The organism is Nonomuraea sp. NPDC049714 (assembly GCF_044465295.1).
Taxonomy (GTDB): Bacteria; Actinomycetota; Actinomycetes; order Streptosporangiales; family Streptosporangiaceae; genus Nonomuraea.
In genome coordinates, this window is record NZ_JBITLM010000003.1 from 210,106 (window position 1) to 320,818 (window position 110,713).

Annotated in this window: 107 protein-coding genes, 1 pseudogene and 1 riboswitch (1 of these 109 cut by a window edge); of the genes and pseudogenes, 43 read left to right on the forward strand and 65 right to left on the reverse strand. The window is 70.9% G+C overall.

The features are described from left to right. Positions 1 to 1,061 (reverse strand): CHAP domain-containing protein (locus tag ACIBQX_RS14215; protein ID WP_397004265.1); only part of this gene is annotated, 1,061 nt, incomplete at its 3' end. 333 nt (positions 1,062 to 1,394) lie between these two features. On the opposite strand from ACIBQX_RS14215, the gene ACIBQX_RS14220 reads away from it, so the two are divergent. After that, entirely contained in the window at positions 1,395 to 1,772 is a 378-nt protein-coding gene (locus tag ACIBQX_RS14220) for an MMPL family transporter (RefSeq protein ID WP_397004267.1), read from the forward strand. Here the strand turns inward: ACIBQX_RS14220 and ACIBQX_RS14225 are convergent. Further along, the gene (locus tag ACIBQX_RS14225; RefSeq protein ID WP_397004269.1) at positions 1,747 to 3,153 is read right to left on the reverse strand and encodes a hypothetical protein; all 1,407 of its coding nucleotides are present in this window, start codon (positions 3,151 to 3,153) and stop codon (positions 1,747 to 1,749) included. The two genes, ACIBQX_RS14220 and ACIBQX_RS14225, sit on opposite strands and share 26 nt — an antisense overlap. A 400-nt stretch (positions 3,154 to 3,553) precedes the next feature. Between ACIBQX_RS14225 and ACIBQX_RS14230 the strand changes: the two genes are divergently transcribed. Next, complete coding sequence (locus ACIBQX_RS14230) at positions 3,554 to 3,718, forward strand: TetR family transcriptional regulator C-terminal domain-containing protein (protein ID WP_397004271.1); 165 nt, start codon at positions 3,554 to 3,556, stop codon at positions 3,716 to 3,718. Between the two features lie 34 nt (positions 3,719 to 3,752). On the opposite strand, the gene ACIBQX_RS14235 is transcribed toward ACIBQX_RS14230, so the two are convergent. From ACIBQX_RS14235 to ACIBQX_RS14250, 4 genes are all read right to left on the reverse strand, one after another. After that, the gene (locus ACIBQX_RS14235; protein WP_397004273.1) at positions 3,753 to 4,916 is read right to left on the reverse strand and encodes an NAD-dependent formate dehydrogenase; all 1,164 of its coding nucleotides are present in this window, start codon (positions 4,914 to 4,916) and stop codon (positions 3,753 to 3,755) included. A gap of 94 nt (positions 4,917 to 5,010) precedes the next feature. Continuing rightward, positions 5,011 to 5,937: a LysR family transcriptional regulator gene (locus tag ACIBQX_RS14240; RefSeq protein WP_397004275.1), complete on the reverse strand. Its 927-nt coding sequence runs from the start codon at positions 5,935 to 5,937 to the stop codon at positions 5,011 to 5,013. A 316-nt stretch (positions 5,938 to 6,253) separates the two neighbouring features. Next, complete coding sequence (locus ACIBQX_RS14245) at positions 6,254 to 7,099, reverse strand: alpha/beta fold hydrolase (protein WP_397004277.1); 846 nt, start codon at positions 7,097 to 7,099, stop codon at positions 6,254 to 6,256. Positions 7,100 to 7,116: 17 nt separating this feature from the next. Then, positions 7,117 to 8,352, reverse strand: coding sequence for a cytochrome P450 (locus ACIBQX_RS14250; protein ID WP_397004279.1), 1,236 nt, complete (start codon positions 8,350 to 8,352; stop codon positions 7,117 to 7,119). Between the two features lie 276 nt (positions 8,353 to 8,628). Here ACIBQX_RS14250 and ACIBQX_RS14255 point away from each other — a divergent pair, with 276 nt between their 5' ends. Then, entirely contained in the window at positions 8,629 to 9,006 is a 378-nt protein-coding gene (locus ACIBQX_RS14255) for a twin-arginine translocation signal domain-containing protein (RefSeq protein ID WP_397004281.1), read from the forward strand. A 40-nt stretch (positions 9,007 to 9,046) separates the two neighbouring features. Here ACIBQX_RS14255 and ACIBQX_RS14260 read toward each other — a convergent pair whose 3' ends face one another. From ACIBQX_RS14260 to bla, 4 genes are all read right to left on the reverse strand, one after another. Then, positions 9,047 to 9,676 (reverse strand): response regulator, encoded by a 630-nt coding sequence (locus tag ACIBQX_RS14260; RefSeq protein ID WP_397004283.1) that lies wholly within the window; start codon positions 9,674 to 9,676, stop codon positions 9,047 to 9,049. After that, a complete protein-coding gene (locus ACIBQX_RS14265; RefSeq protein ID WP_397004285.1) occupies positions 9,616 to 10,722 on the reverse strand; it encodes a sensor histidine kinase in 1,107 nt (368 codons plus the stop codon). The genes ACIBQX_RS14260 and ACIBQX_RS14265 overlap by 61 nt, the downstream gene beginning before the upstream one ends. A 1,093-nt stretch (positions 10,723 to 11,815) precedes the next feature. Next, positions 11,816 to 12,526 (reverse strand): DNA polymerase beta superfamily protein, encoded by a 711-nt coding sequence (locus tag ACIBQX_RS14270; protein WP_397004287.1) that lies wholly within the window; start codon positions 12,524 to 12,526, stop codon positions 11,816 to 11,818. An 81-nt stretch (positions 12,527 to 12,607) separates the two neighbouring features. Then, positions 12,608 to 13,537 carry a class A beta-lactamase gene (bla, locus tag ACIBQX_RS14275; protein WP_397004289.1) on the reverse strand — a complete coding sequence of 310 codons (930 nt, stop codon included), beginning with the start codon at positions 13,535 to 13,537 and terminating at the stop codon, positions 12,608 to 12,610. A 237-nt stretch (positions 13,538 to 13,774) separates the two neighbouring features. On the opposite strand from bla, the gene ACIBQX_RS14280 reads away from it, so the two are divergent. Next, positions 13,775 to 14,131, forward strand: a complete 357-nt coding sequence (locus ACIBQX_RS14280) for a hypothetical protein (protein ID WP_397004291.1) — start codon at positions 13,775 to 13,777, stop codon at positions 14,129 to 14,131. A gap of 111 nt (positions 14,132 to 14,242) precedes the next feature. Here the strand turns inward: ACIBQX_RS14280 and ACIBQX_RS14285 are convergent, their stop codons facing one another. Both ACIBQX_RS14285 and ACIBQX_RS14290 read right to left on the reverse strand, forming a co-directional pair. Continuing rightward, complete coding sequence (locus tag ACIBQX_RS14285) at positions 14,243 to 14,581, reverse strand: hypothetical protein (RefSeq protein WP_397004293.1); 339 nt, start codon at positions 14,579 to 14,581, stop codon at positions 14,243 to 14,245. A gap of 191 nt (positions 14,582 to 14,772) precedes the next feature. Further along, positions 14,773 to 15,018, reverse strand: a complete 246-nt coding sequence (locus ACIBQX_RS14290) for a MerR family transcriptional regulator (protein ID WP_397004295.1) — start codon at positions 15,016 to 15,018, stop codon at positions 14,773 to 14,775. Positions 15,019 to 15,284: 266 nt separating this feature from the next. On the opposite strand from ACIBQX_RS14290, the gene ACIBQX_RS14295 reads away from it, so the two are divergent. Continuing rightward, positions 15,285 to 15,428, forward strand: coding sequence for a hypothetical protein (locus tag ACIBQX_RS14295; RefSeq protein ID WP_397004297.1), 144 nt, complete (start codon positions 15,285 to 15,287; stop codon positions 15,426 to 15,428). Here the strand turns inward: ACIBQX_RS14295 and ACIBQX_RS14300 are convergent. After that, positions 15,399 to 15,920, reverse strand: coding sequence for a cupin domain-containing protein (locus ACIBQX_RS14300; protein WP_397004299.1), 522 nt, complete (start codon positions 15,918 to 15,920; stop codon positions 15,399 to 15,401). The two genes, ACIBQX_RS14295 and ACIBQX_RS14300, sit on opposite strands and share 30 nt — an antisense overlap. A gap of 130 nt (positions 15,921 to 16,050) precedes the next feature. On the opposite strand from ACIBQX_RS14300, the gene ACIBQX_RS14305 reads away from it, so the two are divergent. Then, positions 16,051 to 16,707, forward strand: a complete 657-nt coding sequence (locus tag ACIBQX_RS14305; RefSeq protein WP_397004301.1) for a TetR/AcrR family transcriptional regulator — start codon at positions 16,051 to 16,053, stop codon at positions 16,705 to 16,707. Here ACIBQX_RS14305 and ACIBQX_RS14310 read toward each other — a convergent pair. Continuing rightward, entirely contained in the window at positions 16,616 to 17,359 is a 744-nt protein-coding gene (locus ACIBQX_RS14310) for a sigma factor-like helix-turn-helix DNA-binding protein (protein WP_397005425.1), read from the reverse strand. The two genes, ACIBQX_RS14305 and ACIBQX_RS14310, sit on opposite strands and share 92 nt — an antisense overlap. A gap of 273 nt (positions 17,360 to 17,632) precedes the next feature. Here ACIBQX_RS14310 and ACIBQX_RS14315 point away from each other — a divergent pair, with 273 nt between their 5' ends. The 3 genes from ACIBQX_RS14315 (at position 17,633) to ACIBQX_RS14325 (ending at position 20,093) form a co-directional block, all read left to right on the forward strand. Beyond that, positions 17,633 to 18,367, forward strand: coding sequence for an SDR family oxidoreductase (locus ACIBQX_RS14315; protein ID WP_397004303.1), 735 nt, complete (start codon positions 17,633 to 17,635; stop codon positions 18,365 to 18,367). 137 nt (positions 18,368 to 18,504) lie between these two features. Then, positions 18,505 to 19,245: an SDR family oxidoreductase gene (locus ACIBQX_RS14320; RefSeq protein WP_397004305.1), complete on the forward strand. Its 741-nt coding sequence runs from the start codon at positions 18,505 to 18,507 to the stop codon at positions 19,243 to 19,245. A 32-nt stretch (positions 19,246 to 19,277) separates the two neighbouring features. Then, complete coding sequence (locus tag ACIBQX_RS14325; protein ID WP_397004307.1) at positions 19,278 to 20,093, forward strand: class I SAM-dependent methyltransferase; 816 nt, start codon at positions 19,278 to 19,280, stop codon at positions 20,091 to 20,093. A 1,012-nt stretch (positions 20,094 to 21,105) separates the two neighbouring features. Here ACIBQX_RS14325 and ACIBQX_RS14330 read toward each other — a convergent pair. The 4 genes from ACIBQX_RS14330 to ACIBQX_RS14345 all read right to left on the reverse strand — a co-directional run bounded on the left by ACIBQX_RS14330 (position 21,106) and on the right by ACIBQX_RS14345 (position 25,159). After that, positions 21,106 to 21,546, reverse strand: coding sequence for a cupin domain-containing protein (locus ACIBQX_RS14330; RefSeq protein WP_397004309.1), 441 nt, complete (start codon positions 21,544 to 21,546; stop codon positions 21,106 to 21,108). An 86-nt stretch (positions 21,547 to 21,632) separates the two neighbouring features. Then, complete coding sequence (locus ACIBQX_RS14335) at positions 21,633 to 22,169, reverse strand: hypothetical protein (protein WP_397004311.1); 537 nt, start codon at positions 22,167 to 22,169, stop codon at positions 21,633 to 21,635. Positions 22,170 to 22,279: 110 nt separating this feature from the next. Further along, positions 22,280 to 23,452 (reverse strand): low temperature requirement protein A, encoded by a 1,173-nt coding sequence (locus tag ACIBQX_RS14340; RefSeq protein WP_397004313.1) that lies wholly within the window; start codon positions 23,450 to 23,452, stop codon positions 22,280 to 22,282. A 93-nt stretch (positions 23,453 to 23,545) separates the two neighbouring features. Then, positions 23,546 to 25,159, reverse strand: coding sequence for a cytochrome bc complex cytochrome b subunit (locus tag ACIBQX_RS14345; RefSeq protein WP_397004315.1), 1,614 nt, complete (start codon positions 25,157 to 25,159; stop codon positions 23,546 to 23,548). Between the two features lie 163 nt (positions 25,160 to 25,322). Here ACIBQX_RS14345 and ACIBQX_RS14350 point away from each other — a divergent pair, with 163 nt between their 5' ends. Further along, positions 25,323 to 25,763 (forward strand): hypothetical protein, encoded by a 441-nt coding sequence (locus tag ACIBQX_RS14350; protein WP_397004317.1) that lies wholly within the window; start codon positions 25,323 to 25,325, stop codon positions 25,761 to 25,763. Here the strand turns inward: ACIBQX_RS14350 and ACIBQX_RS14355 are convergent. The 8 genes from ACIBQX_RS14355 to ACIBQX_RS14390 all read right to left on the reverse strand — a co-directional run bounded on the left by ACIBQX_RS14355 (position 25,754) and on the right by ACIBQX_RS14390 (position 37,162). Continuing rightward, complete coding sequence (locus ACIBQX_RS14355) at positions 25,754 to 26,806, reverse strand: class I SAM-dependent methyltransferase (protein ID WP_397004319.1); 1,053 nt, start codon at positions 26,804 to 26,806, stop codon at positions 25,754 to 25,756. The two genes, ACIBQX_RS14350 and ACIBQX_RS14355, sit on opposite strands and share 10 nt — an antisense overlap. A 104-nt stretch (positions 26,807 to 26,910) precedes the next feature. Next, positions 26,911 to 28,647 (reverse strand): DUF4832 domain-containing protein, encoded by a 1,737-nt coding sequence (locus tag ACIBQX_RS14360; RefSeq protein ID WP_397004321.1) that lies wholly within the window; start codon positions 28,645 to 28,647, stop codon positions 26,911 to 26,913. A 7-nt stretch (positions 28,648 to 28,654) separates the two neighbouring features. Next, on the reverse strand, positions 28,655 to 31,210 hold the full coding sequence (locus ACIBQX_RS14365) for a hypothetical protein (RefSeq protein ID WP_397004323.1): 2,556 nt from the start codon (positions 31,208 to 31,210) through the stop codon (positions 28,655 to 28,657). 30 nt (positions 31,211 to 31,240) lie between these two features. Then, positions 31,241 to 32,965 (reverse strand): spherulation-specific family 4 protein, encoded by a 1,725-nt coding sequence (locus ACIBQX_RS14370; protein ID WP_397004325.1) that lies wholly within the window; start codon positions 32,963 to 32,965, stop codon positions 31,241 to 31,243. 3 nt (positions 32,966 to 32,968) lie between these two features. Next, positions 32,969 to 33,787 carry a carbohydrate ABC transporter permease gene (locus ACIBQX_RS14375; RefSeq protein ID WP_397004327.1) on the reverse strand — a complete coding sequence of 273 codons (819 nt, stop codon included), beginning with the start codon at positions 33,785 to 33,787 and terminating at the stop codon, positions 32,969 to 32,971. Continuing rightward, positions 33,780 to 34,709 (reverse strand): carbohydrate ABC transporter permease, encoded by a 930-nt coding sequence (locus ACIBQX_RS14380; protein ID WP_397004329.1) that lies wholly within the window; start codon positions 34,707 to 34,709, stop codon positions 33,780 to 33,782. The genes ACIBQX_RS14375 and ACIBQX_RS14380 overlap by 8 nt, the downstream gene beginning before the upstream one ends. Before the next feature lies 1 nt (position 34,710). After that, positions 34,711 to 35,964 carry an ABC transporter substrate-binding protein gene (locus ACIBQX_RS14385; RefSeq protein WP_397004331.1) on the reverse strand — a complete coding sequence of 418 codons (1,254 nt, stop codon included), beginning with the start codon at positions 35,962 to 35,964 and terminating at the stop codon, positions 34,711 to 34,713. A gap of 70 nt (positions 35,965 to 36,034) precedes the next feature. Then, positions 36,035 to 37,162: an ROK family transcriptional regulator gene (locus ACIBQX_RS14390; protein WP_397004333.1), complete on the reverse strand. Its 1,128-nt coding sequence runs from the start codon at positions 37,160 to 37,162 to the stop codon at positions 36,035 to 36,037. Positions 37,163 to 37,235: 73 nt separating this feature from the next. Here ACIBQX_RS14390 and ACIBQX_RS14395 point away from each other — a divergent pair, with 73 nt between their 5' ends. Beyond that, positions 37,236 to 38,489, forward strand: coding sequence for a Gfo/Idh/MocA family protein (locus ACIBQX_RS14395; protein WP_397004335.1), 1,254 nt, complete (start codon positions 37,236 to 37,238; stop codon positions 38,487 to 38,489). A gap of 5 nt (positions 38,490 to 38,494) precedes the next feature. Here ACIBQX_RS14395 and ACIBQX_RS14400 read toward each other — a convergent pair whose 3' ends face one another. The 6 genes from ACIBQX_RS14400 to paaK all read right to left on the reverse strand — a co-directional run bounded on the left by ACIBQX_RS14400 (position 38,495) and on the right by paaK (position 44,787). Then, the gene (locus tag ACIBQX_RS14400) at positions 38,495 to 38,980 is read right to left on the reverse strand and encodes an SDR family oxidoreductase (protein WP_397004337.1); all 486 of its coding nucleotides are present in this window, start codon (positions 38,978 to 38,980) and stop codon (positions 38,495 to 38,497) included. 12 nt (positions 38,981 to 38,992) lie between these two features. Then, positions 38,993 to 39,955, reverse strand: a complete 963-nt coding sequence (locus ACIBQX_RS14405; protein WP_397004339.1) for a GlxA family transcriptional regulator — start codon at positions 39,953 to 39,955, stop codon at positions 38,993 to 38,995. Between the two features lie 124 nt (positions 39,956 to 40,079). Beyond that, a complete protein-coding gene (locus tag ACIBQX_RS14410; RefSeq protein WP_397004341.1) occupies positions 40,080 to 40,868 on the reverse strand; it encodes an isocitrate lyase/phosphoenolpyruvate mutase family protein in 789 nt (262 codons plus the stop codon). 35 nt (positions 40,869 to 40,903) lie between these two features. Then, entirely contained in the window at positions 40,904 to 42,334 is a 1,431-nt protein-coding gene (locus ACIBQX_RS14415; protein ID WP_397004343.1) for an MFS transporter, read from the reverse strand. Continuing rightward, positions 42,331 to 43,401: a sigma-70 family RNA polymerase sigma factor gene (locus tag ACIBQX_RS14420; protein WP_397004345.1), complete on the reverse strand. Its 1,071-nt coding sequence runs from the start codon at positions 43,399 to 43,401 to the stop codon at positions 42,331 to 42,333. Before ACIBQX_RS14420 ends, ACIBQX_RS14415 begins: the two co-directional genes overlap by 4 nt. Positions 43,402 to 43,482: 81 nt before the next feature. Next, positions 43,483 to 44,787, reverse strand: coding sequence for a phenylacetate--CoA ligase PaaK (gene paaK / locus ACIBQX_RS14425; RefSeq protein ID WP_397004347.1), 1,305 nt, complete (start codon positions 44,785 to 44,787; stop codon positions 43,483 to 43,485). 161 nt (positions 44,788 to 44,948) lie between these two features. Between paaK and ACIBQX_RS14430 the strand changes: the two genes are divergently transcribed. Continuing rightward, positions 44,949 to 45,590 carry a TetR/AcrR family transcriptional regulator gene (locus ACIBQX_RS14430; protein ID WP_397004349.1) on the forward strand — a complete coding sequence of 214 codons (642 nt, stop codon included), beginning with the start codon at positions 44,949 to 44,951 and terminating at the stop codon, positions 45,588 to 45,590. A gap of 10 nt (positions 45,591 to 45,600) precedes the next feature. On the opposite strand, the gene ACIBQX_RS14435 is transcribed toward ACIBQX_RS14430, so the two are convergent. The 8 genes from ACIBQX_RS14435 to ACIBQX_RS14470 form a co-directional block, all read right to left on the reverse strand. Further along, a complete protein-coding gene (locus ACIBQX_RS14435) occupies positions 45,601 to 46,464 on the reverse strand; it encodes a 3-hydroxyacyl-CoA dehydrogenase family protein (RefSeq protein WP_397004351.1) in 864 nt (287 codons plus the stop codon). Then, positions 46,461 to 47,201 carry an enoyl-CoA hydratase/isomerase family protein gene (locus ACIBQX_RS14440; RefSeq protein ID WP_397004353.1) on the reverse strand — a complete coding sequence of 247 codons (741 nt, stop codon included), beginning with the start codon at positions 47,199 to 47,201 and terminating at the stop codon, positions 46,461 to 46,463. Before ACIBQX_RS14440 ends, ACIBQX_RS14435 begins: the two co-directional genes overlap by 4 nt. An 82-nt stretch (positions 47,202 to 47,283) precedes the next feature. Then, positions 47,284 to 48,375 (reverse strand): 1,2-phenylacetyl-CoA epoxidase subunit PaaE, encoded by a 1,092-nt coding sequence (gene paaE / locus ACIBQX_RS14445; RefSeq protein ID WP_397004355.1) that lies wholly within the window; start codon positions 48,373 to 48,375, stop codon positions 47,284 to 47,286. Position 48,376: 1 nt separating this feature from the next. Continuing rightward, positions 48,377 to 48,985: a 1,2-phenylacetyl-CoA epoxidase subunit PaaD gene (paaD, locus tag ACIBQX_RS14450; protein ID WP_397004357.1), complete on the reverse strand. Its 609-nt coding sequence runs from the start codon at positions 48,983 to 48,985 to the stop codon at positions 48,377 to 48,379. Beyond that, on the reverse strand, positions 48,982 to 49,887 hold the full coding sequence (paaC, locus tag ACIBQX_RS14455; protein ID WP_397004359.1) for a 1,2-phenylacetyl-CoA epoxidase subunit PaaC: 906 nt from the start codon (positions 49,885 to 49,887) through the stop codon (positions 48,982 to 48,984). The genes paaD and paaC overlap by 4 nt, the downstream gene beginning before the upstream one ends. Before the next feature lie 21 nt (positions 49,888 to 49,908). Next, positions 49,909 to 50,202, reverse strand: a complete 294-nt coding sequence (gene paaB, locus ACIBQX_RS14460; RefSeq protein WP_397004361.1) for a 1,2-phenylacetyl-CoA epoxidase subunit PaaB — start codon at positions 50,200 to 50,202, stop codon at positions 49,909 to 49,911. Continuing rightward, positions 50,199 to 51,161 carry a 1,2-phenylacetyl-CoA epoxidase subunit PaaA gene (gene paaA, locus ACIBQX_RS14465; protein ID WP_397004363.1) on the reverse strand — a complete coding sequence of 321 codons (963 nt, stop codon included), beginning with the start codon at positions 51,159 to 51,161 and terminating at the stop codon, positions 50,199 to 50,201. Before paaA ends, paaB begins: the two co-directional genes overlap by 4 nt. A gap of 140 nt (positions 51,162 to 51,301) precedes the next feature. Then, the gene (locus ACIBQX_RS14470) at positions 51,302 to 52,495 is read right to left on the reverse strand and encodes an RNA-guided endonuclease InsQ/TnpB family protein (protein ID WP_397004365.1); all 1,194 of its coding nucleotides are present in this window, start codon (positions 52,493 to 52,495) and stop codon (positions 51,302 to 51,304) included. A gap of 110 nt (positions 52,496 to 52,605) precedes the next feature. On the opposite strand from ACIBQX_RS14470, the gene paaZ reads away from it, so the two are divergent. Further along, positions 52,606 to 54,660 (forward strand): phenylacetic acid degradation bifunctional protein PaaZ, encoded by a 2,055-nt coding sequence (gene paaZ, locus ACIBQX_RS14475; protein WP_397004367.1) that lies wholly within the window; start codon positions 52,606 to 52,608, stop codon positions 54,658 to 54,660. A 6-nt stretch (positions 54,661 to 54,666) separates the two neighbouring features. Here the strand turns inward: paaZ and ACIBQX_RS14480 are convergent, their stop codons facing one another. Continuing rightward, positions 54,667 to 55,176: an Lrp/AsnC family transcriptional regulator gene (locus tag ACIBQX_RS14480; RefSeq protein WP_397004369.1), complete on the reverse strand. Its 510-nt coding sequence runs from the start codon at positions 55,174 to 55,176 to the stop codon at positions 54,667 to 54,669. Between the two features lie 120 nt (positions 55,177 to 55,296). Here ACIBQX_RS14480 and pdhA point away from each other — a divergent pair, with 120 nt between their 5' ends. From pdhA to ACIBQX_RS14495, 3 genes are read left to right on the forward strand one after another with little or no spacing between them, the layout of a single operon-like run. Beyond that, a complete protein-coding gene (pdhA, locus tag ACIBQX_RS14485) occupies positions 55,297 to 56,394 on the forward strand; it encodes a pyruvate dehydrogenase (acetyl-transferring) E1 component subunit alpha (RefSeq protein ID WP_397004371.1) in 1,098 nt (365 codons plus the stop codon). Between the two features lies 1 nt (position 56,395). After that, positions 56,396 to 57,412 carry an alpha-ketoacid dehydrogenase subunit beta gene (locus tag ACIBQX_RS14490; RefSeq protein WP_397004373.1) on the forward strand — a complete coding sequence of 339 codons (1,017 nt, stop codon included), beginning with the start codon at positions 56,396 to 56,398 and terminating at the stop codon, positions 57,410 to 57,412. After that, complete coding sequence (locus ACIBQX_RS14495; protein ID WP_397004375.1) at positions 57,409 to 58,968, forward strand: 2-oxo acid dehydrogenase subunit E2; 1,560 nt, start codon at positions 57,409 to 57,411, stop codon at positions 58,966 to 58,968. Before ACIBQX_RS14490 ends, ACIBQX_RS14495 begins: the two co-directional genes overlap by 4 nt. 149 nt (positions 58,969 to 59,117) lie before the next feature. Here ACIBQX_RS14495 and ACIBQX_RS14500 read toward each other — a convergent pair. The 3 genes and pseudogenes from ACIBQX_RS14500 to ACIBQX_RS14510 form a co-directional block, all read right to left on the reverse strand. After that, positions 59,118 to 59,282: pseudogene (locus ACIBQX_RS14500) on the reverse strand (carboxymuconolactone decarboxylase family protein); the annotation flags it as partial. A 10-nt stretch (positions 59,283 to 59,292) separates the two neighbouring features. Continuing rightward, a complete protein-coding gene (locus ACIBQX_RS14505) occupies positions 59,293 to 59,469 on the reverse strand; it encodes a hypothetical protein (RefSeq protein ID WP_397004377.1) in 177 nt (58 codons plus the stop codon). 13 nt (positions 59,470 to 59,482) lie between these two features. Continuing rightward, the gene (locus ACIBQX_RS14510; RefSeq protein WP_397004379.1) at positions 59,483 to 59,674 is read right to left on the reverse strand and encodes a hypothetical protein; all 192 of its coding nucleotides are present in this window, start codon (positions 59,672 to 59,674) and stop codon (positions 59,483 to 59,485) included. A gap of 472 nt (positions 59,675 to 60,146) precedes the next feature. Here ACIBQX_RS14510 and ACIBQX_RS14515 point away from each other — a divergent pair, with 472 nt between their 5' ends. The 5 genes from ACIBQX_RS14515 to ACIBQX_RS14535 all read left to right on the forward strand — a co-directional run bounded on the left by ACIBQX_RS14515 (position 60,147) and on the right by ACIBQX_RS14535 (position 66,102). Further along, on the forward strand, positions 60,147 to 60,827 hold the full coding sequence (locus ACIBQX_RS14515) for a hypothetical protein (protein ID WP_397004381.1): 681 nt from the start codon (positions 60,147 to 60,149) through the stop codon (positions 60,825 to 60,827). 41 nt (positions 60,828 to 60,868) lie between these two features. Next, the gene (locus ACIBQX_RS14520; RefSeq protein ID WP_397004383.1) at positions 60,869 to 62,020 is read left to right on the forward strand and encodes a sensor histidine kinase; all 1,152 of its coding nucleotides are present in this window, start codon (positions 60,869 to 60,871) and stop codon (positions 62,018 to 62,020) included. Beyond that, positions 61,974 to 62,648: a response regulator gene (locus ACIBQX_RS14525; protein ID WP_397004385.1), complete on the forward strand. Its 675-nt coding sequence runs from the start codon at positions 61,974 to 61,976 to the stop codon at positions 62,646 to 62,648. The genes ACIBQX_RS14520 and ACIBQX_RS14525 overlap by 47 nt, the downstream gene beginning before the upstream one ends. A gap of 137 nt (positions 62,649 to 62,785) precedes the next feature. After that, entirely contained in the window at positions 62,786 to 63,535 is a 750-nt protein-coding gene (locus ACIBQX_RS14530) for an ABC transporter ATP-binding protein (RefSeq protein WP_397004387.1), read from the forward strand. Continuing rightward, positions 63,535 to 66,102 (forward strand): FtsX-like permease family protein, encoded by a 2,568-nt coding sequence (locus tag ACIBQX_RS14535; protein ID WP_397004389.1) that lies wholly within the window; start codon positions 63,535 to 63,537, stop codon positions 66,100 to 66,102. Before ACIBQX_RS14530 ends, ACIBQX_RS14535 begins: the two co-directional genes overlap by 1 nt. A 60-nt stretch (positions 66,103 to 66,162) precedes the next feature. Here the strand turns inward: ACIBQX_RS14535 and ACIBQX_RS14540 are convergent, their stop codons facing one another. Together ACIBQX_RS14540 and ACIBQX_RS14545 are read right to left on the reverse strand one after the other, a co-directional pair. Beyond that, positions 66,163 to 67,131, reverse strand: a complete 969-nt coding sequence (locus ACIBQX_RS14540; RefSeq protein WP_397004391.1) for an alpha/beta hydrolase — start codon at positions 67,129 to 67,131, stop codon at positions 66,163 to 66,165. A 31-nt stretch (positions 67,132 to 67,162) separates the two neighbouring features. Then, a complete protein-coding gene (locus tag ACIBQX_RS14545; RefSeq protein WP_397004393.1) occupies positions 67,163 to 67,468 on the reverse strand; it encodes a putative quinol monooxygenase in 306 nt (101 codons plus the stop codon). Between the two features lie 145 nt (positions 67,469 to 67,613). Between ACIBQX_RS14545 and ACIBQX_RS14550 the strand changes: the two genes are divergently transcribed. Together ACIBQX_RS14550 and ACIBQX_RS14555 are read left to right on the forward strand one after the other, a co-directional pair. After that, positions 67,614 to 68,504 carry an AraC family transcriptional regulator N-terminal domain-containing protein gene (locus ACIBQX_RS14550; protein WP_397004395.1) on the forward strand — a complete coding sequence of 297 codons (891 nt, stop codon included), beginning with the start codon at positions 67,614 to 67,616 and terminating at the stop codon, positions 68,502 to 68,504. A gap of 78 nt (positions 68,505 to 68,582) precedes the next feature. Beyond that, positions 68,583 to 69,770 (forward strand): DUF5685 family protein, encoded by a 1,188-nt coding sequence (locus tag ACIBQX_RS14555; protein ID WP_397004397.1) that lies wholly within the window; start codon positions 68,583 to 68,585, stop codon positions 69,768 to 69,770. A 109-nt stretch (positions 69,771 to 69,879) separates the two neighbouring features. Here ACIBQX_RS14555 and ACIBQX_RS14560 read toward each other — a convergent pair whose 3' ends face one another. From ACIBQX_RS14560 to ACIBQX_RS14580, 5 genes are read right to left on the reverse strand one after another with little or no spacing between them, the layout of a single operon-like run. Further along, on the reverse strand, positions 69,880 to 70,464 hold the full coding sequence (locus ACIBQX_RS14560) for a GNAT family N-acetyltransferase (protein ID WP_397004399.1): 585 nt from the start codon (positions 70,462 to 70,464) through the stop codon (positions 69,880 to 69,882). Continuing rightward, positions 70,461 to 71,984 carry an ABC transporter ATP-binding protein gene (locus ACIBQX_RS14565; protein ID WP_397004401.1) on the reverse strand — a complete coding sequence of 508 codons (1,524 nt, stop codon included), beginning with the start codon at positions 71,982 to 71,984 and terminating at the stop codon, positions 70,461 to 70,463. The genes ACIBQX_RS14560 and ACIBQX_RS14565 overlap by 4 nt, the downstream gene beginning before the upstream one ends. After that, positions 71,981 to 72,760, reverse strand: a complete 780-nt coding sequence (locus tag ACIBQX_RS14570; RefSeq protein WP_397004403.1) for an ABC transporter permease — start codon at positions 72,758 to 72,760, stop codon at positions 71,981 to 71,983. The genes ACIBQX_RS14565 and ACIBQX_RS14570 overlap by 4 nt, the downstream gene beginning before the upstream one ends. Continuing rightward, positions 72,757 to 73,692 carry an ABC transporter permease gene (locus ACIBQX_RS14575; RefSeq protein ID WP_397004405.1) on the reverse strand — a complete coding sequence of 312 codons (936 nt, stop codon included), beginning with the start codon at positions 73,690 to 73,692 and terminating at the stop codon, positions 72,757 to 72,759. Before ACIBQX_RS14575 ends, ACIBQX_RS14570 begins: the two co-directional genes overlap by 4 nt. Next, entirely contained in the window at positions 73,689 to 75,221 is a 1,533-nt protein-coding gene (locus ACIBQX_RS14580; RefSeq protein ID WP_397004407.1) for an ABC transporter substrate-binding protein, read from the reverse strand. The genes ACIBQX_RS14575 and ACIBQX_RS14580 overlap by 4 nt, the downstream gene beginning before the upstream one ends. A 374-nt stretch (positions 75,222 to 75,595) precedes the next feature. Between ACIBQX_RS14580 and ACIBQX_RS14585 the strand changes: the two genes are divergently transcribed. Then, positions 75,596 to 76,231: a hypothetical protein gene (locus tag ACIBQX_RS14585; RefSeq protein ID WP_397004409.1), complete on the forward strand. Its 636-nt coding sequence runs from the start codon at positions 75,596 to 75,598 to the stop codon at positions 76,229 to 76,231. An 83-nt stretch (positions 76,232 to 76,314) separates the two neighbouring features. On the opposite strand, the gene ACIBQX_RS14590 is transcribed toward ACIBQX_RS14585, so the two are convergent. Beyond that, positions 76,315 to 77,391: a sigma-70 family RNA polymerase sigma factor gene (locus ACIBQX_RS14590; RefSeq protein ID WP_397004411.1), complete on the reverse strand. Its 1,077-nt coding sequence runs from the start codon at positions 77,389 to 77,391 to the stop codon at positions 76,315 to 76,317. A gap of 73 nt (positions 77,392 to 77,464) precedes the next feature. Here ACIBQX_RS14590 and ACIBQX_RS14595 point away from each other — a divergent pair, with 73 nt between their 5' ends. Further along, positions 77,465 to 78,292, forward strand: a complete 828-nt coding sequence (locus ACIBQX_RS14595; protein ID WP_397004413.1) for an alpha/beta fold hydrolase — start codon at positions 77,465 to 77,467, stop codon at positions 78,290 to 78,292. A 51-nt stretch (positions 78,293 to 78,343) separates the two neighbouring features. Here the strand turns inward: ACIBQX_RS14595 and ACIBQX_RS14600 are convergent, their stop codons facing one another. The 4 genes from ACIBQX_RS14600 to ACIBQX_RS14615 form a co-directional block, all read right to left on the reverse strand. Continuing rightward, complete coding sequence (locus ACIBQX_RS14600; protein ID WP_397004415.1) at positions 78,344 to 80,467, reverse strand: hypothetical protein; 2,124 nt, start codon at positions 80,465 to 80,467, stop codon at positions 78,344 to 78,346. Between the two features lie 70 nt (positions 80,468 to 80,537). Continuing rightward, on the reverse strand, positions 80,538 to 81,158 hold the full coding sequence (locus tag ACIBQX_RS14605) for an L-threonylcarbamoyladenylate synthase (RefSeq protein WP_397004417.1): 621 nt from the start codon (positions 81,156 to 81,158) through the stop codon (positions 80,538 to 80,540). Positions 81,159 to 81,197: 39 nt separating this feature from the next. Continuing rightward, complete coding sequence (locus ACIBQX_RS14610) at positions 81,198 to 84,266, reverse strand: hypothetical protein (RefSeq protein WP_397004419.1); 3,069 nt, start codon at positions 84,264 to 84,266, stop codon at positions 81,198 to 81,200. A gap of 88 nt (positions 84,267 to 84,354) precedes the next feature. Then, complete coding sequence (locus ACIBQX_RS14615; protein WP_397004421.1) at positions 84,355 to 85,401, reverse strand: LacI family DNA-binding transcriptional regulator; 1,047 nt, start codon at positions 85,399 to 85,401, stop codon at positions 84,355 to 84,357. A 154-nt stretch (positions 85,402 to 85,555) separates the two neighbouring features. On the opposite strand from ACIBQX_RS14615, the gene ACIBQX_RS14620 reads away from it, so the two are divergent. Genes ACIBQX_RS14620 through ACIBQX_RS14640 form a run of 5 tightly spaced genes read left to right on the forward strand, consistent with a single transcriptional unit; the run spans position 85,556 to position 91,258 of the window. Beyond that, positions 85,556 to 86,512, forward strand: coding sequence for a carbohydrate ABC transporter permease (locus ACIBQX_RS14620; RefSeq protein ID WP_397004423.1), 957 nt, complete (start codon positions 85,556 to 85,558; stop codon positions 86,510 to 86,512). Next, positions 86,512 to 87,333, forward strand: a complete 822-nt coding sequence (locus tag ACIBQX_RS14625) for a carbohydrate ABC transporter permease (RefSeq protein WP_397004425.1) — start codon at positions 86,512 to 86,514, stop codon at positions 87,331 to 87,333. The genes ACIBQX_RS14620 and ACIBQX_RS14625 overlap by 1 nt, the downstream gene beginning before the upstream one ends. 36 nt (positions 87,334 to 87,369) lie before the next feature. Continuing rightward, positions 87,370 to 88,641, forward strand: a complete 1,272-nt coding sequence (locus tag ACIBQX_RS14630; RefSeq protein WP_397004427.1) for an ABC transporter substrate-binding protein — start codon at positions 87,370 to 87,372, stop codon at positions 88,639 to 88,641. 26 nt (positions 88,642 to 88,667) lie between these two features. Further along, positions 88,668 to 89,921 carry a hypothetical protein gene (locus tag ACIBQX_RS14635; RefSeq protein ID WP_397004429.1) on the forward strand — a complete coding sequence of 418 codons (1,254 nt, stop codon included), beginning with the start codon at positions 88,668 to 88,670 and terminating at the stop codon, positions 89,919 to 89,921. A 50-nt stretch (positions 89,922 to 89,971) separates the two neighbouring features. Continuing rightward, positions 89,972 to 91,258 carry an SUKH-4 family immunity protein gene (locus ACIBQX_RS14640; protein ID WP_397004431.1) on the forward strand — a complete coding sequence of 429 codons (1,287 nt, stop codon included), beginning with the start codon at positions 89,972 to 89,974 and terminating at the stop codon, positions 91,256 to 91,258. Here the strand turns inward: ACIBQX_RS14640 and ACIBQX_RS14645 are convergent, their stop codons facing one another. After that, complete coding sequence (locus ACIBQX_RS14645; protein ID WP_397004433.1) at positions 91,259 to 92,080, reverse strand: GNAT family N-acetyltransferase; 822 nt, start codon at positions 92,078 to 92,080, stop codon at positions 91,259 to 91,261. It abuts the gene before it with no gap. A 57-nt stretch (positions 92,081 to 92,137) separates the two neighbouring features. Continuing rightward, entirely contained in the window at positions 92,138 to 93,058 is a 921-nt protein-coding gene (locus ACIBQX_RS14650) for a DNA-3-methyladenine glycosylase family protein (RefSeq protein ID WP_397004435.1), read from the reverse strand. A gap of 110 nt (positions 93,059 to 93,168) precedes the next feature. Between ACIBQX_RS14650 and ACIBQX_RS14655 the strand changes: the two genes are divergently transcribed. After that, positions 93,169 to 94,506: an alpha-glucosidase/alpha-galactosidase gene (locus tag ACIBQX_RS14655; RefSeq protein ID WP_397004437.1), complete on the forward strand. Its 1,338-nt coding sequence runs from the start codon at positions 93,169 to 93,171 to the stop codon at positions 94,504 to 94,506. After that, positions 94,503 to 95,294: a DeoR/GlpR family DNA-binding transcription regulator gene (locus ACIBQX_RS14660; protein ID WP_397004439.1), complete on the forward strand. Its 792-nt coding sequence runs from the start codon at positions 94,503 to 94,505 to the stop codon at positions 95,292 to 95,294. The genes ACIBQX_RS14655 and ACIBQX_RS14660 overlap by 4 nt, the downstream gene beginning before the upstream one ends. Here the strand turns inward: ACIBQX_RS14660 and ACIBQX_RS14665 are convergent. Beyond that, on the reverse strand, positions 95,287 to 96,591 hold the full coding sequence (locus ACIBQX_RS14665) for an alpha-glucosidase/alpha-galactosidase (RefSeq protein WP_397004441.1): 1,305 nt from the start codon (positions 96,589 to 96,591) through the stop codon (positions 95,287 to 95,289). The two genes, ACIBQX_RS14660 and ACIBQX_RS14665, sit on opposite strands and share 8 nt — an antisense overlap. Positions 96,592 to 96,849: 258 nt before the next feature. Between ACIBQX_RS14665 and ACIBQX_RS14670 the strand changes: the two genes are divergently transcribed. The 11 genes from ACIBQX_RS14670 to ACIBQX_RS14720 all read left to right on the forward strand — a co-directional run bounded on the left by ACIBQX_RS14670 (position 96,850) and on the right by ACIBQX_RS14720 (position 105,874). Beyond that, the gene (locus ACIBQX_RS14670; RefSeq protein ID WP_397004443.1) at positions 96,850 to 97,749 is read left to right on the forward strand and encodes a carbohydrate ABC transporter permease; all 900 of its coding nucleotides are present in this window, start codon (positions 96,850 to 96,852) and stop codon (positions 97,747 to 97,749) included. Then, positions 97,746 to 98,627: a carbohydrate ABC transporter permease gene (locus tag ACIBQX_RS14675; protein WP_397004445.1), complete on the forward strand. Its 882-nt coding sequence runs from the start codon at positions 97,746 to 97,748 to the stop codon at positions 98,625 to 98,627. Before ACIBQX_RS14670 ends, ACIBQX_RS14675 begins: the two co-directional genes overlap by 4 nt. Beyond that, positions 98,628 to 99,956 (forward strand): ABC transporter substrate-binding protein, encoded by a 1,329-nt coding sequence (locus ACIBQX_RS14680; protein WP_397004447.1) that lies wholly within the window; start codon positions 98,628 to 98,630, stop codon positions 99,954 to 99,956. It begins immediately after the preceding gene. A gap of 32 nt (positions 99,957 to 99,988) precedes the next feature. Next, positions 99,989 to 100,882: an endo alpha-1,4 polygalactosaminidase gene (locus ACIBQX_RS14685; protein WP_397004449.1), complete on the forward strand. Its 894-nt coding sequence runs from the start codon at positions 99,989 to 99,991 to the stop codon at positions 100,880 to 100,882. Between the two features lie 74 nt (positions 100,883 to 100,956). Beyond that, positions 100,957 to 101,044: riboswitch (SAM riboswitch) on the forward strand. 5 nt (positions 101,045 to 101,049) lie between these two features. Then, positions 101,050 to 101,670: a GNAT family N-acetyltransferase gene (locus tag ACIBQX_RS14690; RefSeq protein WP_397004451.1), complete on the forward strand. Its 621-nt coding sequence runs from the start codon at positions 101,050 to 101,052 to the stop codon at positions 101,668 to 101,670. Between the two features lie 345 nt (positions 101,671 to 102,015). Then, complete coding sequence (locus ACIBQX_RS14695; RefSeq protein ID WP_397004453.1) at positions 102,016 to 102,678, forward strand: hypothetical protein; 663 nt, start codon at positions 102,016 to 102,018, stop codon at positions 102,676 to 102,678. 647 nt (positions 102,679 to 103,325) lie between these two features. Then, on the forward strand, positions 103,326 to 103,541 hold the full coding sequence (locus ACIBQX_RS14700) for a hypothetical protein (protein ID WP_397004455.1): 216 nt from the start codon (positions 103,326 to 103,328) through the stop codon (positions 103,539 to 103,541). A gap of 221 nt (positions 103,542 to 103,762) precedes the next feature. Then, entirely contained in the window at positions 103,763 to 104,392 is a 630-nt protein-coding gene (locus ACIBQX_RS14705) for a hypothetical protein (RefSeq protein ID WP_397004457.1), read from the forward strand. Positions 104,393 to 104,905: 513 nt separating this feature from the next. After that, positions 104,906 to 105,136 (forward strand): Scr1 family TA system antitoxin-like transcriptional regulator, encoded by a 231-nt coding sequence (locus ACIBQX_RS14710; RefSeq protein ID WP_397004459.1) that lies wholly within the window; start codon positions 104,906 to 104,908, stop codon positions 105,134 to 105,136. After that, positions 105,127 to 105,357, forward strand: coding sequence for a DUF397 domain-containing protein (locus tag ACIBQX_RS14715; RefSeq protein WP_397004461.1), 231 nt, complete (start codon positions 105,127 to 105,129; stop codon positions 105,355 to 105,357). The genes ACIBQX_RS14710 and ACIBQX_RS14715 overlap by 10 nt, the downstream gene beginning before the upstream one ends. Before the next feature lie 208 nt (positions 105,358 to 105,565). Further along, positions 105,566 to 105,874, forward strand: coding sequence for a hypothetical protein (locus ACIBQX_RS14720; RefSeq protein ID WP_397004463.1), 309 nt, complete (start codon positions 105,566 to 105,568; stop codon positions 105,872 to 105,874). A gap of 80 nt (positions 105,875 to 105,954) precedes the next feature. On the opposite strand, the gene ACIBQX_RS14725 is transcribed toward ACIBQX_RS14720, so the two are convergent. From ACIBQX_RS14725 to ACIBQX_RS14750, 6 genes are all read right to left on the reverse strand, one after another. After that, positions 105,955 to 106,566 (reverse strand): hypothetical protein, encoded by a 612-nt coding sequence (locus ACIBQX_RS14725; protein WP_397004465.1) that lies wholly within the window; start codon positions 106,564 to 106,566, stop codon positions 105,955 to 105,957. Positions 106,567 to 106,731: 165 nt separating this feature from the next. Next, positions 106,732 to 107,169 carry a hypothetical protein gene (locus ACIBQX_RS14730; protein WP_397004467.1) on the reverse strand — a complete coding sequence of 146 codons (438 nt, stop codon included), beginning with the start codon at positions 107,167 to 107,169 and terminating at the stop codon, positions 106,732 to 106,734. 10 nt (positions 107,170 to 107,179) lie between these two features. After that, entirely contained in the window at positions 107,180 to 108,256 is a 1,077-nt protein-coding gene (locus tag ACIBQX_RS14735) for a DUF6745 domain-containing protein (RefSeq protein WP_397004469.1), read from the reverse strand. Between the two features lie 69 nt (positions 108,257 to 108,325). Then, positions 108,326 to 108,841, reverse strand: a complete 516-nt coding sequence (locus ACIBQX_RS14740; protein ID WP_397004471.1) for a DinB family protein — start codon at positions 108,839 to 108,841, stop codon at positions 108,326 to 108,328. 45 nt (positions 108,842 to 108,886) lie between these two features. Continuing rightward, positions 108,887 to 110,368: an alpha/beta hydrolase gene (locus tag ACIBQX_RS14745; RefSeq protein ID WP_397004473.1), complete on the reverse strand. Its 1,482-nt coding sequence runs from the start codon at positions 110,366 to 110,368 to the stop codon at positions 108,887 to 108,889. Positions 110,369 to 110,467: 99 nt separating this feature from the next. After that, positions 110,468 to 110,713, reverse strand: partial view of a hypothetical protein gene (locus ACIBQX_RS14750; RefSeq protein WP_397005427.1) — the 3' end only. The gene runs 399 nt beyond the window's last position; 246 of the gene's 645 nt are visible here — the last part of the coding sequence; its start codon lies off the right edge, out of view — the gene reads right to left on this strand; its stop codon occupies positions 110,468 to 110,470.

Consider the following 110,713-nt stretch of genomic DNA (forward strand, 5'->3'; position numbering starts at 1 on the left):
TCACGCACGAAATTGTTGCTGTACAACCTCATCGTCCCACCGGCATCCACAGCCAGCAGATCCGTGAACCCATCACCCGTGACATCCGCCGGAATAATCCGCGTCGAACCACTCCAACCATGCCCGACCACCCGTGGCCGACTACCCGTAAACGGCTGACCATCGTCACGCACGAAATTGTTGCTGTACAACCTCATCGTCCCACCGGCATCCACAGCCAGCAGATCCGTGAACCCATCACCCGTGACATCCGCCGGAATGACCCGCGTCGAACCACTCCAACCATGCCCGACCTCGCGCGGCCGACTACCCGTAAACGGCTGACCGTCATCACGCACGAAATTGTTGCTGTACAACCTCATCGTCCCACCGGCATCCACAGCCAGCACGTCAGCGTACGAGTCACCCGTCACACTGTTGCCGAGCATCGGCTCGTCGACCGGCGGCTCGTTACCGACGCCCGCAGGGGCCACGTACCCGTCGATGTCCCCGTTCGTGAGCGAGTAGCTAGCTCGGCTGACCTTGTCGCCCTGGTTGCCGCCGATCGTGGCGACGTGGGTACTGTTCGCGCTGGTGACGATGGCGACGTGGTCTATCGGGTGGTCATCGTCGGAGTCATGGTCCCAGTCGAACACGATGGCGTCACCCGGCTGGGGCCGGTATCCGCTGGAGCGGGCGTGGTAGAGACCTCGCTCTTTCCCGTAGGTCTTGAACGACTGCGCCCAGGAGTCCAGGCCCCGCACGTCGGACACGCCGGCCTTGCCCCACACCCAACGGGCGAACTCCGCACACCAAGCGATACCGCAGCTGTTGTGGTAGCCCGGGTTGCATTCCGTGCCGCCGAGCTGATCGGTGGCCACGCTGACGATTTGCTGTCGCGTCGATGCGGCATCCGCGGGGGACGCCATCAGGGCGATGCCGCATAACATGGCCAGCACGGACGTGAGTACGGTCCGGCCGAATCGTCGTCGCGCAGTGGATGCGGATCGCGGGACGCCGGTGAATGAGGTGCCTGTGCCGGCGGCAAGGGCGCCGCCGGTGGTTCCGAGTCGAATCGGCATCTATTCTTGGGTCCTTTCAGAGTCACCTGACAGGTGATATTCACCGTGCACTTCGCCCCAGCCGCGCATTCGGCCACGGGTAGGTGAAGAATCACATGCGAAAGTAGCGACACCCGGTATGTTCTCGGTATTTCGCCAATATGGCGGCGCTCTGCCCTGCTCGACGTTTGACGTGAATCGCGAAAGCCCGAAACGACCGATGATCCGATCCGCGAGGGCCCCCGCTCACCTCATCTAGGCATCGGGGCGGGCCGGCGGCTCGAGAAGGCGTTCCAGCAGCAACAAGCCGCTCTTGAGGTCGGCGCCCTTGTCGAGCAGCCACTCGGCGCCTCCTTGGGGGCGACCGTCGCGGTCTTCCAGTGGGGCTGGCTCAACGAACTCGTCCTGGCGATGGACTACGAGGTCTTCCTCGTCACCCGCATGCGGGAGGCCTACGTCCACGGCTCGCCGGCGCGTCAGGCGGTCATCGACGGGTTCGCCCACAGCGCCCGCGTCGTGGCCGCCGCCATGCTCATCATCGGCCGGCGAATCTGGTGGATGCCCCGCGTGATGAACAAGCTCGTGCCGATCTTGGACGTCGTAGGCGAGGCACTCGCCGAACGCCTCGCACCACGCAGGCCGACCGTCCAGTGCCCCGACACCGAGCCGGCACCGCGGGCAGGCGTGCCCGCCGACGACCTCGTGACTATCCGGCGGCGTACAGCTGGGTGATGCGCGCGCTGAGATCGGCGCCATAGTTTTGGTGGTACACCTGCGCGGAGCAGTAGACCGGTCCGCCTTGCCGGGACAGTACGGACGTCCAGGTGCCGGCGTTCTCCACGCCCGGGTCGCTCAGCCGCATGCCGGTGGCGACGATGTCGTCCACGCGCACGTCGACGACGTAGTCGGTCACGCCCTTGCGCTCGTACAGGCGCCACTGCAGTGCCGCGTTCGTCGCACCGGCCAGCTCGGCCGTCAGATCGATCGTGGTCCGCTGCCACGCGTCCTGATCAGCGGTGACGTCCCGCTCCCAGACCACCTTGCCGTTGAGGAGCAGCTGCTTGACGTGGTAGCCGACCGGGTGCCCGGATCTCCGGTCGTCCCGGTGCCAGAAGCTCACCGTGCGCTGGGTCGCGCCGGGCGTGAGCTGGACCTTCCGCGTGGCGCCGCACCACATCCCCGCGCTGGTGGCGGTGTCGGCCTGGACGACGAAACTCAGCCATCCGTCGCCCTCACGGGCGAGGTTGTCGGTCGCGGGACGTTCCCACCCGGAGGTACGGGACATGAAGGGGAGCTTGTACTGCACCACCCCGGCGAGTTCTCCCGTACGAACATGATCGAGCGCCTTCCTGGTGACCGCCTCGACGTAGGCGACAGTCGGCTTCTGGGCGGCGTGGCTCAAGGGATAGGCGTACGGCATCACGTAGACGTCGGTGTCAGGGAGCCGCTTGGCGAGCTGCTTGACCTGGAAGGACAGGCTCCACGACCACGACGTGTCGCGGACCGGGTCATCCCAGAAGGGGAAGATCACCCCGTCCAGCAGCGGGGCCTGCTCAGCGATGAACGCATCGGTGAAGTGGGCGTAGTAGACGGTCGGGATGAATCTCAACGAGGGGTTGATCGCCTTGGCTGCGGCTCGCACCTGCTTGACGTACGCCGGCGTGAACGTCCTGAGATCGTAGCTGTAGTCGTCCACGGTCCATCCGGCCAGGTTCGGATGGCTCTTCGAGAGGGTGGCGAGCTCACTCGCCCACTTCACATAGTCGTGCTTGTGCGGCCGGGAGACGCAACAGCCCGCCTGGCTCGGCGCGTACACCAGGACCCACACGTCGATCCCGGCCTTCGCGGCAGCCGGGAGAAACTCCGCACGCAGGTCGTCCCAGTGATGGAGGTCGCCGGCCATGGGATAGACGTAGGTGTTCACGTTGAGGGCCCGCAACGCCGCCACCATCGCCTTGGAGTCCACATGCCTGACTCCGTCGGCACGCGGCTCCACCTCCCGTACGAGGTTCGCCGCTGTCCCCACCACAGCGGGCACCGCGGCATGGGACACGCCGGGGAGCAGCGACAGCAGCAGCGAGACGGCTGCCGCGATGAGAGCGGGACGAGGCATGACGATCCTTCAGCATGATCCGTAGGTGAGGATCCGCCAGCATAGGAAACGCCGGTATGTCGCCGGTATAGCCGGTCGTCAGCGAACTGTGACCAGGTCAAAGATCCGCGAACGAGGAAAGCGCTGGATCCAGGCCCGGGGAAGCCGGGGCGTGCTCTCATGCGTCGGCCTGTGCCAGGCCCTGCTGAACTCGGGCGATCACGGCGGCCATGCGCTTCTCCTCTCCAGGAGGCCGGGCTGAGCGGATCGGTGCCCGGCGAGATCGCCTGGTCGGCGAGTAGGAGCCGTACCCGAAGACGCCCAGCTGGCCGGCGGCGGACGACAAGTCGCTGAGGGCCGTGTCGTCCTTGAGTGCCTGGAGGTCGTCGTCGTCCAGGCCGGTGGCCGTGACGGTGGCTCCGTGGAGCGCACGAACTCGAAGCTCGACCCCGAGGTCCTGTCCACCCTGGTGGCCGCCGCCTTCGACGGCCTGGTCCTGTCCTGGCTCGCCGACCCGGAGCGAACCCGCGCCGCCGATGCGCTCCGCCTGCTCGCCGACCTGCTCGAAGCCCGCGGCGACGACTGACCCGGTCAGAGCCGGCTCAGGACGTGCGCGCCTTTCACCGCGCCCGGGTGCTGTAGGAGTGCGCACCGGCCCCGGCCAGGGCGCCTCCCTCGACGATGAGGTACTCCTCGCGCATCGGCCCCCCCTCCAGCCACGCCTCCAGGATCTCGCGCGTCCCAGCGGCGTAACGCGCCTGCGCGGACAAGGACGAGCCGGAGATGTGCGGCGTCATGCCGTGATGCGGCATCGTCCGCCACGGGTGGTCGGCCGGGGCGGGCTGGGGATACCAGACATCGCCGGCGTAGCCGGCGAGTCGCCCGCTCTCCAGCGCGCGGACGATCGCGTCGCGGTCGGCGATCCGGGCGCGGGCGGTGTTGATCAGGTACGCGCCGCGCTTCATGGTGGCGAGCAGCGCGTCGTCGAACAGCCCCTCGGTCTCCGGGTGCAGCGGCGCGTTGACGGTCACCACGTCGCAGTGGGGGACCATGGCGGCGGTGTCGGGGTGGAAGGTGAGCCCGAGCTCCTCCTCGACCTCGGCCGGCAGGCGGTGCCGGTCGGTGTAGTGCAGGTGCACGCCGAACGGCTTGAGGCGGCGCAGCACCGCCGTGCCGATGCGGCCGGCGGCGATGGTGCCGACGTGCATGCCTTCCAGGTCGTAGGAGCGGGCGACGCGGTCGGCGATGTGCCAGCCGCCGTCGAGCACCGTCCGGTGGGCGGGCAGGTAGTCGCGTACGAGGGAGAGGATCATCATCATGACGTGCTCGGCGACGCTGATGCTGTTGCAGTAGGTGACCTCGGCGACGGTGATGCCGCGGGCGATGGCGACGTCCAGGTCGACGTGGTCGGAGCCGATGCCGGCAGTGATGGCCAGCTTCAGCTTGGGGGCGCGGGCGATGCGCTCGGCGGTCAGGTACGCGGGCCAGAACGGCTGTGAGATGACCACGTCGGCGTCCGCCAGTTCGCGGTCGAAGGCGGAGTCGTCGCCGTCCTTGTCGGAGGTGACCACGAGGGTGTGCCCACGCTCCTCCAGAAAGCGGCGCAGCCCCAGCTCTCCGGAGACGCTGCCGAGCAGGTGGCCAGGGGTGAAGTCGATCGCCTTGGGGCTGGGCAGCGTCTGGCCGCCCGGGTAGCCGGTCAGGGCGGGCAGACCGTCGCGTGCGTAGGCGGTCGGATGTCCGTCGATGGGGTCGTCGTAGAGCACGCACAACACTTTGACCATGGTTCCGGCTCCTCGTCGTTCGGGGTGATCTCACTGTCAGCCCGCACGTCTTCGCAGGTCAAAGCGTTTGTGTCTATCAGGTGATAGGCGCCGTCTATGCCAGGTGCTCAGCGGCGATCCGGTCGAACACCTCACGCAGATCGAGGTCCCTGGCGATGTCCAGCACGGCCCTGGCCATCGCCGACTCCGGTCCCGCGCCGGCCACGACCAGCCCCACCCGGGGCTCCCTGGCCGGCCGCTCCAGCCGGACCACCCGCATGCCCTCCGGAACGCCGAACATGTGCAGCCAGGCATGCGCGATCACGCTGGACCAGCGGTGTGTCGCCACATGCGCGAAGAGGGCGGAGACGGTGTCGGTCTCGATCGCCGGCACGGCGACCGCCCCTGCCTGGCGGAAGTTGGCGTCCAGGATGCGGCGGTTGCGCATCTCGGGGGCGAGCAGGCACAGCGGCAGGGCGGCGACCTCCGCCCAGCGCGCCACCCGCCGGTCGGCCAGCTCACCGTCGGACGGGGTGAGCAGCAGGTAGCGCTCCTCGTACAGCGGGCTGACACGTACCTCGCCCAGATCCTCCTCGCCGTCGAGGTAGGTCATCGCCATGTCGATCTCGAAGCCGGCCAGCCGCCGCGTGATCTCCCGGGACGACAACGACGTCAGGAGCACCCGTACGTGTGGATAGCGTTCGCAGAACGGCGTGGTCAGCAGGGAGGCTGCGGTCAGCGCGGTCGGGATCGCCCCCATGCGCAGCGTCCCCGACAGGCCCTCGCGCATCTTGGACAGGTCCTGGCGCAGCGCGTCGGCGTCCGCGAGGATGCGGTGCGCCCACAGCACCACCCGCTCGCCCTCGGGCGTCAGCCCGGCGAAGCGCTGCCCGCGCCGCACCAGCGGCACGTCCAGCTCACGCTCCAGCTTCCGGATGGCCGCCGACAGCGACGGCTGGGAGACATGACAGGCCGCGGCGGCGCGGGCGAAATGCCGCTCCCTGGCCAGGGCCACCAGATATTCCAACTGGCGCAACAGCACGTCACAGGATGTCGCGTACGTACCCCTCGCGTCCACCCTCCGGCGGGTGGCCCACGCCGAGCGCGGGCAGAGCCGCCGAGCTCGCGGGCGAGCGGTCGAGGAGGAGATCGCTGGCGCGCGCGTGACGTCCAGTCGCTGGACGAACCGGGCGCGTGGACGTTCCGGTTCGCCATCGACGGCCCGCGGGGGCCGGGAACCGGTGAGCTCAAGCTCACCCTGCTGGAGCAGCCCGGCCCACCGCTGGCGATCAGTTGGGCCATCGGCTCCGGCCCTCTGATCGGCCTGATCGGACTGATCGTCGTCGGCTGGCGGCGCGTCAGCCGAGGGAAGCGATGATGCCGGCCAGCTCGCCGGGCATGGACAGGAATGGCGAGTGGGAGGCGTCGAGCGTGACGACGGAGGTCGGGTTGTCCGGGAAGGCCGCATCCGCCTCCGCGATGAACCTCGCCTGCAGCGCCGGTCCGATCGCCTTGTCCCTGCTGCAGGTGAGGTACGTGCGCCGCACCGATCCCCAGCCGTCGTGGGTCAGGGTGGTGGTGCCGAGCATGATGCCGAGCGGACCGTCGGGCGTCAGCAGGCCGGTGGCGGCGTCGGCGAGGACCGGGTCGACGTCACCATAGAACGCCTCGCGAAGCCGCCGCCGGTAGGACGCGTCGTCCGTGGCCAGGTCCAGCCGCACCGCGCCTATCCGGCCAGGCTCGCCCCGCACCAACGGCCCGACCTGGTCATCGGCGGCCTCCGGCAGTCGCGAGTACGCCCCGGCCGGCACGCCGGACGCCGGCATGTACGCGGAGACGTACACCGCGTGCGCGACCAGCTCGGGCGTCCGCTCGGCCACGCGCATCAGTACGGGTCCGGCCGCGCTGTGGGCCACCACCGTGACCGGCCCGCCACCGCCGATCCGCTTGATCTGCGCGGTCAGCAACTCGGCCGCGTCGTCGAGGCTCACGTCCGCCACGGGCGAGACCTCCGTACCGACCGCCTCGGGATCGTACGGCTGTTCGGTGAACCACCGGGGCCGGCGGGCGTACAGCCCGTGCCCCGCCAGGTCCACCGCGACGGCAAGCCGACCGGCGGCCACCACATGGGGGATGACCCGGCTCCAGCACCAGGAGCCGTGCCAGAAACCGTGAACGAGTACCAGCGTGGAGGTGGCGTACATGGAGGGCTCCCTGGCTTCTAGGACGCGAGCCTGACGGGCAGGGCGCGGTACCCGTTCGAGACGAAGGACTCCAGCGGCAGCAACCCGCCCGGCTCGGGGGCCATGGCCAGGTCCGGGAAACGCTCGAAGAGCGCGGGGAGCGCGATCGCGGCCTCCAGCCTGGCCAGCGGCGCGCCGAGGCAGTGATGCGCGCCGTAGCCGAAAGTCAGGTGGTCCTTGGCCGGGCGTGTGACGTCGAACCGGCCGGCGTCCGGCCCGTGCACGAGCGGGTCACGTCCGGCGGCCCCGTAGCAGACGAGGATGGCCTCCCCCGCCCGCAGCGTGACGCCGTCGCCGCAGTCGATGTCCTCGACGGCGAAACGCAGCGGCAGGTTGGGCACCGGCGCCTGGTTGCGGAGCGCCTCCTCGATCACGTCCTCCCAGGTGGCGTCCCCGTCGCGGACACGGCCGAGCTGTCCGGGGTCGGTGAGCAGCGCGACGATCGCGTTGCCGAGCAGGTTGACGGTGGTCTCGTGGCCCGCGCTCACGAACAACGCCAGCGTGTCGACCAACTCCTCCTCCGACAGCGGCGAGGTGTCGTCGCGGGCGGCGATCAGGGCCGACGAAAGATCGTCGCCAGGCCGCTCGCGCTTCTCCGCGACCAGCTCCCGGAGGATCTGCTGTAGGCGCGGGAAGGCGGCGACGGTCTCCTCGGGCGCCTTCCCGATGTTGAACAACGCGTCCACGCACCGGGCCACCTCCTGGCGGGTGGCCTCGTCACCGATGCCGAACAGCTCGCAGATCACCCTGATCGGCAGCTGGTAGGTGTAACGGTCGCGTAAGTCGACAGGCTTCTCCCGGGGCAGGCCGGCCAGCTCGTCCAGCAGGTCGCCGGTGATCTCCTCGATGCGCGGCCGCAGCGCGGTGACGCGGCGTGCGGTGAAGGCGCCGGCGCTCAGCCCGCGCAGCCGACGGTGGTCGGGACCGTAGGCCGTGAGCATGTTGCGCACGGCCACCCAGGGAAACAGCGGCCAGTCCGGGGTGATCTCACCGTTGATCCAGGCCGGCCAGTGCTGGTAGGCGTCCTTGGACACCCGCGGATCGACGAGCAGGCGCCTGATCAGCCCCTGGTCGCTCACCGCCCACGCCCGCACACCACCGGGCAACTCCACGCGTGCGACCGGGCCGAGCGCCCGGATGCGCTCGGCCTCACCGAGGACGTCGCGGCCACTGGGATCGAGGACGAAGGGGACGACGTCGGCATGGTTATCCATGATCTTCTCCGCAGTCACGGTCGCGGAACGTGGTCGATCGGGTCGGCACGGGCGCGCGGCCTGCTCGGTCGAGGTCGACAGTCTTGGAACGCGTTCTCCTTTGGCAAAGTAGTACGCGCTCTGCACCAAGTCACGGTCACCGGCGCGGAAGTCAGCCTCGATCGGCCGGTGAGTTCGGCACCGAGGAGTCTCACGGAAGCTTCACGACCTGACTCGTGAACGACGCATGATCCGTTGGTTCCATGTCGAAGTAAGCCTCCTTCGAAAGGTCGGACCATGGAACGCAGAAGTTTTCTCAGGACATCGGCCGCCGCGCCGGGTGCCGCCGCGCTCGGATCGCTGGCGACGCCCTCGGCGTGGGCCGCGGGCAGGCCGAAGCGCGACGGGGTGTTACGGGTTCAGATCCTGATGTTCGAGGGTGTGGAGGTGCAGGACTTCGCGGGCCCGCTCGAAGTGCTGGGTCTCGTGCGGTCCGGTGGCGGGAAGATGCGGGTCACCCTGGTGAAGCCGGGTCCGCCCGGTGAGGTGGCGTGCGCCCTCGGCCTCGACGTCAACGTCGCGACGACCTGGAACCCGACGGACGCCGACATCAGCATCCAGGTCGAGGCCGCGATGGAGTACGAGCAGCGCGGCGTGGTCCGGCGACGCTCCTGACCGACCAGCGGCACTGGCACGCACCGGCCGGTGCACGCGATCAGGGCTCGGCTCTGCCGGTCGCCCATGCCCAGGCCACGATGGCGACGCGGTTCCTGGCGCCTGTCTTGCGCTGGATGACCGCGATGTGGTTCTTCACGGTGCCCGGGGAGAGGAAGAGTTCCGCGGCGATCTCGGCGTTGGTCCTGCCGTGCGCGAGCAGTGCCACGACCTCGTCCTCCCGCTCGGTGAGGACGACATCCGGCCTCTCGTGCGGCAGGCCGTGTCGGCGCAGCAGCCGGACGGTGAGCTGCGGGCTGATGAGCATGTCGCCGTTCATCGCGGCCCTGATGGCCTCGATGAGCAGCGTAGGCCCGGAGCGTTTGAGGATGAACCCGGCGGCGCCGTGCCGCAGTGCCGCGTGAACGTACTCGTCGAGACCGAAGGTGGTGACGATCACCACGTGGATGCCTGTGTCGGCGAGGGTGCGGGCCACCTCGATGCCGTCGGCACCGGGCATCCGGATGTCGGCGAGCACGACGTCGGGTGTGATCGCCTTCGCGGTGTCGATCGCGGTGCGGCCGTCGGCGGCCTCGGCCACCACGGTCATGTCGGGCTGGGCATCGAGGATCATGCGGAAGGCGCTTCGGATGCCTTCCTGGTCATCGGCGATGAGGATGCGGGTGGACACTCCGGCGATTGTGCCAGCGGCAGGGACACGGTCAGCGACCACCCAGCCGGTACGGCCTGCGTGACCAGTTCGCCGCCCTGCGCCCGGACGAGCGCGGTCAGGCCGGGCAGGCCCGACCCGCCGCGCCGGCCGCTTCGCGCCCGGGTCACGCCGTCGTTGGTCATCGTGATCTCCAGGAGGCCGGATCCGGCGGTGATGCCCAGGTCGACGCGGCCGGCTTGAGGAGCGTGCCGCCGGACGTTGGTGAGCCCTTCGATCACGATCCGATACGCCAGGGCCGCCGTCTCCGGCGGGACCGCCACCTGCGGGTCCATGCGCAGGTGGACGGGCGCGGGGCCGGCGGCGGAGAAACGTTCGGCTGCCTCACGGATGCCGCTGAGGTCACCGGTGGAGGTGAGAGGCCGGTCGTGGTGGAGCATGTCCAACGTACGGTCCAGCATCGACATGGCGCGCTGGCCCGCTGCTTCGACGCGTTCGAGCGCCCGCAGCGGATCGCCCGCGACGCTGCCCGCCTGGGCGTGGGCCACCATTTCGCTGATGTCGTGGGCGACGAAGTCATGCAGGTCGCCGGCCAGTTGCAGGCGCAACGCGGTGCGGGTGTCGGCCACGGCGCGGGTCTGCCGTACATCGAGGAAACGCAGGTAACCGCCCACCGCGGCGGCGAGGAGCGCACCCGACCCCCAGAACGCGCACGCGCCCAGCCCTTCCAGCGGCGAGGCGGGCGTGAGGAAGCGCAGCAGCCAGGTGGCCGCGGCCATGCCTGCCGCAGCCGCGGCCACCGCCGCCCGCCGTGCCGGCGCGTACCGGATGACCAGGCCGACCAGCGCCATGAGCGCGAGGCTCTCGATCATGCCCAGTGCGGCGGCCTGCGGCGCGGGCCGGGCGGCGCCGACGACGTGAGCCAGCGTGAGGGCCAGCGAGCCGGCCGCCGCCACGCACGTCAGGGCGGGCAGCCGCCACCTCAGCGCCGGGCGCCACAGCACCGCCACCGCCGCTGCCACGGGAACCAGCAGCGACAGCCACGCGGCAATCCACATCGAACTCACCGAACCGACGATACGTCCGCCCTGAAATCCGGCCGAAGGTGCCGTTCGGCATCTTCGGCAGTGGCCAGAGGTGCCGAACGGCATCTGGTCCGCCGGGCTGCCCCCCGGCGACGCTGATCACATGAAAACCATCACTTCCGCCTGGCGAGGCTACGCGACGGCACTGTGGGCGCTGGCCTACGGCCTGCTCGGCTCGGCGTGGGCGCTCGGGCTGCCCGGCTTCCCCTGGGGCGCCTCCGACCCCGACCCGGACGGTGCACTGTCCATCCTGGCCGGGACGACACCGCGCTTCGGCTGGTGGATCGCCGCCTTCAGCCTGATCACCGCGGTGACGGCGCTGATGCTCAGCCGCGGGGACGACCGTCGTGCTCCGTTGTTCCTGGCGTGGCCCATCGCCGCGATCCTGGTCCTGGTGGTTCCCGACTCGCGGCTGATGATGGGCGTCGCCTACACGCCGCTGCTGCTGGTGGCGCCGGTCTTCGGCTGGAACCTGGGCGGCGTCGGCTTCGCCGATGCCTGGCCATGGCCCGTCCTCAATCAGCTGGTCTGTGTGCTGGGCGGACTGCTGCTGGCCGCCACGGCGCTGGCGTATGGCCGTGGTCAGGGCCGAACGCGCTGGTTCACCCCGCAGCGGGGGCGCACCGCCGTGTACGTGGCCGTCGTGGTGCCTCTGGTGTACTGCATCACCCGCTGGGCGTGGGCGCTGGGCATCCCGGTCGGGGTGAGCCCGGAGTTCCTGGCCGAAGGCGAGGACGGCCTGTGGCTCGCGGGCGCCTATCTGGCGACCTTCGGCGCATTCGGCGGCGTGCTCACCCTCGGGCTGGTACAGCGGTGGGGAGAGGTCTTCCCCCGCTGGATCCTCGGCCTGCGCGGGCGGCGGGTACCGCCCCTGCTGGCGGTCATCCCGGCCGGCTTCGTCTCGATCATCATCACCGTGGCCGGGCTGTCCTACATCCGGTGGACGATCGCGGGCCGGTTCAGCATGGCCGAATGGGGCGCCTGGCTGCCGGAGTGCTTCTGGCCGATCTGGGGCGCCGCCCTGGCCACCGCCACCGTCTCCTACCACCTGCGCCGCAAGGACGACCCGAACGGGTCAGGTCTTCTCGGTCGCCTGCCGCAGGCTCGCCATTCTCAGCTCGACCAGAACGGCATTCACGCGCTCGGTATCGGGGCTGTCGGGCAGCACCGATGCGATCGAGCCCAGCGCCGCCAGTTCCTTGTCGACGAAGGCGGAGAATGCCTTCGGGTTGAACGTGGCCAGCCGGCCGGCGGCGAACACGTCCTCCCGCTGTGCCGACATGTCGATCACCAGCCGCCCGGTCGTCAGCAGCGCGCGCCCCTGCCGCAGGAGCCGCACGCAGGACCGGGCGTGCCTCATGGTGCGCTCGGCGAGCTCGTCGTCGCCGCTGAATTCGTCCCGGTCCTCATGAGGCGACGATGAAACGCGCCGGAACGACCGCAGCGCCGCGTTCGCGTAGGCTTCGCGCACGCGCGGGGCCGCCAGGAACGCCTCGCGAACATCGATGAGCGCACGGCCTTCCTCCGTTCGGACCGTGTAGGAGTCCAGCCACAGCAGTTCGCTCGCCGCCGGATCGGCTTCGAGCGCGAGGGTCGCGAATCGGCACAGCTCGTGCATGGTGAGGCTGCCATCGGGGCTCACGTAGGTGCGTGTCAGGGCGGTGGGCCCGCGCAGGCCGCAGACTTCCTCGGCGTCCGCGAGATAGACGCCGAGCACTGCCGGTTCGCAATCTTCGGTGGCCAGCCCGTAGACGGTGGATCCCACCACCCCCATGAGCACTGTCATACTCCCCGCTTTCCCAGGCGTTCGGCATCATGTCGGCGAGGTTCTGCCTGCCGCGACCCGACACCACGGCTTGCCGGCCGGTCACAACCTGCCGAGAGCCTTGGCCAGCGCGGTCGCGGTGGAGGCGATCACCTTGTCATCGTGCGGGGTGTTGTCGGTGTTGCGGTTGGTGAACACCGACAGGATGATCGGCGCCTTCGATCCGGGTGTCCAGACGATCGCGAGGTCGTTGGCGGAGCCGTGGTTGCTCGCGCCGCCGGTGCCGGTCTTGTCGCCGACCGTCCAGCCCTTGGGGAGTCCCGCCCGGATCCGGTTCGCGCCGGTGAGGCTGGCCTTCAGCCAGCCGACCAGCCGTGCCCGGTCGCGAGTGTCCAGGGTCTTACCGGTGGTGAGCTTGGTGAAGGTCTGTGCGGCCGCCATGGGGGTAGTGGTGTCGCGCTGTTCACCGGGTGCCCACTGCGTCAGCGTGGGCTCCATCCGGTCCAGGCGGCTCGTCCGGTCACCGGTGGCGCGGAAGAACTGGGTCAGCCCGTGCGGCCCGCCGATCTGCTTCAGCAGCGTGTTGCCTGCGAAACCGTCGGATTTGGTGATCGCGGCGCGGCACAGCTGGGCGGGGGTCATGCCGGTGTCGGTGTATTCGGTGGTCTCTGGGGAGTTCGCGGTCAGCTCGGCCATTTCGGCAGGCTTCCAGCGGATCACCTTGTCCATCAGCCCGGGGGCGCTGGTGCGCGCTCGGTGCAGCACCGCGGCGCATGCGAACGCCTTGAAGCTGGAGTTGAACGGGAAGCGCTCGCCGGCCCGGTAGCCGACCGTCTTACCTGTCCCCAGGTCGATGCCCACCGCGCCGATCCGCCCGTCGTAGGACTTCTCAAGTGCCCGCAGCGTCTTGGTCAAATCCGGGCCGGAGGCACTCGTCTCGCCCGTGACGGCACTCGCCACAGGGGCGGGACCGCCCAGCAGCGCGGAAGCGGCCAGAGCGACCACGAGTCGCAGTCGGAGATGGTGTGTCATGCCGAAGAGAAGATCAGGAACTGGCCGGTTACGTCCAATATCGATATTGGCCATTTCGTCATATCGGCACGGATATCGATAGCCCCCGCAAGCAGAGGAGTGGCCGTCGCGACGCTGGGTGAGCCCATAGTCCCAACGCCAGGCTTTCGTTACTCTCTGTTGTCATTCGACTACGCAGTGTTGTTCAGTGAGGTGTCTGCCACCGCAGGCGTTCACCGCACAGCAAAGGAGTCCCCCATGACGACCCTCCTCCGCAGGACCGCAGTACTGCTGGCCACGGTGACGGCCGCCGCCGGCCTGGCCCTGCCCGCCTCAGCCGCGACCTCCACCACGGCCGCCGCCCAGGTGCCCTGCCCCAGGATTCTCGCGGTCTGCGCCCAGACCGCGCAGGGCGAGCTCAGGATCATCGTCAGAGACGAGCCCGTCATCGTCCCGCCCGTCGTCCGAGCGGTGAACCAGACCCCCGAACCCTGGTGCTTCTTCTCGGCGCCCGGCTTCAACGGCGACCGCCGCGAGGTCTCACCCTGGGAGACCGTCGAGGACTTCGGCTTCGAAGTCTTCTCGGCCCGCCGAGGCGTGTGCACGTGGTCATGAGCCGTCAGGTCCCGGCCTGATCCCGGGCCGCTGAGGCCACTCGCCGCCGGCCCGGCCATGAAGGGCCGGCGGCGTTTCACACCGGGCGCAGGCTCGCACCACGGGTGCGCGTCACCCGTGCCGTTGTGCGCGAATGAGGGTGTCGAGGCGCCGCCACGCCGGGGACGAGGCGTTGACCGTGCCCTGGATGAGGGCGGGGATCTCGGAGGCCGCATCCAGCTCGGGCGGCTCGTCGGCTCCGTAACGCGCCCTGGTCGCCTCGGCGATCCGGCGGGCGAGGTCGTCGATACGGGGATCGCCGGCGTCGAGGTCGTACGCGCGGTCGTAGTCGAGGAAGAGCCGCCGTAGCGCCGGGTCGGCCAGGATCTCGGCCTGGTCCCGGAACAGGACGATCGCCCGGTCCGGGTGCGTGGCGAACACCAGGATCCACAGGTCACGTTGCAGGTTCACCCACCGAGGGGTGAATCCCCAGCGGGTCAGGTGCTCCAGATGGGCGCCGACCTCGGCGGGCAGCGGTGTCAGCCGCCCGGCGGCGAGCCGGCGCAGGCGCCCCTGTGTCGCCCGCAGGGCACGGATCCGGCCGGCGAGCTCGTCGTCGATGTCACGCAGCGCCCGCCGGAACTCCTCGTCGGTCGCCGATCTCAGGTCCCGGATACGGGCGAGGGGGACGCCGGACTCGGCGAGCGTCCGTTGATCAGGTCGATGGCGTCGTCGGCGCCGTATCGCCGGTAGCCGGACGCGTCGCGGCCGGGCTCCGGGAGCAGCCCTCTGTCGTGATAGACGCGGATGGTCTTGATCGATACGCCGACGCACCTGGCCAGCTGCCCGATGGTGACCACCTGGCCATCGTCCCACTTGACCCTTCCCCAGGGGCAGGGCTGCACCATGACGTCATGGCGAACACGAACATCGATCGGCAGACCCTGCGCGCGCTGGCCGACGAGGGCAACGTCGAGAGCAACTCGCGCTGGTCGGCAAGCTGACGAAGATCGACGAAGCCCTCGGGGTCACGGTGGCGCAGCAGGTGATCGCCTGGGTGCTCGCGCAGGGCAGGGCAGGGCAGGGCAGGGCACGACATCGTCGTCCTGGTCGGGGCCAAGCGGCCCGAGCGGATCGCGGAGGCCCTGCCCACAGCCGCCCCGAGCCCAGCAGCGTGGCCGCCGCCCACGTGGCGGACCTCCTCGGCCGGCTGCGGGCCATCCTCGCCGACAGGATCGCCACCATGTGCACCCTGCTTCTCAACGGCCTGGAGAAGCGAACGGACGGCTCAGTCCCAGTCGTGGTCACCCGGGAGTAGCACCATGTTGTGGGCGCCCAGGATGTCCACCAGCTCGTTGAACTTCTCATCCGGCCAGGGCTCCGGAGCCCGGTCCGTCTCGCCGTACGCCAGGAAGAAGGCTTCGGGCCCGGCGGGCGTGTAGAAGACGAGGAGCCTGGCCGGCTCCGCGCTGATGTTCTTGAAGCCGTGGCGGGTGCCCTTCGGGATGTACACGAAATCGCCGATGCCGGCCGTGATCTTCTGGTTTCCGTTGATGAACGAGAACTCTCCGGAGACGACGTAGAACGCTTCGTCCTCCTTGGAGTGGATGTGCGCTTGGTTGCCGTGGCCGGGCTCGATGATGCCGTCCATGAAGGCGAACGCGCCGTCGGTCTGCTCTCCGGTGACCTTGACCGCCATCGTCTCGTGTCCGGTGAGCCGGATGACGCCGCCGTCCTTACGGACGACGAAGCCGTTGGCGGCCGTCCAGACAGGGTCATCCTTGGGGGGCAGCGGCAGGTTGAGGGCCATGCTGTGATCCTTTCTCGGCCAGATTCTCATTGATCGTAATTCATTGAATGTCAGTCAATCAACTACTCTCATCGATGATCTTGGAATACCCTGAGGGCTGGGACAAGTCGCATCACCGGGAGGATCAGACGTGACCGGGTCCGTCGCAGGTAAGCCGCCCACGCGGCGGCAGTTGGCCGCCCAGGAGACGCGCCGGAAACTGCTGCACGCCGCACTGGAGAACTTCTCGCAGCGCCCCTACGCGGACGTCACCGTCGGGGACATCGCCCGCTCGGCCGGGGTCGCCCACGGACTTCTGTCCCACCACTTCAACGGCAAGGAGAGCCTCTACGCGGAGGCCGTACGCGAGATCGACCGGCGTCTTCGCGCCGCCACGAAGATCGACGGCGACGGGCCCGTCCTCGAACGTCTCCGCCGTCATCTCATCGCCCATCTGGAATTCCTGGCCGAGCACGAGGACGCCGCCCTCAACCTGATCCTGCGCCGCGCGGAGGGCACCGACGTGGCGTGGGAGGCCTTCGAGGCGACGCGCCGGGAGGGGCTCCGCGCGATCTGCCGGTTGCTCGGCCTCGACGCGGACGAGCCGGCGCTTCAGTTGCCCCTGCGCGGGTTCGCCGCCGCCTGCGACGAGACCGCCCTCCTCTGGCTCAAGAGCGGCCGGCCCTACGAGACCGTGGCGCTGGTCGGCATCTGGATCAGCTTTCTGTCGGGCGCGATTCGCGCCGCCCGCGACCTCGCGCCGGCTCCCGCGCTGAGCGAGGCTCTTGAGGCGCTGCGACGTCCATGACCGTACGAGGCCGGACGTCGGCGGACAGCAGATCTTCGAGTTCGGCGACGTCGCCGGTCTGCGTGGCGGCGAGGAACGTCCGTACGAGGCGCCGGTGCGCGGTGGTGCTCACCGGGTTGCGCCGCTCGGCGACGAGGTGACCGCGGGCGCGTCGGACGAGCTGCCGCGCGTGGTCTTCGCCCAGGCCGAGGATCTCGGAGATCCGGCGGTAGGGGTAGTCGAAGGCCACGCGCAGGAGATAGACCGCTCGCTCGGCGGGGGTCAGTCTCTCCAGGAGCAGCCGGATCGCGGCGTCGACCGCCTCGTGACGTTCGGCCGCCGTCTCGGGGCCGACGGAGCCGTCCGGCGTCTCGGGAAGCCAGGGGCCGGCGGAGGTCTCGCGCCGCCGGCGGGCGGACTGCACGACGTTGATGGCGAGTCTGGTGGTGGTCAGCGCCAGGAACGCGGGCGGGCTGATGACGACCGAGCGGTCGGTGCCCGCCCACCGCAGCCACGTCTCCTGCACCACGTCCTCGGCCTCACCCGCGTCTCCCAGGACGCGCAGACCGATCGCGAAGAGCCGGGGCGCGACTCCGACGAACGCCGAAGCGGCTCCGTCCCGGTTTCTGACCGGCGGCCCCACGGGGTCGCCGTGCGGCTCCAGCACGTTCATGGTCACGATCTCGGCTCCGTTCGTACGCAGCGTCGGCAATGCCTGCGTGACCACGGTCGCTTTCGGAGCCCCTCCATCGCGCCCTGGGAAGAGCCTGGTCGATACCCTGGTGGTGCGTTGCGGGTGCCCAGGGGGGCACTGGGGTAGATCGCCCCCTAGCTGGGGACTTGTCCCTACGGACCAGGTGACCACCGGATCCGTGACACCGGGTCTGTCACGGACCCGCGTGGTGTCGGGTAGTAGGAGACGACCGCCTTAGGGAGGCGTGAAAAGATGAAGATCGCCGTCATCGGCGGGACGGGCCTCATCGGATCCCGGGTGGTCAGGATCCTGAGCGCGCGCGGGCACGAGGCGGTGCCGCACTCAAGGTCCACCGGTCTGGACCTGATCAGCGGCGAGGGCCTGCCGGAGGCGCTGACGGGCGCCGACGTCGTCGTCAACCTGACGAAGCCGTCGACCTTCGACGAGACCGCACCCGCCTTCTTCCGCAAGACCATGGGCAACCTGGTGATCGGCGCCGCGGCGGCCGGCGTCGGCCACGCGGTCATCCTGTCGATCGTGGGCGCCGACCAGGTGCCCGACCTGGTCTACTACCGCTCGAAGGTGCTGCAGGAGGACATCCTCAAGGCCGGCCCGGTGCCGTACTCCATCGTGCGGGCCACGCAGTTCTTCGAGTTCGTCGACACGGTGCTGTCCTGGACCTCCGACGAGCACGCCGTCCGCCTGCCCGCCACCCTCATGCAGCCCGTGGCCGCGGATGACGTCGCCCAGACCGTGGCCGACGTCAGCGTGGGCGTCCCGCTGGGAGGCACCCGGGACATCGCCGGTCCCGAGGTCTTCGCGCTCGACGAGCTGGGCAGGATCACGCTCGCCGCCCGTGGCGACCACCGCGCCGTCGTCACCGACGACGGCGCCGGCATGTACGCCGCCGCCTCGGGCTACGCCCTCATCGCCAAGAACGGCGCCGTCATCGCCAGGACCACCTATCGGGAGTGGCTCGCGCGCTGACCGGTCGGCGGGGCGGCGCCCATGGCAGGGCGCCGGTGACCAGGAATTTCGCGGCAGCCGTCACAAGCCTGAAGGCTGTCCGGTCTTAACTGGCGACCGGGTGGCACCAAGCGCCCGGCGGACAGAAAAGGATCGCGATGAAGATCGTAGTAATCGGCGGGACCGGCCTGATCGGGTCGAAGCTGGTGGCGAAGCTGACCGAGCACGGTCACGAGGCGGTGGCGGCGTCGCCGAACACCGGCGTCGACACCCTCACCGGCGAGGGGCTGGCGGAGGTGCTGGAGGGCGCGCAGGTGGTGATCGACGTGTCCAACTCCCCGTCGTTCGAGAGGGCCGCGGTGCTGAAGTTCTTCGAGACCTCCACCCGCAACCTGCTCGCGGCCGAGGCGAAGGCGGGCGTGGGCCACCACGTCGCGGTGTCGATCGTGGGCACGGAGCGGATGCCGGAGAACGGCTACTTCGCGGCGAAGATCGCCCAGGAGCAGCTGATCGAAAAGTCCGGGATCCCGTTCTCGCTCGTGCACTCGACCCAGTTCTTCGAGTTCACCCGCGGCATCGCCGACGAGGCCACCGTGGACGGCAAGGTGCACATGGCCCCGGTGCTGTTCCAGCCCATCGCGGGCGACGATGTCGCCAAGGCGGTCGGCCGGACCGCGGTGGGGTCGCCGCTGAACGGCAGGATCGAGATCGCCGGGCCCGAGCAGTACCGGATGGACGAGTTCTTCCGCAAGGCGCTGGCAGCCTGGGGCGACCAGCGCGAGGTGGTCACCGACCCGCACGGGCGCTACTTCGGCAGCGAGCTGAGCGAGCGGTCGCTGGTCCCGGATGACGGCGCCGTGCTCGGCGAGATCCACTACCGCGACTGGTCTGGAAAGTAGCCCGGATCAGGCTTCTGAACAGGAGTTGTGCTGTGACCGCAGCGGCGATGGTCGCCGAGTTCGATGACGTCGCCGGCTGGACCGCCGACGCCGTCGAGCAGCTCGGGAGGCGGCACGCCATCCCGGCCGCCTGTCGCGGCAGCGCGAGCCCGGCGGCGCTGGCGTGGCTGGCGGAGGCGTGCGAGCTGTCCCCGGGCATGAGGCTGCTGGACGTGGGCGCGGGAGCCGGCGGGCCGGCGGCGTGGGCCGCGGAGCGGTTCGGGGTCCGGCCGATCCTGCTGGAGCCGATGCCGGCGGCGGGCCGGGCCGCCGCCCGGCTGTTCGGACTGCCGGTGATCGCGGCGGACGGCCGGCGGATCCCGCTCCGCACGGGGTCGGCCGACGCCGCCTGGTGCCTGGGGATGCTGTGCACCGTACGGGACAAGGCGGCAGTGCTCGGCGAGATCCGCCGGGTGCTGGCGCCCGGCGCCTCACTGGGGCTTCTGGTGGTCCTCGCCCGTGGCCCGCAGGTTCTTCCGGTCCCGGACGGCAACCACTTCCCCACGGAGCGGGACCTCGTCACGCTGCTCGCCGGCGCCGGGTTCGAGCTCCTTGAACAGGTCGACCAGCCCAGCCAGGCGCCGCTGTCGTGGTCGCGACGTGCCGAGCAGGTGGCGGCGGTCGTCGCGACCCGGCACCAGGCCCACCCGGCCCACGCGCTGGCGGCTCACCAGGGCGAGCGCTTCACCCACCTGTTCGCCTCCGGCCAGATCACCGTACGACTGATCCACGCGGTCAGCCGGACCTCCACGCGGGCCACGTACGACGCTGCCAGGGGCGTACAGAACGCGGATCGGGAGGCCGCGTGAGCGCCTGTGCTGGGCGCGCCGATGTCCCGGTTGGTGAGTCCCTCGCGGGCGAGACGCGCCACGTTGACCTCCTGGTCGGTGAGTCGCGCCGCCGACCCCTGCGCGCGCGTGCGCACCGTCTCGCCGCTCGCGCTCAGCTCGCGCGCGGCGCGCTCGGCGAAGCCGTTCAGGCCACAGGCCGACAGCACCTCGTACGCGACCCGGAACTGCTCGCGCGCGTCGGCGTGCCTGCGTTGACGGCTCAGCTCCTCCCCGTACAGCAGGCGGCAGCGCCCCACCATGATCGGGATCCGCTCGTGCTCGAAGCGCTCGATCGCGTCCCGGTACAGGGCCTCGGCCTGGTCGCCGGTGTGCGTGGCCGCCTCGACGAGTTCGAGCAGCGTGCGCATCGCGTGGCTCAGCTCGTGTGTGTACGGCAACTCGCGGCTGCCGGAGGCCATCGCCTCGGTGAAGCGTCTCAGGCCGTTGTAGAGGATGGCCTCGGAGAAGTTGACCGCGCTCAGCCCGTAGCCCTCGCCACGCGCGTACGCGTCGGCTCGGATCCGCTCCGCCCAGCGCTCCGTCGCCTCGGCCTGCCCTCGGTACGCCGCGAGGAAGAGCCGCCCGTACTGCGGCAGCGGGTTGCCGGTGACGTCCTTGATGGCGTCGATCTCTTCGCAGGAGGCCTCGGCCGCGTCCAGGTCGCCGTCGACCGTCTGCGCCAGCATCAGCAGGCTCAGGGCGATCGGCAGCCCCGGCGGCGGCCGTCATCTCCAGGAGCGCGTTGGAGACGGCGGCCACCTGCTCGGCGTCACCGAGCCGGCCGCCGTAGAGCGCGGCCGCCAGCGCCTCGATGTCGAGCAGGCGCAGGGCCGCCGCGGTCACCTTGGCTGGGATCTGCCCGATGCATGGTGTCTGCGGTGTCGAATCCAGTGGTGACACGAGCCACGAAGGGGCTCCGCGCGATCGACGACCGCCTGTCTCGCGCAACGTCGAAGGCGGGAACCGAAACCGGTTCCCGCCTTCGGCGTTGTCACCGTGCGATGGCGCGACGGTCCCGCCGCTCTTCCAGCTCCTCCGGGCTGACCACGGTCAGCATCGGCTGGCCGGGCGCGCAGAACATCGTCACCACGAACGCCGACTCCTCGTCCGCGAGGTGGTTGCCGTCCTGGTAGTGGATCACGTCCCCACCGGGCTCCCAGAACGCCTCGCCGGCCCGGACGACCCGCACGGGTTCCCCTTCGAGCTCGAAGTTGACGGCCCCCTTGATCACGTACCCGTACGCGGGCCCGGAGTGACGGTGGGGCGGCGCACCGGGGCTGTTCGGCGGCAGCGTGACCAGGATCGTCATCGCCTCGGCCCCCGCCGGCGCGGGCGGCGCCCCCGGCACGGTGGCGACCACGTCGAGCTTCGGCGGCGGCCCGCTCTTGTCGGGGTTGTCGAGGTGGTGCGCGTTGGCGTGGTCGGTGCTCATCAGGATTCCTTCGCTGGACGGTGGCCGGCACGATCCGGCCGTGTACCAGCTCAGACAAGGCAGCGACCCGATGTGTGACACCGGCGTCAGAGGGCCAGCGCGGCCATGAGGGCCATGCTGGCCGCCATCCCCGCCGCGCACGCGTCCTGGCCGAGCGCCCGTCGATCCGCGTCCCGGCCGGGCAGCATGCGGATGAGCCGGGCGCAGGTCCAGGCCAGCCCGATGACCAGGGCCACCGGGGCCAGCGAACCGCCTCCGTGCGCGTGTCCGGACGAGACGCCCGCGAGAGTGGCGGCGCTGAGCGCTGTCAGCACCAGGAGGACGGACATGACCACGAAGTCCGGGATGTGATGACCCGTCTCCGTGCGGCGGGAGGGTGAGCCGCAGAGCCAGCCGGCGGTCAGCAGCGCGAGCACCGCGACGGAGAGGAACCAGCCGCCCAGGTGCCCGGCCGCCATGCCGGACGCCATGACGACGTGCGGCCACCTCCTGGCGGGACGCGCGGCGGGCAGCAGGGCCGGGACGAGGGCCAGGACGCAGCCGATCGCCACCACCGCCGCGTGCGGGAACGCCTGACCTCCGCCTGCGACCTCCAGGCCGAAGAGGCTCGAACGGGCATCCATGACGCGCTCCTTGCCGTTGTCCCTCGTTACCCCCTCTGACAGGACAGCCCGGCCGGCTGTGACAGCAACGTCGGCGTCCTGAGGCGTCGCCGACCGAAGCCCGTTTCCGCCTATGCCGCCAGGTCCGCCCGGCTCGCGCGGCGGTGCCGGCGGGAGTCCGAGACGGCGACGCCGCCGACGACGAGCGCGGCCAGGACGGCGAGCGCGAGCGGCGGGATCAGCGACGGCGCCAATAGCACCACCACCGCGGCCACCGCGAGCACGCCGACGGCGACGAGCCGCCCGGCCGGGAAGCCGCCGAACACGACGCGCTGGAACACCGCGTGCCCGGCCAGGAACAGGGCCGGGCCGCCCAGCACGGTGAGGGCCGTGCCGGGCGTGATGCCGCCGAGTGGATGCGCGATCGCCAGCTCGTCGCCCACGGCGGCGACGATGACGCCGGCCACGATCGGGATGTGGCTGTAGGTGTAGGCCGACCTGCCGAGCCGGCCGGTGTCGTCCGATTCGGCCACCTTCTCGGCGGCGGCGTCCGCCGTCCGGTCGAAGTACACCCACCACATCGCCACGCTGGTCAGGAAGGCCACCGCGAAGGCGGTCGCGGTCGCCGCCGACAGGTGATCGCCCTCGGCCAGCGTCAAGCCGGTGATCAGCACCGACTCGCCGAGCGCGAGGATCACGAACAGCCGGCAGCGCTCGGCCATGTGCGCGGTGTCGATCGACCAGTCGGCCGTCGTGGTCCTGCCGAGCAGCGGCATCCGGTAACCGTGCCAGGGTGCCGCGAACTCCACGAGCAGCGCCGCCACCCAGAGCACCACCTGGCCGGTGCCCCCAGCCAGCGCGCCGCCGATCCACAGCACCGCGCTCACCGCGTGCCAGGCCAGGATGAGCCGGAACGTGTGCCCGATCGGCTCGTTCCGCGCCGCGACCGCCACCACCAGCGACCGGCCGACCTGGAGGGTCACGTACGCCGCGGCGAACCACAGCGCCCGCGCCCCGAAGGCCTGCGGCAGCGCCGCCGCCATGGCCAGCCCGGCCAGCATCATCCCGGCCATCGTCAGCCGCATCGCGGGGTGATCGGGGTCAAGGTAGTTCGTCATCCAGGTGGCGTACATCCAGGCCCACCACCCGGCCAGCGTCAACAGCAGGGTCTGGGCCGCCCCGGCCACGTCGAGATGCTCCAGGAGCAGGTGCGAGAGCTGGGTGATGGCGAACACGTACACGAGGTCGAAGAAGAGCTCGATGGGGACGACCTTCGCCGCTCGCTCGCGGGGCCTGAGAATCACTGCCGTAACCGTCCTCGGCTGAAGTAAACGATCATCGGCAGCATTGTAATCGTGTAATCGACAGGCCGTCATCGACGGGATCTCGTGCGACGTTCAGAGGGTCAGGGACCGGTCGCGCTCCTGCTCCTCGTCCAGGGGGACCTTCTGCCCGCCGTACGCGGCGGACATCCGGGCCCGTAGCCTGCCGACAGGGCCGCGCATACGCGGGGGCGGGACGCTGGAGCCGTTGGGGCCGGTGAGCACCGGTACGGCTTCCTTACCGCGCAGGTGCGCCTCGATGTCCTCGGCCAGCGGTGTGTGCGCTTCGGTGAACGCGCCGCCGGGCAGGCGCCTGATCACGCCGGTGGGCACGCCGTGCCCGATGAGGTCGGCGTCGGAGCGTTGCAGGCCGAGGCAGATCCGGTAGGTGATGACGTAGGCGAGCACGGGTCCGGCGATCACCAGGACACGGCCGGCGTAGGTGGTGGCGTTCAGGCTGATGTGGAAGGTGGACGCGATCTCGTCGTTGGCCCCCAGCAGCCACAGCACGCCGTAGAAGACGACGGCGGTCATGCCGATCGCGGTGCGGTGCGGGTTGTTGCGGGGACGATCCAGGACGTGGTGCTCGCGCCTGTCGCCGGTGATCCACTGTTCGAGGAACGGGTAGAGCAGCATCCCGGTGAGGACGACGCCCAGCGGCACCAGCGCCGGGACGACCACGCTCAACGGCACCGTGCCCGCGTGGCCGGTGCCGAGGAGGTTGACCTCCCAGGCGGGCATCAGGCGCAGCGCGCCCTCCAGGAAACCGAGGTAGAAGTCGGGCTGCGAACCGGCCGAGATGTCGGCCGGACTGTAGGGACCGTACAGCCACACCGGGTTGATCTGGGCGAAGGTGCCCAGCCCCGCCACCGCGCCCAGGGTGAACAGGAAGAACGCGCCGGTCTTGGCCATGAACGACGGATACAGCGGGGCGCCCACCACGTTCGTGCGGGTGCGGCCCCTGCCCGGCATCTGGGTGTGCTTCTGCACCCACATCAGCACCAGGTGCGCCGATATCAGCGCCAGCAGCGCCCCCGGGATGAGGAGGATGTGCAGGGAGTAGAACCGGGAGACGACGTCGTCGCCCGGATACTCCCCGCCGAACAGGAAGAAGGTCACGTAGGTGCCGACCAGGGGCACCGACATGATCACACCCTCGGTGACCCGCAGACCGGCGCCCGACAGCAGGTCATCCGGAAGCGAATAGCCCGTCAGCCCCTCCAGCAGGGCCAGCGCGAGCATCGTGACCCCGATGATCCAGGTGAGCTCGCGCGGCTTGCGATAGGCCCCGGTGAAGAACACGCGCAACGCGTGGATCATCATGCCGCCGATGAACAGCAGCGCCGACCAGTGGTGGATCTGCCTGACGAGCAACCCGCCGCGCACGTCGAAGCTGATCTCCAGCGTGGAGGCGTACGCCTCCGACATCTGCACGCCCTTCAGCGGTGCGTAGGCGCCGTCGTAGATCACGTGGCCCATGCTCGGCTTGAACCAGAAGGTCAGGAACGTGCCGGTGAGCAGCAGGATGACGAACGAGTAGAGCGCGATCTCGCCCAGCAGGAAGGACCAGTGGTCGGGGAAGATCTTGCGCAGGTTGCGGTTCAGGAAACGGGCCGCGCCCAGACGCTCGTCAAGGAACGACGATGTCCGGGCGATGCTGCCGGGGACCGCCTTCGATCCGGTTCGCATGGGCGCGACTCCCTTTCTGTCCGCGTTCACAACTAAGACGCCGGAGAGCGTGGATTTGTGACATCGCAGAAGCCCGCCGCAGTGGGTGGGATGTCACATTCAGCGGTGGTGTCGCGTCTTTAGGAGTGACAGGCGCGCGTTCCGAACCACGGCGAGGTGATCCATGGCGACGTCCTCACACATCGGCCCCGGCTCATGGCGGATCGTCCTGGAGGCGACCGAAGTGAGGCTGACGACGAGCAGGCGCGGAGGTCCTCGGCTCCTGTACGCGCCGCCACGCCTCGACGGCGCCTTCTACCTGCGCCCCAACGCCGCCCTGGCGGGATTCGCGCTGCGGCTCCCCCTGCCGTCGCACCGCGCCGAGCCGCCGGTGCTGCGCTGGGAGTCGGCGGAACTCGACCGCGACGCGTACGCGTGGCTGCGATTCGGACGTCAGGCGGTGCGCTCGCCCGTCTCGGTCGTGTGCGCCGAGATCCCCGGCGAGCGCCCCTACGTGAAGATCGTCCTGGAGACGGTGTTCTCCTCGGCGCGTTTGCGCCTGCCCGCCTGGCTGCCCCCGCGACCGGTGACGCTCAGGCTGTTCAGCGAGCTGCGTCACGGGTGAAGCCGGTAGAAGCGCCAGAAGCCGAAGTCGCGGATCGGCAGCACGTCGAGGCCGGCGAATCCGGCCTCCCGGGCGTAGCGGCGCAGGGTGGCGGGGCGCATGACGGTTCCGGTGGCGGCCGACGGCTGCTCACTCATCCCGTCCGGCAGGCAGATGAGCAGGCTGAACCCGTACATCAGCCGCTCGACGTCGTCCGCCTCCGGGGTGAACGTGTCGCCGACCGCCTCGTCCATGACGACGACGGTGCCGCCGGGCACGAGCGCCCTGCGGGCGGCGGAGAGAGTGTCCACCGGGCGCGGCATGTCGTGCACGCACTCGAAGGCGAACACCGCGTCGTACCGGCCCTCGCCGAGCGCGGCGGCGTCGCCGTGGCGGAAGGCGACGCGGTCGCCGAGCCCGGCGGCGGCGGCGTTGCGGCGGGCCAGGTCGACGGAGGGCGCGTCGATGGCCACACCCTCGACCTTCGCCTCCGGATACGCCCTGGCCAGCGCGATGGCCGACCAGCCGCCTCCGCAGCCGACGTCGGCGACGCGGGCAGCGGGGCGGCGCAGCAGCGCGTGCAGGTCCGGGATCCCGGCCAGGGCGTCCGGCAGCGCGTGCTCGAACCAGGGCCGGTTCATGTCGGCCTGCGACTCGCGCATGTCCGCCCCGAACGCCGCCCAGCCGACCCCGCCGCCGGTGCGGTAGGCGTCCAGCAGGGCGGGCAGCTGCTCGGCGGCGGCGGCGAGCATGCGGGCCAGCGGCGCGAGGTAGGCCACGCTGGACCGGTCGGTCAGCACCTCGGCCGCGCCCGGCGGCAGCGCGAACCGGCCGTCCGCCGCGACCTGCAGGATCCCGGTCGCGGCCTGCTGCTCCAACCACTCGCGGGCGTACCGCTCGGTGCCGCCCGCTCGTGCGGTCAGCTCGGCGGGGCCGGCCGGGCCGTGCTCGGCCAGCGCCCGGTACCAGCCGAGCCGATCGCCGAGGTGGATGGAGAGGAGCTCTATGGTGCCGAGCGCCGAGCGAAGGAGTCGATCGGCGAACTCGTCGGTGCTCGTGGTCATGTTCGTCCCCCGTCCACTACCGGTACCTCGTCGAGGATCGGCGCCCACGGGTGACTCCTCCCCAGCTCAGGGCGGTCGATGCCCTGAGCCGGGGAGGTCACCGGTCAGGTCACCGTCACGGTGTGCAGCAGCTTGTTCAGGCCGGTCGCGCTCTCCCAGGTGCCCTGATTGGCGAGACGGACGGCGTACTCGGCCCGAGCGGGGAGCCGGGGGTCGGGGAGGTTGAGCAGCAGCTCGTAGCCGCCGGGAGGCAGGGTGGCGGGCAGGGTGAGGGTCCGGGTGAGCGTCGTGGTGTCTCCCGCCTGCCAGCGGCGGGGGTCGGCGGAGAGGGGGAGGCGGTGTACGGCGGAGGTGGTGGTGTTCCGCAGGACCAGTTCGGCGCCTCGGGGGTTGACCGGGGCGGCCCATCCGTCGTTCCTGATCGTGACGGTCACCGGGAGCGCGCCACCGCGCGGGGCCGTGGTGGGGTACGTCCCGCTGGTCAGGGCGAAGCGGTAGCCGAGGCTGCGGGTGATCTCGGGCAGGCAGCCTCCGGTGTTCCAGCCGGCGAGGACGCCGGTGTGGTAGTCGGTGTTGAGGTAGGACCAGTGGAACCGGGTCAGCTCGTCGCGGGCGGTGGGGCAGTCGGAGCGGGGCGGGTTGGGGGCGCAGGTCTCGCCGCCCATGACCACGTGCGCCGTCTCCGCCTGCAGGTACGGATACTCGACGGCGATGTTCTCATAGGTGCCGAAGTCATCCGGACTGGCCAGGAAGCAGTCGTTGTGGTGGCCGAGCCGGGCGAGCGGTGAGCCGTCGTACGCCTGGCCCGGGGGCAACGGGCTGGTCGCGTACATCGTTCGTTTGAACTTGGGGGTGCGCAGCTGGACCATGCGGTCGCGCGGCAGCACGCCGAGGATCTTGTCGACCACGGCCTTCCTGTTGGCCCAGTCAGCGGCGGTCACGGTGCCGGCGTTGCCGAAGTTCTGGGTGTAGTACCACTCGCCCCAGGCTCCGATGAAGCCGGCCTGCATCAGGTAGATGACGTCGGCGTTGCCGCCCAGGTAGGGGGCGAGCTGGTCCAGGTGGGCCAGCACGCGGTCCTTGGGGGCGTCGGCGCCGTCGGGGTCGGCGGTGTAGGCGAACCGCAGGATCGTCTTCAGGCCCGCCGCCCGGACGGTGTCCAACTGCTGCTGCAGCTGGGTCAGCGCGGCCTGGCTGATCGGGCCGTTCCTGAACTCGGCCAGGTAGAAGACGCACATCACCAGGGAGATGTGCTGGTCGGCCCGGTAGCTGCGGAGGGTCGCCAGGGAGAAGTCGTTCTTGTCGCAGTCGCCGGTGTGGTGGTACAGGCCGCGTTCGGGGTTGGCGAAGGCGTCGGTGGTCGGCGTGTAGGTGACGGTCCTGCCGCTCCCGCCGCCGCCGCTGTAGGTGTGGGTGTACCTGGCGGAGGTCTCCAGGGGCGCTTCGACCTGGAAGACGAGGTCGGCGTCGTTGGGCGTGGCGGTCTCTCCGATGTCGGTACGGTTCAGCGTCCAGCGTGCGGTGCCGCCGGCGTCGGAGTAGGTGACCGGCCCGACGAGCGTCCAGCTCCAGCCGCCGCCGTTGTGGCGGTACAGGCCGGCGTTCTCCAGCAGGTAGTCGGCTCCCGCGCCGGCCTGGGGGAAGCCGGTGGCGGGGTCACGGTCGGTGTCGATGTAGGTGCGGGCGTAGGCGGGGGCGCCGGTGTGGGCGAACTGGTACGTCACGGTGGTGGCCGTGTTCGTGGCCGACTGGCCGGTGATGGCGGCGTGCGCCGGGGGCGCGGTGAGGACGGCCGCGGAGGTGAACGCCATGAGGGTGAGGACGCGCGTGAGTTTCGACATGCGGCTCCTAGGGGGCGAGAGTCACGGTCGGGAAGGTGCCGGAGGCGGTGGGCAGCCGGTCTGCGGCGGAGTTGTTCTTGATGAAGCCGAGCCTGAGCCGTTGGCCGGGCGAGAGGCCGAGGTCGGCGATCGGGATGGCGGCTTCGACGACGGTGGCGTTGCGGGCGAAGGGCACCTGGCCGCGCGGCGTCCAGGACCAGCCGGAGCCGCCGTGCCGGTAGAGGTTGGCGTTCTCCAGCATGTGGTCGGCGCCGGACGGGTTGCTCCAGCCGGCCGCGGCGAAGCCTGTCGCGGGGTTGACGTCGGTGTCCAGGAAGAACTGTTCCAGGACGTCGAGCCCGGTTCCCTGGGCGAGCACGTACAGGTTGGTGCCGTCGCTGACGGCGGACAGGGACCGCACGCCCGAGGTGCCGGTCATCAGCGGCGTGACGCCGGCCCAATCGGCGGCGGAGCCGTCGATGGTGAATCCCGGGACGGGGGTCGGCGTGGGGGTGGGGGTGGGTGTCGGGGTCGGAGTGGGGGTCGGGGTGGGGGTCGGGGTGGGGGTCGGGGTGGTGCCGCCGGGGATGGTGAACTTGACGGCGGAGCCGCCGAAGTTGGCCACCCGGAACCAGGTCCAGATCTCCGTCCCCGCCATCGAGCCGGGGAAGACGTGGTCGCGGGCGAACTCCAGCTCCGCCCGGTTCCCCGACTGCGTCACGCGGACCGGCCAGCCCCGATTGGCCGGCGCGTTGGGAGCGGCGAACCTGAAGGCGTCGCCCTGCCCGGCCCCGGCGTGCGGCAGCAGATAGGCCTGGTTCAGCGACTCCAGGTAGACGCGGGCGTCCGGCGAGGTGGGCCACCACGGCTGCCACCCGGAAGGGCCGTCCCGGTCGTGGTCGAAGTAGATCATCTCCTGGGCCAGGTTCAGCGTCTGCCTGGCCTCGACCATCATGAAGAACTTGTCGCGGACGAACTTCGTGTAGACCTTGGTGATGCCCTTGGCGTTGTTCCCCGCGGCGTCGTCGAAGATCGGGGTCTGGCCGGACCACTCGGCGAAGGACCCGTCGGCGACGAAGCCGTCGTACAGGTCGACGGGGTGCGCCCCGGCCTGGCTGGGCGCCACCCGGCCCTGGGCCTCCAGCCAGCGCTTGGCGTCGTCGTAGATCGCGGAGTTGAAGTGGTTCGCCCCGCTCACGTCGTAGCCCAGGTAGCCGCTGTTCGCCACCACCTCGTTCATCCACTTGTGCGTCCCTGAGGCGGGCACCCGGAAGTCGATGACGACCACGTTGAAGCCGTCGGCGGCGTTCGCCTGGGCGTTGACGTACTCCTTCCAGAAGCCGCCGAAGTTGTCCCGGTGCCGGTAGGTCGGTGTGGAGGGAACCGTGTTCCAGTTGTCGGCGTAGCCGGGGCTGGTGTCGTAGAAGCCGGGGATGTAGGTGTTGTAGTACCAGGACTCGGTGACGAACACGTTGATCGCGTGCCGGTAGCGGGCGGCGAACCGCGATGAGCCCTCGTCGGGGTTGAAGTACCAGTAGCCGCGGTTGGCCGCCACCACCTTGGCCGGGTCCACCGCCTTGACCTTCTCCACGAGCTCGACCATGCCTTCGGCGGTGAAGCCGAAGTTGCCGCGCGGCCCCCAGGAGACCGACGGTCCCGCTCCGCCCACGGGGTCGGGGGTGTCGACGGTGTCGAGGAAGACCCCGTCGTACTCGCCGTCGTGCACGATCTTGTCGACCTGGTAGGTGACGAACTTCTGCCAGGCCGGGTCGCCGGCGTTGATGTAGCCGCCGCCGTAGTTCTTGTTGACGTCCACGGCGCCGTCGCCGTCCTTCCAGTACCCGCCGTACAGGTACCTGGCGTCGTTCGTCCAGGTGCCCTGCTGGTCGAGGTACCAGGGCATGACGCCGCGGTTGCGCCACCGCAGCCTGTTCCCCCAGGAGGAGTGGTCAGGGGCGATGTCCAGCCCGGTGTACCCGGCGTAGCCGTCGTCGTACGTGCCGTCCGGCGCGGCCCCGCCCTCGACGTCCAGGTGAGCGCCGGAGGCGTCGTAGTTCCACGGGTTCGGCCCGTGCAGCGGCCCGGACGGCCCGCTGTACCCGGCGGGGAGCAGGCCGAGCTCGATGCCCTTGGCGATGGTCATGTGGCCGGAGGAGCCGGGGACGATGGACGGCAGCATCTCCCCCACCGAGAGATAGCCGAGCACGGTCACGTCGTCGGCCGTGCCGAGGGCGCCGTCGAGCCCTCGCTTGATCTCCTGGACCTGGGCGCTGGTGACCGTCTCGAAGTAGAAGTGGTCGGCGGCCACGTCGAGCACCCGGAGGGTGGGTTCCAGCACGACCAGGTCGTAGCCCTTGAGCTGGTCGGTCTTGGCCTGGTCGAGCGGGCCGTACCAGAAGGCGGTCCGGCTGTTGCGGTCGAGTGTGGGGACCTTGCCGTAGAAGGGGGTCCGGCCCAGTTCGAAGCCGGCGGCCTCGCCCCTTCCCGGCCCGAGCACGGTCACGGACACGGACACGGTGGCGATCACGAGGATGACGGCGAAGAGTAATCGGCGGGCACGGTGCGGGGCGGACAGGGGGGTCATGGCGGTTCGCTCCTTCGTTGCCGGACGAAATCAGGAGACGGTGATCACCGGGCCGTACGTCTCGGGCGAGCTGCCCGAGCCGTGGAAGACGACTCGGTGGGCGCCGGTCAGTGGCACCCGCCACACGAACAGGTCGTCGGCCGAGGACACCAGCGGGTTCAGGTCCACGGGCGTCCAGTTCCAGCCGGTGCCGGTGTGCCGGTAGTACCAGGAGTTCTCGATGAGGTAGTCGGCGCCGATGCCGGCGACCGCGAAGCCGGTGGTGGCGTCGTTGTCGTGGTCGATGTACACGTGGTGGAAGTCGAAGGGCAGGTTGTAGCGCGCCTGGTAGGTGGCGCCGGTGTCGGTGACCGAGCCGGTCTGCTCGGAGATGGGGTCGCCGCTGGGCTCGGTCGTGGTGACGGTCAGTGGCCGGGCGGGCGCGGACTCGTTGCCGCTCGCGTCCCGGGCGACCACGGTGAAGGTGTACGAGGTCGCCGGGGTCAGGCCGCTGACCGGGACGGAGGCGCCGGCGGGCAGCAGGGCGGCGGGCAGCCGCAGCAGCCGCCGGCCGTCCATGAGGACGTCGTACCAGGCGGTGTCCCGCGTGTGCGCCCAGGTCAGCCGGGCGCTGGCCACCTTGACCTGGTCGGCGCTCAGCCCGTCCGGGGCGGCGGGCGGCTCGGGGTCGGCTCTCCTGGTCCGCACGGGCACGGCGGTGCTCGCGGGTGAGGCGTTGCCGGCCGCGTCGCGGGCCTTGATCGTGATCGCGTGCTTGGTGCCCGCGTCCAGGTTCTTCAGGGTGACGGCGGGGACGCGGCCGGCCGTGCCCGCCACGCGCAGCCCGTTCACGTGTACGTCATAGCCGACGGCTCCGGGCGAGGGCCGCCAGGCGAGGGTGAGCGTCGTGGGGCCGCGCTTGACGGCCCTGGCCGGGCCGGGGCGCGCGGGCGCGGTCGTGTCCGGCGACCTGGCCGCGTCCAGCTCGGCCTGCCAGTAGTCCGGCAGCGTGTCCCAGGGGTTGGCCAGCACGTCGGGTGTGACGTACATGTGACCCGCGCCGCGCTCCCTGCCCAGGCGCAGCGCCTCGGTCATCTGGTCCTGGGTGGCGGTGGCGTGCACGAGGTGCCAGAACCGGCGCGGGTCCAGGCCGCGCTGCCAGGCGGGCGGCTGCCAGCCCTGGTAGGTCTCGTACGTGCCCTCGAACGTCAGGCTCACGTCGGCGATGTCGGCGTAGCACTGATCGGTGCCGATACCGGGGTTGATGACGGTGAACGCGCCACGGTGCAGGCTCTTGATCGACTCGTCCAGCGCCCGGTAGGTGTCGGAGTAGGCGTCGCCGGGGCCGCAGACGTTCTGCACCTCGTCCAGGAAGACGCCGCCGAGACCGTGCTCGCCGTACAGCTCGTACCAGCGGGCCACGTCCTGCTGCGCCTGCGCGAGCCAGGCGAGCGGGGTGGTCTCGCCGAGCCTGGTGGCGCGGCCGGTGCTGCCGAGGTAACCGGTGGCCACGTAGCCGAGCACGGTGACACCGGCGGCGCGGGCGTCGGCGATGGCCTGGGCGTAGCCGGGGTCGAAGTCCTTGCCGGGACCGGAGAACGGGTTGGCCACGACGATCCCCACCCCGGGGTCGGCCAGCCGCCCCCAGAGCTCGCCCGGGGCGAAGTACGCGGGCACGGCCAGGGAGACGCCCGCCGGGGCGTCGTCCGCGTGGGCGGTGCCGGATAACGAGGCCAGGAGGAGAACCGCCACCGCGGCGGTTCGGCGTGCATACATAGGTCAGCCTTTGCTGCCGGTGTGGGCGATGCCCTGGATGAACTGGCGTTGCAGGAACACGAACACGGCGATCACGGGGAGCGAGGCGAGCAGCGAGCCGGCCATGAGGACCGGGTAGTCGGTCTGGTACTGGCCCTGAAGCGCCGCCAGCCCCGCCGACAGCGTCATCTTGTCCGGGTCGGTGTTGACCACGAGCGGCCAGAACAGGTCGTTCCACGCCCACAGCAGGGTCAGGATGCCCAGCGCCACCAGTCCCGGCCGGGCCAGCGGCAGCATGATCGACCAGTAGATCCGCACCGGACCGGCGCCGTCGAGGCGGGCCGCCTCCTCGATCTCGCGGGGCAGCGCGAGGAAGAACTGCCGCAGCAGGAACACCCCGAACGCGCTGAACAGCCCCGGCACGATGATCGCCTGGAGGCTGTTGAGCCAGCCGAGCGACGACATGATCTGGTACTGCGGGATCACGAACAGCTGCGGCGGCACCATGAGCACCGACAGGAAGACGCCGAACAGCACGTTCCTGCCGGGGAAGCGGAGCCGGGCGAAGGCGTAGGCGGCCATCGAGCAGAACAGCACCTGCCCGCTCACCCGCCCGGCGGCCATCAGCACGGTGTTGAGGAACTGCTCGCCGAACGGCAGCAGCTCGAAGACCTTGGCGTAGTTGTCCCAGCGGCCCTCGGGCAGGATCGTCGGCGGCACCGCGGTGGCGCTGCTCAGCGTCTTGAGCGAGGTGATCACCTGCCAGACGAACGGCGCCACCATCGCCAGCGACGAGGCGATGAGCACCACATGGACACCGAACGCGCCGCGACGCTCAGACATAGTGCACCCACCTGCGCTGGAGCCGGAACTGCGCGACCGTCAGCGCCGCGATGAGCACGAGCAGCGCGATCACGATGGCGGCGGCGTAGCCGCGGTCGTTGGTGACGAAGGCGCGCTCGTAGAAGAGCTGCACGACGGTCTGCAGCCGCGAGTACGCCGGGTTGGCCCGCGCCGCCTGCCCGGACCCGGTCATCACGAAGACCAGGTCGAACAGCTGCAGCGAGCCGATCACCGAGACGATCGAGATGAAGAACGCGGTCGGTGACAGCATCGGCAGGGTGATGGTGAAGAACTGCCTGATCCGGCCGGCGCCGTCCATGGCCGCCGCCTCGTACAGCTCCTTGGGGATGGCCTGCATCCCGGCCAGAAAGATGATCAGGTTGTAGCCGATGCTGCTCCAGATGCCGACCACGACCAGCGCGTACATGGCGGTGGCCGGATCGGCGATCCAGTTGGGCCCGTCGACGCCGACGACCGCGAGCGCCTGGTTGACCAGGCCGTAGTCCCCGTTGTAGAGCCAGCGCCAGAGCATCGCGACCGCGACCGGCATGGTGACCACGGGCAGGAAGAACGCCGTCCGGTAGACGCTCACGCCGCGCAGGCCCGGCCGGTTGATCAGCGCCGCGAACACGATGGCGAGGGGGATCCCGATCAGGCCGAGCGCGGTGTACATCAGGGTGTTGAGCACCGCCTGGCCCACCTCGGGATCGGCGAACAACCGGGTGTAGTTGTCCAGCCCCGTCCAGGTGTGCCCGCCGAACGCGCCCCACTCGGTGAAGGAGAAGTAGGCGGTCTGCAGGACGGGCCACAGGTTGAAGATCGCCAGGCCGAGCCCGGTGGGGGCGATGAACGCGTACCCCCACAGGGCCTGCCTGCGGTGTCCGCGCGGCTTCGCGGCGTGGGCCGCCCGGGCGGTGGTCATGTCACTCCTTGGCCAGCAGGTCGTTCATGCCGGCCGCGAGGTCGGTGGCGGCCTTCTCGATCGGCACCTCCCCGGTCCACGCCTTGGTGAGGTGGGTGAGCTCTGCCTCCTGCCAGGCCGCGGTGTTCTTGGAGACCGGGTACGGCACCGCGTAGGCGACGGCGTCGAGGAACGTCTGCAGCTTCAGCTCCGGATGGGCGGCCACCCAGTTGTTCTGCGTGCCGTTGTAGGCCGGGATGGGGCCCTTCTTGCCCAGGATGTCGGCGGCCGGCTTGGAGCCGAGGAACTTGACGAACTCCCACGCCTCGGCCGGGTGCTCGGTCTTGGCCGACACCACGTTGGCCACGCCGTGGATGACGGTGGCCTGCTTCTCCCCTGTCGGCAGCGGGGCGACGTCCACCTTGTCCTTGGTGTAGTCGTTCTTGGTGAACTCCGCCACGTTCCACGACCCGCCCCAGTACATCGCCAGCTTGCCGGCCTCGAAGAGCTGGAGCGTGGCGGTGTCGGTCATGGTCTTGAGGTCGGGCGACTGCTTGGCGGCGATGAGGTCGGTCCAGAACTTCAGGCCCGCGATCGTCTTGGGGTCGTCGTAGCCGGACTTCTTGCCGTCCGGCGAGATCACGTGGCCGCCGGCCTGGTAGATGGTGTTGTACTGGTATTCCTGGAAACTCGTGAGCTGGGCGCCGACGGCGTACACGCCCTTGTCCGGGTTGGTCAGCTTGGCCGCTGCCTCCTTGAAGTCGGCCCAGGTCCAGTCGTCGGCCGGATACTTCACCTTCGCGGCGTCGAAGAGCGTCTTGTTGTACCAGACGCCCACCGTGTCCATGTCCTTGGGCAGGCCGTACAGCTTGCCCTCGAAGGTGTACAGGTCCACCAGCGGCTTGGGCCAGACCGAGGTGTCGACCTGCTCCTCGATCGGCTTGATCACGCCGTTGGAGGCGTACAGCTGGAAGTTGGGGCCGTTCATCCAGAAGACGTCGGGCGCCGCGCCGCCGCTCACCGCCGCCTTGAGCTTCGTCCAGTAGTCCGCCCACGGGGTGAGCTGGACGTCGACGGCGATGCTCGGGTACGTCTTGGTGAACTCCGTGGCCAGCTCCTGCATGACGGCCTGCTGGGTGGCGTCCCAGACGCCGTAGGACAGCATCACCTTCTCCAGCGGCTGCGTGCCCGTGGCGGCCTGCTCACCACCCCCGCACGCGGTGGCGAGCAGCGCCGCGCAGAGAATGGCCGCACCTCTCCGTGCCGACTTCCACATCTCCCGGTCCTCTCCTAGAACGTGGGAGTAATCATGGAGTCCAGGGAAATTATTGGCAAGAGTCCATGTGTCACAGATGGCTCACGAGCGGCGCGCGGCCGTCGAGAACGCGCTCCTCGACGTCGTCGAGCGCCAGCCGCACGGCGCCGAGCACCACGGCCTCGTCGCCGAGCGCGGACATCAGCACCTCGGGCGTCCGGATGCACCAGCGGTCCAGCTCCCGCTTGAGCGGGTCGATGAGCACGTCGGCCGAGCGCGAGAAGCCGCCGCCGAGCACGACCATCTGCGGGTCCAGGGCCAGGACCAGCGCGGACACGCCGAGCGCCAGATCCTTGACGTAGCGGCGCACCGCCGTGGCCGCCGCCCTGTCACCGGCCCTGGCGGCGGCGAACACGTCGCCCGCCTCGCCGTTGGCGGCGCTCAGGTGCTCCTGCGCGCGGATCCAGCCGAGCACGGGCAGCGCGCCGATCTCGCCGGAGGCGTTGGCGAAGCCCCGGTGCAGCTTGCCGTCGATGACCAGGCCCGCGCCGGTACGCAGCCCCGCCAGCAGGAACACCATGTCCTTGGCGTAGCGGGCCACGCCGCGCCAGCACTCGGCCAGGGCGGCCAGCTTGCTGTCGTTCTCGACCAGCACCGGGGCCGGGGCCAGCCGGCGCAGGTGCGTGGCCAGGTCCACGCCGGTCCACTCGGGCAGCGCCTCCGACAGCACCACGCGGCCGACGCCGTCCACCAAGCCGGTCGTGCCGACGCCGGAGGCCCAGACGTCGCCGCCGGTCAGCCCGGCGCCCTCCAGGCACTCGGCGACCGCGCGGTCCACCGCCTCCAGGCGTTCGAGCCGGCCCATCTCGGGCGTGACGGCGACGCAGGCGCTCTGTTGCACGTCGCCGTCGAGGTCGGCGACCACCGTGCGGATCTTGTGGCCGCCGATGTCGACGCCGAGCACCCGGCCCGCGTCGGCCCTGAAGCGGTAGCGCCTGGCCGGGCGGCCCACCCCGCCCGCCGTGGCCCCGGCCTCCGCGACCCAGCCCTTCTGCAGCAGCTCGCGGACCACGTCCTCCGTGGAGGCTCGCGACAGCCCGGTGCGCTTGGCGACCTCGGTGAGCGTGAGTGACGGCCGGCCTTGCAATGCCTTGATCACGGCCAGCGCGTTGAGCTGCCGCAGCCGCGACAGGTCACCACCGCTCAGCTCCTCGGCCATCGGTCCCCCTTGCTGTCAGCTTCCCAAGACCGAATAATGACACTCTCCATGATAATTCTTCGGGGAAGGTTCCATGACTGAGGTGACTCTAGCCGTCGTCGGCGGCGGCCTGCGAGGACTCACGTACGCCCGCCGCGCGCACGCCACGGGAGCGGGGCTGGTGGTGGCGGTGGCGGAGCCCGATCCGCAGCGGCGAGCGGCGTTCGCGACGGAGTTCGGGATCGAGCCGGACCAGGTGCATCCGGGCTGGAAGGAGCTGGCGGCGGCCGGGCGGGTGGCGGACGCGGCGATCATCGCCACGCACGACCAGCTGCACACCGAGCCCGCGGTGACGCTGGCGGACCTCGGTTACCACATTCTCCTGGAGAAGCCGATGGCCACCGAGGAGCGGGAGGCGGTCATGATCGCCGACGCGGCCGACCGCAACGGCATCATGCTGGCGGTCTGCCACGTGCTGCGCTACACGCCGTACACCCGGGTGGTCAAGGAACTGCTGGACGAGGGGCGGATCGGGCGGCTGGTCAGCGTCCAGCACCTGGAGCCGGTGGGCTGGTGGCACCAGGCGCACTCGTTCGTGCGCGGGCACTGGCGGCGCGAGGACACCTCGGCGCCGATGCTGCTGGCCAAGGCCTGCCACGACGTGGACTGGCTCGTGCACCTGTTCGGCCGGCCGCCCGCCCGTGTGTCGTCGTTCGGCTCGCTGTCGCACTTCCGCCCGGAGGAACGGCCCGAGGCGGCGGCCGACCGGTGCCTCGACTGCCCGCTGGAGCCGTCGTGCCCGTACTCCGCGCCACGGCTCTACCTGGGCTGTCTCGGGGATCCGGACAGCGAGTTCTGGCCGCTGTCGGCCGTCACGCAGGGGCGGACCGAGGAGGAGGTGCTGGCGGCTCTGCGGACCGGGCCGTACGGGAGGTGCGTGTACGCCTGCGACAACGACGTCGTCGACCACCAGGAGGTGGTGATGGAGTTCGACGACGGGGCGACGTGCTCGTTCACCATGAGCGCCTTCACGCCGATGGAGCACCGGCGCACGCGCCTGTTCGGCACCCACGGGTACATCGATGGCGACGGGCGCGAGCTGCGGGTGGTGGACTTCCGCACCGGCGACGAGGAGCTCATCGCAACGGAGGGCGCAGCGGGCCCGTCGGCCGCCGACGGGCACGGGGGCGGCGACGAGGGGCTGACGGACGCCTTCCTCGCCGCCGTGGCCTCGGGCGATCCGGCCCTGCTGCGCTCGGAGGCGGCCGAGAGCCTGATGACGCACCGCGTGGTGTGGGCCGCCGAGCGCGCACGCCGGACGGGCACGGTCGTGTCGCTCGACCGGTGAGGCGCTCACACGTTCTTGACCATGCCTCCGTCGATCAGGTACTCGTTGCCGGTGATGTTGCTGGGCGCGGCCAAGAACGCGATGAGCCGCGCCACCTCCTCCGGCGTGCTGATGCGGCCGGTGGTCCCGCCCAGCCCGCTGATCGCCTGCTCCACGAACGACTCGTGGGGCACGCCCTGCTCCTTCGCCAGGCGGCCGACGAAACCGTCCGGGTCGGCCCACACTCCGGTGCGGACCGGTCCGGGCGACACGGTGATGGCGCGTACGCCCTGCTCGCCGAACTGCTCGGCGATGACCTTGGTGAGCGCGTTGAAGGCGGCCTTGGAGACGTTGTAGTCGGCGGGGCCGGCGGCCACGGTGCGCGCCCCGACCGAGGAGACGTTGATGACCGTGCCGCTGCGCTCGATCAGGTGCGGAAGCGCGTGGTCATTCAGCCCCCTTCCGGGAATACGAGGTAGATCTTGACACCAAGGCCTGCCAGGCAATACCACGAAAACTGCCGATCACCGTCGTTTACCTGCCATGTTCAACCGGGGTTCCCGGGGGAATTTCTGGCGATAAGCGCGCGGAGAGATGCCGTGGCGTTTGGTGAATTGCTGGCGGAAGACCGCGACGGTGTTGTAGCCGACGTGATGGGTGATCTGCTGGATGGACAGGTCCGTGGCCTCCAGGAGCTCCGCCGCCCGGTGCAGACGCTGGGCCGACAGCCAGGAGTAGGGCGTGGCGCCGGTGACGGCCTTGAAGCGGCGGATGAAGGTGCGCTCGCTCATCAGGGCGCGGGCGGCCAGGTCGGCGATCGAGATCGGCTGGTCCAGGTTGGCGCGCAGCCAGTCGATGACGCTGGTGAGGGAGGCGTCATCGCCGGCGGGGACGGGCCGATCGTGGTACTGGGCGTGGTCCCCCTCGCGGTGCGGGGCAGCGACCATCTCCCGGCCGATGGCGTTGGCCACGGCGGCGCCGTGCTCGCGGCGCAGCAGGTGCAGGCAGAGATCGATGCCGGCCACGCCACCGGCTCCGGTGATGAGGCGTCCCTCGTCGACATAGAGCGCCCGCGCCTCCACGCTCACTTCGGGGAACCGGGTGGCGAAGTCGTCCACCAGGCTCCAGTGCGTGGTGGCCCGCCGGCCGTCCAGCAGCCCGGCGCTGGCCAGCAGGTACGCCCCGCCGCAGAGGGCGACGATGATCGCCTCCCGCCGGTGAGCGGCCCGCAGCGCCGCGGCCACGGCCGGAGACAGCCGTGGGATCGACGCGTCGCCGGGCAGCACCACGATCAGGTCCGCCTCGGCCAGCTCGGCCAGGCCATGCGTCACCCGTAACGGCAGGCCGAGGTCCGTCTGCAACATGCCCGGCACTTCCGCGCACACCCGGAAGTCGAACGGCGACAGCCCCAGCCGGGTGCGATCGGCGAACACCCAGCCGATCCCGCCCAGCGCGAAAGCGCTCACCCCGTCCAGGACCAGCGCCACCACCGAACGGAACGGCGCCCTCGCCCGACGACGCCGGCCACCGGTGGACGCTCCCGGACGATCAGTACCCAACGTACACAGCATGGATAGCACCCCTTCACCAGCTGGATCCAGCATCACCACGTCAGAGCAGGAACGGGTTCTCCCCGGACGCGACGGCCGAGAACAGCGCGGACCCGTGCCTGTCGTACAGGTGCCGCTGCAGGGCCGGCCCGAAGCTCACCCGCGCGACGCCGAGCCCGGCGAGCTCGGCCCGCGACAGCTTCCCCTGCCCGTACGCGACGTTGATCGGCCCGGGGATGCCCTTGGCCAGGGCCCCGATCACCTCGGGGTCACCGGCGCCGATGGGATAGACGCAGTCCGCGCCGGCCGCGAGGTACCGGACGCCGCGGTCCAGGGTGGCGGCGAGCTGCTCCTCCGGCGACCCGGCCCGGCGTACGAACGAGTCCGTACGCGCGTTGACGACCAGGTCCACGCCCAGCGACACCGCCGCGCCGCGCACGGCGGCCAGGAAGTCGATCTGCTCGCCGACGTCGATCATGGCCCCGGTCGGCGGGTCGGAGTCCTCCAGGTTCAGCCCGACGGCCCCGGTCGCGGCGAACCGCTCGACCAGCTCGGCCGGCGCGAGCCCGTAGCCACGCTCGAAGTCGACCGTCACCGGCAGGCTCACCGCCCGGACGATCCGCGCGGTCGCGGCCAGCACCTCCTCGACCGGCGTCGCCTCTCCGTCGGCGTAGCCGAGTATCGCGGCCGTGGCGGCGCTGCTCGTGGCCACGGCCGCGAACCCGGCCGCCTCCACCATCCGGGCCGAGGCCGCGTCCCAGGCGTTGGGCAGCACGAGCGGATCACCCGCCACGTGCGCTTTCCGCAGCGTGGCGGCCTTCTCCTGTGCCGGGCGGGGCAGCTCTGTCATCGAGTCCTCCATGTCATGAGTGATCCTCTGGGGCATCAGGCGCGCTCTCTCTGGGGTACGGCGCTCGCCACCAGGGATGGCGTGGCCGGTCGCCTGCCCGGCATGCCGAGCGCGACGAGCATGCCGGTGAACGCGAACGCGGCCACCGTGCCCATCGCCGCCGTGAACCCCGTGCTGAAGTCGCCGGCCGAGGCGTAGCCCCCGGTGCTCGCGAAGACGGCCACGGTGATCGTCACACCGAACACCCCGCCGAAGATCCGCAGCATCATGAACGCGCCGGACGCCTGGCCGATCTCCTGCGGCCGCACCGCTCCGACCACCGACTTCTGCGCCGCGGGCATGGCCATGGTCAGCCCGACCCCGCTTATGACGAGCGCGGGCAGGAGTTCGGGGTAGCCCGTGTCGGTGTCGGCGACCAGGGCGATCCAGCCCATGCCGACCGTCTGGAGCAGCAGCCCGCCGACCACGAACGTGCGCTCGCCGTACCTGTCGGCCAGTCTGCCGGCGATCGGCGCGCAGATCATCAACGTCGCGGTCCACGGCATCAGCCGCAGGCCGGCGCCGAGCGGCCCTTCGCCGTGCACGGTCTGGAAGTACTGCGCGAGGAAGAACAGCGTGCCGTACAGCGAGGCGAACACGCAGAAGTTGGCCGGGTTGGCCGTGGCGAACGCGCGCACCCGGAAGAACCGCATCGGCAGCATCGGCGCCGGCGTGCGCCGTTCCCACAGCACGAAGGCGATCACCAGCGCGACGCCGAGCACCAGCGCGCCGAGCACCTCCGCACTGCTCCAGCCCGCCGCGTTGCCCCGGACCAGGCCCCAGACGACGCCGAACGCGCCCAGCGTCACCAGCGCCACCCCGCCCAGGTCGAAGCGGTTGTTCGGGCCGAGGCTCTCGTGGACGCGCCGCGCCGTGAGCATGATCGCGAGCAGCCCGATCGGCAGGTTCAGCCAGAAGATCCACTGCCAGGCCAGCCCCTCGGCGATGACACCGCCGATGAACGGGCCGCTGAACGTCGCCAGCCCGGTGATGCCCAGGTACAGCCCCATCGCCTTGCCCCGCTGCCGTGGCGGGAACAGCGCGCTGATCAGGGTCAGCGACAGCGGCAGCACCAGCGCGGCGCCGGCCCCCTGCAACGCCCGCGCCGCGATCAGGACGCCGATGTCCGCCGCCAGCGCGCACGCCACCGACGCGACGGTGAACACCGCCAGCCCGGCGACGAACATCCGCCGCCGGCCGAACCGGTCCCCCAGCGCCGCCCCGGTCAAAAGCAGCACCGCGAACGTCAGGTTGTAGGCGTTGACCGTCCACTCAAGCGCTTCGACCGATGCCGTCAGGTCCTGCCGGATCGTGCTCAGCGCCGTCGTGACGACCAGGCTGTCCAGGGCCATCATGAACGACGCCAGCGAGGCGAGCCCCAACGTCCACGCCTGCTCGGACGTCATCCGTCCCCCGTCGGAGCTCACCGTTCCCCCTTGCCGTCGGTGTTCACGCGCAGCGAGCGGGGCAGCCCGAACCGGGTCAGCAGCGAGTTGTCGTGGAACCGCGTCAGCGCGGTGATCCGGTCACCGGTCAGGGTGAGCACCAGCACGCCGTGCGCGTGCAGGATCGGCGTGCGCGGGTCACGGACATAGCAGCCGAAGGCCGGTTGACCGTTCGCCCGCGTCGGGATCAGCATCTCGCTGCGGCACGCACGCAACGCGACCGTGGTCAGGAAGTGCCCGATGGCGTCCTTGCCCTGGTACTCCAGCGGCATCGGCGGCATGGTCAGCCACGCGTCGTCCGTCAGCATGGCCACGATCGCCTCGACGTCCCCGGCCTCGAAGGCGCGGGTGAAGTCAGCCACGATCCGGCGCTCCTGCGGCGAGTCCGGCAGCGGGGCGCTCTCCCGGCCGGGCAGCTCCACCGCCAGCACGCCCCGTGCTCGTTTCAGCGCGCTGGTCACCGCGTTCTCGGTGGTGTCGAGCATGGCCGCCACCTCGGCGGCCCGGAACCCCAGCACGTCCCGCAGCACCAGCACGGCCCGCTGCCTCGGCGGCAGCCGCTGCAGCGCCGTCAAGAACGCCAGCGACACCGACTCCCTGGCCTCGTAACGCGCCTCCGGTCCGGGCAGGTGATCGGCGATCTCGTCGAGCAGCACGTCGGGGTACGGTTCCAGCCAGCTCGGCTCCTCCCGGCGGTGCGACGGCTCGGGCAACTGGACCTCCGGCTGGTAGGCCGCGCGTTCGTGCGGACGACGGGCGCCGGAGCGCAGCGCGTTGAGACAGCGGTTGGTCGCGATCCGGTAGAGCCAGGTCCGCACCGACGCGCGCTCCTCGAAACCACCGATCCCCCGCCACGCCGCCAGCAGCGTCTCCTGCAGCAGATCCTCGGCGTCCTGCACCGACCCGAGAATGCGGTAGCAGTGCACCTGTAACTCCCGCCGGTACGGCTCGACCAGCCGGCGGAACGCCTCCCCGTCCCCGTTGCGCGCCAGCGCCGGCAGATCCTCGGCCGGGGCATCGGTCCCCTCGGACGGCGGTATCCCTCGCATATCGGCTCCTTCCAGCCAATGACCCCTCTCGAATGGATAGACACCGCCGATCCCGAAAACTGGTCGGCCGGGCGCGGGGAATCAGCGTGGCGGGCGCTGGTCGATGATCCGGCGCATCTTGCCGACCGACCGCTCGATGCCGTCGGGCTCCAGGACGTCGACCCGCACGCTCACGCCGATGGTGCTCCTGACCAGGTGACGCAGCTGCTCGCCGCCGGCGCGCGCCAGGTCCGCCGTGGCCGTCGGCCGCCGCTCCACCCGGATCGTCAGCGCGTCGAGCTGGCCTTCGCGCGTCAGGACGCACTGGAAGTGCGGGGCGAGCTCACGGACCCGGAGCAGGAGCTCCTCGATCTGGGTGGGGAACAGGTTGACGCCGCGCAAGATGATCATGTCGTCGGTGCGGCCGAGGATCTTCTCGATGCGCCGCATGGGGCGTGCCGTCCCCGGCAGCAGCCGGGTCAGGTCGCTGGTGCGGTAGCGGAGGACCGGCATCGCCTCCTTGGTCAGCGAGGTGAGCACGAGCTCGCCCTCCTCGCCGTCCGGGAGCACCCGCCCGGTGAGCGGGTCGACGATCTCGGGGTAGAAGTGGTCCTCCCAGAGGTGCAGCCCGTCCTTCGTCTCCACGCACTCCTGCGCCACGCCGGGGCCGATCACCTCGGACAGGCCGTAGATGTCGACCGCGTGCATGCCGGTCCGCTCCTCGACCTCGCGGCGCATCTCGTTCGTCCACGGCTCGGCGCCGAAGATGCCGACCCGCAACGACGACTCGCGGGGGTCGATGCCCTGGCGTTCCATCTCCTCGATCAGCACGAGCATGTACGACGGGGTCACCATGATGACATCGGGCCGGAAGTCGCGGATGAGGGTGACCTGGCGTTCGGTCATGCCGCCGGAGACCGGTACGACCGTGCAGCCGAGCTTCTCCGCCCCCGCGTGCGCCCCCAGGCCGCCGGTGAACAGCCCGTAGCCGTACGCGTTGTGCAGCAGGTCGCCCGGACGCCCGCCGGCGGCGCGGATGCTCCGCGCCATGACCGTCGCCCAGGTGTCGAGGTCGCCGCGGGTGTAGCCGACCACGGTGGGCCGCCCCGTGGTCCCCGACGACGCGTGCACGCGCGCCACCTCCGCGCGCGGCACGGCGAACATGCCGAACGGGTAGTTCGCCCGCAGGTCCGCCTTGCCGGTGAACGGCAGCAGCGCCAGGTCCGCGAGCTCCCGCACGTCGTCCGGCCGCGCACCGGCGGCGTCGAGCACCGAGCGGTAGTGCCGCACGTTCTCGTACGCGTGCCCTACGGACCAGCGCAGCCGGTCCAGCTGGAGGGCGCGCAACTCGTCGACGGAGGCCGACTCGATCGGCTCCATCCACAGGTCGGGGGTCAGGGCTCTCATGGTGGCTCCTCCTCGTCCGGCATCCGCCTGGCCAGCGTGCCTCAGCCGTCCGCCCCGATCCAGCCTTCGCCCGACCGGTCATCGCCCCCCGAGCCTTCCCCGGACACGACCGTCAAGGGGGTCCGGACGCAGGTCGTCCAGCCTCGTGAGAGGCTGCAGTGGTGACCACGACCGGGCCCGCCGACGGGCCCGCTGACCCTGCCCCGGCCCGCCGACGCGGCCGCCCCGGCTACGACCAGGCGGCGATCCTGCGCGCCGCCGTGGAGCTGTTCAACCGCAAGGGGTACGACGCCACCAGCATGGGAGACCTGGCCAAGGAGCTCGGGCTGACGAAGCCGGCCATCTACCACCACGTCACGAGCAAGGAGCAACTGCTCGGCCAGGCCCTGGACGACGCCCTCGACGAGCTCACCGCCGTCGTGACCGCGGCCTCCCAGGACGCGGCCGGGACGAGCGCCTACGAGCGCCTGCGCGAGGTGGTGCGGCGCAGCGTCGAGGTCCTGGTGGCGCACCAGCCCTCCGTCACGCTCCTGCTCCGGGTGCGCGGCAACAGCGAGGTCGAGCTGGCGGCCCTCCAGCGGCGCCGCTGGCTCGACGACCGGCTCGCCGCGCTCGTCGCCGACGCCGTCGCGGAGGGCGCCCTGCGCGACGACGTGCCGCCGGCGCTGGTCAGCCGCCTGGTTTTCGGCATGGTCAACTCGCTGGTCGAGTGGTATCGCCCGGACGGCGCGTACGACCGGGCGATGGTCGCCGAGGCCATCGCCGCCATCGCCTTCGACGGCCTGGCCCGGCACGAGGCCTGAACGGGCGGGGTCACCACGGGTAGAAGCCCTGGCCCGTCTTGCGGCCGAGGTGCCCGGCGGCGACCAGGTCGCGCAGGATCCGTGGCGGCTCGAACCGGTGCCCGAGCTCGCGCGCCAGGTGCTCGGCGATCGCGAGCCGTACGTCCAGTCCCACCACGTCGGTGGTCCGCAGCGGTCCCATCGGGTGGCGGTAGCCGAGGGTCATCGCCGTGTCGATGTCGGCCGCGCTCGCGACGCCCTCTTCGAGCATGCGCATCGCTTCGAGCGCCAGGCAGACGCCGAGGCGGCTGCTGGCGAAGCCCGGCGAGTCCGAGACGGTGATCGGTGTCTTGCCGAGCGCCGCCGCCCAGTCCCGGGCCCGCGCCACGAGCTCGGAGTCCGTACGGGGCCCGGTGACGATCTCGATGAGCTCGCTCACCGGGACGGGGTTGAAGAAGTGCAGCCCGAGGAAGCGTTCGGGCGCGGCCAGGCCGGCGGCGAGCGCGCCGATCGACAGGCTGCTGGTGTTCGAGGCGAGCACCGCGTCCGGCGCCCGCCTCTCGGCCAGGGCGAGCACCCGGGCCTTGAGCGCCGCGTCCTCCGGGACCGCCTCGATGACGAGCTCGCACGGAGCCAGATCGGCGGGGTCGGCCGTGGTCCGCAGCCGGGAGAGGGCGTCCTCGGGCGGGACGGCGCCGCCTTTCGCGCGGGCCTTGGCCAGGCCGTCCGCCACCCGGGTCCTGGCCTGGCCGGCGGCCTCGGGCCCGTCCTCCACGACGATCACCCGGCTGCCCGAGGCGAGGAACGCGTGCGCGATCCCGGCCCCCATCCGCCCGCCCCCGAAGACGCCCACCGTACGTGGCAGGCTCGGTGGCGGGGTCACTGGCTGGGTCATGAGCGTCGTTCCTTCCGCCGGTCCAGGAATGCCGTCATCCGAGCCTGCTTCTCCTCGGTCTCGAACAGGACCGCCTGCGCGAGGTCGTCGACGAACGGGTGCGCGGCCCTCGGGGCGTGGAAGACGGCCTTGGTGAGCCGGGTCGCCAGCGGCGCCCTGGCGTTGATCCGGTCGGCGAGCCGATGACCGGCGGCGAGCAGGTCCTCGGGCTCCACCACCTCGTTGAGCAGGTGCGCGGCCCGCGCCTCTTCGGCCGTGAGGACGCGGCCCGCGAGCAGGATCTCCTTGGCCAGGGGTTCGCCGACGAGCTCGGCGAGCCGCCAGGCCGCGCCGGCCGCCGCGAGGATGCCGAGGTCGGTCTCCGGGTTGCCGATCCGCGTCCGGGGTGTGCCGATCCGGAAGTCGCAGGCGTAGGCGAGCTCCGCGCCACCGCCCAGGGCGTACCCGTCGACGAGGGCCACCGTCGGCATCGGCAGCCGGTGGATCCGGTCGAAGATCTTCGAGTTGATGCCCCGCAGCGCGTCGTCCCGGTCGCGCTCGCGGAGCTGGGAGATGTCGGCCCCTGCCGCGAAGGCCGGTCCCGTGCCGGTGAGCAGGACGACGCGCGGCTCCTCCTCGACGGCGGCGCACGCCTCGTGCAGCGCGGTGACCAGCTCGCGGTCGATCGCGTTGCGGACCTCGGGCCTGTCGAGCCGCCACACGACCCGGTCCGCCGCCTCTTCGACGATGAGGGTCATGGGCGCTCCGCCAGGAGGGCACGGCCCTGGGGCGGGGCGGCGAAGGCTTCGGCCACGTGGAGCTCCTCTGCGTAGGTGGAGGTCAGGCGTCGTAGTCGACGGTGACGTCCGCGCTGACCGGGAACGTCTGGCAGGTGAGGACGAACCCGGCGTCCACCTCATGCTGGTCCAGGGCGTAGTTGCGGCGCATGTCCACCACGCCGTCGCGGACGACGGCGCGGCACGTCCCGCAGACGCCGCCCTTGCAGGCGAACGGCAGGTTCGAGCGGGTCGCCTGGGCCCCCTCCAGCAGGGTCGTCCCCCGTGAGACGGCCGCCGTCGCCCGCAGGCCGTCGAGCACGGTCGTCAGCACGCTGGTCGCCCCGGCCGGCACCCCGTCGGCCCGCCGGGGCATCGGCGGCGGAGCATCGACGTAGAACAGCTCGACGTGGACGTTCCGCGCGGGGACGCCGAGGCCGGCGAGCACCTCCCGCGCGTCCTCCACCATGCGCAACGGCCCGCAGAGCCACACGTGGTCGAACGTCTCCACCGGCACCAGCTCGGTGAGCAGGCGGCGCAGCCGGTCGCCGTCGAGCCGGCCGGAGAACAGCTCGACGTCGCGCGGCTCGCGCGACAGCACGTGGACGACCTGGAGCCGGGCGCCGTACCGGTTCTTCAGGTCGCCGAGCTCCTCGGTGAACATCACGGTGCGGCTCGTCCTGTTGCCGTACAGGAGCGACACCTGGGCGGCGGGGTGGGCCAGCACGGTCGAGGCGATCGACAGCATCGGGGTGATGCCGGATCCGGCGGCGACGCACAGGTGCCGCCCGCCACGCGCCGGGTCGGCCTGCCAGGAGCCGGTCGGCGTCTGCACCTCGATGCGCGTGCCGGGCGTCACCTCGTGGACGAGCCAGGAGGAGAAGAGGCCGCCGGGGATCTCGCGGACCCCGATCCGCGGCGCGGCGCCGACCGGGGCGCAGATGGAGTAGGACCGCCGGTGCTCCCGCCCGTCCAGCACGCGGCGCAGGGTGAGCGACTGGCCGGCCCGGAAGGCGTACGCCTCGCGCAGTTCGCCGGGGACGGCGAACGTGATCGCGGCGGCGTCCTCGCACAGCCGGTCGACCGCAGCCACGGTCAGCGGGTGGAAGGCGGTGGACGCCCGGGTCGCCACGGGGCCCCGGGCGAGCGTGGTCATCTCATATCTCCTTGACATGCTCGAACGGTTCAAGGCAGTCGGTGCAGGTGTAGAGGGCCTTGCAGGCCGTGGCGCCGAACTCGGAGGTCAGCCGGGTGGCCGGGGAGCCGCAGCGCGGGCAGGCGGGGGCGCGCCGAGGCGGCCCGAGCGTGAGCGCCACCGGCCCGGACGTCCGGCGAGCCGGGCCGGGGGGCGAGAGCCCGGCCTCCCGCAGGGCGGCCCGGCCGCGTTCGGAGATCCAGTCGCTGGACCAGGGCGGGTCGAGCACGACGCGCACCTCGACGCGGGGGAAGCCGGCGTCGTTCAGCCGGTGGACGAGGTCGTCGCGCATCGTGGCCATGGCCGGGCAGCCGGTGTAGGTCGGGGTGATCGAGGCGACGACGATCTCGCCGCCGTCCGCCGCCCGCTCCACGCCGACGCCCCGCAGCACGCCGAGGTCGGCGAGGGTGAGCATGGGCATCTCCGGGTCGCGTACCCGCGCGGCGACCTCGGCGGCGACCTCGGCGGCGCGGTCGGGGGCGCGGTCGGGGGCGCGGTCGGCGGCGCGGTCGGGGGCGCGGTCGGCGGCGCGGTCGGGGGCGCGGTCGGGGGCGCGGTCGGGGGCGCTCACCACAGCCCGCTCGGGTGGGCGCGGGCGACCACCTGCATCTCGGCGAGCAGGGGGGCGAGCGCGTCGGTGTGCCGGCCCTCGCGTCCGCTGCCCGGCAGCGGCGGGCGGCCGGGGCGCGGGACGTCGCTCATGGCCAGCACCTGGTCGAGGAGGGCGTCCACCTCGCCGCGCGTGGTGGCGGGATCGACGGCGACGCCGGCCCGCGCGAGCGAGAGCTCGACGGGATGCGCGGCGACCGGCTCCGCCTGGAGCGGCCACAGGGCGTCGAGGGCGGTGACGAGCCTGCGGCGTGACTCCTCGGTGCCCTGGGCGAGGGTGAGGAACCAGCGGGCCGCCCAGTCCCGGTGGTAGGCGAGCTCCTTGACGCCCTTGGCCGCGACCGCCGCCAGCACCGTGTCCCTGCTCGCGCGCAATCGCTCCAGCAGCGCAAGCCGGGCCGCCGAGAACAGCAGCAGGCGGGCGACGACGTGCGCGAAGTCCCCGTTCGGGACCTCGGCGAGGCGTACGTTGCGGAACTCCCCCGCGTCGCGGAAGAACGCCAGCGCGTCCTCCGGCGGCACCGGTGAGCCCTCGGGGAGCGCCGGCAGCACGCCGGGGTCGGCGGCGGCGGCCCGCGCCAGCAGCAGGCGGGCCTGTCCGAGGAGGTCGAGGGCCATGTTCGCCAGCGCGATGTCCTCTTCGAGGTCGGGCGCGCGGCTGCACCACTCCGACAGGCGCTGCGACATGATCAGCGCGTCGTCGCCGAGCATGAGGCAGTACGCGGCCAGCTCGGCGTGGTCGACGCCGTCGGGCACCGTCGTGTCGACGCCCGCCAGTGGGTCCTCGAAATCGGTGCCGAACGCCCACTGCGAGGAGTCCCCGCCGACCAGGCCGTCGAAGATGCTGCCGTGATCGTCGCTCACGGTGGTCCGCCTTCCTGGAGGTCAGATGTGCGGCACGTTCCCGGGGATCTCGTAGAACGTCGGGTGCCGGTAGACCTTGTCGCCGTTCGGCGCGAACAGGGGGTCCTTCTCGTCGGGGCTGGAGGCCGTGATGGCGTCGGCGCGGACGACCCAGATGCTCACGCCCTCGTTGCGCCGGGTGTAGACGTCCCGCGCGTGCCGCAGGGCCAGCACGTCGTCCGGGGCGTGCAGCGACCCGACGTGGACGTGGTTGAGCCCGCGCTTGCCGCGCACGAACACCTCGTAGAGCGGCCATTCCCGCCGGTCGGCGCTCATCGGGCGCCCGCCTCGGCGGATCGGCCCGCGAAGGCGGTGGCCGCCTCGCGCACCCAGGCGCCGTCCTCATGGGCGGCCCGGCGGTGGCGCAGGCGCTGGGCGTTGCACGGCCCGTCCCCGCGCACGACCGCGGCGAACTCCTCCCAGTCCGGATCGCCGAAGTCGTAGTGCCCGCGCTCCTCGTTCCAGCGCAGATCAGGGTCGGGCAGCGTGACGCCGAGGGCGTCGGCCTGCGGGACCGTCATGTCGACGAACTTCTGACGCAGCTCGTCGTTGGAGTTGCGCTTGATGCCCCACGCCATCGACCGCTCGCTGTTGGCGGACCGGGCGTCCGGCGGGCCGAACATCATCAGCGACGGCCACCAGAACCGGTCGACCGACTCCTGCACCATGGCGCGCTGGGCGGCGGTGCCGCGCATCATGGTCATGAGCAGCTCGTAGCCCTGCCGCTGGTGGAAGGACTCCTCCTTGCAGACGCGGATCATGGCGCGGCCGTACGGCCCGTAGGAGGTGCGGCAGAGCGGCACCTGGTTGCAGATCGCGGCGCCGTCGACGAGCCAGCCGATGGTGCCGACGTCGGCGTAGGACAGGGTCGGGTAGTTGAAGATCGAGGAGTATTTCTGCCGGCCGGCGAGCAGCAGTCCGGTCAGCTCGGCGCGGGAGACGCCGAGGGTCTCGCACGCGGAGTACAGGTAGAGGCCGTGGCCGGCCTCGTCCTGCACCTTGGCCAGCAGGATCGCCTTGCGGCGCAGGGAGGGGGCGCGCGCGATCCATTCGCCCTCGGGCTGCATGCCGATGATCTCGGAGTGCGCGTGCTGGGCGATCTGGCGTACGAGGGTTCTGCGGTAGGCGTCCGGCATCCAGTCACGCGGCTCGATCCGGTCGCCGCGCGCGATGGTGGCGTCGAACGCGGCCTGCAATCGCTCGTCCACCTCCGGCTCCACGGGAGTCGTCATCATCCCTCCATATTTACTTATCGCTCGGTCAGTAATACGGTGACACGACCGGGGCACGTATGCAAGAGGGCGTCCGCCCGGCCGCCGAAAGGAGACGACTTGACATCCTCCGCCCGCCTGAAGGCAGGGGATTCCAACGCCAACTACCCCATGAGGAGGAGGTCGCGTTGAGGTTCGCGGTTCGTCGGCTCGCCCAACGGCGGGCCTCCCCGCGCGGACACGGCATGCCCTGCCGCGTGTGCGATGTTCCTGGCCGCGTTCACGTCGGCGTTGCCGGCGTATCCGCAGGACCGGCACCGGAAGGACGCTTGGCTCTCGCGCGCCTGCCGATCCACGATCCCGCACGCCGAGCAACGCTGACTCGTGTACGCGGGGTTGATCTTCACGACCCGGCCGGGAGCCTTCTGCTCCAGCCGCGCCACCAGCCGGCCCCACCCGGCGGCCAGGATGCCCCGGTTCAGGCCCGCCTTCTGCCGAACACTGCGGCCCGGCGCATCGATGGTGCCCTTGGCCGAGCGGACCATGTTAGCGATCTTGAGGTCTTCGACGGCGATCACGCCGAACCGGCGGGCCAGATCGGTGCTGGTCTTCTCCACCCAGTCCCTGCGCCGATCCCTCTCACGGGCCTTCAGCCTCGCGATGGCCACCTTCACCCTGCCGCGCCGGTGCGACCCACGCTCGGCCCGCGCCAGCCTGCGCAACAGCCGCAGCAACCGGGCCTTCTCAGCGTCGCGGAGCGCAGGGGCGTGCAGCAACTCACCGGTGGACAACGCCGCCGACACGGCCACGCCCCGGTCCACGCCCACCACCCCGCCCGTCCCCGGCGCGGGGATCGGCTCAGGGATCGCGGCGAAGGCAACATGCCAACGTCCGGCCGCGTCCCGGGTGACCCGACACGACTTCACACCCTCAGGGAGGGCACGGGACCAGCGGAACCGCACCCACCCCACTTTCGGGACCTTGACCTCGCCGACGTGGCGGGACAGACGGCGCACGTCACCGGCCTTGACCGCGACGATCCGGAACCCTTCGCCCTGCCCCCGCCTGCGCCACGTCGGCCTGCGGTGCGTCCCGCCGAAAAAGTTCGCCATCGCCTGCGCGAAGTCCTTGAGCGCCTGCTGCTGGACGATGATCGACCCCGCGCGCAGCCACGCGAACTCGCCCCGCGCCTGCGTGAGCTGCCTGCACTGCTCGGCGAAACCCGGCGCGCTCTTACGCCCCGGCCTCCAATGGGCGTGCTGCTCCACCGCCAGATTCCACACGAACCGGGCGTGCCCGCAATGCTCCAGCAACACCGCCTCCTGAGCAGGCGAGGGCTGGAGCCGGTAACGGGACACGCCGATCAAACTACCGACCGCCACCGACAAAACCAGGAGGCCAAAGTGCCCCACTGTTCCGGCTTTCCTCCCCGCCCTGAAGGACGGGGCATCCAGCCGGTAGGCACCAGATGAGCGCGCTGCTGGAGAGCTACGCCGCCGGACGATGGTTCCGCGCGGCGGACGAGGGACAACCCCTGTCGGACGCCGCCACGGGCGAGGAGGTCGCGCGCGTCTCGAGCGTGGGTCTCGACGTCGCCGCGATGGTCCGGCACGCCCGCGACACCGGCGGGCCGGCGCTGCGATCCCTGACCTTCCACGAGCGGGCGGCCCTGCTCAAGGCGCTGGCCAAGCACCTGTCGGCGGGCAAGGAGGAGCTGTACGCCCTGTCGGTGCGCACCGGCGCCACCTCGCGGGACACGATGATCGACGTCGACGGCGGCATCGGCACCCTGTTCAGCTACGCGAGCAAGGGGGTCCGTGAGCTGCCCAACGACACGGTCGTCCTCGATGGCGCCCTGGAGCGGCTGGGCAAGGGCGGCACCTTCGTCGGCCAGCACCTCTACACCTCGCGGCCGGGTGTCGCGGTGCAGATCAACGCCTTCAACTTCCCGGTCTGGGGCATGCTGGAGAAGCTCGCCCCGGCCCTGCTCGCCGGGCTGCCCACGATCGTCAAGCCCGCGAGCCAGACCGCCTACCTCACCGAGCTCGCCGTCCGCCAGATCATCGCGTCGGGGCTCCTGCCCGAGGGTGCGCTCCAGCTCGTCGCCGGCGGCGCGGGCGGGCTGCTCGACGAGCTGACGGTCCAGGACTCCGTGGCCTTCACCGGCTCGGCGCACACCGCGGGCATCCTGCGCCGCCATCCGAACGTGCTCGACGGCGGCGTCCGGCTCGGCGTCGAGGCCGACTCGCTCAACTGCTCGATCCTCGGGCCCGACGTGCGGCCGGACGATCCGGAGTTCGCCCTGTTCGTCAAGGGCGTGGTCACCGAGATGACGGTCAAGGCGGGTCAGAAGTGCACGGCCATCCGCCGGGTGCTCGTGCCCGGGGCGATGGCCGGCGAGGTGCTCGACGCGCTCGCCGCCGCCCTCACGGACGTCACTGTCGGCGACCCGCGCAACCCGGACGTGCGGATGGGCGCGCTCGCCAGCCTCGGCCAGCGCGACGAGGTGCGCAAGGCCGTCGAGGCGCTGACGGCGAGCGCCGAGGTGGTCTTCGGCGACCCTGAGGGCGGGGTCCTGCTCGACGGCGACGCCGAGCGAGGCGCGTTCATGACCCCGCTGGTGCTGCGCGCCCGCCCCGGCGCCGCCGAGCCCCATGACGTGGAGCCGTTCGGCCCGGTGGCCACCGTGCTCGCCTACGACGGCGTGGAGGAGGCGGTCGCGCTGGCCGCCCGGGGCAGGGGCAGCCTGGTCGCCTCCGTCGCCACTCATGATCCGGGGGTCGCGCGCTCGGTGGTACTCGGGCTCGCGCCGTGGCACGGCCGGGTGCTCGTCCTGGACCGGGACGACGCCCGGGAGTCCACCGGGCACGGCTCGCCGCTGCCCGTCCTCGTCCACGGCGGCCCCGGTCGGGCCGGCGGCGGCGAGGAGCTGGGCGGTGTCCGCGGCGTGCTGCACCACATGCAGCGCACCGCCGTCCAGGCCTCCCCGGACCAGCTCACCGCCATCACCGACCGGTGGACGACGGGGGCCGCGCGCGCCGAGTCCGGCGTCCATCCCTTCCGCAAGTCCCTGGCGGAGCTGCGCGTGGGCGACACGATCAGGTCGGCGGCGCGAACGGTGTCGCTCGCCGACATCGAGCACTTCGCCGAGTTCACCGGCGACACGTTCTACGCCCACACCGACGCCGCGGCCGCCGCACGGAACCCGCTGTTCGGCGGCATCGTCGCCCACGGCTACCTCGTGGTGTCCCTCGCCGCCGGGCTCTTCGTCGACCCGGCGCCAGGACCGGTCCTGGCGAACTTCGGCGTGGACGGGCTGCGCTTCCTCACCCCGGTCAAGGCCGGGGACAGCATCGACGTGACGCTGACCGTCAAGCAGATCACCCCGCGCGGCGGCGCCGACTACGGCGAGGTCCGCTGGGACGCCGTCGTCGGCAACCAGGACGGCGTGCCGGTCGCCACCTACGACGTGCTGACCCTCGTCGCCAAGTCCTGGCCGTCCACCCCGGCCCAGGAGGCCTGACCTCCCTCAGCCCTCCCGTGCCGCCCACTCCGTGCCCAGGCCGCGCGCCTCGTCGAACACCAGCCAGGTGCGCGTGGCCTGGACACCGGGGATGTCCTGGATGCGCTCCAGCACCACCCGCCTGAGCGCCTCGTTGTCCGGCGTCCTGACCAGGACCAGGATGTCGTAGTCGCCGCCGACCATGGCGAAGTGCTCGACGTACGGGGTCTCCCGGAGCCGGGCCGACACCGTGCGCCAGGAGTTCTGCTCGATGGTGACCGAGACGTACGCGCTGGTGCCCAGACCCGCCTTGTGCGGGGCGATCTGGGCGGTGAAGCCGGTGATCACCCCGTCGTCCATCAGCCTCGTGATCCGGGAGTAGACGTTGGCGCGGGAGACGTGCACGCGCTCGGCCAGGGTGCGCATCGAGATCCGGCCGTCACGCAGCAGCTCGGCGATGATCGCGCGGTCCACCTCGTCCACGTGGCTGGCCGAATGTCCTGGCCAGCCTCCTTCGGCACCGTCGTGGGACGACATTTGGCCCTCCTCAAGTCCTGATATGACCCGCTTGTCGCACATCATGCCTGATGTCTTGAACAGATGGCTCCAGAAGCGCACGCTTCGCTTGTCAAACGTCCAGAGAAAGTGAGCGTCGCCATGTCCGTGAGGAGAACGGTCGACCGTTTGCTGCCCTCACCCGTGCCGGTGCGCTTCGTCGCCGAGGACGGCACGGCCGTCCAGCCGCCCCCCGGTTACCCGGCGCCGGCGGACGAGCGGCTGCTGGAGGCGTACCGCAGGATGGTGCTGGGCCGCCGCTTCGACCGGCAGGCCACCGCGCTGACCAAGCAGGGCCGGCTCGCCGTGTACCCCTCCAGCCTCGGCCAGGAGGCCTGCCAGATCGCCGGCGTGCTCGCGCTGCGCGAGGACGACTGGCTGTTCCCCACCTACCGGGACTCGGTGGCCCTGGTCTCCCGCGGCCTCGACCCCGTCGAGGTGCTCACCCTGCTGCGCGGCGGCTGGCACTGCGGGTACGACCCCGCCCGCACGCGGGTCGCGCCCCAGTGCACCCCGCTGGCCACGCAGGCCATCCACGCCGTCGGCATGGCCGACGCGCTGCGCCGCAAGGGCGAGGACCGGGTCGCCATGGCCTTCGTCGGGGACGGCGGCACCAGCGAGGGCGACTTCCACGAGGCGCTGAACTACGCCGCGGTCCTCAACGCCCCTGTGGTGTTCTTCGTGCAGAACAACAAGTACGCCATCTCGGTGCCGCTGGCCAAGCAGAGCGCCGCGCCCGCGCTCGCGTACAAGGGGATCGGTTACGGCATCCGCTCCGAGCAGGTGGACGGCAACGACCTGGTCGCGGTGCTGTCCGTGCTGACCACGGCCGTGCGGCACGCGCGGACGGGCGGCGGCCCCTTCCTGGTGGAGGCGCACACCTACCGCATGGACCCGCACACCAACGCCGACGACCCCTCCCGGTACCGGGAGGCGGCGGAAGTGGAGCGGTGGCAGGCGGCCGATCCCCTCGCCCGCCTGGAGACCTACCTGCGCGAGCGCGGCGTGCTCGGCCCGGAGGCCGTCGGCTCGGCCCGGGAGGCCGCCGAGGAGTTCGCCGCGCGCGTCCGCGACCGGATGAACGCCGACCCCGTGGCGGATCCGTTCGAGCTGTTCGACCACGTCTTCGCCGAGGCAACGCCCCAGCTGCGCGAGCAGCGGGCGCTGCTGGCCGCCGAGCTCACCGCCCCGGAGGACTGAGATGACCGCGATGACGATGGCGCAGGCGCTGAACGCCGCGCTGCGGGACGCGATGCGCGAGGACGAGCACGTTCTCGTCTTCGGCGAGGACGTGGGCCCGCTGGGCGGCGTCTTCCGCGTCACCGACGGGCTGACCAAGGAGTTCGGCGAGGAGCGGTGCTTCGACACCCCGCTGGCCGAGGCGGGGATCGTGGGGCTGGCCGTGGGGCTGGCCATGGGCGGCTTCCGCCCGGTGACCGAGATGCAGTTCGACGCCTTCGCCTACCCGGCCTTCGAGCAGATCGCCTCGCACGTCGCCAAGCTGCGCAACCGCACGCGCGGGCGGCTGTCACTGCCGATGGTGATCCGGATCCCGTACGCGGGCGGCATCGGCGGGGTCGAGCACCACTGCGACTCCAGCGAGGCCTATTACGCGCACACCCCCGGGTTGAAGGTCGTGACCCCCGCGACCCCCGACGACGCGTACTGGCTGCTGCGGGACGCCGTCTCCGACCCCGATCCGGTGATCTTCATGGAGCCCAAGCGGCTGTACTGGTCCAAGGACGAGACCTCGCTCGGGGACCGGCGGGCCGGCGGGTTCGGGCAGGCGGCGGTGCGGCGTGCGGGGCGTGACGCGACGCTGGTCGCCTACGGGCCGAGCGTCTCGGTGGCGCTCCAGGCCGCCGAGGTCGCGGCCCGGGACGGCATCGACCTGGAGGTGGTGGATCTGCGGACGATCGTCCCGTTCGACGACGAGACCGTGGTGTCCTCCGTGCGCAGGACGGGCCGCTGTGTGGTGGTGCAGGAGGCCCAGGGGTTCGCCGGGGTGGGCGCGGAGATCGCGGCCCGCGTACAGGAACGCTGCTTCCACTCGCTGGCCGCCCCGGTGCTGCGGGTCTCGGGATTCGACATCCCGTACCCGCCCCCGATGCTCGAACGCTCCCACCTGCCGGACGCCGACCGGGTCCTCGACGCGGTCGACCGGCTCCAGTTCGGCGACGAGCCCGACCTGCTCCACCTGGCCGGGGAGGCGTCATGACGACCACCGCCACCGGGCAGGTGTTCCGCCTGCCCGACCTCGGCGAGGGCCTGACGGAGGCCGAGATCGTGGCCTGGAAGGTCGCCGTGGGCGACACGGTCGAGATCGACCAGATCGTGGTGGAGGTCGAGACCGCCAAGGCGGCCGTGGAGGTGCCGGTCCCGTACGCGGGGACGGTGCTGCGACTCCACGCGGAGCCGGGCGCCGTCCTACCGGTGGGCACCCCCCTCATCGAGATCGGCCCCGCCACCCCCACGGACGCCACAGAGACCACCGCCCCCGGTGACACCGCGAGCGCCGCGGGGGCCGCGGGGGCCGCGGACCGCTATCGCGAGGAGGAACGGGCCGGCTCCGGCAACGTTCTGATCGGCTACGGCACCGCCCCCACCCCGACCTCCCGCCGACGCCACCGCCACCCCTCACGCACACCCACCCCCCGACAACCCCCCGATCCCACCCTCCAGGCACCCGAACCCGCCCGACAGGCACCCCAGCCAGTACGCCCGCCCTCCGAACCCGCCCGACAGACACCCCAGCCGGCGCGCCGGCCCTCCGGACCCGCCCGACAGGCACCCGGACCCGCCGGACAGGCGCCTGAGGCAGTGCGCCCGTCCTCCGAGCCCGCCGGACAGGCATCCGGCTCCGAGCCCGCTCCCGCACCGGATCGCGCGCCCGGCCAGGCGCCTCGGGTGATCTCTCCGCTTGTCCGCAGGATCGCACGTGAGCACGGGGTGGATCTCGCCGCCGTCAACCCCACCGGCCCACGCGGAGTGATCCTCCGCCGTGACGTCGAACGGGCCATCGCCGACGCCGGGACACCGCCGCCCACAGTCGAAGCGCCGCCGACGATCGAAGTGGCACCGGCGGCGGAGCGGGTCCCGCTGCGTGGGCTGCGCCGGGCGGTGGCCGACAAGGTAACCCGCAGCCGTAACGAGATCCCCGACGCCACGACCTGGGTGGACGTGGACGCCACCGCCCTGCTCACGGTCAGGGACGCGCTGAGACGTGCCCGCCCGGACCTGGGCATCGGCCTGCTCGCGATCCTGGCCCGCGTCTGTGTGGCCGGCCTGCGGCGCTTCCCCGAGCTGAACTCCTCGGTCGACACCGGCCGCGCCGAGATCGTCCGGCACGGGCACATCAACCTCGGCTTCGCCGCCCAGACCGATCGTGGCCTGATGGTGCCGGTGGTCCGCGACGCCCACCTGATGACCACCGCGCAGCTCGCCGCCGAGCTGGCCCGGCTCACCGGCCTCGCCCGCGCGGGCGAGTCGCCGCCCTCGGCACTGACGGGAGGCACCTTCACGCTCAACAACTACGGAGTCTTCGGCGTGGACGGATCCACCCCGATCATCAACCATCCGGAGGCGGCGCTCCTCGGCGTCGGCCGCATCATCGACCGGCCCTGGGTGACCGATGGCACGGTCGCGCCCCGCAAGATCGCCCAGCTGTCCCTCACCTTCGACCACCGGGTCTGCGACGGCGCCGCCGCCGGCGGCTTCCTGCGCTTCGTGGCCGACTGCGTGGAGAACCCCGCCATCCTGCTCGCCCACGTCTGAAGGATCCCCGCGAGGACTACTGAGAGGAGCGCACCGGATCGGGCCACAGAAAGCGGGCGGCCAGGAGCGCGACCAGCCCTCCGGCCGCAGCGGATCCCACGCCCGCCCGACCCGCAGCCCGGCCCACTGGACGACCTCAACGGCCGGCTTCAGGGAGCCCGCTCGGCGTCGGTGAAGACCATCGCCTCCCGCCAGGCCGCGACCAGATTGAGGCGCACCGAGGTCTCCCTCGCGTGCGCGGCTTCCTCGGTGTGCATGTCGACGCAGACGCCGCAGCCGTTGATCTGGCTGACGCGGAGCGCCACCACCTCGCGCGTACGGCGGTTACGTCTCGCGCCTGTTCAGCAGTTTGGGCAGGGCCGCCAGCGTCGCCCCGCCCGCGCCACCGCCGCCGAGCAGGGCGCCCGGCCACTCCGCGCCGGTGGCCAGGACGAGCGCGCAGGTGATCGCGGCGATCATGAACGTCACAGTGAGCGTGAGCAGCTGACGCGTGGTGAACATCGGTCCTCTTTCCTCAGATGCGGTCGTCGGCCCAGAACTCGATGAGCTCTTCGGGGGTCAGGTCGTCAGGGCGCGCGGCGGGCGGCGTGCGTCCCGTCGCGAGCACCCAGGTCGTCAAGAGCGTGACCAGCAGGTGTTCGTCCGCCGGGCAGGGAGCGTCAGCGCAGTACGCGATGCTTGACGGACGAGCCGTGAGTAACGGCATGGGGGGACGGCCTCCCGGAGAGCGGCGATGAATGCGGCCAAGCATGCGTCGCCGTGAACGCAGTCGGCCAGCGGTCCAAACGCGCTCGGACGGAGCCGTACAAGACCGGAAAGGAAGTGCCGGGAGGTAAACGTCCGCTACCTTCCGACGTCGTCCGGATTTATCCGGATTCATCCGGCGAAAGCCCCTTCAATAGCGACAAAAGCCCAGCAAGGTCCCCCGATCGGTGCCCAGTGCTGCTCTTGATGCTGTTGTGTCAACGATCATCCGAAGGGGCCACAGCGACCGGACGAGATGGAATCTGCGAAGTGTCCTGGACTGCGAGACTATTTCTGAAAATATGGCGACACTAGATGACCTTCCGACGCCACCAAGGACGATGACTAACACACTCAGGTCAGGATCCCATTCCGCCTTCATAGCTGCGCTCATAGAGCTGCGGGAATCGGCCGGCCAGCCCAGCTATTCCCAGATGAAACGGCTGTCGCGCGCGCCGGCCGTCCCCAAGGAACTGCCTGAGAGCACGCTCAGCGACATCCTCAACGGCAAGCGCGAACGCCTGCCCGACTGGGAGCTGGTCGCCTCCTTCGTGATGGTCTGCCGGACCCACGCCGAGCGGACCGGCCTGGCCACGGACCCCCTCGGCACCGTGGAGCAGTGGCAGGCCCGCTGGCGTGCCGCCAGGACCGAACAGCCGAGGCCACATGCCATCGGGTCGTACGATCTCTACGGCACACCCGCCGACGAGGCCGAGCGGCGCACCACCCGGACCGTCGCGCGCCTGGTCCGCCAGGCGGCCGGCGGCGACGCCGAGGCCTCCTACCGGCTGGCGATCATCCACGTGCTGACCGGTGAGGCCGCGGCTGCGCGGTACTGGATCTACGCGGCGGTCCAGCGACGTCATCCCGATGCCGAGACCTTCGCCGGCGATCCGCGCCCGATCGAGTTCGCCGCGAACCAGTCCTTCTCCTACGGCCAGGCCTACGAGCAGGAGGGCCCGGCCAAGCGCGACATCGCCAGGTTCTACTACAGGCTCGCAGCCGACCGCGGCCACCCGCGCGCCGCCGAGTGCCTGCGGGCCCTGCGCGCCGTCCCGTTCGGCAAGCTGCTCCCCGCGCCCGTCGGCACCGAGCATCGTCCCGAGGCCGGATGACCTGAAGGCGAGCGCTGATCGTCAGAGTAGAGTCCAGGAGAGTGCGCAGGCGATTCGGTGAGACTCGGACGGCGGATGTGCTGGTCGTCCTCCTGGCGTGGTCGCTGTCGACCCCGGGAGTCTCCGGGACGGCCTTCGCGGCCCAGCTCATCATCGGCGGGCCGGCCTCGATCGCACTGCTCTGGCGCCGTGAGCGTCCTGTCCTGGTCGTCTGCATCAGCCTCGCCTGCACGCTGGCGCTGTTGCTGCTCGTGCCACACCCGGTGTTACCCGCCGCGCTCGCCTGGGCCCTGTACTCCGTGGGCAGGCGCACCCCGTCGCGCGTCGCCTGGACGACAGGCGCGATCAGCGGGCTCCTCTACGGCGGCATGCTCGTGGTCCTGCACCTCACCGGCGCGCCGATGCTCGCCCGTGACGGGGACGGGCCGCTGCTCTCCGCCCTCCTGCTCGCCGTGCTCCTCCAGCTCCCGATCGTCCTGCTGGTCGCGCTGGGCAATCTGGTACGGCTCCGCCATGAGCTGAAGGAACGCGACCTGGCCGAGTCGGCGCGCAACGCCGTCCAGGTGGAGCGGGCGCGGCTCGCACGCGAGCTGCATGACGTGGTGGCCCACCACATCACCACCATGAACGTCCTGCTCGGCATGGCGCGTACGGTTCTGCGGCAGGATCCCGGCCGGGCGGAGGAGACGATCGTCACGGCCGAGCGGAACGGCCGGGACGCCATAGCGGAGCTGCGGCAACTGCTGCACGTCCTGCGGGCCGAGCGACCCGGGGGAACCCGGGACGACGATCACGCCGCCGGGGTCGACCTCCTGCCCTCCCTGGCGGACCGGGCGCGGGAGGCCGGTCAGCACGTCACCCTGGAGGTGACCGGGGAGCCCTTCCCCCTGCCGGCGACCGTGGACCACACGGTCTACCGGATCGTCCAGGAAGCGCTGACCAACTCCCGCAAGCACGCTTCCGGTGCCATGGTCACCGTCACGGTGAAGTATCTTGCCGGCATGATAGACGTGCTGGTCGGCGACGACGGTCCGGCCGGGCGGAGCACGACGGCGACAGAGGGCTTCGGCTTGCGGGGGATGGCCGAGCGGGTCGCCCTGTGCGGCGGGGAGCTGCGCATCGAGGCCGTTCCCCAGGGAGGTTTCCGTGTCCACGCGCGCATCCCGGCCGATCAGGGTGCTGATCGTCGATGACCTCGCGCTGATCCGGGCCGGGTTCGGCGCGATCCTCCGGACGCAGGAGGACATCACCGTCCTGGGCGAGGCCCAGGAGGGCGAGGCGGCGTACGAGTTCTGCCTGCGGTCGGCTCCGGACGTGGTGCTGATGGACATCCACATGCCCAACGGCGTCGACGGCGTCACGGCCACCCGGCGCATCACCGGCGAGCTGCCCGGGGTGCGGGTGGTCATGATCAGCACCTTCGATCTCGACGAGCACGTCATGGAGGCGCTGCGCGCCGGCGCCTCGGGCTTCGTGTCCAAGGAGGTCCCGCCGGAGGAGCTGGTCCGGGCGGTGCGCGTCGCGCACCAGGGCGAGTCGGTGGTGACCCCGCGCCTGCTGACCAGGCTGATCGAGACCTTCGTCCGGACGCCGCGCCCGCGCCGTCGTCCCCGGCTGGCCGGTCTCACCGAGCGCGAGCAGGACGTGCTCGTGCTGATCGCGCGCGGCTACTCCAACGCCGAGATCTCCGCCTCGCTCCAGGTCGCCGGCTCGACCGTCAAGAACCACGTGACCAGCCTCTTCGCCAAGATCGGCGTCCGTGATCGCGCCCAGGCGGTGATCCTGGCCTACGAGACGGGTCTCGTGCGGCCCAAGGAGTAGGGGCCTGGGAGTTGGGGCCTGGAAGTGGAGCCCTGGGAGTAGGGCCCTGGACGCGCCACTCCTGGGACCAGGCTCCCAGGGCGAGATTCGTCCCGGCGAGGGACGAGACCACGCCGGCCGGGCGGGACGCTGAGCACATGCTTGGAAAGAGCCCCTTACCCACCGCGGTCCGCCTGGCGCAGGTCTCCCACGTGTACGGCGCGAAGGAGACCGCCGTCACCGCGCTCAAGGACGTGAGCCGGGATTTCACACCCGGCACCTTCACCGCCGTCATGGGACCGTCCGGATCCGGCAAGACGACCCTCCTGCAGTGCGCGGCCGGGCTGCTGGACCCGACCTCCGGCTCGGTCTTCCTCGGCCCGCACCGGCTCAACGGCATGATCGAGAAGAAGCTGGCGATCCTGCGCCGGGAGCTGGTCGGTTTCGTCTTCCAGGCGTTCAACCTGATGCCGGCGCTCACCGCCGCCGAGAACATCACCCTGCCACTCCGGCTGGCGCGCCGGAGCGCCGACCAGGCGTGGATGAACGAGCTCGCAGAGCGCGCGGGCATCGCCGACCGTCTGGGCCACCGCCCGCACGAGCTGTCCGGCGGGCAGCAGCAGCGGGTGGCCATCTGCCGGGCGCTGATCACCAGGCCCCAGGTGCTCTGCGCCGACGAGCCGACCGGCGCCCTGGACAAGGCCGCGAGCCGGGCGGTGCTGTCGGTGCTGCGCGAGGCCGTCGACGACCTGGGGCAGACCGTGATCATGGTGACTCACGACCCGATCGCCGCGGCGACAGCCGACCAGGTGCTCTTCCTGGTGGACGGCAGGATCACCGATGTGATGGACGCACCCTCCCCCGAGCGGGTGGCCGCCACCGTGACGCGGCTGGCGGGTGCGGAGTGATGCTGTCCATCGCCTGGACCACGCTGCGCCGCCGGCCGGGCGTGCTGCTCGGCGCGTTCCTGATGATCGTCATCGGGTCGGGCCTGATCAGCGCGTTCTCCCTGATCCGGCACTCGGCGGTCAACGCGGAGGCGCCGATCGAGCGGTATCGGGCCGTCCCGGTGGTCGCCGGGGGCGCCGAGGGGCTGTTCACCCGGGACGCGGTCGATCGCGTCCGGGGGCTGCCGGGGGTCAAGGAGGTCGTGCCGGAGCTGACGTTCACCGCGATCGTGCTGAAGGCGGACGGGCGGCCGGCGTTCCCGCTCGCCAGGATCGCGCAGTTCGGCCATGGCTGGGCCGGCGCGAAGCTGACCCCGTTCGCGCTCAGCGCCGGGCGGGCGCCCACCGGCGACGGCGAGGTCGTGCTGGACCGGCAACTGGCGGCGGCGGCCGGGGTCTCCCCCGGTGACCCGCTCCAGGTGCTGGTGGCGGGCGCGACCCGGACGTATCGGCTGGCCGGGATCGCCGAGCCGGCCTCCGGTGGCCCCCTGGCCTATCAGCGCACGCTCTTCTTCACCGAGGAGCACGCCGCCGAGCTGGCCGGACGCGGCGGCGGGCGGGTGGACGGCCTCGGCGTCCTGCTCGAAGCCGGATCCGATCCCGCGGCCGTCGCGGCCGCGATCCGTCCCCTGCTGAGCGGGACGATCCGGGGCGACGCCCCCGGCCCGGCGGGGTTGCCGACCCTGCAAGTCCTCGCGGGCGCCGACCGCGGCGTGCTGGAGGGCAGCCTGCCCAGCGATCGCGCGACCGGCCAGACCATGGTCATGCTGACGGTGATCGTCGCGTTCATGGCCGTCACCGTGATCAGCGGCGCGTTGATCACCTCGATCCGCCGCCGGTCGAGGCAGCTCGCCCTGCTCAGAGCCGTCGGCGGCACGCCTGGCCAGATCAGGGTGCTCTGCTGCGCCGAGGCGCTGCTGCTGTCGCTGCTGGGCGGGCTGGCCGGCGGTCTCGCGGGGCTGGGACTGGCCGAGGTGCTCGTCGCCGCCCTGCGCTCCAGGGAGATCTTCAATCCGGCCTTCCGCGTCAGCTACAGCGCGGAGCCGCTGGTCCTGGCCCTCGTGGTCACTCTCGTGGCCGGTCAGGTGGCCGCCTGGCTGACAGCCCGCGCCGCGTTGCGGATCAGACCCGCCGAGGCGCTGGCGAACTCCTCGTCGGTGGCGGAGCGTACCAGGAAGAGCACTTTCAAGATCATCGCCGGTGTTCTGGCGCTGGCCGGCGCGGGGGTCGTGCAGATCGTCGGCATGGCCGGGCTGATGCCGCCCGCCCTGCGCGGGGTCTACGGCGTGCTGGCGAGCGGGCTGGTCATGATCGGCATCGGGCTCGTCGGTTCGTGGATCGTCCATGGGCTGACCCGTCTCGGCCGCGCGCCCGTCGCCGCGCTCTCCCCCGTCGGCGGCTACCTGGCCGCCGCCAACGTGCGCTTCAGCCATCGCCGGTACGCCGGCGTCGTGGCGCCGCTGGCCGTGGGCGTCGCGATCGCGGGGTGGGCGCTGAGCAGCCTGCCGCTGTACACCCTCAGCACCACCGAGGAGACGGCCGAGCGGATCGACGCGGACCACATCCTCAGGACGCCGCTGATCCGCGACACGTATGTCGGCCTCGGCGAGGACGTACGGCAGGCGGCCGCGAGCATCCCCGGCGTCACCGCCACCGCCGGCCTGTGGGAGGTCTGGGCGCAGGCCACCCCGCTGCGCCCCGGCCAGGACGGGACCGTCCAGGACACCGCCGCCACCTACGCGAGCGTCGTCACGGGCGCGGCGGACGACCTGCTCGACCTCCAGGTGCGGCAGGGGAGCCTGTCCGAGGAGGGCGTGGCCGTGGGCGCCTCCTACGCGCGGCAGCGCGGCATCTCGCTCGGCGAGCGGGTCCAGGTGCGCGTCTCCGGCGCGGCGGAGCCGGTCGACCTGCCGGTCGTGGCCGTCTTCGCGCGGGACAAGGGCGGCCAGGAAGGCCTGGTGATCCCCGGTGCGGCGCTCACCGATCAGGTGGCCGCGCCCGCTTACGAGCGGATCCTGGTGCGCGCCGGGTCCGACCCGGCCGTCGCCCGCCGGTTGCACGCTCTCGCCGGGGAGAGCGGCCTGGTCAAGGTGGAGACGCCGGCCGAGTTCCGTGAGCGGTTCGTGGCGGAGCGCTCCGCCGCCACGTCCGACCTCGGTGTCCTGTCCGTGGTGTTGGTCGGCGGCTTCCTGCTGCTGGCCGCGGTCATCGCGCTGGTGCTGAGCGCCGCCGACCGCACCGGGGAGTTCCACTCCTTCCGCCAGATCAACGCGGACCGGCGGCAGATCACCCTGATGGTCGTCTGGGAGATGGTCCTGACGGTCGTCCCGGCCTGGGTGCTGGGGGTGGCGGCGACCGGGTGGATGGCGTTCCTGATGGCCGGCGGAGATGTGGCGGAGGCCGTGCGGGCGCTGCCGACGGGCACCCTCGCCGCCTTCGGACTGGCCGGGTTGGTCACCGCCGTCGCCGGGGCCCTGATGACCTCGCGTACGGCGATGACCGGCCTGAACCGATTCGAGATGAACTGACGCGTGACACCGCCTCGGGCCCCGGCGCGACGCCGGCGCCGAGCGATCGTCCGGCGGCGGTCACGCGGGGGCGGGAGAGTTCAGGACGCGGCCGAGCCAGTCGCCGCGCGTCCGGCGCGCGGCGGCCGACAGGCTCGCCTGCGGGAACAGCGCGTCGAACCCGTGGAAGCCGCCCGCCCAGATGTGCAGTTCGGCCTGGCCGCCGGCCGCCCAGATCCGGGTGGCGTAGTCGACGTCCTCGTCACGGAAGACCTCGGCGGTGCCGGCGTCGATGTAGGTGGCCGGCAGGCCCGAAAGGTCGTCCGCCACGGCGGGCGAGACGTAACCGGGCACATCCTGGCCGTCGAGGTCGCCGAGGACCGCCCGCCAGCCGAACGCGTTCATCTCGCCGGTCCAGGTGCCCGGCCCGTCGGCGTACTGCCTGCTGGAGGCGGTGCCGTCGCGGTGGTCGAGCATGGGGCAGATGAGCACCTGCCCGGCGATCGCCGGTGTGCCCCGGTCGCGGGCCAGCAGGACGGTCCCGGCGGCGAGGCCGCCACCGGCGCTGGCCCCCGCGACGACGATGCGGGCGGGGTCGACGCCCAGCTCGCCGGCATGCTCGGCGGTCCAGATCAGCCCCTGGTAGCAGTCCTCGACCAGCGTCATGCCGGTCGCCTCCGGCGCGAGCCGGTAGTCCACGGTGACGACGACGGCGCCGAACTCGGCGAGCCACTCCAGCGGGATGTCGATCTGCGAGAAGCGATCCCCCAGGATCATCCCGCCGCCGTGGATCCAGTAGACGCACGGCGCCGCCGTGGAGCGGCCGGGCCCGGCGGGGCTGAAGATCGACAAGGGGATCAGCGCGCCGTCCTGGCCGGGAACGGTGACCTCGCGCCTGTCCACCGTGAGACCTTCGAGGAAGGTCTCGACCGGTGCCGACGGATACTGGCGCAATTGGGCGAGAACCTCGGGGGTGAGCTGGGGCATGGGCGGCATCTCGGCCAGAGCGGCCTGCAGTTCGGGGTCGAAGCCGGGGCGGGGCAGAGTCATGGGGAGCTTCCTTTCGTGGTGGCGGGCGGTGTCAGAAGGCGGCTTTGCCGCCGACCGGCACCGCGTCGACGTACTCGGACTCGCCTGCGAGCAGCGGCTGCAGCTTCGCGACGAGCGCCTGCGCCTCCTCGGTCGCGAAGAACCGGCCGTGGGCCTCCTCGGTGCTCCACCCTTCGATGACGTGGACGAGATCCCGGTTGCCGGCCGAGCGGCTCACCAGGAAGACGACGCAGTCCTCGTTCGACAGGGACGGCGCGTCGAGCAGGAACTCGACCAGCTCGTCGCCCTTTCCGGGCCGGGCGGTCAGGGTGGCGTGGAAACCGTGCTCGACGTTCATGGGTACTCCTTCGATCGTGGTGCTCCTGGGATGTCGATGAGTCCATGTAAGCAGCTCGACCTGCGAAAACGTTAGAACGATGCTGTCGGCTTCTTGCCCGATCCTCTCATTGCCTGGAGGATCGAGTACATGTTTCAATCGGCGCATGAGCCTCGACGAGCTGCGTGCCCTGATCGATCGCCACGCCCGGCCCGACATGACGACCGCCATCGACGGCGTGCTGGTCTCGAAGGTCGGCCACTCGGCTCCGCCGTCGCCGGCGATGTCGGGCACAGTGCTGGCGCTCATCGCACAGGGCGCGAAACGGATCGCGCTGGGCGACCGGATGTACGAATACCGCGCCGGGCAGTACCTCCTCGCCTCGGTCGACATGCCGATCACCGGCCACTTCACCGAGGCGAGCCCCGACCTGCCCGCCCTGGGGTTCGGCCTGGTCCTGCACCCGCCCACCGTCGCGGAACTGCTGCTGCAGGCGGCCCCCGGAGACCTCCCGTCCGACAGCGGCACGCCGTCCGGCATGGCCGTCAGCGACGCGTCCGACGCGCTCGTCGACGCGGTGATCAGGCTGCTGCGCCTGCTCGACCGGCCACGCGACGTGGCGGTGCTCGCGCCGCTGCTGAAGCGGGAGATCCTGTGGCGGCTCATGACCGGCGAACAGGGCGCGGTCGTCCGCCAGCTGGGCCTCGCCGACAGCGGCCTGTCCCACGTCGCTCAGGCGGTGCGGTGGATCCGCGACCACTACGCGCAACCCTTCCGCGTCGAGGACGTGGCGCGGCTGTCCGGTATGAGCGTGTCCGCCTTCTACCGCAACTTCCAGGCGGTCACCGCGATGAGCCCCATCCGGTTCCAGAAGCAGATCCGGCTGCAGGAGGCCCGGCTGCTGCTCGCCACCCATCCTCACGACGTCACCGGTGTCGGTCGTCGCGTCGGCTACGACAGCCCGTCGCAGTTCAGCCGTGAGTACCGCCGCCAGTTCGGCGCGCCGCCCAGCCAGGACGCGGCCCGCCTGCGCGGCTCGGCGCCCTCCCTGGTGTGAGGATTCACCCGTTCTCGCCGACGGCAGGGCGTGGGCCCGATGCTACGGTTAGCCCCCGATATACACATGAGGGGACGCATGTTTGGCATTGTCCGGCCGTGTCAGCACGTCATGTGCAAGGGGCTCTATGCGGACTGGATGGGCCACCTGTGCGGGCTCTGCCTGGCCCTCCGCGACGAGCACGGGCACCTGTCCCGCCTGGTGACCAACTACGACGGCCTGCTCGTGTCCGTTCTGACCGAGGCCCAGTCACCCGCCGCCGCGCCGCGCCGGAGAGCGGGCGCGTGCGCGCTGCGCGGCTTCAAGGGCGCCGACGTGGTGGAGGCCGAAGGGGTACGGCTGGCGGCCTCGGTGTCGCTGCTCCTGGCGGCCGGCAAGGTGCGCGACCACGTGGCCGACGGCGACGGCGTGTACGCCCGCCGCCCGGTGGCCGCCGGGGCCACCCGCCTGGCGCGCCGCTGGTCGGCGGCAGGCGCCGCCACGGCCGGCGCGCTGGGGTTCGACGTCACCCCGCTGACGGCGGCGGCCCATCGCCAGGCTCTCCTGGAACGCGCGCCGGCCCGGCCGGGGATCGCCGGGTTACGTGAGCTGACCGGGCCCACCGAGGACGCCGTCGCCGCCGCGTTCGCGCACACCGCGACGCTCACCGGCAAGCCGCACAACCGGGAGGCCCTGGAGGCGGCAGGGCGCGGCTTCGGGAGGCTGGCGCACCTGATCGACGCGGTGGAGGACCTGGCCGACGACCGCGCGTCCGGGTCGTACAACCCGCTGGCCGCCACCGGCACCGGCCTGGACGAGGCGCGCCGCCACTGCGACGCCACGCACGCGGAGTTACGCGCCGCCGTGGACGAGCTGGACCTGCCACGCCCCGCGCTGACCCGCGCGCTGCTGGTCCGGGAGACCGGCAGCGCCGTCTCCCGCGCCTTCGCCACCGCCGGGACGCCCGGCACCGGCCACCCGCCCGGCCGCTCGCCCGGCGCGCCCGGCACCGGCTCCCCGCCCGGCGTCCCCGGCGCGCCCCCGGAAGGGCGGCCGCCGAAGCGCGACCCCGGCGGCCTGCTGTCGGCCATGTGCGCCGCGCTGACCTGCTGCACCTGCGGCCTGTACCGGCCGTCGTGGGACGAGGAGCACCAGAGCTCCTGCTGCCAGCGCTGCGACTGCTCCGGCTGGGACTGCTGCGGCAATTGCAGCAATTGCGGCTCCTGCTGCCCCGGTGAGGACTGCTGCTGCGGTGACGGCTGCTCGTGCGACTGCAACTGCGGCTGACCGCCGTGTCTCAGGACCCGGCCTCCGGGCCTCCGCATCCGCGGATGCGGAGGCCACCGGAGTGACGCCAGCACGTCCCCTGTGGGGACCTGTCATCCCGCACAGCCCGTCAGGAGCCGACGCCGTGCAGGTCAAGGAGACGCTCACCGGCCTGTGACCTCGTCGCCGGCAAGGGGATCTCGAAGTGGACGGTGTGCGAGGTGGCCGGGTCTGCGTCGCGGTCGTCGTGCACCAGGGTCGCCTGGGAGCGCCAGAACTGTTCCGCGCCGGGCACCCGGGTGTCGGTGTGCAGGTAGAGGCGCTCGTACCCCGGCGTGGTCGCGACGAAGGCCTGGGCCAGCCGGACCAGCCGCCCGGCGAGCCCGCGGCGGCGGTGCTCGGGGTCGACGTAGACGCGGTAGAGCTGGGCGGTGCTGGGATCGGGGTAGCGCTCGGCCAGCCAGGCCGGGTGGGGTGGGCTGTTGGGGGCGGCGGCGCGTACGCCGGTGGTGGCCACGACCTGCCCGTCGTGGACGGCCACGAAGAGCGCGTGCCGGGGTTCGCGCAGGTAAACGCCTTCGAGGTCGATGACATCGGCGTGCCATTCGGGGCGGAAACCGTAGCGGAGGTCGTGGTAGAAGGTGTCGAGCATGACCTTGCGGGCGCCGTCGAGGTCCGCGACTCCGGCCAGGCGCGCGTCGTACTGGTCGTTCATGGTGTGGGCTCCTGTTCGAGCGTGGTCAGGACGTGCGTGGCCGGGCCGTGCTCGACCAGCCGGCCGTCGGCGACGACGGCGACGTGGTCGGCGAGCCCGGCCACCACGCCGAGATCGTGGCTGATGACGACGAGGGTGAGGCGGCGGCGGCGGGCGGCGAGGCGCTGGAGGTGCCGGAGAACCGTGGCCTGGGTGAGGGTGTCGAGCCCGGAGGTGATCTCGTCGCAGATCAGCACGTCGGGCTCGGCGAGCAGGGCGCGCGCGAGGGCGGCGCGCTGCAACTCGCCGCCGGACAGTTCGCCGGGCCGCCGCCGCGCGGTGCCGGGCGGCAGGGCCACTTCGGCGAAGGTCTCCAGGGCGGCGGCGGTGGCCTGCGGGGTGCTCATGCCACGCAGTCGTACGGCGGTGCGGGCCACCTGATCGAGGACGGCGCCGTTCGGGTCGAACGAGGCGCGGGCGTCCTGGAAGACGTACTGCACCGCGGCCAGGTCGGCCTTGGTGCGGCGGCGCAGGGAGGGGGCGAGCTCCCGGCCGTCGAGCCGGACGGAGCCGGAGTCGGGAGTGTGCAGTCCGGCCAGGCAGCGGGCGAGGGTGGTCTTCCCGCTGCCGGAGCGGCCGACGACGGCCAGGCACTCCCCCGCGCCGACGCGCAGCGACACGCCCTGCAGGGCCTGCCGCGCGCCGTGCCGGGCAGCCAGTCCGCTCACCTCCAGCCGAACGGTCGCGGCCAGGTCCCGTTCGGGCGTGGCACGGCTCCGCGCGGGCGCGGCGGGCGGGCGCGGGTGGGTGGCGAGGTCCTGTTCGGGCGTGGCGGGCGGGCGCGGGTGGGCGGCGAGGAGGGCTCGGGTGTATTCGGCGCGGGGCGCGTTCAGCACGGATGCGGCCGGTCCGGCCTCGGCGACGTGGCCCTCGCGCAGGACGACGACGTGGTCGGCCAGCGCGCGTACGACGTCGAGGTCGTGGCTGAGCAGCACGATCGAGATGCCCTGACGGACCAGTGCCGACAGCTCGCCGACCACCTCGTCCCGGGTGAGGTGGTCCTGGCCCGTGGTCGGCTCGTCGGCGACGATCACCGCCGGGTCGCCGAGCAGGGCCTGCGCCAGCACGAGCCGCTGCTGCTGGCCTCCGGACAACTGGTGCGGGTAGCGGCGCAGGAATGCCCGGTCGGCCGGCAGGCTGGCGCGGCGCAGCGCCGGCTCCACGGATGTGCCGTGCCGGGAGGCGATCTCCTTCAGCACGGCCCCGATGCGCCGTACGGGATTGAGCACGGAAGACGGATGCTGCGGGATGAACCCCACGGTTCCGGGCGCGGGCGGCCGGTCAGGGCCGACCTCCCGCCCGCCCACGCGGACCGTGCCGGTCACCTCGACGCCCGGCGGGTGCTCGCCGAGGAGCGCGAGCCCGGTCGTGGTCTTGCCGCTGCCGGAGCCGCCGACCAGGGCGAGCACCTGCCCTGCGGGCAGGTGGAAGCTGAGCCCGTGCAGGATCGGCGCGGCGCGCAGGTCAACGACGTCGATCATGTACGGCCTGCCGAACGCGAGGGGCGACCGGCGGACAGCGCGCGGTCGAAGGTGAGGTTGAGCCCGACCGACAACGCCACGATGAGCAGCGCCGGGACGACCACCGCCCAGGGCTGGAGGAACAGCCCGCCCCGGTTGCGGTCCACCATGACGGCCCAGTCGGCGGCGTCGGGTGCGACCCCGATGCCGAGGAAGCTGGCCGCGGCCACCAGATAGAGCGCACCGGTCATCCGGGTGCCGAGGTCGGCGGCGAGCGTGCGCAGCATCGAGCGGCCCACGTACCGCACCGCGATACGCGCGCGGCTCTCGCCCTGCAGCCGCATGGCCTCCAGCGCGGGCCGGGCGGCGATCTCCAGGGCGGCGGCGCGGGAGATCCTGGCCACGTCGGGCAGGTTGATCAGCATGACGATCGGCGCCAGGCTCAACGCGCCCACCGGCGCCACCGTGGCCAGCAGGATGAGCAGCAGCAGCGACGGCACCGCGAGCAGCAGGTCCAGCGGGCGCATGAGCAGCTCGTCGAGGACGCGGCGGCGGCTCATCGCGGCGGCTATGCCCCACGGGACGCCGAGAAGGTAGGCGCCCGCCGTGGCCAGCAGCGCGACGAGCACCAGGCTCCGGCCGCCGAGCAGCACCTGATGCCAGGTGTCGCGGCCGATGAAGTCCGTGCCGAGCGGGCCGGAGCCGGCGAACGCCACCCCCCGGGTGAGCTCGTCGGGCACGAACCACGGCCCGGCCAGGGCGACGAGCAGCGGGATCGCCAGCAGCAGCCGCCTCATGCGCGCGGCGCCAGCCGGAAGGCCGCCAGGTCGGCGAGGAGATTCACCAGCACGGTGGTGGTCGCGAAGACCAGCGCCAGCCCCTGCACCACCGGCAGATCACGGCCGTCGACGGCCCCGGTCAACGTCGTGCCCAGGCCGGGGATGACGAAGACCGCCTCGACCACGATCACGCCGCCCATCAGCCAGTCGGTGGTCCGGGCGACCTGCTGGACGGCCGGGGCCAGCGCGTTCGGCAGCGCGTGCGCGATCCGTACCCGGGAGACCGTCAGCCCGAGCCGGAGCGCGTGCCGTGCGTAGTCGGAGCGCAGCGCGTCGATCATGCCCGCGCGGACCAGCCGGCTGATCGAGCAGATCGGCCGGGCCAGCAGCACCACCAGCGGAAGCACCAGCACCGCGGGCTGCGCGAGCAGGCTCGGCACGCCCACGGCGGTGGGCGGCAGCCACCCCAGGCCCACGCCGAACACCGCGATCAGCACGATGGCCAGGGCGAACTCCGGGATGGCGTACAGCGCGACGCTCACCGAGGTCAGCGCCCGGTCCAGCGGACGGCCCTCGCGGACGGCCGCGGCCACGCCGACCAGCACCGCCAGCGGCACCAGGACCAGCAGCGTGAGCCCGGCCAGGACCAGCGTGGGCTGCAGCCCGTCGAGCAGGATGTCGGCCACCGGCCGGTCCGAGACGATGGAGACGCCCAGGTCCAGCCGGGCCAGCCCGGCCAGCCAGTCGAGCAGGCGCTCCAGCGGCGGCCGGTCCAGCCCCAGCGCGGCGCGGATCTGCGCGATCCGCGCCGGATCGGGGCTGTCGCCGGCCATCGAGACGGCCGCGTCGCCCGGCAGCGCCTCGACCAGCAGGAACACCGCCACCGCGACGGCCAGCACCTGGCCGAGGCCGAGGAGCGTCCGCCGCGCGGCGTAACGGGGCAGGTTCACCCGAGGCGTACCTTGTCGAAGCGCGCCCAGTCGAGGGTGTTGGCCGGCGCGCTCGTCACGCCGGTGACGTTCGCGGCCGTGCCGACGATCCAGTCGGCGAACCCCCACACCAGCAGCCCGCCCTCGGCGTGCAGCATCTCCTGCATGCGGTGGTACGCCTCGCCGCGGGCCCGCTCGTCGGCGGTGGAGACGGCCTTGTCGTACAGCGCGTCGAACTCCGGTCTGGCCCACCGGGTGGCGTTGGTCGTGGAGGTCGACAGCAGCCGCTGCGCGATGTGCGTCTCGATCGGCATCGCGCCGGAGCGGAAGCTGACCAGGGAGCCCTTGGTGAGGATGTCGGCCCAGTACGTGTCCTTGTTGCCGGTCACCACCTCGGCCTTGAGGCCGGCCTTGCGGATCTGGTCGGCGAAGACGCTCGCGGACTCCACGAAGCCGGCCGCCGCGTTGGAGGTGGTCAGCTGGACGGTGAGCCCTTCCGCCCCGGCCTTCCTGATCAGCGCCCGCGCCTTGTCCAGGTCGGGGACGCGCTGGGGGATGTCGTCGGCGTAGTACTGGTAGCCCTTGCCGTACAGGTCGTTGCCGACCTGGCCGGCGCCCGGCATGACGGTGTCGACGAGCTGCTGCCGGTCGGCGAGCAGGAACATCGCCTCGCGCAGGCCGGGGTCGTCGAACGGCGGGCGGTCCACCTTCATGGCGAACGCCTGCACGCCGCTGTTGGGCGAGCGGACCATGGTGACGCGCGAGCCGTGCTGCCTGGCGGTGGTGGGGGTGAGGTCGTGGGCGTACTCCACCTGGCCGCCGAGCAGCGCGTTGATCCGGGCGGACTCCTCGTTGGCGATGACGAACTCCAGCTCGTCCAGGTGCGGCGGGCCGTCCCAGTAGTCCGGGTTGCGCTTGAGCAGCGTGGCGCGGCCGGGCTGGAAGGAGACGAAGGAGAAGGCACCCGAGCCGACAGGCTTGGTGAAGTCCTCGCTCCCCTCGGGGACGATGTAGGCGCCGAACGCGGCCATCACGTTCGGGAACTCCACGAACGGCCGCCTCAGCATGAACTCCACCGTGCGGTTGTCCACCACGCGGCTGTTCGCCAGGTCGATCATCGCGAGGCTGGACCTGGCGCGGAAGGTGCGCTTCGGGTCGAGGATGCGGGCGTAGCTGGCCAGCACGTCCTGGGCGCGGACGGGGCGCCCGTCGTGGAAGGAGGCGGGCCGCAGGGTGATGCGCCAGCGCCGCAGATCGGCCGACGGCTCCCACTTCTCCGCGAGCCTGGGCTGGGGTGACACGTCGGGGCCCAGGTCGGCGAGCTTGTCGAAGAGGGCCTTGGACCTGGCCGCCTCGACGAACAGGTTCGCCAGGTGCGGATCGAGGACCTCGGTGGCGCCGCCTCCCGCGAAGGCGGCCCGCAGCCTGCCCCCCGTCGAGGCCGACCCGGCGGACCCGGCGGTCGGCGTGGCGGCACAGCCGGTGAGGGCGGCGGCCGCGAGTGCGGCGGTGAGTCCGAGGAATCCCCGGCGGTCTGGGTGGTCGTTCATCGGGCGGCGCCTTTCCATCGGGCGGACGGCGGCGCGGCCAGAAGGGGCACCGGCGTGACCCCGTCAGGCCACGCCTGCGTTCGCAATGGAAATCATTATCATTCCCTGGCCCATCTGCGCAAAGTTGACGGATAGTTGTCTTTAAATCACCCTAAGTGATCGATATTCGGTGACTTGTATGCGAGTAATTAAGGAGGTCGACGGCTATTTCAGCGAGCACCCGCATAGGTGGACGAGCTGCCTCAAAGGCAACAAAGGAGGACAATTAGGGCGGACAACTGGCGGTAGCTGTCAATCGAGTACGCCGCAGGTAAAGTCGGGTCGTGGAAGTGAGGACCCAGGTAAGTGCCCTTCTCCGGAGGCGGCTCATCCGCGTGTTAGCAGCGGCCGTCGTCGGCGCTCTCGCCGGTCTGGTGATTTTCGAGCTGACCCGGATCGGTGGTCGCGGTCTTTACATCACCGCAGGAGCGGTGGCCGGGATGGCGGGCATCGTGGTGATCCAGATCTACAACCGGTCGGCCCGGCTGACCGAGGTGAAGGTGTCGGTTCCGCAGCTGAGCGAGTTGACGTTCGTGGTCAACAACGAGAGCCGCAACGTCGCCTGGCAGTTGTTCGTGGAGACTGTGACCCGCGTGTCCACGCAGCCGCTCGACGACGACGAAGGCCTGACCCGGGAAGCGCTCACGTCGCTGTACGGCCTGTTCGCCACCACTCGCGACACCTTGAAGTCCAGCAGGCCGTCGGTCCCGGTGCCAGGCGGGCGCACGGTCGAGCACCTGGCGATCACGATGCTCAACCAGGAGCTCCGCCCGTTCCTGTCGAAGTGGCACCCTCGGCTCCGCGAATTCGAGCAGGCACGGCCGGACGCCACCGAGACCGACTGGCCGGAGAACGCCGCTTGCCGCGCGGAGCTCCGTGAGGCGCAGCGACGCATCCATGCTTACGCGATGGGATTCGCCAAACTGGCCGGCGTTCGCGAACCGGAGGCCATGGCCAGTGCGGTCCCCTGAGGAGTCCGGGACATACCGCTACGACGCCTTCCTGTCGTCCGGCGGACGACGCGACCAGCGGCGGTGGTGCGCGCCACCCGCTCTCAGGGCAGCGAGGCGGGCAGTCCGAGGGCGGTGAAGTGCTCGGGGCCGATGAACGAGGTGATCTCGCAGATGTACGCCTCCCGCAGCGTGAACACGTTGACCGCCCAGGCGAGGTACGCGCCGGCGTCGTCGTTCCAGAGGTAGCAGCCCACGCCGGGCTGGCCGTTCGCGCCGGTCGGGAGGTGCCGCCAGGCGCCGCAGCTCTTCAGCGGGACCCGCACGGCGAACTCGGTGACCGTCTCCAGCCCGCGGTACCAGTGCGGCAGCGGCGGCATCGACCAGGTGACGTCCTCGGTCAGCAGCGCGACGAGCGCGTCGGCGTCGTCGCGTTCGAGCGCGCTGGAGTAGCCGGTGACGATCTCCCGCAGGCGCGCGTCGCCGATCTTGCGCAACGTCTGCTGCTGCGTACGGGCAGGGACCTTCTCCGCGACGACCCGGCGAGCCCGCGCGAGGGCGGAGTTCACCGACGTGGCGGAGGTGTCCATCATGGCGGCGATCTCGGCGGCGGAGAAGCCGAGGACCTCGAAGAGCACCAGGGCCGCCCGCTGGTTGCCCGGCAGGTGCTGCAGGGCGGCGACGAACGCCAGCTCGACCGCTTCGCGCTGCTCGTAGCGCGCGGCCGGGCCGCCGGCGATGGCCGTGTCCGGGTAGGGGCCCAGCCAGGCGACGTCGGACAGGGGGACGGCGTCGACCACGGGATGGTCGCTGGCCGGGCCCAGGTCGACGGGCATCGCTCGCCTGCCGCGCGCCTCGACGAGGTCCAGGCAGGTGCGGGTGGTCACGGTGTAGAGCCAGGAGCGCAGCGAGCTACGGCCCTCGAAACGCGCCAGCCCGCGCCACGCCCGCAGCAGGGCGTCCTGCAGAGCGTCGTCGGCGTCGTGGGTGGAGCCGAGCATGCGGTAGCAGTGGGCGTGCAACTCCCCGCGCAACGGCGCGACGAGGCGGGTGAACGCCGCGCCGTCACCGTCGCGGGCGAGCGCCAGATCATCCTGCGCCGGCGCGTCGTCCCCGTCGCGGGCCGACGTCAGGTCGTCCCGCGTCGGCGCGTCGGCAGGCCGTGCAGAATTCTTCTCCATAAGCGACGATTGTGCCCTCCGCAGGGAGTCCCTACTTCGACCGGACACCGATGTCCCCTGCCAGGAGGCCCAGATGAGCCAGACGATGCCCGCCATCTCCGCGACGCTGGAGGTTCCCGACGCGCGCCTGTACTACGAGGTGCGCGGCGAGGGCCCCCTCGTGGTGCTCGTCGGCGCGCCGATGGGCGCCGACTCCTTCGCGCCGGCGGCCGACCTGCTCGCCACCGACCACACCGTGCTCACCACCGATCCGCGAGGCATCAACCGCAGCCCGGTCGACGACCCGGACCAGGACTCGACCCCGGAGCTGCGCGCCGACGACCTCTCCCGGCTCCTGACCCACCTGGACGCCGGCCCGGCCGCGGTCTTCGGCTCCAGCGGCGGCGCCGTCAGCGCGCTGGCCCTCGCCATCGCCCGTCCCGAGCAGGTCCACACCGTGGTCGCGCACGAGCACCCGGCCTACGCCGTGCTCGACGACCGCGAGCGGCTGCACGCGGGAGCCGACGACATGATCGCCACCTACTTCGCCGGTGACGTCGTCGGGGCCTGGAAGAAGTTCATGGCCCAGGCCGACATCTTCCTGCCGGAGGGGCTGATCGAGCAGATGTTCGGCGGGGAGCGCGACCCTCAGCAGGTCGCGGACGAGCGCCGCTGGTTCGCCCACGAGCTGCGCCCGACCACCCGCTGGGAGCCCGACATCACGGCTCTGCGCGAGGTGCCGACCCGCATCGTGATCGGCATCGGCGAGGAGTCCACCGGCCAGCTCTGCGACCGCACGTCGACCGCGCTCGCCACGGCGCTCGGCATCGAGCCGACGACGTTCCCCGGCGACCACACCGGGTTCGCCGACGACCCCGAGCGGTTCGTCACCCGGCTGCGCGCGGTCCTGCGCGAGAGCTGATCACCGGACGACTTGAGACGCCCAGGCGGAAGGCTCCCGGAATGCGGGGATTCAGTCCGCGCCCAGGTTCAGCGGTGTGGTGACGATCAGGCGCCATTCGCCGCCGAACAGCGCGTCGTTGTCGTCCATCCAGGCGATCGTGGGTCTCCCCTGGTCGTTGAGGGTCATGGCCAGACCGTCGCCGGGGCCCCATCCGATCCTGGCCACGGCGGTGCGCACGCAGCGAGGTCCCGTACAGGTGGCGAGCATGAGGCGTGTCCCGTCGTGGCTCTGGTACGCGACCAGCGGACGGCCCGCCCGGTCCAGCACCATCACCGGGGTCGACCGGTAAGGGCCGCCGGCGTCCAGGGTGATCACCTCGGCCCGGGCGCAGTCGGGTGTGCGGCAGTCGAGCAGCTTGGTCGCGCGATCGTTCCTGTCCCGGTAGGCGATCAGCGGCCGGCCGTCCGCCCGTACCACCAGGGCCAGGCCGGTGTCCCGGCCCCGCTCACTCTCGACACTCGGCGGGTAGGGAGGGACGGGCCTGGTCACGCGGGTGCGCAGGCATGCGGCGTCCGCACAGGAGATGACATGGATCTGGCCGTTGTGGGTGTCGAACCGGGCGGCGACAGGCCGGCCGCCAGGTGCCGTCGTGACGGCCAGGCTGGGCACGCCGGGCAGGTACGAGGTGGCGTCCAGCCGTGCGACCCGCTTCTGCTCCGGGCGTGCGCAGGCCACGTCGGCGCAGAAGACGAAGGAGACGATGTCCTTGGTCGGGTCCGCGTCACCCTTCACCCGCTCCTTGTCGGCGAAGGCCACGACCAGGCCGCCCTGCCGCACGGCCATCGCCACCCCCGCGTAGAACGCCGGACGTTCCGCCTTCGCGACGATCCCACCGCCGGGGACGGGCACGCACGCACCCGCTTCACACGTCAGCATCCTGAGGGCCTCTCCCGACCAGGTGGTGAGCAGGAGCCGCCCGTCGGGCAGGCGGACGCTGACCGCGCCGGGAAGCGGATCCGTGCCGGCGACCGGCTGCTCCGCCCACGTGAAACTCGTCTTCTCGCAGGAGGTGTCGGCACAGGTCAGCAGGCTGGCGTGATCGTCGTAGCCGTCGATGACCATGGCCAGGATCCCGCCACGGCCGGCGTGCACGTCCCGCAGGTCGAAGGGCCGCAACTCCGGACCGTCGGCAGAGGAGCCCGAGGAACCGGACGGCTCCGCCTTCTGCCACGACTCGGTCACGTTCGTCTGGGAGACCTCCAGCCAGCCGAACGGATTGATCAGCACCACCCCGCTGAACAGCACCCCGGGCAGCAACACAGTCAGCAACAGCGCGCGCCTGAACGGGCCCGGCGGACTGCCGGGGAGGCCGCGTACCAGGTCCTCGACCTCGTTCGAGTCCCGCCAGGCCAGGCAGTGCAGGAACTGACGGGTGACCACGGCCGCCTGGACGGGCGTGACGGCCAGGGCCAGCGCGAATCCCGCCACGCCCGATCCAACGGTCTCCAGGGCGCCGGGCAGCAGCCCCAGCCCCCGTCCCAAGCCCCAGGTCGCCGCGGCGGGGACGACGACCACGCCGAAGGCGAGCGTGAACGCCGTCGCCCTACGGCGCAGCCTGCTCAGCCGGTAGGCGTGGCGGATCGCGCCCAGCGCCGTACAGCCGTGCAGCATGACGCCGGGCACGGCCAGCAGCCCCGGCGTCGCCGTCAGCGCCAGCGTCACCATCACGGCGATGGCCATCCACTCCTGGCGGGTCAGCAGCAGGACGCCGAACCCGGCGGCCACCACCACCGCGTACGCCAGCGCTCCCACCACGACCAGGAGCAGCGTGGACGGCAGCCGTCGAGCGGCGGCCCGCAGCGCCGCGACAGGCGACACCGGCCGGTCGACGAGCCGTCCAGCGGCCAGGACCACCGTCCCGGGGAACACCAGCGCCTGCCCCAGGATGCCGGCCGTCACCAGCAGCCCCGCCCAGATCAGCAGCGAGCCGTCGGACCCGCCGATGAAGTGGAGCCGGTCGTTGATCACCGCCGCCGAGTCGTCCAGCGACACCACCAGCATCAGCTGGACGAGCACGGAGACAGGCACGTACACCAGCACGCCGGGCAGCACGAGGGGCACCAGGTGCCGCCCGGCGCTCAGGTAGCTGCGCCACAGAACGCCGGACTCACGTAGCTCGTCGGCGGAAGTCACGGATCGAACGGTGACAGGAACCTTGTCCAGATCGCTCCCCATTTGCCGGAACCGGTCTGGCCACTGCGGGCTACTCGAAGAGCGACGGGTCTCCGGTGCCCCGGCGGAGGATCTCCGGCTCGTCCTGGGAGAAGTCGACGACCGTCGTCGGCGTGGCGCCGCACTCGCCGGCGTCGATGACGGCGTCCACCTCGTGGTCGAGCCGCTCCTTGATCTCCCAGCCCTGCGTCAGGGGCTCGGTCTCGTCGGGCAGCAGCAGGGTGCTCGACAGCAGCGGCTCGCCGAGCTCGGCCAGCAGCGCCTGCGTGACGACGTGATCGGGGATCCGGACGCCGACCGTCTTCTTCCGGGGATGCATCAGCCGCCGCGGCACCTCCTTGGTCGCGGGCAGGATGAACGTGTAACCGCCGGGGGTCGCCGCCTTGACCGAGCGGAACAGCGCGTTGCTCAGATGAATGAACTGGCCGAACTGCGCGAAGTCCCCGCACATCAGGGTGAAGTGATGGTCGCTGCCGAGGCTGCGGATCTCCCTGATCCGGTCGATCCCGTCCCGGTTGCCCAGCCGGCACCCCAGGGCGTAGCACGAGTCCGTCGGGTACGCGATCAAGCCGTCCGCCCGCAGGAGGTCGACGACCTGGCTGATCAGCCGAGGTTGCGGATTGTCCGGATGCACATCGAAGTACTTCGCCACACCTTCGATCTTAGGAGCGGCCACGACACCCCATGACACTCACCCCGAACCGAGGGCGGTTCCGGCGGCCGGTGCCGCCCCGACGCGGAGATCGTCGAAGTCGACGGCCGCGCGGCCCGTGATGAGGTGCACGGATCCCGGTCCGGTGATCGGTTCCGGGTCGGTGACGCTGACACGGGGTGTCGTCTCCGCGCCGACGAAGGCGCGGATCTCGGCCCCGCGCATCTCGACGCGGAGCTTGGCCGGCCCCGTCACGGCGGCTCCGGCGCCCGTCGCGATGACGCCGACGCCCGCCCGGTGAACGTCGACCGAGCCGTCGGGGCGCAGGTAGACCAGGTATCCGGACTGGGTGTAGGCGTCGCCGGGTCTCGCCGTACGCACCTGGACGCCGGCGAACGCCGTCGAGGTCGCGAGCGTACGGAAGTCGAGCTCGGTCTCGACGAAGCCGTCGGCGATCCGCAGGTCGTCCACGACGGACTTCCAGCCCGTGCGCGTCGTGTCCCGCTGGCGGTATGTCCCGTCGACCACGGCCCATGAGCCGTCGACGGCGGTCCACGCCTCGGACGTCGCGGCGGCCGAGGAGAAGCTGTCGCGGAAGACGACCCCCTGGGCGTCCGGCACGACGCGCAGGTCGACGGTGTCGATCTCGGCCGTCCCGTCGGCACGCAGCGTCTCCGCGCTGAGGCGGCACGCTCCGGGAAGCGACGTCTCACGTACGGTGACCTTCAGCTCGGCGGGGCCCGAGGCGGTGGCGTCACCGCTGAGGCAGGGGCCCGAGACCGTCACCTCGCCGATGCCGCGTCCGATGCCACGTCCGGCGACGCGTACGACGACCTCCTGCCCCGCCACGACGTCGGTGCGGTCCGCGGTGGCGGTCACCAGGTCGCGGCCGACGTCGGAGCGGGCCGCGGCGGCGACCAGGCGGGCGGCGTCGCGCCGGGTGAGCACCCGCTGGCGTGCGAGCGCCGCCGATGTCTTCGTGACATGCCGGACGAAGGCGGCGTGGCCGTCCCACTGCTCGCCGGCGCGCAGGAGGTCGGCGACCGTGCAGCCGGTGCCGTCGTCGGCGTTGGCGACCCCGGTGTCCCTGCCACCGATGCGGACCGTCGCCGACTCGTCCGAGCCGGCGCACGCGTCGTCGAGGACGCGGATGTCGTACTCCAGCCTGCCCGTGGCCCTGACATCGAGGACCTGGAGCGTACGGTCTCCGCCCGCCACCGGGAAGGCGGAGGGCCACAGGGCCGCGCCGCCCGCGCCGGTCCAGCGGATCTCCACGCTGCGCCCGTCGCGGTTGACGACGACGCCGGAGACGTTCTCGGCGGTCGCCCGGGAGCCGACCTCGACCTCTCCGCCATCGCCGCCGATCCACTGGACGGTGTCGTCCGGGTCGAGCACCAGCGGGACGCGTTCGAAGAACTCGCCCGAGCTCTCGACCCGCACCTTGAGGCGATCACCGAGGGTGACGGACTTGGCCACCGGGCTGCCCGCCGCCGCGTAGCGGATCTCCAGAGCGTCGGAGCCGGAGACCGTCGCGGGATCGACGGGCGTCCCGTCGCGGAAGAACGTGGGGACCGGCTGGTCATAGGCGTCGACGTGCACGCCGTCCGCGGCGACCCAGCCGGTGCCCCAGGACAGCTCCGCGTCCGCCGGGCGGGTCCGGGGGGCGCCGGGGCTCGGCGCGTTCTGGCTCTGGATGACGACGCCGAGCCGCGGGTCGTAGAGGTAGCCGAGCCCGAACCGCTGGTTGTCCCAGAAGCCGTACTGAGTGTCGACGTGCTTGCCGAAGCCCATGCCCGCGACGTACGAGGGGCGCTTGGCGAACACGAACCGCTGGCCGGTGACCGAGTCCGCGCGGTATTCGGTGTACGGGGCGCCCGCGTAGGGGCGGAGGGTGCCGATCGCCTCGCGACGCTCGGCGGCGGTCGGGTGGTACTCCTGCTTCAGCGCGACGTCACGGATGACCGAGGGATCGAGGTAGGCCCACGTCGGCGCGATCAACGGCTGGACCGAGGCCGCCCAGCCCGCCTGGGCGAAGGCCGCCCGGCGCTCCTGGAGCTCCTCGCGGGTGGCCGCGTAGGCACGCGCCTGCGGGATCACCGAGCCCCAGAGGTCGTTGGAGCCGATGGGCAACTCGTCGGCGTGGTTCCAGCCGCGGTGGCGTGAGTCGGCCGCCGTGTTGATGGCGTAGCCGTCGAGCCGCTCGTCGTAGAGCAGGTTGTACTGGGCCCAGTCCAGGTAACGCGCCTGCATCCGGTCGATCGTCGCCCGGGTCGCGGGGTCGCCCCAGCCGACGAGGTCTTCGGAGTGCACTTCGAGGCTGTACCGGTGGGCGACCGTCCCGTCCCGGTAGAAGCCGGCCTCGCTCTGCGCGATCCTCTCGTGGTCGGCGAGGCGCTGCTGGAACCGTACGCGTAACGCCGCGTCGTCGAGGCGGACGAGAAGGCGCGAGATGCCGACCAGCCCGCCCGCGACCTGGTTGGCGAACTGGGAGCCACGCGGCCCCCACACCTCCTCATCCTCCAGGAACCACCTCGCGGCCGCCCTCATGGCCTCGGTCAGGGAGGCGACCAGGCTCGCCTCGACCGTGCCGTCCGCGTCGAGCATCTCCAGCATGAAGGCGTACAGTTCGAGCGCGAAGCCCGTCGCGGCCCGCGAGTGCAGGTCGCCGCCGCCCTGGGGGAACGAGCCGTCGGCGTTCTGGGTGCTGAGCATGAACCGCAGGGCGGCCTCCAGGCGCGCACGCAGGCTCCGGTCCCGGTGGTACGGGTTCCATGGGCGGTCGGCGGTGTAGAAGTAGGCGAGGGTGAGGACGTTCTCCATGACGCGCGCGTCGTTCCGCCCCTGGCCCGGTCGCCAGCAGCCGCAGGTGATGAAGCCGTCGTCGTCGACGCTGTTGGCCAGCCGCGCGAGGTTGGCGAGGTAGGGGGCGATCTGCTGCTCCAGGCCGGTGAAGTCGCCCAGGTCGATCGTGCCCGCATCGAGGGCGGCGACCTCGGGCAGCGGTCCTGATGTCTGAGCCGTGGCCGGCGGGGTCGCTGTCAGGGCCAGCGCGGCGCTGACGGCCACCGCGATGATCCGGCGGCCCGCGCCGGGGGGTGTCAAGCTCATGATCGTGCCTCCAGGAGGCGCTGTGAATCGATTCACGGCGCGGTGTGCGCAGATCGTAGTGACGGCCTCGTCACGATGTCAACGGCCGTTACGCGAGGCCGCCGCCTGGGAGCGAGGTCGCCCGGATCACGAGCTCAGGGTCGAAACGCCCCTGCGTGTCCTGCTCTTTCTCCAGGCCGAGCAGGATGCGGACGGCGCTGGCGCCGAGCGCCGCCGAGGGATGCCGGATGGTGGTGAGCGGCACGATCGCGAAGTCGGCGAACTCTATGTCGTCGTAGCCGACCAGGGAGAGATCCTCCGGCACCCGGATCCCGGCCGTGATCAGCCCGTGCAGCAGGCCGAGCGCGAGCAGGTCGTTACCCGCCACGATCCCGTCGGGAAGGCCCGGCTTCGACCGCCCGGCCAGCTCCCCCGCGACCGCCTCGCCGGCCTTCGCGGTCTGGACCCGCACCCGGATCACCTCGATCGTGGCGGGCGTCGCGGACTCGGCGACGGCTCGCTTCGCCCCTGCCAGCCGGAGATCGACGTGGGGGTGCGGGCCGCCCGCGAAGAGCAGGCGTCGCCGCCCCTGGGCCAGCAGGTGCGAGGCTGCGAGGTGGCCTCCTCGCTCGTTGTCGCCGGAGATGGCGGGGTAGTCGTGCGGGCCTTCGGCGATGCCGACCAGCACGAACGGCGTCCCCCGCTTCCTCAGCTCGATCAGCTCGGTGGGCACACCGGCGACCGGGACGGCCAGGATGCCGCTCACCTGCTGAGACTCGAAGAACTTGAGGTAGGCGCGCTCTCGCTCGCGGCTTTCGTCGCTGTTGGCGACCAGGATGAAGCGGCCATGGGCGGCGGCCTCCGCCTCGGCCCCCGCGGCGATCTCCGCGTAGACGGGGTTGCCCGTGCTGGAGACGAGCAGACCGAGCGCGAGACTGTGGCCGACCCGGAGCCGCCGTGCCGCGTCGTTGCCGACGTAGCCGAGTTCGTCGGCGGCGGCCAGGACCCGCTGGCGCAGCTCGGGCGAGACGCGGTCCGGCTGGGTGAACGTGTAGGAGACGGTCGCGCGGGACACTCCGGCGCGTGTCGCGACATCGCCGACCGTGGCGAGCGAATCCGCGGCCTTGGGCCGCCTCGGCGCCGGTTCGAGCGTCATCGATCTCCTCTTGGGTCAGGTCCGCAGGGTCACCGCTAGCCTAGCGCGTCTGTGAATCGATTCACGCCACTCCATTGACATCGAATCCCGGCGACACGTAACCTGCCCGACACGCTGTGAATCGATTCACGAGACTTGCGAGAGGAGTCATACGGTGGCTTTGCCGCATGCGACCACGACGGCCGCGCCCGGGGCGCGGGATCCGGCCGCGCGAACGCCCCCCGCCGCACCGGGCGGCAAGAAACGCCGGGTGGGCGTACGAGCTCCCTGGTGGTTCCTCGTACCGGCCATCGCGGTCTATCTCTTCATCGTCGTGGCTCCCAGCGTGAACGGCGCGCTGTTCTCCTTCACCGACTGGAACGGGTTGCGCGCCGACTGGTCGTTCGTGGGCCTGGACAACTTCGGCGCGGTCTTCTCCGACCGGGCGGCCGGCGACGCCCTGGTCAACACCCTCATCCTGGCGGCGGTGGCCACCGTGGCGCAGAACGTCGCGGGGCTGCTCCTGGCGCTCGGCGTCAACAGCATGGTCAAGAGCCGGTACCTGCTGCGGGTGATCTTCTTCGCGCCGGTGGTGCTGACGCCGCTGGTGGCCGGATACGTGTGGAGCTTCCTGCTCTCACCCGACGGCGCGCTCAACGACGCGCTGCGCGCGGTGGGGCTGGGCGGGCTCGCCCATGACTGGCTCGGCGATCCGGACACGGCGCTGTACGCCATCGTGGCCGAGATCGTCTGGCAGTTCTCCGGGTACTCGATGGTGATCTACCTGGCCGGGCTGCAGGCCATTCCGGCCGAGGTGCTGGAGGCGGCGACGATCGACGGGGCGGGCGCCTGGAGCAAGTTCCGCCGGGTCGTGCTGCCCCTGCTGAACGGCGCGGTCGTGATCAACGTGATGCTCTGCCTGATCGGCGGGCTCAAGCAGTTCGACCAGGTGATGGCCATGACCGGCGGCGGCCCCGGCACCTCGACCGAGACGATCTCGACGGCGATCTACAAGAGCGCCTTCTCGCTCGGCGACTTCCCCTTCTCGATCGCGCTGGCGGTCGTGATGACCGTGATCATCGCGTTCCTGGCCTCGGTGCAGTTCCGCCTGACACAGAGGAGGAGCTCCTGATGCACCGATACTCCTGGCGGACGCTGACCCGTGAGGTCACGCTGATCCTGCTCGCGCTGGCCTTCCTGGTCCCCCTGGCCGGCCTGCTCAACGTGTCGCTCAAACCCCAGGACAGCCAGACCAGCGCGCTCGCCCTGGAATGGCCGCCCACGTTAGCCAACTACGCCGAGGCGTGGACCCAGGCCAACCTGGGGGCGGCGCTGGCCAACAGCTTCGCCATCACCTCGCTGAGCGTCATCCTGATCGTCGCCTTCGCGGCGATGGCCGCCTACCCGCTGGCCCGCGTGACCCGCGGCTGGTCCCGCTACACGTTCTTCTTCGTCATCGGCGGGCTGCTCATCCCGGGCCAGCTCGCACTGCTCCCGCTGTACGCGACCATGCGCGACGTGGGGCTGCTCGGCTCACTCTGGTCGGTGATCCTGATCAACGTCGGGCAGCAGATCCCGTTCTCGGTGTTCCTCTACACGATGTTCCTGCGTGAGCTGCCCCTCGACTACGAGGAGGCCGCGCTGATCGACGGGTGCGGGCCGGTGCGCTCGTTCGTCAGCGTCGTGTTCCCGCTCCTGCGTCCCGTCACCGGCACCGTGGTGATCCTCAACTCGGTCGGCATCTGGAACGAGTTCTTCACCCCGCTGCTCTACCTGGGCGGCAGCGACAACACCACGGCTCCGGTGGCCATCTACGGCTTCGTCAGCCAGTACGTGTCGCAGTGGCCGCTGATCTTCGCCGGCCTGGTGATCAGCGTCATCCCGATCCTCGTCGTCTACTTCGCGCTGCAGCGACACATCATCAAAGGCTTCGCCGGCGGACTCAAAGGCTAGAGCCGCCGTCCCCTTCACACCCCCTGGAGTTCTGTCATGAAGTCTGTGCGAACGATCGCGTCCGCGTGCTGCCTCGCCGTCGCGGTCACCGCCTGCTCGACCTCGGGCGGCGGCGCCACCGGCGCGGCCTCGGCGGACAAGGTGCTGACCCTGGCCGCCGCGGGCCAGGGACCCGCCAAGGCCGCCGTGGCGGCGTTCGAGAAGGCCAATCCCGGCGTCACCGTGAAGACGATCTTCACCGAGGACGACGCCTCCTACCAGCAGCAGATCCGTACCCAGCTCTCCTCCGGAACGGCGCCGGACGTCTTCCGCATGTGGCCGGGCGGCGGCAACACGATGGCCGTCCGCGACCTGAGCAAGGACGGCATGCTGATGGACCTGTCGGCGGAGAGCTGGGCCGGCGGCCTCGGCGCGGACCTCAAGGCCGTCACCAGCGACCCGGCCGGCAAGGTGGTCGCGGTCCCGGTGACGATCGGCGCCATCGGCGCGGTCTGGAACGACCAGGCGCTGCAGGCGAGCGGGCTGGCCAAGCCGGCGACCTGGCCGCAGGTGCTGGCGTTCTGCCGGGACGCCAAGGCCAAGGGGGTCGTGCCGTTCGCGCTCGGCCTCAAGTCGGCCTGGGTGACCCAGCTCGTGCCCTACGCGCTGACCGCCTCCCTGGTCTACGGTCCGACCCGGGACTTCACCCAGCGGCAGCTGGACGGCAAGGCCGCCTTCGCGGACTCCGCGTGGAAGCAGGCGCTGGAGAAGTATCTGGAGATGCGCGACGAGGGCTGTTTCAACGACAGCCCCAACGGCGTCGGCTACGACGAGCAGATGCGGATGTTCGGCCAGGGCAAGGCGCTCGGCGTGGTGCACGTGCTGTCGGCGGTCCAGTCCGCGATCGAGTACGCGCCCCAGGGCACCACGTTCTCCATGACCCCGTTCCCCGCCACCGACAGCGCCGACGGCACGCACGTGCCGGTGTCGGTGGGCATCGTCTACGGGGTCAACGCCAAGGCCGAGAACCCGGCCCTGGCCAAGAAGTTCATGGAGTTCCTCGCCTCGCCGGAAGGCCAGGCGCTGTACGCCACCGCCTCGGGCAGCAGCCCGGCGCTGACCAGCCCCGCCTTCAAGGCCGACGCGCTGCAGCAGCCGGTGCTGGACGCCGTCGAGTCCGGCCGCTCCACGCTCTACCCGGACCAGTCCTGGCCCAACGCGAAGGTCCAGCAGGAGCACCTGACCTCGATCCAGGAGTTGTTCAACGGGACGGTGGACGTGCCCACCGTGCTCTCCCGGATGGACAAGGCGTTCGCCGCCACCAAGTGACCACCACACCGACCGGAGGAACCTCGGTGAGCGCCATGGAAGCATGCCTGTGGATCACCCCCAAGATCTTCGATGACCTGCGGGAGCCCGCGCCCGGTGTGGCGGCGTTCTTCGACCACCACGCGGACTGGCTCGCGGACCGGCCGGTCACGCTGGTGTTCTGCGCGGGCAACGGCGATCACATCCTGAACTACCGGGGCCTGGCGGGCCGGCGGGAGCGCTTCGACTGGGCCCGCTACAACTGCTTCGCGCTCGGCCCCGGCGGGCCCGCCGCCATGACGCGGGCCCACAATCTCGACTGGCTGACGCGGGTGCGCGACGGCGGTGAGCGATCGGCCAATCCGTACTCGGCCGGGCCGATGTTCGCCCTGTCCGAGCAGCCGATGGACTACGACGTCCTGGCCGGCATCTACGCCGCCGTGCGGGCCGAGGCGGAGCGGCGCGGGCTCCGGGTGAACCTGCTGGAGTACCTGGAGCCCGGTCCCGAGTTCTGCCGTAGCGAGTGGAAGACCTCGCTGCACCCGGAGGTGGCGGCCAGCGCCGCCGACGCCGGGGGCCACCTGGTGCCGGGCGTCATCGACGTGACCGCCCTGCTGTCGGCCGACTCGCGGACCTACGCCGCCTACCCCGGCGGCATCCCGTCCGGGCTGCTCGCCGGGGACTTCGTCGCCGCCCAGACCGCCGCCTTCACCCGCGACTTCGGGCTGGACGGCGTCATGCTCGGCAACCAGTTCGGCCTCATCGGGTTCTGGCACCCGGACAACGCGCCACCGCTCACCCCCGGGCGAACGGCCGGGATCGAACGGTTCTTCCTGCGCCTGCGCGAGGCGATGGGCGAGCGCCAGGTCTACTGGATGGACACCTACTGGCGGGCCGACGTCGAACGCTCCGCCTGGGGCATGACCGACGCCGCCTACCGCAGTCTCGACGCGATCCTGGTCAGCACCTTCGCGGTGCTGGTCGAGCGGACCGAGATCGTCCCCAACCTGCTCAGCAAGGCCGCGCTCAACGGCCCTCGCCCGCTGCTCGGCCTGGACTTCGTCGACCCGTGGTACTGGTATCGCACCTACCTCGACGACCGGCGTACCTATCTCTACCAGCGGGAGGTCCTGGCGGCACACGCCACGTCCGTGGCCGGCGTCTCCTTCTTCGCCAACGACACCTTCGGCCACTTCGTGCCCGAGGCCGAGCTGAAGAGCACCCTCGACGTGGCCGTCCGGGCAAGCTTGATCGATAAGGGTGGGAGGCGGCGGGACAGCGACTACGCTTGCGGCACTTGATCTCCGAGCCTGACGTCGCATGCCGCGATCGTCCACAATGACGAGGTGCCGTGGTTACCCACGAAGAGCTGGTCGAAGCGTTCGGCGCCGACGGCCTCCTGCTGATGGACGCCGAGCGGCTCCGGGGCCTCTCGGAACAGGACGCGTCCATCCTGGGCCAGGTCGGGTTACCGGTGCGGGCGGACCTGGCGTTCACCACCTCGGTCGTCGGGGAGCCGGCGGTGGGGTCGCCGGTGGTGTTCCAGACGGGCGCCGGGGAGGTCGACGTCCTGGTGCTCGGCGGGACGCCGGGTGACCGGGGGACGCGCTACTTCCTCGACCTTCGCAGTGGCGCCGTGGGGCTGCTCACGTTCGACGACGAGCCACGGGCGGAGCAGGTCAACAGCTCGCTGGGCCACTTCCTGACGTTCCTCCTCCGGCTGGAGCTGCGCCGGCGCGCCGTGGGCGGTGAGTCCCCGGACGCCGGCCGGCGGCACACCGAAGAGCTGTGGCGGTCGTTGCGGGCGCTGGATCCCGTGGCCTTCGCCGACGCCGAAGCCTGGTGGTCCATGGTGATGGACCACCAGCTCGCCGAGGATCGCCCGCACTCCGACCGGGACCGTTACGAGCGGGCGCTCGGCCGGTTGGAGGACGAGGGCTGGCAGATCGTCGACACCGAGCGGTTCGCGACCGACATCGGGACGAGCGGGCTGCTGAGCCCGGCCGTGGGTGACCACTTCACGCCCGATGGGGCGCTGGTGAAGGATGTCGCCCTCGCGTGGCGGGGCGGGCTGTCGTCCAGGATCCAGTCGGTGTTCGCCCGGGAGGGCCTGGTGCTCTCCGTTCCGGGGCAGTCCGAGCGGAACGACGACTATGACGCGCTGCTGGAGATGGACGCCGACGAGCTGAGCAAGCAGGCGGACGCCGCGATGGACGCGCTCTTCGCCGCCGTCCACGGCCTGGCCAAGCCGGAGGAAGGCGTCGTGACCTGCCTGGCCACGGACCGGTCCTCGGATCTGTGCCGGATCGTGAGCGCGCTGGACCGGCTGGCCGCGCACGGCTATCTCGCCGAGCCCGATCTCTGGCCGACCTCCTCCGGCGGCTGGCAGACGGTCCACGACCTGACCGCGGCCGGGGAGTCGCCCAAGGCCCTCTTCTGGACCACCCAGGCGCACACGTCCTGCTTCGACGCCCGGGGCGACCTGGTCGACGAGCTCGCGCTGCAGTGGGCCGGCGATCGGGACCTGATCGCCGACGTCCTGGCCGGCACCGGGCTCGCGATGGGGATCCCGGAGAGCGAGGGCAGCACGTTCCTGCTCCGACCGCTCCGGACGGGCAGATCGTACGAGGTGCGCTGATCAGCCGGCGTCCGGCTCCCAGACCCAGTTCCGGCGGCTGTACAGGGGGCGCAGGCCCGAGCGCAGCATGTTGTTCAGCGAGGGGTTGGCGCGTCTTTCCGACGGCATCCCGGTCTCCGCGACCAGCCAGCTGCAGCCCAGGTCCGCGGCCAGCTCGGCGCGCATGGTCAACAGGGCCGACTGCGCGCCCCGGTTGCGGTGCTCGCGCAGCGTCGCGCCGGAGTTGAGAGAGGCCACCTCGCCGCGGACGAAGAGATTGGCGGTGGCGACCATCGTGTCGCCGTCCCACGCGGCCACCGGGTGGAAGCCCGGATGGTCATAGGTGGCCGCCAGCATCTCGGTGAACCCCTCCTCGGGAATCCCGAACCCGCGGAAGGTGACCGCCGCCCACTCCCGCACGTCCTCGGGGCGGACGCGCTCGACGACCAGCTTGCTCTCGGCGGGCCAGAAGTCCTCCACCCGGCAGGCCAGCTTCACGTAGTGCGAGGCCGGCCGGAGGCCGAAGGCGGCGCGGATCTCGTCCCAGTCGGGCGGCAGCACCGAATGAGCGATCTGGAACGTGGTCCCGGTGCTGCCCTGCGAGCGGTAGAAGTCCAGCACCCGGCCGATGAGATCGTGCGTGACCGGCTCCTCGAAGCCGAATCCCAGCGCCTTGTTCCAGAACCCGGTGACGTCGTGACGGATCGACAACGCCACCCCGCCGCCGATGCGCGTGGTGGCGATCCCCAGCTCCACCTTGACCGACGGCGCCGCCATCGACTCCAGCTGGTACATGAACTCCGCCTCGACGCCTTCGGCGAGAGCGCTCGACAGGTCTTCCATGCCGTTCCCCTCATGACCCCTCATGACCCCTCATGCGCGATGTGCCCGCACGCTCTCTCAAGGGGTTGTCCACTCTCCAGCTCGTTTCCTGTCCACTTCCTGTCCACCCCCGCCGTACGTGGCCGCCCGGAACAGGAAGGACGCCCAGGAGCGATAGGGCCGCCACGCCTCGGCCAGTTTCCGGTACGCGGCCTTGGGCGCGTCCTCCGGCAGCCCGTACGCCTCGCGCAGGATCGCGAACAGGCGCGGCTCGTCGCCCGGGAACGCGTCCGGCGCGCCCGCGCCGCGGATCAGGATGAGCCCCGCCGAGAACGGCCCCACGCCGGGCAGGGCGCGCAGCTCGGCCAGCGCCTCCTCCGGGGGGAGCGCGCGCAGGTGCTCGGTGGTGAGCACGCCGTCGAGCGCCGCGCGGGCCAGCCCGCGCAGCCACTCCTCCTTCTGCGCGGGCAGGCCGAGCCCGCCGGCCTCCAGCAGCGTCACGGGCGGCGGGAAGACGGCGTACACCTGCCCGTCGATGGTGACCTCGGCGCCGTACCGCTCGGCGATGCGCTGCTTGATCCTGGACGCGACGAGCATCGACGATCGCTGTACGATCACCGCCCAGCAGGCCGACTCCCATGGGCTCCAGAAGCACACCGGCCGCAGGCCGGGGCTGCGCCGCCGCAGGTCGCCGAGCACCGGGTCGCCCTCGCCGAGCCTGGCGAAGCCGCCGCCGTCCACGTCGAGGGAGAGGATCCGCGCCACCTCGCCCCTGATCTCCCGCCCGGTGGCCCGCGTGGTGGCCACGGCGACACCGCCCGGCGCGGCCGTCACCCGCACGCCGATCGGCAGCCAGTCGGCCTCCGCGCAGTAGCCGAACCGCAGCGCCCGCCCGTCGGAGGGCAACGCGCTGGTGGCCGGCCAGTCCTCCACGAAACGCAGCGACGCGCCGAAATCGAACGGCCCGTCAGCGGAAAGCGCGAACTCATGCATCCTCATGCGCCCATGCTGCCCGCCCCGACCTCACCCCCGCACACCCACCTGCCTCCGGGTGCGGCCATGCTGGGGGTGAAGTAGTGTTCGGCCCACGAATCGCGTGGGAGGTGAGGATGGCACGCATCGTCTTCATCGGCGCCGGTGACGTGGACCTGATGCGGAGGATCGTCTCCGACCTGCTCCTCGCCCCCGCGCTGCGGGGCGAGCTGGAGATCGTGCTGTACGACGACGACCCCGGTCATCTGGCGACGGCCGAGGCGCTCGTCAGGGCACTGGACGCCGAGGCGGGATCGGCCGCGGTGATCAGCGTCTGCCCGGTGCGGCGCAAGGCGCTGGAGGGCGCCGACTTCGTGGTCGGCTACCTCCATGTGGGCGGCTTCGAGGCGACGCTGCGCGACTTCGAGATCCCGCACCGCTACGGCCTGCGTCAGACGATCGGCGACACGATCGGCATCGGCGGCATCTTCCGTGGCCTGCGCACCATCCCGGTCTATGTCGAGCTGGGCCGGGAGATGGCCGAGCTCTGCCCGGACGCGTGGTTGCTGAGCTGCAGCGACCCGATGGCGATGACGGGCTGGGCGGTGCAGGAGGGCACCACGTTCGAGCGGTTCGCGGGCGTGTGCCACGCGGTGTGCGACACCCACGCCTACCTGGCCGACCTGGTGGGCCGTGGCCTGGACGAGGTGCGGTTCCTCACCGCCGGGGTCAATCACCAGTCGTTCGTGCTGCGCTTCGAGGCCGACGGCCGCTCGCTCTACCCGGAGCTCGACGCGGTGCTGGAGGCGGACCCGGAGCTGGAGCAGCACGTACGGGTGGAGATGTACCGCCGTTTCGGCCATTTCCCCACACAGTCCAGCGAGCACGCCGCCGAGTACGTGCCGTGGTTCATGCGGCACACGGCGGAGACCTCCCGGCTCGGCGTGCCGGTGGAGGAGTATCTGCGCCGGGCCGGCCGGAGCCTGCACCAGTATGAGGAGACCAGGCGCGCGCTGTCGGCGGGCCGGCCGCTGCTGGTGCGCTGGCAGCATCAGGAGCCGGCCGCCGCCGCCATCCTGGCCATGCTGACCGGCCAGGAGAAGGAGGTCTACGTCAACGTGCGCAACCGGGGCCTGATCGGCAACCTGCCCGAGAGCTGCTGCGTGGAGGTGCCCGCCCTGGTCGACGCGGCCGGGGTGCACCCGCAGCCGGTGGGCGAGCTGCCTCCCCAGTTGGTCGCGCTGAACCGTACCTTCCTCAATGTCGTCGAGCTGACCGTGCGCGCGGTGCTCGACGGCGACCCGCGCCATGTGCACCACGCCGCGATGCTGGACCCGAACACCGCGGCCACCCTCCCGCTGCCGGCGATCGAGGCGCTGTGCCAGGAGCTGATCGAGGCCCACGGCGACCTGCTCCCTGAGGCGATCCGTGCCACGGGCCGTTCCACCGGCCGTCCCACTGGCGCCCGCTCATGACCGAGTCGGTGCCGACGGAGGTGCGGCGTGAGCGCATGCTCGGCATGATCATGGAGCAGGAGTTCGCGCGGGTGGCCGAGCTGGCCGAGGCGTTCGGCGTGTCCAGCGTGACGGTGCGCGCCGACCTGGACGCGCTGGAGGAGCAGGGGCGCATCCGGCGGGTGCGCGGCGGCGCGGTGGCGGCCGGTCCGCCGCCGCGCACCGAGCCGTCCTTCGAGCTGTCGCTGGGCACCGCCGCGGTGGAGAAGGCATTGATCGCCAGGGCCGCCGCGCGGCTGGTCGGCTCGGGCGAGAGCGTGATGATGGGGGCCGGCACCACGACCGCCTACGTCGCCAGGGAGCTGGTGGCGCGCGCCGACCTCACCGAGGTCACGGTGTTCACCAACGGCCTGCGCACCGCGCTGGAGCTGGAGCCGGCGCTGCCCCGGTTCGCCGTCGTGCTGACCGGCGGGAGCCTGCGCCGCCAGCAGCACTCCCTGGTGGATCCGCTCGGCGGGAAGCTCATCGAGGGGGTCCGGGTGGACACCGTCCTTCTCGGCTGCGGCGGCGTGCACCCCGACGACGGGATCACCAACGTCAACCTGCCCGACGCGGAGATGAAGCAGCGGATGCTGCGCTGCGGCGGACGCCGGATCCTGGTCGCCGACTCCGCCAAGCTCGGGGTGACGAGCATGGCGCCGATCTGCGCGCTGTCGGAGATCGACCTGCTCATCACCGGCGAGGCGGCCGATCCCGCGCTGGTGGCGGTCCTGCGCGAGCGCGGCCTGAAGGTGGAGCTGGCTAGCTGAGCAGGCTCGTCCGCAGCTCGGGCGGCAGCAGGTCCCCGTGGGCCTTGGTCAGGTCGTCGCACATGCGCCAGATGGCGTCCAGTGACAGCGTGGCCGAGGCGTTGGGGTCGATCATGACCGCGTGCCGGACATGCTCGGGGCGTCCTTCGAGCGCCGCGCGTACCGTGAGCTCGTTGACGCTCACGTAGGTGCGGTTGAGCGCGGCGAGCTGCGGCGGCAGCGCGCCGACGCGGGTGGGCCGGACGCCGCCCGCGTCCACCGCGCAGGGCACCTCGACGACGCAGTCGGGCGGCAGGTTGGAGATCAGGCCGCCGTTGACGACGTTGCCGTAGACCACCCGCGGGGTGCCGGTCACGATGCTGTGGATGATCTGCGGCGCGTACTCCTCGGTGCCCTCGACGGGCAGCTCGGCGCCGGTGCGGACGGCCTCGCGGGTCCGCTCGTACTCGCGGACGTTCTCCGCGCTGATCCCCACATAGTCATCCACGGGGATGCGCAGCCGGTCGATCTCGGCGTCGTGCCGGAGCAGCCAGGGCAGGTATTCGGCGGAGTGCTCGCTGGTCTCGGTCGGGTAGCGGCCCAGCCGTCGGTACATCTCCACCCGGACGCGCCGCCGCAGCTCGGCGTCGCGGTCGATGGCGGCGTCCAGCCGGTCGTAGAGGTTCTCGCCGTCCCGCTCGAACCGCAGCACCCACGCCTGGTGGTTGACGCCCGCCGCGAGGTAGGTGATCTCTTCGTACGGCACCGCCACCAGCTCGGCGAGGCTCTGCATGGTCCAGTAGACCGAGTGGCACAGGCCGACGACGTTGCGCACCTTGCCGCTGAGGTACCAGACGTTCATCGCCATCGGGTTGGTGTAGTTGAGCAGTAGCGCGTCGGGGCAGACCGCGGCCATGTCGGCGGCGATGGCGTCCAGGACCGGGAAGGTGCGCAGCGCGCGGAAGACGCCGCCGACGCCGATGGTGTCGGCGATCGTCTGGCGCAGTCCGTAGCGGGCCGGGATCTCGAAGTCGGTGACGGTGGCGTCGTGCCCGCCGACCTGGATCATGTTGATGACGAAGTCGGCGCCGTCCAGGGCGATCCGGCGGTCCGGCTCGGCGGTGATCTCGGGGCGTGCCCCTCGCTCGGCGGCGATCCGGTGGGCCACGGCCTCGGCGACGCGCAGCCGCTCGGGGTCGATGTCGTGCAGGACGACGCGGATCTCCCGCAGCTCCGGGTAGGCCAGCAGGTCGGCGAGCAACCCCTGAGTGAACACCACGCTGCCCGCGCCGATGAAGACGATCTTCGGGTTTCTCATGCTGGAACGACTTCCTCCCAGGTCGGCTGTGCCGCTGTGCCCCCCGCGGCTCGGGTGCCGTAAACCACCGCCCCACGTAGCGGCCATGGGCAGGAACGCTCCCAGCACCTTCGATAACTTGTCAAGTCTTGCGAAATGACCTCGCATAACGCTCGCATCGCGTTTCGCATCGAAGGTATTGACAAGGTTTTGAAAGTGGCGAAGATGGACTCCATCCCGCCGTCCAGGAAGTCTGGAGATGCCGCGACGATGACGGCCATGACGCTAGAGAAGACAGCGACCCTCCGTAGACAGCGCAGGGACGGCAGGGTCGCGATCGGGTTCCTCGCCCCGGTGTGCCTCGCCTTCGCCGTCTTCTACCTGTACCCGGCGATTCGCGGTGCGTGGTACTCCCTCACCGACTGGAACCTGCTGTCCGACCCGGCCTTCGTCGGCCTGGACAACTACGCGACCCTGGTGAGCGATCCGCTGTTCTGGAACGCTCTCAAGGTCACCGGCTACTACGTGGTGCTGACCATCACGCTGCAGATCGTCGGCGGGCTCGGCCTGGCGGCGCTGCTGCACCGCCTCACCCGGTCGCTGCTGATCCGGTCCCTGCTGCTGGTGCCGTGGCTGGTGCCCAGCGTGACCACCGCCCTGCTGTGGATGTGGCTGCTGGACGCCAACCTGGGCTTCTTCAACCATGTGCTGAGAGGTCTCGGCATGGAGAACCAGGGCTTCCTGACCTCGCCCGACCTGGCGCTGCCCAGCGTGGCCGTGATCAACGCCTGGAGCGGCGTCGGCTACACCGCCCTGCTGTTGTACGCCGGCATGCTGCTGATCCCGCCGCAGATCTACGAGGCGGCGGCGATCGACGGCACCGGCGAGGTGCGCCAGTTCTTCTCCATCACGATGCCGCTGCTCCGGCCCATCCTGGCCTTCGTGCTCGTGGTGTCGCTGATCGGCTCCTTCCAGCTCTTCGACACCATCGCCGTCACCACCAAGGGCGGGCCCGTCAACGCGACCCGGGTCGTCTACTTCTACATCTACGAGCAGGCGTTCACCCACTTCAAGATGGGGTACGCCTCCGCGCTGGCGCTGAGCCTGGTGCTCATCCTCGGCGTGCTGACCTTCATCCAGCTGCGCCTGCTGCGCGCCTCCACCTCGGATCTCACGTGAACCTGCCCAAGATCGGCCGCCTGGTGGCGTGGCTCTGCCTGATCGCGGCCCTGCTGATCTCGCTGTTCCCCCTCTACTGGATGCTGCGCACCGCCATCACCCCGGGCCGGGAACTCGGCGCCGACAACGCCACGCTGCTGCCGGACAACCCCACGCTCATCAACTTCCAGCGGGTGCTCGGCCTGGTGAGCCGGGAGGAGGCACGGGCCGCCGGCGGCTCCGGTGCCGACCTGAACTTCTTCCTCTACCTGCGCAACTCCATCCTCTACACCGGCCTGATCACCATCGTCCAGACGCTGATGTGCGCCATGGCCGGCTACGCCTTCGCCCGGCTGCGCTTCCGGGGCAGGGACACGCTGTTCGGCGTGTTCGTCGCGGCGCTGATGGTGCCGCCGATCTTCACCCTGCTGCCCAACTTCGTCCTGGTCAAGGATCTCGGCTGGCTCAACACCCTGCCGGGGCTGGTGGCGCCCACCCTGCTCATGACGCCGTTCGCGGTCTTCTTCCTGCGCCAGTTCTTCCTCGGCATCCCGCGCGAGGTCGAGCAGGCGGCGCTCATCGACGGCGCGGGCGCATGGACCGTCTTCTGGCGGGTGGTGCTGCCCATGACGAAGGGCCCCCTGCTCACCCTGGCCCTGACCACCGCGGTCTGGACCTGGAACGACTACCTGTGGCCGCTGCTGGTGGCTCCGGGCGAAGAGTCGCGGGTGCTCACCGCGGCCCTCGGCGTCTTCCTCAGGCAGTCGCCGAACACGGCGCCCGACTGGACCGGCCTGATGGCGGGCTCGGCGTTGTCGGTCATCCCGGTCCTGCTGCTGGTGGCCTTCTTCGGCCGCCGGCTCGTGGACTCGATCCAGTTCTCCGGCATGAAGGGATAAATGATGAAAAAGCTGGTCATAGCGGTGAGTGCCGTGGTGCTCACCGCGTCATGCGGCGGGGGCGGTGGCGTGTCCGCCGGCGACGGGGTCACGCTGAACTACGTGCTCTGGGACGACGTGCAGCAGGGGGCCTACCAGCAGTGCGCGGACGCCTTCCAGAAGGCCAACCCGGACATCACCATCAAGATCACCCAGAGCGCCTGGGACCAGTACTGGCAGAACCTCACCACCCAGATGGTCTCCGGCGACGCCCCGGACGTGATCACCATGCAGGCGTCGTTCTATCCCCAGTTCGTGAAGAACGGCCAGCTCCTGGACCTGCAGCCGATGGTGACCGCCGACAAGGTCGACCTCACCCAGTACTGGCCCGGCCTGGCCGAGCAGTGGGTCAAGGACGGCAAGAGGTACGGCCTGCCCAAGGACTGGGACACCATGGCCATCGTCTACAACGTCAAGCAGGCCAAGGAGGCCGGCGTCGACCTGAGCGACCTGACCTGGAACCCGGACGACGGCGGCACCTTCGAGGACGCCCTGGCCAAGCTCACCGTCGACACCGCCGGCAAGCGCGGCGACGAGCCCGGCTTCGACAAGACGAAGATCGCCGTGCACGGCTACGCCCCCGAGCTGAACGACGGCTCCCTGGGCCAGAACAGCTGGGGCAACCTGGCGGTCTCCAACGGCTTCTCCTTCATCGACAAGAACCCGTTCGGCACCAAGTACTTCTACGACGACCCCAAGCTCATCGAGACCGCGACCTGGTACAAGAGCATCGCCGACAAGGGCTACACCCCGTCGTACGACAAGACCAGCTCACTCGGCACCGACGCCGTGCTCACCTCCGGCAAGGCCGCGCTCGGCATCACCGGCTCCTGGATGATCAAAACGTACCTGGACGCCACCGAGCAGGAGTTCGCCTTCGCCCCGCTGCCGACCGGCCCGCTGGGCCGCAAGTCCTCCTTCAACGGCCTGGCCGACGTGATCTACGCCGGCACCGAGCACAAGGACGCCGCCTGGAAGTGGGTGAAGTTCCTCGGCTCCACCGACTGCCAGAACATCGTCGCCGACAACGCCGTCGTCTTCCCCGCCATCCTCAGCGCCACCGAGCGGGTGCTGGCCGCGCACGAGAAGGCCGGCCGGGAGGTGCAGCTGTTCGTGGACGAGGCCAAGGCGAAGGACGGCACGTTCCTGCTGCCGGTCAGCGACCACGGCGACGAGATCAACCAGATCGTGGGCACCGCGCTCGACGAGGTCTGGCTCGGCCAGAAGGACGCCAAGACCGCCCTGACAGCGGCGAACCAGCAAGTGAACGGCCTGTTCGCGGGAGGCTGAGATCATGAGTCCCCCCTAGCGAGAGGCAGAGCATGCGACTTCCCCGGCATCTGATCGCGGCGCTGGCCGCCTTCTGCACCGTCGCACTGACCGGGACGGCCCAGGCGGAGACCCGGACACAGGCGCGACCCGCGCCCACCGCCGCCTCCGAAAAGGTCGAACTGCCCGCCCCCGTCCCCTGTCCCGGCTGCTGGCGGCCCGCGCTGAGGACGAGCTGGCAGTGGCAGCTCGCGTCCGTGCCCAAGGAACCGTTCAGCGATGTCACGATGTACGACATCGACGGCTTCGACGCCACGGCCGCGACCGTGCGCCGCCTGCACGCCACCAAGGCGGGCCGCAAGGTCGTCTGCTACATCAGCGCCGGATCGTACGAGGACTGGCGGAAGGACGAGGGCGACTTCCCCGCCTCGGTGCTCGGCGACCCGCTCGACGAGGAGTGGGAGGGCGAGCGCTGGCTCGACATCCGCAAGTACACCGGCGCCCTGGGCGACGTCATGCGAGCCCGCCTGGACATGTGCAAGGCCAAGGGCTTCGACGCGGTCGAGTTCGACAACGTCGACGGCTACACCAACGAGACCGGCTTCGACCTCGACGCCGCCGACCAGCTGCGTTACAACGCATGGCTGGCCAACGAGGCCCACACCCGCGGCCTGTCCGCCGGTCTGAAGAACGACCTCGCCCAGATCCCCGCGCTGCTGCCGTACTTCGACTGGGCGCTCAACGAGCAGTGCTGGCAGTACAAGGAGTGCACGACGAAGCAGAACGGCGACTACGGCTACGACCGGTTCGTCGCGGCGGGCAAGGCGGTGTTCACGGTCGAGTACGAGCTGCCCACCTCGAAGTTCTGCACCAAGTCCAACGCCCAGAACTTCAACTCGCTGAAGAAGAAACTGAAACTGGACGCGTACCGAGTCGCCTGCCGATAGCCATCCCCGGTCGTGCGCCGCCCCGCACGACCGGGCCTTCTTGACGTGATCCCCGGACGGCCGAGAGGATGGCGGCTTCATCCAGAGGATCCGAGGGACCTGGCCCGGCGACGATCCGGCAACCTGCCTGCGCGAAGGTGCCAATGCCAGGAACGATGAGGAGAGCCATGCGGCCGCGGCTTGACGTTCCCGTGCTCCACGGATCGCTCGTACGACTGGAACCGCTCACCGCGGGTCACACGGCGGATCTCGTACGGGCGGCAGAGGAGGATCGTTCCTCCTACGCCTACACCCTGGTGCCACGGGCCACCGAGATGGGCGCCTACCTGGCGGCGCAGTTCGCCCGCGAACGCGAGGGACTGATCCCCTTCGCCCAGGTTCGAGTGGCGGACGGGATGGCGGTGGGCTGCACCGCCTTCTGGAACCCGCGCACCTGGCCGGCCCGACCGGAGCTCCGCGCCATCGAGATCGGCTGGACCTGGCTCGCCGCCTCGGCCCAGGGCACCGGGATCAACGTCGAGGCGAAGCTCCTGCTGTTCACCTACGCGTTCGAGACGTTGGGCGTGACCCGCGTGGACCTCAAGACCGACGCCCGCAACGAACGCTCCCGCCACGCGATCGAACGCCTCGGCGCCTGTTTCGAGGGCGTGCTGCGCAACTGGTCACCATCGTGGGCCCCCGGTGAGGAGGGGCAGCTACGCGACTCCGCCATGTTCTCGGTCATCGACACCGAATGGCCCGCCGTCAAGTCGTCCCTGCACGCCCGCCTCGAAGTCACCGATCCATGACAAAGCTGTGCACCTCTTTCCGCCCCGCGTACGCACGCACGGTCGCCGCCCCCTCCCCCAGCACACCCACGAGAGAAACACCCAGCGGCCCGATCTCCTGTTCCTCCCGCTCACAGCTCAGGAGGTCGCAGAGTCATCCAGCGACAATTAATAAAGCCGCAGCAGAAACCCTGGACCATGCTCATTAGGGCCCGTCGCCGCGGGTGAAGACGGGGACAGGGGCGACGCCGGCCCGATGGGCACGAAGGACCGAGATGGACGGTGACCTTCCGCTCCGGGGGCGCGTCGTCTAGAGATAGCAAGAGCTGCTGAGTTGAGGCTTCCGGAAGCCTGTTCTTGTGCATCATGATCGATAAGCTGATCACTATGGGCGGCGGCGAACCATCTCTCCAACTGGCGGACGTGACCACCGCATTGACCACGGCGCTCACTGCTCTGAAAGCCGTGGATCCCAGTCCGGCATATCGCGTGGTCGGCACTAGCGCTGCTCTTCTGCAGGGCGTCCACCTGCCGGTCGGAGACATCGACCTCTTGGTGGCTCAACGAGAGAACGTGGACACGTTTGCCGCCGCTCTCTCATCGTTTCCCTGCCTTCACGCTGCATCTTGGCTCCCCGAAGCTTCGCAGTACTACGTCAATTACGACGTGGACGGGGTGGACGTGGGCATGAGCACCGTTGAGAAGCAAGCCGACTCAGACGGGATGGAATGCGTCGGCCGCGGCCCATGGCGGCACTACGTCCTGGTCGAGTGTGGCTCTCACCGTATCCCCGTGGTTCGCCTGGAACTACGGCTGGTCACAGAACTCCTGCGAGATCGCCCTGATCGATATGAACCTCTCCTCGACCACATGAGCGTGCACGGGTTCGATGCTGAACTTCTGCAGCAGGCCATGAATGTTCGCCGCCTATCGGCGGAACGGCAGCGACTCGTTCAGGATCGCCTCGCCCACTCGTCCTCCTCAGGAACTTCTGCGGAACAGGCACTAAGGGACCGGTCGCCGGGTTGATACTTGATCACCCTCCTCATTCGGGTGACGCTCGTGCCGACAGCGCCGTGCGTGAGGGCGGTGGTGACGAGCTCCGAGGCCGGCAGCTCAGCGACTTCCGGTACGTATTCCGATCTTGACGGTAGTCCAGCGACATGATCCAAAGGAGACACCGGCCCGTCCCGTCAGAGGGCGGATCGATGTCAACAGCACAGATCGCCCCAAGAAGGGAAGTCGCTATGGACGTCGGGAAGAGCAGGCGCCTGGCCACGCTCGCATCAGTGGGTGCGCTGACGGCAGCACTGTTACCGATAGGAGGTATGGCTACCGCCTCGTCTGCCACGCCTCAGGTTCATGCCTGTGTCAGCAAGATCACCCGCGTTGCTCGGATAGTCGACCCGGGAGCCGGGTGTCTCTTCACCGAGGTTGCCGTCCAGTGGGGTGCCGAAGGACCGGCCGGCCCGGTGGGAGCCGCTGGACCGCAGGGCGAGCAAGGGCCCAGGGGTGACAGCGGCCCCGCCGGGCCCCAAGGCGAAGCGGGGGAGACCGGCCCGCAAGGCCTCAAGGGCGACGCGGGGGAGACCGGCCCCCAGGGCGAACAGGGGCTCCAGGGAGCACAGGGACCCAGGGGTGAGAAGGGTGATCCCGGAGGAGTGAGAGGGGCCGAAGTGAAGGAGGCTCCCATCATCGGCGGCTCCGGCGCGGCCATGTGCGACCCCGGCCAGTCCGCGACCGGCGGTGGCTACAAGATCAACAACGGTGCGGGCCACGCCTACCAGAGCCTTCCCGTATTCGGCGTGTCCAAAGATCCACGAGGCTGGGAAGTCAGGGCAACCAACTCAGCCAACGGAACCGTCTATGTCATCTGCGCCCCCTGGGGCTAACCAACCCCCTGACTTTCGGCATCCCAAGCAGACCTTCGCCGCTCATTCAAGCGCCACATGATCGAGAAGAGAACAGCCTCATCGGCCTTTCGAGGGCCACAGTGACATAGGACCGCCTGCACGGTTTCAGAGGAGCAACCACACGACCGCTTTCAGCGCACGGAGAGCTATCCTGTCAAAGAGCCAGAATATCCTGGCTCTTTGACAGTAATTTACGGAGCGTGATCACTTCATCACGCATGCTTCTGGCAAAGGATCCAGGCATGCAGCGACCACCGCCCCCGATCTTCCCGATCTTCCGCTCCCAGATCACTTGTGCGGTTCTGACGCACACGTACGTGGGTGGCGGGGAGCAGTCTGTCACCGAGTTGGCCGAGGCCATCGGGACCGACAGTGGCACCATGACCCGCGAGGTGTTCAAGCTCGAACAAGCCGGGATCCTGACCAGTCGCCACGTAGGGCGCACCAAACTGGTGCGGGCCAACCAGACGGCCCCCTTTTATGAGCCGTTGCGGGACCTCGTCACGATCACTCTGGGCCCCGCACAGGTCCTCGCCGAGGAACTAGCCCACATCGAAGGGATCGAGGAAGCCGCTGTCTTCGGCTCGTGGGCGGCACGCATGCGTGGAGAGCCGGGCCCCGCCCCGGTGGACATCGACCTTCTCGTCATCGGCCGTCCCGATCGCGACGATCTCCACGACGCCACGGCACGGGCAAGGTCCAGGCTCGCGCGCGAAGTCAACACTGTGATCATCACCAGCGCCCGATGGCAGGCGAACGAGGACGGATTCATCCGTGAACTCCACAACCGCCCACGGGTGACAGTGCCCCTCTTCCTCGGAGACAGCTGATGGTGAGTTGGGCCCGTGGGAGGGACGAGATCGTCGGCATGCTTCAGCGGCGCGAGCTCACCCAGGTGGTCGCGGATACCGAGCTCGCCGAACGGATGCTGTCGACCGCCAGGTAACACCTACTCAGCGCCCAGGCTCTCGCCCGCACGGATCCGCATCTCGCATACGCGGCCCTCCATGACGCGGTTCGCAAGTCCCTGGCGGCGCTCCTCCAGATCCAGGGCCTACGTGCCACGACGACCGGTGGCCACCTAGCGGTTCAGCATGCCGCCCGCGCGCAGTTCGGCGCATCCATGGGAGCGATCCTCCGCCCGGTCGACCGTATCCGTACGACTCGGCACGAAAGCGAGTATCCGACTACGACGACCTGGATCGACGAGGACAGCGTTCGCGACGACCTTCCAGCGGCGACCGCAGTCGTAGATGCGGCAGCCAAGGCCCTTCATCACCTCTCACCGTTCATCTTGTGACGCTGTACTGTCAAAACGCCAGGACATCCTGGCGTTTTGACAGTTGCCAACGAACTGCGATCGGCTCGTCCGCCCCGACGGCTTCGCCCTCGCGACACTGGAGGGCGGGATCGACGTACTGTATGCGGAGACGGCCGTCCGAGGTCTGACCACCAACGATCAGGACGACGTCACGGCGGCGATCGAGCGTTTCGAGGCCATCCGCACCGAGGCGTTGCCGCTGAGCATGTCGCTTGAGCTCATCAAGAGGACAGCGGAGGAACGATGGACCTGAGCAAGGCACGGTGGCGCAAGTCAACCTTCTCCGGTGACAACGGCGGAAACTGCGTCGAAGTCGCAGAGCTGACCTCCGGGTTAGCGGACACCGGTCATGACGACACACTGATCGCCGTACGGGACTCGAAAGACCCCGACGGCCCCAAACTCTTCTTCACCCAGGCCGAATGGGACGCCTTCCTCAACGGCGTCAAAGCCCACGAATTCGACCGCAGCTGACCTTCACCCACAAACCCGCCACAAAGCCCCGGACAGCGAATGGCGGGCCACAACGTTGCGCATACGGTCGGCGATCAACAGTGCGTATCGCTAAAATCACCCCGTGTAGCCAGAGCGGTCGACGGCATCCGTCGCGCCGCTGTGGCCGCCGTTCGCGGCCCTCTCGCGAGCGTTCATCCACTGCCGATGAGAAGGGGTCCAGCCGACCATGCACACAGCCTTCCGCAGCGCCATCCTCACGACCGGCGTCGCCCTCAGCCTGCTCGCGCTCCAGGGCGCGGCAGCCGCGTCCGCGATCCCCACGGGCAACGCCCCGTCCTGCGTCACCGTCTGGCAGAACACGGGCACCATCACCAAGACCGGCTACGCCAGGAACGACTGTGGCCGTACGATGAACCTCAAGATCGTCTGGGCGCACGGCGTCGACGGAAGCTGCCAGACCGCGCGGGCCGGCGACACCATCTCGAGCAAGGTGCCGCGCGGCCCGAGGAACTTCGACGGCGCCGGCCTGTGCTGACCTGAACCGGCAGGCAGGGAACGACCCCCGATCGATGCGACCGGGGGTCGTTCTCTGCCCGGCGTGGGCCGCGAGCGCCGTCAGGACGCCTGCGCACCCCTCGACCGCTTGACGAAGTGCCCGCGGCAGTGGGTGCAGCAAAAGCCATGGGTCTGCCCGTCGCGCTCCAGGATGACGGCATCCTTGAGCGGGACGGTCGCGCCGCAGACCGGATCGACGATCATCCCGTCCTGGACCGGGGCCGAGGGGCCGGTCTTGGCCTCCTCGATCAGTCGCAGGACGTCGGAGGAGCGCTGAGCTCGTCCGCGCAGGCCGTAGCCGCCCTCGGGAAGGCTGATCACGTGGACCACGGCCCGCGGTTCGGGATTTCCCTCCGCTTCCGCCAGTTCCGCGGTGATGCGGGAGATGAGGTGCCCGCCCATCTCCTTCCCCCACATTCCGACGATCACGTTCACCACGTACCAGGGACCCTGCGAGGCGTCGAGCAGACGCCCGCCCCCGCTCCAGACATCCTCCTCGCGCACCACCACGTGAGTGAGCGAGTCGAACAGGTCGATCACGCCGGGATCCGCGTCCACTGCCTCCCCGTCCGCGGCCGACAGCAGACGCCGCCCGGTCAGCCGCCCGGCGAGCCTCCGGCGCTCTTCCTCATCGAAAACGCCCCTGGGCACCAGCAGCTCAACGAACAGCATTGTCGATTCGTCCTTCCCGTTGAGGATCGGTCAGTGGACATGCTGCCGTGCCGGATCGTCGTCGTCGTCAGCCCGGCGGAGGCTCTTCCGCCTACCTCACCGGTCGTAGCAGGCAGGCTCTCTACGACCTGCGGAGTAGGGAACGCCGTGGCGAAGTCCTGGAGGTCAGTCCGCGACCAGGCGGGCGCGCCGGCCTTCGCGCTCGCGCTGCCGCCTGACCACGTACGTCCCCGGCGCGCATCCCGACGCCCCGTGCTCCGGATGCAGCAGGTAAACAGGGGCGGAGGCCTCGAAGATGCCGATCGCCAGCCAGTCGGGGTCGGTCACGCGGGTCGTCCACCGGCAGGTGCCCGGTTCGGCGACGAGTGTGTGCGGGTTGCCGCCGGAGCCGCCGCGGAGCAGTTCGACGCCCTCGGGCGGCACGTCCGTCCACGGGCCGTCCGGCCAGGCGCGCACGGACGGGGCGAGCATGGCCAGCGGGATGACGATGAGGTCGCCCTGGGCCTGGAGGCCGTCGACGACGGGGATGCGCACCGACTGCTCAAGGTGGTCGAGCACGGCGAGTCCGGTCTGCTGAGAGAGCGATGCGAGTGTCACGGTCATGGAGATCACCTCAGGTTCGGCGGAGGAGTTGGGAGTACTGCTCGGCGGACAGCCCGTACGTCCAGGCGGCGGCGTCGACGGGGTCGCGGAGGAAGCCCGGCACGGTCAGCCCGTACTGACGGCGGCGCCCGTCGCGTTCGACCGACCCGTTGACCGCGATGAGCACCTTGGTCTCGGCGCGCATGTCGTACAGGCGCAGGTGTGAGCCGGGGTTGCCGGGGTCCGGTGCGGTGGCGACCAGGTGCAGCCCGGCCTGCTCGATGTAGGCCGGCCAGCCGAGGCGCTCGATCGCGCACCGCCTGATCTCGACGTTGGGCTCGCGGGCGATCCGCTCGACGCTGGGATCGGTGATCACCCAGGCGGGCACCCGCCTGCCGTGCCAGGCGTGCGCGTCCCAGCCGTCGGTGTAGCGGATGGCGGGGCCGTCGGCGCGGTGCAGCCTTACCTCGCCGATGTCGTCCCCCGGCTCGGTGTGCAGCGCGACGGGCCGCTCGGAGACGACGCACACGCCTTCGCGGGGCCACCACCAGCCGCACGATCGGACCGCTGCGGCCCACAGGTCCAGCTGATGGGTCTGCTCAGGTGTGAAGACCACGCCGACCGCCCGGCGCAGGCCGTCGTAATGGGCGATCCAGGACGGTGACTGGGCCGCGTACCAGCGGTCGGCCGGGTCGTAGCGGGACTCCCGCCGCTGCAGGAGTGCTTCCGTCAGTGCGCTGTCGACGGACCGCGCCAGCGGCGCGCGGACCACCCTGCCGATCAGCTGGTCCAGCGGACGTTGGGCCCAGGTGAGCCGGCCGTTGAGCCCCATGCAGAGCGTCTGCATGAGGGAGATCAAGGCGCGCGTCACCGGCCAGTCGGCCAGTCGTTCGATGCTCTCCGCGGGGCGGATGCCCGGCGGGACGGTCTCCAGGGCCATGAGCGGCGAGGAGACCCAGTGGAAACGGGGTGGGGCGTACCCGATCAGGCGATAGAGCCCGGAGATGGCCGCCTCGGCGGCCGGACGGTCGGCGGGCCGCGTCGTCAGCGCGCAGCCCATCCATTCTTCCCGGATCTCGGCAGCTTCCCGCTGCACGAGCGTGTTCACCGGAGGGGGGCGACAGCGCCCCTTTCATTGATCATGCCGCAGATGGTGACAGATCGGCACGCCATCTGTCTAGTAGTAACCCCTTTCGCCGTCGATGAGCTCCCGGATGACGTCCAGGTGGCCGGCGTGCCGGCCGGTCTCCTCGACCATGTGGATGAGCATCCAGCGCAGCGACGCCTGGGCGGAGCGGAAGTCCGGATGTTTGCCCACGTCATCCATCGAGTGGGCGGCGACGATCTCGTTGGACACCGCGCACTGCCGCTCGTACTCCTCCAGAAGCCGGGCGAGCGGGACGCCGTCGGCCATCATGTCGGCGTCCTCGGGCCCGTCCTCGTCGAACTGGGGGCCGGTGGCGGGCCGGCCCAGGAACAGCACCTCGAACCAGCAGTGCTCGACCCAGCGCAGGTGGGAGACGACGCCCGCCATCGTCATCAGCGGGGAGTCCGGCAGGACGGGCCGGTGGGCGTCCTGCTCGGACAGCCCCTCGCACTTGTAGTGCACGATCGCGCGCTGCATGTCGAGCCAGCCGACCAACTGGGTGCGTTCGTCCGCCACCAAGGGTGGGCGGCTGCGAGGAGGTGTCATGGACGCTGACGCTACTTCAACCGCCGTCACATCTCACCAGGATTTCTACCGGCGGCAGAGGGTCCTGTCCTTCGGCGGGACGCGGCTGATCAGATAGCGGTCGACCGCGCCGTTCACGCAGGCGGAGGGGCCGCCGTAGGCGGTGTGGCCGTCGCCGTCGTAGCCGAGCAGCACGCCGGACGAGAGCTGGCCCGCCAGCGCTTCGGCGTCCTTGTACGGCGTGGCGGGGTCCCGGGTCGTGCCCACCACCAGGATCGGCGGCGCGCCCTTGGCCCGCACCCGGCCGACGATGCCCTCGGCGCCCTTGACCGGCCAGAAGGCGCACGGTGAGAGCAGCCCGTCGGAGAAGTACTTGCCGAAGTAGCGCGACTCGGGCACGTACGTCACCTCCGAGCGGGTGGCCCTGCTCGTGGGCGGGTAGTCGGCGCAGTTGACGGCGGTGAAGGCCTCGCCGCTGTTGTCGTAGGAGCCGTCGGCCAGCCTGCCGTTGTAGCCGTCGGCGAAGGTCAGCAACGCCGTCCCGTCGCCCTTGAAGGCTTCGCCGAGCGCGGCGCGCAGCGACGGCCACCGCTCGCGGGAGTACATGGCGGCCATCACGCCCCGCCACACGAGCGCCTCGTTGACCTGCCTGCCGTCGAGGTCGTTGCGCAGCGGCGACCTGTCGGCCCGCCTGAACAGCTTCGCCACCTGCTTGAACGACGCGCTGACCTTGTGCGTCCTGAACGGGCAGCCCGGCCTGTCGTAGCAGTCGCGCAGGAAGGACGTGAACGCCGTCTCGAAGCCGTGCGCCGCCGCGCCGGGAGCGCCGCCGCGCGTGGCGGGGTCGATCGCGCCGTCGAGCACCATCGCCCGCACCCGCTTCGGGAACAGCTCGGCGTACGTGGCGCCGAGCAGCGTGCCGTACGAGAAGCCGAGGTAGGTCAGCCGCCGGTCGCCCAGCGCCGCCCGCAGCACGTCGATGTCCCGGGCGGCGTCGCGGGTGCCGACGTGGGCCAGCAGACTGCCGGAGTTCGCCTTGCAGCCCTGGGCGTATATCTGCTGGTACGCGTCGCCCTTGCGGACCTCGGACGGGGTGTCGGGGGTGGGGTCGAGCGCGTGGTAACTGTCCAGCACGCCGTACGAGACGCAGCGGACGGGCGAGGAGAGCCCGACGCCGCGCGGGTCGAACCCGACCACGTCGAAGCGGGCGAGCATCGCGGGCGACAGGAACCGCTTGGCGTTCCTGGCCAGCTCCACCCCCGACGCTCCGGGACCGCCGGGGTTGAGCACGAGCGAGCCGATCCGCTTCGGCCCCTTGGCCCGCAGCCGGATCACCGCGATCTCGATGCGCTTCCCCTGGGGCTTGGCGTGATCGAGCGGCACCTTGACCTTGGCGCACTGGAACCCGCCGCCGCAGGCGGACCAGGCGAGCCGCTGCCCGTCGTGGCCGCCCGTTCCTTCCGGGCCGCCGGCCTGCGCGGAGGCAGGCACGGCGGAGCCGAGCAAGCCGGTGATCGACACTAAGATGACCGCGAATAAGCGTCGCATGTTCCCGTCTCCATCTGGCGGCCGCGTGGACTTTCCCTGGCTCCCAGATGGTCGGCGAAACCGGTTGCGACGCCCTTTAACCCGGCTGACGAACTGCGGTCACGATGAGGCCACACCCCGGGCGGAGAGCGGGACCCCGACGGTGATCTCGCCGCTCAGCCTGTAGGCGCCCTGAAGGTCGAGGTCGTCGCCGCTCCAGAACTTGCCCGGGTCGTACCAGTTGGGGCGGCGGCCCGTCGGCAGCAGCCCCATCGCCTCGTAGGTGACGGCCACGACCTCCGCGCAGTAGGCGCTCTCCAGCGTGCGCTCGCGCGCCCGGCGGCGCAGCTGCGGGACACGGCCCCT

Excerpts from the sequence above, each read along its gene's own strand:
- ACIBQX_RS14225 (WP_397004269.1), bottom strand. The coding sequence starts at position 3,153 with ATGCCTCGTCCCGCTCTCATCGCGGCAGCCGTCTCGCTGCTGCTGTCG.
- ACIBQX_RS14235 (WP_397004273.1), bottom strand. The coding sequence starts at position 4,916 with ATGGTCAAAGTGTTGTGCGTGCTCTACGACGACCCCATCGACGGACAT.
- ACIBQX_RS14245 (WP_397004277.1), bottom strand. The coding sequence starts at position 7,099 with ATGTACGCCACCTCCACGCTGGTACTCGTTCACGGTTTCTGGCACGGC.
- ACIBQX_RS14250 (WP_397004279.1), bottom strand. The coding sequence starts at position 8,352 with ATGGATAACCATGCCGACGTCGTCCCCTTCGTCCTCGATCCCAGTGGC.
- ACIBQX_RS14255 (WP_397004281.1), top strand. The coding sequence starts at position 8,629 with ATGGAACGCAGAAGTTTTCTCAGGACATCGGCCGCCGCGCCGGGTGCC.
- ACIBQX_RS14270 (WP_397004287.1), bottom strand. The coding sequence starts at position 12,526 with ATGACAGTGCTCATGGGGGTGGTGGGATCCACCGTCTACGGGCTGGCC.
- bla (WP_397004289.1), bottom strand. The coding sequence starts at position 13,537 with ATGACACACCATCTCCGACTGCGACTCGTGGTCGCTCTGGCCGCTTCC.
- ACIBQX_RS14280 (WP_397004291.1), top strand. The coding sequence starts at position 13,775 with ATGACGACCCTCCTCCGCAGGACCGCAGTACTGCTGGCCACGGTGACG.
- ACIBQX_RS14290 (WP_397004295.1), bottom strand. The coding sequence starts at position 15,018 with ATGGTGCAGCCCTGCCCCTGGGGAAGGGTCAAGTGGGACGATGGCCAG.
- ACIBQX_RS14300 (WP_397004299.1), bottom strand. The coding sequence starts at position 15,920 with ATGGCCCTCAACCTGCCGCTGCCCCCCAAGGATGACCCTGTCTGGACG.
- ACIBQX_RS14310 (WP_397005425.1), bottom strand. The coding sequence starts at position 17,359 with ATGAACGTGCTGGAGCCGCACGGCGACCCCGTGGGGCCGCCGGTCAGA.
- ACIBQX_RS14315 (WP_397004303.1), top strand. The coding sequence starts at position 17,633 with ATGAAGATCGCCGTCATCGGCGGGACGGGCCTCATCGGATCCCGGGTG.
- ACIBQX_RS14320 (WP_397004305.1), top strand. The coding sequence starts at position 18,505 with ATGAAGATCGTAGTAATCGGCGGGACCGGCCTGATCGGGTCGAAGCTG.
- ACIBQX_RS14330 (WP_397004309.1), bottom strand. The coding sequence starts at position 21,546 with ATGAGCACCGACCACGCCAACGCGCACCACCTCGACAACCCCGACAAG.
- ACIBQX_RS14335 (WP_397004311.1), bottom strand. The coding sequence starts at position 22,169 with ATGGATGCCCGTTCGAGCCTCTTCGGCCTGGAGGTCGCAGGCGGAGGT.
- ACIBQX_RS14345 (WP_397004315.1), bottom strand. The coding sequence starts at position 25,159 with ATGCGAACCGGATCGAAGGCGGTCCCCGGCAGCATCGCCCGGACATCG.
- ACIBQX_RS14350 (WP_397004317.1), top strand. The coding sequence starts at position 25,323 with ATGGCGACGTCCTCACACATCGGCCCCGGCTCATGGCGGATCGTCCTG.
- ACIBQX_RS14355 (WP_397004319.1), bottom strand. The coding sequence starts at position 26,806 with ATGACCACGAGCACCGACGAGTTCGCCGATCGACTCCTTCGCTCGGCG.
- ACIBQX_RS14360 (WP_397004321.1), bottom strand. The coding sequence starts at position 28,647 with ATGTCGAAACTCACGCGCGTCCTCACCCTCATGGCGTTCACCTCCGCG.
- ACIBQX_RS14365 (WP_397004323.1), bottom strand. The coding sequence starts at position 31,210 with ATGACCCCCCTGTCCGCCCCGCACCGTGCCCGCCGATTACTCTTCGCC.
- ACIBQX_RS14370 (WP_397004325.1), bottom strand. The coding sequence starts at position 32,965 with ATGTATGCACGCCGAACCGCCGCGGTGGCGGTTCTCCTCCTGGCCTCG.
- ACIBQX_RS14375 (WP_397004327.1), bottom strand. The coding sequence starts at position 33,787 with ATGTCTGAGCGTCGCGGCGCGTTCGGTGTCCATGTGGTGCTCATCGCC.
- ACIBQX_RS14380 (WP_397004329.1), bottom strand. The coding sequence starts at position 34,709 with ATGACCACCGCCCGGGCGGCCCACGCCGCGAAGCCGCGCGGACACCGC.
- ACIBQX_RS14385 (WP_397004331.1), bottom strand. The coding sequence starts at position 35,964 with ATGTGGAAGTCGGCACGGAGAGGTGCGGCCATTCTCTGCGCGGCGCTG.
- ACIBQX_RS14390 (WP_397004333.1), bottom strand. The coding sequence starts at position 37,162 with ATGGCCGAGGAGCTGAGCGGTGGTGACCTGTCGCGGCTGCGGCAGCTC.
- ACIBQX_RS14395 (WP_397004335.1), top strand. The coding sequence starts at position 37,236 with ATGACTGAGGTGACTCTAGCCGTCGTCGGCGGCGGCCTGCGAGGACTC.
- ACIBQX_RS14410 (WP_397004341.1), bottom strand. The coding sequence starts at position 40,868 with ATGACAGAGCTGCCCCGCCCGGCACAGGAGAAGGCCGCCACGCTGCGG.
- ACIBQX_RS14420 (WP_397004345.1), bottom strand. The coding sequence starts at position 43,401 with ATGCGAGGGATACCGCCGTCCGAGGGGACCGATGCCCCGGCCGAGGAT.
- paaK (WP_397004347.1), bottom strand. The coding sequence starts at position 44,787 with ATGAGAGCCCTGACCCCCGACCTGTGGATGGAGCCGATCGAGTCGGCC.
- ACIBQX_RS14435 (WP_397004351.1), bottom strand. The coding sequence starts at position 46,464 with ATGACCCAGCCAGTGACCCCGCCACCGAGCCTGCCACGTACGGTGGGC.
- ACIBQX_RS14440 (WP_397004353.1), bottom strand. The coding sequence starts at position 47,201 with ATGACCCTCATCGTCGAAGAGGCGGCGGACCGGGTCGTGTGGCGGCTC.
- paaE (WP_397004355.1), bottom strand. The coding sequence starts at position 48,375 with ATGACCACGCTCGCCCGGGGCCCCGTGGCGACCCGGGCGTCCACCGCC.
- paaB (WP_397004361.1), bottom strand. The coding sequence starts at position 50,202 with ATGAGCGCCGACCGGCGGGAATGGCCGCTCTACGAGGTGTTCGTGCGC.
- paaA (WP_397004363.1), bottom strand. The coding sequence starts at position 51,161 with ATGATGACGACTCCCGTGGAGCCGGAGGTGGACGAGCGATTGCAGGCC.
- paaZ (WP_397004367.1), top strand. The coding sequence starts at position 52,606 with ATGAGCGCGCTGCTGGAGAGCTACGCCGCCGGACGATGGTTCCGCGCG.
- ACIBQX_RS14480 (WP_397004369.1), bottom strand. The coding sequence starts at position 55,176 with ATGTCGTCCCACGACGGTGCCGAAGGAGGCTGGCCAGGACATTCGGCC.
- pdhA (WP_397004371.1), top strand. The coding sequence starts at position 55,297 with ATGTCCGTGAGGAGAACGGTCGACCGTTTGCTGCCCTCACCCGTGCCG.
- ACIBQX_RS14490 (WP_397004373.1), top strand. The coding sequence starts at position 56,396 with ATGACCGCGATGACGATGGCGCAGGCGCTGAACGCCGCGCTGCGGGAC.
- ACIBQX_RS14495 (WP_397004375.1), top strand. The coding sequence starts at position 57,409 with ATGACGACCACCGCCACCGGGCAGGTGTTCCGCCTGCCCGACCTCGGC.
- ACIBQX_RS14505 (WP_397004377.1), bottom strand. The coding sequence starts at position 59,469 with ATGTTCACCACGCGTCAGCTGCTCACGCTCACTGTGACGTTCATGATC.
- ACIBQX_RS14510 (WP_397004379.1), bottom strand. The coding sequence starts at position 59,674 with ATGCCGTTACTCACGGCTCGTCCGTCAAGCATCGCGTACTGCGCTGAC.
- ACIBQX_RS14515 (WP_397004381.1), top strand. The coding sequence starts at position 60,147 with ATGAAACGGCTGTCGCGCGCGCCGGCCGTCCCCAAGGAACTGCCTGAG.
- ACIBQX_RS14530 (WP_397004387.1), top strand. The coding sequence starts at position 62,786 with ATGCTTGGAAAGAGCCCCTTACCCACCGCGGTCCGCCTGGCGCAGGTC.
- ACIBQX_RS14535 (WP_397004389.1), top strand. The coding sequence starts at position 63,535 with ATGCTGTCCATCGCCTGGACCACGCTGCGCCGCCGGCCGGGCGTGCTG.
- ACIBQX_RS14540 (WP_397004391.1), bottom strand. The coding sequence starts at position 67,131 with ATGACTCTGCCCCGCCCCGGCTTCGACCCCGAACTGCAGGCCGCTCTG.
- ACIBQX_RS14545 (WP_397004393.1), bottom strand. The coding sequence starts at position 67,468 with ATGAACGTCGAGCACGGTTTCCACGCCACCCTGACCGCCCGGCCCGGA.
- ACIBQX_RS14550 (WP_397004395.1), top strand. The coding sequence starts at position 67,614 with ATGAGCCTCGACGAGCTGCGTGCCCTGATCGATCGCCACGCCCGGCCC.
- ACIBQX_RS14555 (WP_397004397.1), top strand. The coding sequence starts at position 68,583 with ATGTTTGGCATTGTCCGGCCGTGTCAGCACGTCATGTGCAAGGGGCTC.
- ACIBQX_RS14560 (WP_397004399.1), bottom strand. The coding sequence starts at position 70,464 with ATGAACGACCAGTACGACGCGCGCCTGGCCGGAGTCGCGGACCTCGAC.
- ACIBQX_RS14565 (WP_397004401.1), bottom strand. The coding sequence starts at position 71,984 with ATGATCGACGTCGTTGACCTGCGCGCCGCGCCGATCCTGCACGGGCTC.
- ACIBQX_RS14570 (WP_397004403.1), bottom strand. The coding sequence starts at position 72,760 with ATGAGGCGGCTGCTGCTGGCGATCCCGCTGCTCGTCGCCCTGGCCGGG.
- ACIBQX_RS14580 (WP_397004407.1), bottom strand. The coding sequence starts at position 75,221 with ATGAACGACCACCCAGACCGCCGGGGATTCCTCGGACTCACCGCCGCA.
- ACIBQX_RS14590 (WP_397004411.1), bottom strand. The coding sequence starts at position 77,391 with ATGGAGAAGAATTCTGCACGGCCTGCCGACGCGCCGACGCGGGACGAC.
- ACIBQX_RS14595 (WP_397004413.1), top strand. The coding sequence starts at position 77,465 with ATGAGCCAGACGATGCCCGCCATCTCCGCGACGCTGGAGGTTCCCGAC.
- ACIBQX_RS14610 (WP_397004419.1), bottom strand. The coding sequence starts at position 84,266 with ATGAGCTTGACACCCCCCGGCGCGGGCCGCCGGATCATCGCGGTGGCC.
- ACIBQX_RS14615 (WP_397004421.1), bottom strand. The coding sequence starts at position 85,401 with ATGACGCTCGAACCGGCGCCGAGGCGGCCCAAGGCCGCGGATTCGCTC.
- ACIBQX_RS14625 (WP_397004425.1), top strand. The coding sequence starts at position 86,512 with ATGCACCGATACTCCTGGCGGACGCTGACCCGTGAGGTCACGCTGATC.
- ACIBQX_RS14630 (WP_397004427.1), top strand. The coding sequence starts at position 87,370 with ATGAAGTCTGTGCGAACGATCGCGTCCGCGTGCTGCCTCGCCGTCGCG.
- ACIBQX_RS14645 (WP_397004433.1), bottom strand. The coding sequence starts at position 92,080 with ATGGAAGACCTGTCGAGCGCTCTCGCCGAAGGCGTCGAGGCGGAGTTC.
- ACIBQX_RS14650 (WP_397004435.1), bottom strand. The coding sequence starts at position 93,058 with ATGAGGATGCATGAGTTCGCGCTTTCCGCTGACGGGCCGTTCGATTTC.
- ACIBQX_RS14655 (WP_397004437.1), top strand. The coding sequence starts at position 93,169 with ATGGCACGCATCGTCTTCATCGGCGCCGGTGACGTGGACCTGATGCGG.
- ACIBQX_RS14660 (WP_397004439.1), top strand. The coding sequence starts at position 94,503 with ATGACCGAGTCGGTGCCGACGGAGGTGCGGCGTGAGCGCATGCTCGGC.
- ACIBQX_RS14665 (WP_397004441.1), bottom strand. The coding sequence starts at position 96,591 with ATGAGAAACCCGAAGATCGTCTTCATCGGCGCGGGCAGCGTGGTGTTC.
- ACIBQX_RS14670 (WP_397004443.1), top strand. The coding sequence starts at position 96,850 with ATGACGCTAGAGAAGACAGCGACCCTCCGTAGACAGCGCAGGGACGGC.
- ACIBQX_RS14680 (WP_397004447.1), top strand. The coding sequence starts at position 98,628 with ATGATGAAAAAGCTGGTCATAGCGGTGAGTGCCGTGGTGCTCACCGCG.
- ACIBQX_RS14685 (WP_397004449.1), top strand. The coding sequence starts at position 99,989 with ATGCGACTTCCCCGGCATCTGATCGCGGCGCTGGCCGCCTTCTGCACC.
- ACIBQX_RS14690 (WP_397004451.1), top strand. The coding sequence starts at position 101,050 with ATGCGGCCGCGGCTTGACGTTCCCGTGCTCCACGGATCGCTCGTACGA.
- ACIBQX_RS14695 (WP_397004453.1), top strand. The coding sequence starts at position 102,016 with ATGATCGATAAGCTGATCACTATGGGCGGCGGCGAACCATCTCTCCAA.
- ACIBQX_RS14715 (WP_397004461.1), top strand. The coding sequence starts at position 105,127 with ATGGACCTGAGCAAGGCACGGTGGCGCAAGTCAACCTTCTCCGGTGAC.
- ACIBQX_RS14720 (WP_397004463.1), top strand. The coding sequence starts at position 105,566 with ATGCACACAGCCTTCCGCAGCGCCATCCTCACGACCGGCGTCGCCCTC.
- ACIBQX_RS14725 (WP_397004465.1), bottom strand. The coding sequence starts at position 106,566 with ATGCTGTTCGTTGAGCTGCTGGTGCCCAGGGGCGTTTTCGATGAGGAA.
- ACIBQX_RS14730 (WP_397004467.1), bottom strand. The coding sequence starts at position 107,169 with ATGACCGTGACACTCGCATCGCTCTCTCAGCAGACCGGACTCGCCGTG.
- ACIBQX_RS14740 (WP_397004471.1), bottom strand. The coding sequence starts at position 108,841 with ATGACACCTCCTCGCAGCCGCCCACCCTTGGTGGCGGACGAACGCACC.
- ACIBQX_RS14745 (WP_397004473.1), bottom strand. The coding sequence starts at position 110,368 with ATGCGACGCTTATTCGCGGTCATCTTAGTGTCGATCACCGGCTTGCTC.